Raw genomic sequence first — 112,063 nt, 5'->3', positions numbered from 1 at the left:
GAGGATCCCGTCGGCGTGTTCGCCGCCCACGGTGAGGAGGAAGGACTCGCCCTCGTACCCGCCGGTGAGCAGGGCCGCGGATCGCAGGGCGACGTTGCGCTCCCCCTCGCGGGCGACCTGCGCGCGCAGGCGCTCCTCGAGCGGATCGGTGAGGGTGACGGTCGGTTCGTTGTCGCGTGCCATGAGGCTCCCGAGAGTACCCGCCCGCCCCGCGCCTTCGAAGACCCGCAGCGTTCGGCGCCGCGGCGGTCGGCCCTCTCCGTCCTGCGGCGATGGTCCGATCAGCACTCGTGCCACCTGCTGGTCGAGTGGCGCCGCAGGGACCACGGCTGAGGGACGCCTGGTAGATTCGATCCGATCGACCCCCTCCCAAGCCTCTCCGCGATGCTCACATGGGAGGGGCCTTTTTCTTCGGCACCGAGGTACTGCGATGGCACGGAAACCGAGCCTGTCGTGGAAGCAGCAGGTCCAGCTCCTCCGTGACCGCGGGCTCGGCATCGCCGACGGGGAGGCCTGCACGAGCTACCTGGCCGCGCAGAACCACTACCGCTTCTCCGGGTACGCCCGCTACTTCCAGCGGGCTCCGCACGACGGGGACGACTCGTTCGCGGACGGAGTCTCGTTCGAGGACGTCCGAGCGGTCTGCGACGCAGATGAAGCGCTGCGGCAGAGCCTGCGTGCTCGACTGGCCCGTGCCGAGATCCTTCTCCGCAGCCGTACGGCTCATGTCATCGCTCGTGAGCACGGCCCGTACGAGTGCTCTCTCGAGAAGAGCTTCTACTCCGAGTCTCCGAACGCGGAGTCGACAGTCGATTCGTGCCTCCGCGACATCGAGCGCAGCAGGGAACGGCATGTCCTCCGCTTCACGGAGCTCCCCGGCGGCAGGGGCGCGGCCGCCTTCGGCGAGCTACCGGTGTGGTCGGCCGTCGAGGCATGGTCCTTCGGAACTCTGTCGAGATGCATCGAGCGAGGGGCACGAGGATCGCTTGCGGGGGACGTCGCGTCCGGTCTGGGAGTCGCCCGAGCCGGTTTCGCCTACCGGGTCCGCGCACTCGTCTACCTGCGCAACCGGTGCGCTCACCACAGCTGGCTCTGGAACCACTCCGTGATCGATGCGGGCCCGACGCCCGACAACGTCCGCGCGAAGGCGAAACGTCTCGCCGGGCAGTTCACTCCGCGCTCGGTCGTGGACGTCATCGCTTCGTTGGACGACATCCTCCTACGAGGAGCGGACGCGGCCCCGATCCTTCCGGAGCTCGTCGCCGAGCATTCCCTGCACGACGTGTTCTGGCGAGGGCTCATGACGCCCCGGAGCCCCCTCGATCATCGAGGACCGCAGTGAGAGCGACGCGACCGGGACGGTCCCGCCCGCCCCGCGCTACGGCGGATGCCGCAGCGGATCGGACGATGCCCGCCCGCTCAGGAGGCGCCCACCGGGAGGTCGGCCCCGCCTGACTATGCTGGTGCCACCCCCGGCAGCCGAGCCTTCTGAGCCTCGTCCGCGCCGGGGTGGCGCGGCTCACCCGCCCGGGGAGCGGAGGAGGTCCTCTCATGGCCGATCGGCCGAACCTCCGCCATGTCGCGGCGGTCGCGGGCGTCTCGCACATGACCGTGTCGCGCGTGCTCAGCGGGCACCCCAACATCAAGGAGTCGACCCGCCAGAAGGTCCTCGAGGCGGTCGACGAGCTCAACTACAGGCCGAACATCGCCGCCCGCTCCCTCGTCACGCAGCGCACCGACCGCATCGGCGTGATGATCGAGAGCGGCGCCGAGTACGGGCCGTCGAGCACCCTCCGCGCGATCGAGCGCGCCGCCCGCGAGAAGGGGTACTCGATCACCTCCGTCGCGCTGCGGCCGGACCTCGAGATGACCCCCACCGACGCGATCGCCCACCTGATGGGCCTCGGGATCGACGCGCTCTGCGTGATCGCGCCGCGCTCCTCCTCCGTGGCGACCCTCCGCACCGTCGAGATCGGCGTGCCGACGCTCGTGGTGAAGAGCGACAAGGATCCGAGCTTCCTCACCGTCTCGGTCGACCAGCAGGCCGGCATGTTCCAGGCCGTCGACCACCTGGGGAACCTCGGCCACCGCGACGTGCTGCACCTCTCCGGCCCCCTCGACTGGCTCGATGCGCGCGCCCGCGAGCGCGCCTTCCACAGCCGCGCGAAGTCGTGGGGGATGCACGAGCGCCCCATCGTCATCGGCGACTGGACCCCGGACTCCGGGTACGACTTCGCCGCGAGCCTGCAGTCGGTGCCCGACTTCACCGCGATGGTCGTCGCGAACGACGAGATGGCGCTCGGAGTGATCCACGGCCTCGTCGAGCGCGGGATCCGCGTGCCCGAGGACGTGAGCATCGTCGGCTTCGACGACCTGCCCACCGCCCGCCACTTCCTCCCGCCGCTGACGACGGTCCGCCAGGACTTCGACAAGCTCGGGACGACGGTCGCCGAGGTGATCCACGCGAGGATCCGCGGCCAGGAGATCCCGCAGCGCACCCGGATCCCCACGGAGCTGGTGATCCGCTCCTCCACGGCCGCTCCCCGATCGTGACCCTCCTGTTCCCGTCCCGCCGCATGCGCTCGCGTATCATCGGCGGCAGCCCCTGGCACGCCGGACCCTGACGGCGCGCCGCACACGAACCGAGGACGGCACGTGGCGATCTCATCGAGGACGACCCGGAGCTCCGCGGCACCCGTCGTCGAGATGACCGGCATCCGCGTCTCCTTCGCCTCCGGACCCGCTCTGAAGGACGGGAACCTGCGGCTGGTGCCGGGCGAGATCCACGGGCTGATGGGCGAGAACGGCGCGGGCAAGTCCACGCTGATCAAGACGCTCACCGGCATCCACCAGCCCGACGCGGGCGAGATCCTCGTCGACGGCGTCGCCCGGCGCTTCAGCGGCCCGGCGGAGGCGAAGGCAGCGGGCATCACGGCCGTGTTCCAGGACGAGCGCCTCACCGACAACCTCAGCATCGGCGAGAACGTGATGCTCGGCCACGAGGTCCGCGGCCGCTTCGGCATCTCCTGGTCGCGCACCCACCACCGCGCGGCCGAGATGCTCGCCGAGCTGGGCCTGGAGGACCTCGATCCGCACCTGCCGCTGCGCTCGCTCTCGCCGGCGATCCGCCAGCTGGTCGCGATCAGCCGCGCGATGGTCGACCGTCCGCGCGTGCTCGTGCTCGACGAGCCCACCTCCAGCCTCGACCTCAGCGACGTGGCCCGCCTCTTCACGGTGCTGCGGAGGCTGCGCGACCAGGGCGTCGCGATCCTGTTCGTCTCGCACTTCCTCGAGCAGGTCCTCACCCTCAGCGACCGGCTGACGGTGCTCCGCGACGGCGGCACCGTCGGCGAGTACCCGGCGCACACCATGGACCGCGCCGAGCTGATCGCGAAGATGATCGGCAAGGACATCGACGCGCTGCGGCAGATCGGCTCCGACCGCCGCGAGCACCGCCGCCAGCCGGTCGGCCCGGCGATCTACCGCGCGCACGGGATCGGCCGCCGCGGCGCCGTGGGCCCGACCGATCTGGAGCTGCACCGCGGCGAGATCGTGGGCTTCGCGGGCCTGCGCGGCTCGGGGCGCACCGAGCTGGCGTCGCTGGTGAGCGGGGTCGAGAAGCCGGACACCGGCGAGGTGCTGATCGACGGCGAGCCCGCCCGCATCTCCGACCCGGTGTCGGGCCTGCGCCACCGCATCGCCCACTCGAGCGAGAACCGCCGCGAGGACGGGATCATCGGCGACCTCTCCCTCCGCGAGAACCTCGTGCTGGGCCTGCAGGCTCTGCGCGGCTGGGCGCACCCGCTCTCGGCCGCCGAGACCGACACCCTGGTGCGCACCTACGTCGAGGCGCTGAACATCTCGCCGGCCGACCCGGACATCCCGGTGAAGTACCTCTCCGGAGGCAACCAGCAGAAGGTGGTCCTCGCGCGGTGGCTCGCGACCCGTCCGCGGCTGCTCGTGCTCGACGAGCCGGCGCGCGGGATCGACGTGGCGTCGAAGGTCGAGATCCAGGCGCACATCGCGCAGCTCGCGAAGGAGGGGGTGACCGTCGTCTACATCTCGTCCGAGCTGGAGGAGGTGGTGCGCCTCAGCGACCGCATCGTCGTCTTCAAGGACCGCGAGAAGATCGGCGAGGTCAGCAACGGCCCCTGGCTCACCGTCGACACGATCGTCGAGATGATCGCCGCCGACCGCGACGACGACCTCGACGACGACGACTGACCTCCCCCGCCGGCCGAGCGGCCGCACCGTCCACCGGGTCTCGATGAGCCGTCCGGGCTGCTCGACCGCCAGGACCTCGGCGCGCCGGCGGGTCCCGCTCGGGCGCCGGGCCTGCGAGGATCCGGGGGTGGACGATCAGCGACCGGACGAGCTCGCGGAGCTGCAGCGGCGCGCCTACGGCCGAGGCTCCGACATCGAGCGGGACCCCGGCGCGCTCGCCCGGCTCTCCGCGCTCGAGGCCCGCGTCCGTCCCGCCCTCGGCACCGCACTGCCGGGCGCGGTGGTTCCCGCGGACTCCGGGGACGCGGCGCCGGAGGACGCGGCACCTCCCGCGGACGCCTCCGCCGACGAGGCGTCCGACCCCCTCGGCCACGTCCCGCCCCGCCGCTCCCGTCGGCGCGGCCTCCTCCTCCCCGCCGCGCTGGCCGCGACGGCCGCCGTCGCCGCGGGCGCCACCCTCCTCGCCACCGCCGAGGACGGACAGCCCGGCCGCGAGGTCGCCGTGCTGCCGCTGTCGAACGGCACCGACCTCCCCGGCTGGGAGGGACTGGGGTTCGACGGATCGGTCACCACCGAGGACTTCGGCGGGCTCACCGTCGTGCGGCAGAGCCTGCCCGCCGACACGGGGCTCACCGTCGTCCGGCAGCGCCGCTCCTCGAGCGCCGGCTCGTGCCTCTCCATCGTGCGGACCGCCGAGCCGCAGGACGGCCTGTTCTTCCAGGGCTGCACGGCCGGAGCGTTCCCCGCGGTCGCGCAGTTCACCGTGACGTCGGCGGCGCCGGAGGCCCTGCGCGAGCGGTTCCCGATCGGCACGTCCCTGCGGTTCGCCCTCGAGGGCGACGAGATCCGCGTCCGATCCGACGCACCCTGACCACTCAGATCCCCGTCCGTCCGTGCGGATCGCCCACCTTCTTCGACTCGCTCGACCCGCGCTCGCGCAGGAACACGGCGAGCGCCGCCATGCTGCCCACCGCGAGGAACTCCGACTGCCAGTTCTGGAGCGTCCGGTTCCAGAAGTCGGCGGAGGAGACGTAGCCGAGCCAGTCGACGGGCGCCTCCAGGCTCGTCAGCTGCTCCTCGTTGTAGGCCACGACGCCCGTCACCGACTGCGCCGCCCAGGACAGCAGGAACACCGCCCCCATCACCAGCAGCAGCGAGTGCGAGAACAGCGCCTGCCGCAGGCCGCCGGCGGACGCCGAGGGCGGCGAGTCGTCCTCCGCGGACGCCCCCGCCTTCTGCTGCTCGTCGGTCTCGAGGCCCTCCTCGCCCACCCGCTTCGACTCGGGCGAGCCGCGCTGCACGAGCCAGACGGTCGCGCCGATGTAGAGGAAGAACTGGAGGTACTCCGACTGCCAGTTCTCGGCGACGTCGATCGCGAAGTCGGAGGAGGTGACGAAGCGCCAGTAGCCGACCTCCCGCAGCCCCTCCGCGACCTGGGTGTCGTTGTACGCGGCGAGCCCGGCGAACGACTGCCCGAGGAGAGCGAGCAGGAAGATCGCGAGGAAGAACAGCGAGAGTCCGTTCTCGCGCAGGAAGCGGCGCATCCGGCTCACCTCCCGAGGATCCCGACGGCGAAGAACCCGATCAGGCCGAGCACGATCACGGCGTAGTACAGGGCGGAAGCGGTGCGCACGTCAGCTCCCGTCCAGGACGCAGTCGAAGGGCGCGTCCGCCACCGGCGTGCACCCCGCCGCGCGCACCAGCCAGCCGTCGTCGCCCGGGGTGAGGAACACCGCGCTGCCGCCGGAGCGCACGATCGCCGCCCGGCCGTCGACCTCGGCGTCCCCTGCTCCGTCTTCCGCGATCCCGAGCTCCAGCACGCCGCCGGGGCAGTCGCCCTACCGGTCCTCCACGGCCTCGCGGGCGGAATCGGTGAGCAGCGCGCACGCCGCGCGGCCGTCACCGTCGGCGAGCGCAGAGAGGAAGGCGTCGGCCGCGCGGCGGGCCGCCGTGCCGTCCGCGGAGCATCCGCAGAGCGCGAGCACGAGGGCCGCCGTCGCGGCCGTCGCGGGGACGGAGCGCGATCGAGGGAGCATCATGGCCAGGGAAGCTACTCCCGGGCCCGACCACCGGGCAGAGGGTTGCCATCGGGCCCTGCGGGCCCCGCGACCGGATCGTTACCGAAGCGCACCGCCGTGCTGTTGCGTCACAAGAATTGTTCACGGTAACATTTCGACGTGGCGCTGCTTCGGCCGGCGCCCACTGCACATCCTGCACTCACCGCACCTCGGGCCGCTAGGCCCGCATTCGAGGCCCTTCGGGGTCCACCATCTCGGGCACTCTCTTCGTGCCCGCGATCTCAAGGAGGAGATCTATGTCCAAGACGAGGCGTATCGGCCAGTTCCTGGGTTTCGCAGCAGTCGGCGCACTCGCGTTCGGACTCGCGGGCTGCTCGGGCGGTTCCGGCACCGATTCGGGCTCCGGCTCGAGCGGTGACCTCACCACCGTCGGCTTCGTGGCCGTCGGCCCCGAGGGCGCGTGGCGCCAGGCGAACGAGACCAACATCGAGGACACGTTCACCAAGGACGCCGGCTTCGACCTGAAGTACGCACCCGCCACCAACGGAGACCAGAAGTCGCAGATCGACTCCTTCACCTCCTTCGTGGACGAGGGCGTCGACATCATCCTGCTCTCCGCCACGGAGGGCTCCGGCTGGGAGGACTCGCTCGAGCGCGCCCAGGAGGCCGAGATCCCGGTCATCCTGATCGACCGCGGCATCGAGCCGGACAACACCGACCTCTACGTGACCCGCATCGCGCCGGACAACATCGCGGTCAGCACCTCGGTCGCCGACTGGGCCAAGACCACCTTCCCGAGCGGCGCGAAGTACTTCACGCTCGAGGGCCCCGCGGGCGTCTCGGTCGTCAACGAGCGCAACGAAGGCTGGGACGAGGTCATCGGCGCCGACTCGAAGTTCACCAAGATCGGCGCGCAGACCGCGAACTGGTCCACCGAAGAGGCCAAGAGCGTCTTCGAGACCGTCCTGAAGTCGAACAACAACGACGTCCAGCTGGTCTTCGCCCAGAACGACGAGATGGGCCTCGGCGCTGTCCAGGCCGTCCAGGAGGCCGGCCTCACCCCCGGCACCGACGTTAAGATCGCCACGATCGACGGCACCAAGAACGCCCTGCAGGCGCTGGCCGACGGCGAGCTGAGCTTCGTCGCCGAGTACAACCCGCTGTTCGGCGAGACCGCCCTCGACGCGGTCAAGAAGACCCTGGCCGGCGAGACGGTCGAGTCCTCGATCGTCGTCCCGAGCGAGACCTTCGACTCGCCCGAGGCCGCCACCACCGCGCTGCCCGACCGCAAGTTCTAGTCGCTCAGCACCACCGGTCGCCCGGCGTCCTCCTCGACGCGGCACCACTCCCCCGGAGCGACCGGGGCCGGCCCACCCGCCGGCCCCGGTCGCTCCGACCCTTCGGCGCACCTGTTCGGCTGCGCCCCGCTCGAGAACGGAACGACGCGACATGACAGGTTCGCCTCCGATCGTCGAGATGAAGAACATCTCGATCAGCTTCCCCGGCGTGAAAGCCCTCGACGGCGTCGACTTCCGCCTGTTCCCGGGCGAGGTCCACACCCTCATGGGTGAGAACGGCGCCGGCAAGTCCACACTCATCAAGGCCCTCACCGGCGTCTACCGCATCGACAGCGGAGACATCGTGATCGACGGGGAGACCCGTCGCCTGACCGGCACCGCCGACTCGCAGGCCGCGGGCATCTCCACCGTGTACCAGGAGGTCAATCTGGTCACGAACCTCTCCATCGGAGAGAACGTGATGCTCGGCTACGAGGTCCGCGGACCCTTCGGCATCAACTGGAAGGCCACACACCAGGCCGCGAAGGTCGCGCTCGAGAAGCTCGGCCTCGGCCACCTCAACACGCGCCAGTCGCTCGCCTCGCTCTCGATCGCGATGCAGCAGCTGGTCGCGATCAGCCGCTCGACGGTGAGCGACTCCAAGGTGCTCATCCTCGACGAGCCGACCTCGAGCCTGGACGCGAACGAGGTCGAGAACCTCTTCGTCGTCATCCGCCGCCTCCGTGCGGAGGGCGTCGCGATCCTCTTCGTCTCGCACTTCCTCGACCAGGTCTACGCGATCAGCGACCGCCTGACGGTGCTGCGCAACGGCACCTTCGTCGGCGAGTACCTGACCCACGAGCTCGACCGCACCTCGCTGATCTCGAAGATGATCGGCAAGGACATCGCGGCGCTGCGCTCCCTCGACTCCGAGCGCGAGAGCCAGGACCACCTCTACCGCGACGCCCCGCTCTACACCGCGAAGGGAATCGGCAAGAAGGGCTCCATCGAGAGCACCGACCTGACGCTGCACCGCGGCGAGGTCGTCGGCTTCGCCGGGCTCCTCGGCTCCGGCCGCACCGAGCTCGCGCGCCTGATCTACGGCGTCGACAAGCCCGACACCGGCGAGATCACGATGCACGGCAAGAAGATCGACGTCCCGACGCCGACCGCCGGCCTCGCCCACAAGATCGCGTTCTCGAGCGAGAACCGCCGCGACGAGGGCATCATCCGCGACCTCTCGGTCCGCGAGAACCTCATCCTCGGCGTGCAGGCCAAGCGCGGCTGGGCCCGCCCCCTCTCCAAAAAGGAGAAGGACGAGATCGTCGGCAAGTACCTCGTCGAGCTCAACGTGCGCCCGGCCGACCCCGACCGCCCGATCAGCAAGCTCTCCGGCGGCAACCAGCAGAAGGTCCTCCTCGGCCGCTGGCTCGCCACCGCCCCCGAGATCCTCATCCTTGACGAGCCGACCCGCGGCATCGACGTCGGAGCGAAGGCCGAGATCCAGGAGAAGGTCGTCGCCCTCGCCGGCGAGGGCGTCGCCGTGGTCTTCATCTCGTCCGAGCTCGACGAGGTCGTCCGTCTCAGCGACCGCATCATCGTCCTGAAGGACCACCGCGTGATCGCGGAGATCCTCAACGGTCCCGCTGTCACTGCGGAGTCGATCGTCACTACCATCGCCGCAGAGGGAGTCGTCGACGAGGACGTCGTCGTCCTCGAGAGCGCCACGCAGGAGGCCGCATCATGAGCAGCGACACCCGACCCGCCCGGGGATCAGTCCTCGGCGGGATCATCCGCCGCCAGTACTTCTGGGGAGTCGTGGCGATCGCCCTGCTCCTCCTCGTCAACGTCGTCAAGGACCCGGGCTACCTGGCCGTCTCGGTCAGCCCCACCACCGGCTACCTCGTCGGCAACGTCATCGACATCGCCCGCGCCGCCGCTCCGATCCTGATGATCGCCGTCGGCATGTGCCTGGTCGTCGCGACCGGGGGCATCGACCTCTCGGTCGGCTCGATCATGGTCGTCGCCGGCGCCGTCTCGATGGAGTTCCTCAACTCCGCGGGAGCGCCCGACTCGCTCGGCGCCGCAGCGGGAGCCTTCGCGGTCGCCCTCCTGGTGGCCGCCGTGCTCGGAGCCGTGAACGGCGTCCTCGTCTCGGTGGTGGGCCTCCAGCCCTTCATCAGCACGCTCGTCGTGATGCTCGCGGGCCGCGGCCTGGCGAAGGTCATCACCGGCGGCCAGAACACCGCCGCCACCAACGAGCCCTTCCGCTGGCTCGCGAACGGGTACGTCTTCGGGCTCCCGGTCGTGTTCCTCCTCGCCATCGCCATCGTCGTGGTCGTCGGAGTCCTGGTGCGCCGCAGCGCGCTCGGCCTGATGATCGAGGCCATCGGCATGGACCCGAAGGCGGCCCGCCTCGCGGGCATCAACCGCCGCGGCCTGCTGATGACCGCCTACATCGGCAGCGGCATCCTCGCCGGAGTCGCGGGCGTGTTCGCCACGGCGAGCGTGATGACGGTCGACGTCTCGCGCACCGGCTACCAGCTCGAGCTCGACGCGATCCTCGCGGTCGTCATCGGCGGCACCTCGCTCGCCGGCGGCAAGTTCAACATCACCGGTGCCGCCGTGGGCGCGATCCTGATCGCCACCCTCGACAAGACCGTCGTGTTCCTCGGAGTCTCGTCCTCCGCGACGCCCGCCTTCAAGGCGATCGTCATCGTCGCGCTCTGCCTCCTGCAGTCCGAGCGCGTCCGCTCCGCCTTCAAGTCCCGTCGCGAGGCGCGCCGCAGCGTCCCGCAGAAAGAGGCGATCCCCGCATGAGTGCCGTGATGACCCGCTCCGCCCCTCCGGCGAGCACCAAGCGCACCTCCGGGGCGCGCGGCTGGCTGAGCCAGCACCTGGACAAGCTGCCCACCCTGGCCGCGCTGATCATCTTCTTCGGGATGATCGTCTACGGCGAGGCCGCCTACGGCCGGATCCTGCAGGCGAGCACGATCTCGAACCTGCTGGTCAACAACGCGCACCTGATCATCCTCGCCGTGGGCCTCACGTTCGTGATCCTCACCGGCGGCATCGACCTCTCGGTCGGCGCGGTGATCGCGTTCAGCAGCGTAAGCGGCGTGCTCCTGATCAACGCCGGCTGGAACCCCTGGCTCGTGATGGTCCTGATGGTGGTGATCGGCGCCCTGTTCGGCGTGATCTCCGGCGTCCTGATCCAGTACTTCAACGTGCAGCCGTTCATCGCGACGCTCGCGATGATGTTCCTGGCCCGCGGTCTCGCCTCCATGCTGAGCACCGTCCCGGAGCGCCTCCCCGAGGACTCGGCCGTGCTGAGCCTGGCCACGCCGATCAAGCTGATCGACGGCCCGAAGGTCAACGACTTCGTCATCAGCCCCGGCGTGATCATCGCGATCCTCGTCGTGGCCGGCGCGTTCTTCGTGCTGCACCGCACCCGCCTGGGCCGCACGGTCTACGCGATGGGCGGCTCCGAGCAGTCGGCGGCCCTGATGGGCCTCCCGGTGGTGCGGACCAAGCTGTTCATCTACATCATCAGCGGCACGCTCGCCGGTCTCGCCGGTGTGGTCTACACCGCCCGCCTCGGCAGCGCGCAGAACATCACCGGCACCGGCTGGGAGCTCGACGCCATCGCGGCGACCGTCATCGGCGGCACGCTGCTCACCGGCGGCGTCGGGTTCGTGCTCGGCTCGGTGGTCGGCGCCCTGGTGCTCGGCCTGATGAACGTCCTGATCACCCGTGACGGCGGCATCCCGCCGGAGGCGACCACGATCATCACCGGAGGCATCCTCCTGGTCTTCGTCCTCCTCCAGCGCGCCGTCATGGCCCGCAGCAAGACCTGACCGGGCTCCCGCCCGATCTCCCCCGTCGCCCCCTCGTCCCTCCGCGGACGAGGGGGCGCCGTCGTGTCCGGGGCGCTCCGCCGGCCTCAGGAGGCGGAGCGGCTGAGCGTCAGCGCGGCCTGCTCGCGGGTGGAGTAGCCGCACTCCTCGGCGAGGCGGGCGAAGTCGGCAGGGCCCCGCCGCCGCAGGCCGATCCGGCGCCGGAGGGTGCCCGCCCGGCGCGTCTCGATCTCCTCCGCCGGCGTGCGGCCGAGGAACGCGAAAGCCTCCGCGAGCATGCGGGGGCAGACGAGCAGCTCCCGGGCGAGCACCGCGGCGGAGAACGCCGGGTCGCGGTGGCGCGCCTCGATCACCGGGATCGCCTCCGCGTAGACCTGGTCCGCGCTCCGGGTCCGGACCCGCGGAGCGCAGTGCTCGACGATCCCCTCCAGCAGCAGTTCGCTCGCCCGCCTCACGCCGGCGGCCCCGAGCACGGCCGGATCCCCCTCGATCAGACTGTTGGCGAGGGCACGGGCAGGCGTCCAGACCGACTCGCGCACCGGCACGACCTCGTTGATCCGCTCGCGGACCCACCGGTGCTCGAGCACGGCGGCGTCGAAGCTCCAGGTGTACGAGACGGTCGGCCGCCGGTAGTCGATGCGCGCCGGGACCCTGGCGTCGAGGAGCAGGACGCTGTTCGGCGTCGCCTCGAGCACGCCCTCGTCGAGGACGACCTCTCCCCCGCCCTCAACGATCAGGGAGATGTGAACGCCCGCCGGCCTGTCCGCCCTGTCGACCGACGGCGAGGGGGCGACCCTGATCCCGTTCGGCCCCCACACCCGCGTCAGCGCGAGTCCCGGTCCATCCGCTGCGTCCATCCGCAGACCGGGAGCGCCGGTCCCGCGCTCGTACCAGGCGCGAGCGAACGCCTGCATCCGCTCCTCTGCGGCCCCCATCTCCCGCCTCCTCCGCGTCGAACGAACAGAATCCCTCATCTGTCGATCACCGCCGGACGTTCGCACGGATCTCCCAGGCCTCCGCGCCTCGCGCTCGGAATCCGGCCGCACGCCGTCGCCGGACCGGGAGGACGGCCACGGGGACCGTCCCGGTCAGCGGCGCTGGGAGAGCCGCCACAGCGCGCGGCGAGCGCTCCCCTCGGAGGCGAAGCCCGCCTCCTCGGCCGCGCGCGCGAAGTCGGCCGTCGCCAGGGACCGCCCGCCGATCAGGAGCAGGAGGGTGCCCGCCCGGCGCCGCTCGAGCTCGTCGTCGGCCGTCCGCCCGAGGAAGGAGAACGCGCGAGCCAGCGTCAGCTCCGACACCAGGAGTTCGCGGGCGAGCCGGGCGGCGGTGAAGGCGGGATCGCGGTGGCGCTCCTCGATCAGGGCCATGGCCTCCCCGTAGACGTCCTCGGCGCGGGGACGCCTGCGCGGTGCGGAGCCCTCGACCAGCTCCTTCAGGAAGGCCTCGCCCGCCCGGGCGACGGCGGGCTGCTCCGCCAGAGCGTGGTCGCCGTCGAGGAGACCGTTCATCAGCGCCCGCGCCGGGGCCAGGAAGCAGCCGGCGACGGGCAGGACCTCGCCGAAGCGCTCCGTGAGCCAGCGCTGCTCCAGCGCCCGCTCGCCGAGCACCCAGGCGTAGATCACAGTCGAGCGGGGGAAGCGCGCCCCGGTTCGCGGCTCCGCGTCGATGACCACCAGATCACCACTGCCGCACTCGAGCATCCGTCCGTCCTGTCGGATGCGTCCTCCGCCCTCGACGACCAGCAGCAGATGCGCGCCCGGCGGGCAGCGCGACTGCGGCTTCTGCTCGAGAACGCAGCCACCGGGGATCCACAGTCTGGCGATCTCGAAGCCGAGCGAGCCCGTCGCCTCGACCCGCAGTCCAGAACGGGCCTCCACGCCGTTCCAGTGCTCGGCCATCCGCCGGTACATCTCGGCCGATCTCGACCTCATCGGGCGCCCCCTCCTCGCGGGCACGCTGACGCCTCACCACGGGAGTGATTCGCAGCCCGCGCGTGCTCCGTTTGTCACCGGACCGGTCACAGCGGACGGCGACGCTCCCGCTCACCGCGCCGGCGGCGCCCCGGCGGCAGCGTGCGACCGACGGGATCACCGGGTCAGGAGGGCGATCGCGACTCGGAGCGGCGTCGGAGCTCACCACTCCCTCCTCACGGCAGCGCCACTTCCTCCTCACCTGCCCCCGAGCGCTTGGGCCGACCGCCCGCCCGCGGGAAGACTCCCCAGCGGTACGGCGCCCGTCGTACCCGCCGAAGCGGCCGAGCGGACGACGACCGTCCTCCGAGCAGGCCGCCGGCGAGAAGACAGACCGAGGAGCTTCACTGTGACTTCCGACAACTCTCCCGCTGAGCAGGGTCCGCTGAGGCGACGCACCGTCGTCGCCGGCGCCACCTGGTCCCTGCCCGTGATCGCCGCAGCGACGGCCACCCCGGCCGCCGCCGCCTCTGCCACGCAGACCCTCGTGTTCAGCTCCATCCCGACCATGATCGCGTGCATGCCCAACACGGCGCCGATCACGCTGACCCTCACCGGCGGCAACGTCGCGAACGTCCCCGTGCGGGTGAACACCCCGCCCGGCTTCCGCTTCGGAGGGAGCGGGACCGACACCTTCGTGACCGACGCGAACGGAGTCGCCACCATCCCGGTCGGCGGCGTCATCGCGGGCCCCTCGACCGGCTCGGCCCTCGCCTTCGGCGGCTCGGCGAAGACGAACGCCCCGTTCCCGGTCCGCCAGACCGGCGACCTGCAGTACAGCACGGGCCTCGCCACTGTTCCCGAGAACTCCGGATTCATCCACACCTCCTCGCAGGGTGTGAACGGCAACGTCTCCGTCAAGGCGAACGGCGACATCTGGCAGTACCGGCGGTCGGACGGCTGGCAGAAGCTCGGCACGGGCGCCTCCACGGAGCCCAGCACGTCCGGGCTCACGCAGCAGCCGGACGGAACCTACAACGCGCACTGGATCAAGGACGGAGTCCTCCAGTACGGCAAGGCGCTCGCGACCGTTCCGAACAACTCCGGATTCGTCCGCACCTACGGTCAGGGCGCGGACGGGAACGTCTCCATCAAGGCGAACGGCGACGTCTGGCGGTACAACCGCCAGGCCGACGAGTGGACCCTTCTGGGCACCGGCGCCAGCACCGAGCCGAGCGCGGCCGGCATCTCCGCGAACCCGGCCGGGACCCTGAACGTCCACTGGATCAAGAACGGAGTCCTGCAGTACGGCACCGCAGCGGCCACCGTGCCTACCAACTCCGGATTCGTCCGCGTCTACGGCCTCGGCACCCGCGGCACGATCGCCGTGAAGTCGAACGGCGACATCTGGCGGTACACCCCGCAGGGCAACGTGTGGGACCTCGTCGGCACCGGAGCCAGCACCGAGCCGAGCGCCGCCGGACTGACCCAGCGGCCGGGCGGGACGTTCGAGATCCACTGGATCAAGGACGGGGTCCTGCAGTACGGCACCCGGCTCGCGACCGTTCCGGAGAACTCCGGGTTCGTCCGCACCTACGGTCAGGGAGCGGATGGGAACGTCTCCGTGAAGGCGAACGGCGACATCTGGTACTACAGCACGGCGCAGAACACGTGGACCAAGATCGGCTCCGGTGCCAGCACCGGCCCCGATGCGGCCGGGATCACCGCCCAGGGAGACGGCGCGTTGAACCCCCACTGGATCAAGGCGAGAACCGACTGCCGCTGATCCGCGCCCGGCGGCCCTCTCCGCCCGCGTCCTGCCGGACCGCGGGCGAGGAGGGCCGCCTCCGCCCTCCCGCCGAGGACGGGCGCCTCGTCCGAGGAGGAACGCGCCACCCCGTCTCGGCGCCCCTCCCCCGGCCTAACGTGGTCACCGCCCGCGCACCCTGTCCCCGCTGCGAAGGAGCCCGGTGACCGCTTCCGAGCAGCCGGCCGCCCCGCGCGGTCTCGTCGAGACGCTGCAGCTGAGCGGTCCCCGCGTGGAGGCGTGGCTGAGGAGCCTCGGCTGGGCGAGCGACGGAGCTCCGCCCCTGCACCTCGCCGGGGACGTGCTCGCCGTCGACGGCTTCCGGCTGAGCCGCCTCTGGCACACACCCGGCACGCTCCGGACCGACCCGCCCCTCCCCGCCCCCGACCGGGCCGAGGTCGACCTCATCGTCCCGGTCGCCGGCGAGATCGTCGTCGACGGCCCTCTCGAGGCCGCTCGTCTGCGGCCCGGCGGGCTCGCCCTCCTCCGACGCGACGACTCCGCTCGGTTCCGGGCGGAGGAGGACTCCGCCTGGCTGGCGCTGAGGACGTCCTGGGGCAGGCTCGGCCTCACGAGCGCACAGTCCGACGGGCCGTCCTGCACCCTGCTCGCCGCCGACAGCTACAGCGGCGCTTTCGTCTCCCTCGTCAACGCGACCCTCAACGCGGACCTCGCGGCGGGCGATCCCGGCTTCAGCGAGCTGCGCCGCGCGCTCGAGGCGACCGCGTCGGCCCTGATCAAGCAGAGCCTGCCGCCCGCCCGTCCGGAGGACGGACTCGAGGGCGTCCTCCTCCGCGCGATCGCCGTCATCGATGCGGAGGCGGGTGACGCGGACTTCACCGCCGGCGTTCTCGCGATGCGGCTCCGCGTCTCGCGGGCGACGCTGGACCGCGCCTTCCACCGCCGGGGCACGACCGTGGCCGCGACCCTCCGCGAGCGGCGCGTGCACCTCGCCGCGTCGCTGCTCGCCGCGAGCCCGTCGCTCTCGCCCTCGGCTCGCGCGGCCGTGGCCGAGCGGGCCGGCTTCCGGACGCTGAGGGCGATGGACCGCGCGCTGAGCCGTTCGCGCGACGTCGACCGCGGCTGATCCGACCGGACATCGGCGTACGCGTCGCCCCAGGATGCACCCGGGATTCGTCGAACCGGTTCGCCTCTCCTCTGGAGTGTCGGGAAATGATCCGGTTAGGCTCTTCACGTTGTCGTCAACATAGTGTTACCGTGAACATTGCCGCGTACGAAGCCGGCACACTCCCTCCCCTCAGCAATGGTGCCGACCCTGGAGCAAAGCGCGATGAAGCCTTTCCTGCGACCACTCGTCCTCGTGACGGCCGTGGCCCTCACCGTCCCCCTTCTGACGGCCCAGTCGGCGAGCGCAGCTCCCTCCGACAGCCTCGTCCTGCGCTACGCGCTCGACGAGACGAGCGGCACGACCGTCGCCGACAGCTCGGGCAAGGGCCGCACCGGCACGCTCGTCAACGGAGCCGCTCCTCGCGGAGCCGCGGGCGTCGCCCTCGACGGGACCGACGACTACGTCAAGCTGCCCGACGACCTGCTCGCGGGCCTGAACTCGATCACGGTCAGCACCGAGGTCCTGGTGAACGCGAACCAGGGCACGCCCTACTTCATCTGGGGCCTCGGCAACACGACGAACGGCGCCGGGAACGGCTACCTCTACACGACGGGCAACGGCTACAAGGCCTCGATCGCCACCGGCAACTGGACCACCGAGCAGACCGTCAACTCCAACGCGAACCTCGCGCGCAGCGTCTGGAAGACCCTCACCTACACGCTCGACGACGCGAGCGACACCGCACGCCTCTACCTCGACGGCACCCAGGTCGCGCAGCAGACAGGAGTGACCATCACTCCCGCCGCGATCGGCAACGGCACCACCACCGCGAACGCGATCGGCCGCTCCGTCTACACGGCGGACAAGACCCTCGCCGGCTCGGTCCGCGACTTCCGCGTCTACAGCACGGCGCTCAGCGCGGCCGACGTCGCGACCCTCCAGGCCCCGGACAGCACGCGCGTCTCCCGCGACTCCGCCGCCCTGGACCTCGGGAGCCTCTCCTCGGTCTCCGCGAACCTCACCCTCCCGACGACCGGCCCCAACGGCTCCGCCATCGCCTGGGCCTCGAGCAACTCCGCGGTCGTCTCGACCAGCGGAGTCGTCACGCCGCCCGCGACCGGGGTCGCCTCGGTCGAGCTGACCGCCACGACCACCCGCGGCTCGGCCACGGCCACCCGCACCTTCACCGCCACCGTGCCCGCCAAGGACGTGAACGCCGACGCCCAGAAGGCGCTCGACGCCCTCTCGATCGTCAACTCCGGCGACGTCCGCGGCAACGTGACGCTGCCCGCGAAGGCCGGCTCCTACGACGTCGCCTGGTCCTCCTCGAACACGGCCGTGCTCAGCACGACCGGCGTCGTGAAGCGCCGGTCCGCCGCCACGCCCGTCACACTCACCGCGACGATCGCCGGCACGACCGCGACCCGGCAGCTGCCCGTCACGGTGACCGCGGCTCCCGCGGACCTCGACACCGAGTACGACGCGGGCTACCTCTGGACCCACTTCGCCTCGACCGACTACGAGAAGATCTACTTCGGCTCCAGCACCGACGGTCTGCACTGGTCGAAGCTCAACAACGACAAGGCCGTGCTCGCCAACCTCGGCGGCACCCTCGGCGTCCGCGATCCGCACCTCGTGCGCTCCCCCACCGGCGACGAGTACTGGATCATCGGCACCGACCTGCACGCCGAGGGCACCGCTCCCGGCGGCACCTGGGACCAGACCAACGCGAGCAAGAACCTCGTCGTCTGGCGCTCGACGGACCTCGTGAACTGGAGCGATCAGAGCATCGTCTTCGCCGGCTTCCCCGACGCGGGCAACGTCTGGGCTCCTGAGGCGATCTGGGACGACGCGACCGGCCAGTACTACGTCTACTGGGCCGCCCGCGACAAGACGCTGACCGGCGGGGCCTCCGCCCAGCGCGTCTACGTCTCGACCACGCGCGACTTCGTCGGCTTCTCCACCCCGAAGGTCTGGCTGGACGAGAACCCCGCCGCCGGCGGCGGGAGCCGCGGCAGCATCATCGACACGACCATCGCGAAGGAGGGGGACACGTACTACCGCTTCTCCACCGCCGACTGGCGCACGGTCGTCGACAAGGCCCCGAGTCTCGCCGGCCCCTGGACCCGCGTGATCGGCTTCGGCGAGGAGAAGTCCCGCGGCCTCTCCGACCACCTCGAGGGCCTCACCGTCTACCAGCTGCCCGACGGCCGCTGGGTCGTCATGGGCGACTCGTTCGGCTACTCCGCCTACGTCACCGACACCCTCGCGGACATGCGGTTCACGGCGCTTCCTGTCGGCACCACCGGCGCGAACACGTACTCGTTCTCGAAGCCCTTCCGCCACGGCTCGGTGCTCCGCCTCTCGAGCGCTGAGGAGGCGCGCCTGACGGCCGCCTACGGCACCAGCAGCACCGGCCCCGCCGCGAAGCCGGTCAACGCGGCCGGCGAGATCCTCCGCTACACCTTCGACGGCGGCTCGGGCACCACGGTGCGCGACAGCTCGGGCAACAACCAGAACGGCACGCTGCCCTCGGGTGGCACCTGGAAGGACGGCGCCCTGCAGCTCGACGGCACCGACGACTACGTCAAGCTGCCGAACGACCTGCTCGCCGGAGTGACGGACCTCACCATCCAGTCCGACGTCTGGATCGACCCCGCGCAGGGCGGCGCCTACTTCCTCTACGGCCTGGGCAACACCACGAACGGCGCCGGCGACGGCTACCTCTTCACCTCGGGCAACAACTACCGCACCAGCATCGCGACCGGGAACTACACCACCGAGCAGACCGTCGCCGGCGGCTCGGCCCTCCCCCGCGGCACCTGGGCGCACCTGACGTACACGCTCTCCGGCACCACCGGCACGATCTACCTCGACGGAGTGAAGGTCGCCAGCGGCACCGTCACGACCGACCCGAAGGACATCGGCGGCGGCTCCACCTCGGCGAACTACATCGGGCGCTCGAACTACGACGCCGACAACCGCTTCCGCGGCCAGATCCGCGAGTTCTCGGTCTACAACCGGGCCCTCAGCGCCTCCGAGGTGCTCGCCGCCTCCGGCAACACGTCGGCCCTGGTCGACCTGTCGCTCAGCGGCGACGTCCTGAAGACGGCCCCGATCGTCGACTCGGCGAGCAGGACGGTCACCTTCCCGGTGAAGCCGGGGACCGACCTGACGAAGCTCACCCCGACCTTCTCCACCGCGGCCGGCGTCACGGCGAGCCCCGCCTCCGGCACCGTCCGCGACCTCTCCACCCCGCAGACGGTCGTGCTCACGCCCGCCGCCGGCGGCACCGCGACCACCTGGACCCTGAAGGCCGTCGTCATGAAGTCCCCGGTCCTCGCAGGCCTGAACGCCGACCCGAACATCGCGGTCTTCGGCGACACCTACTACCTGTACGCGACCTCGGACGGCTTCGCCGGCTGGGGCGGCAAGACCTTCTACGCCTGGTCCTCGAAGAACCTCATCGACTGGACCCGCTCGGAGCAGCCCTTCCTGACGCTCGACGGCGCGAACGGCAACGTGCCGTGGGCGACCGGCAACGCCTGGGCGCCGACGATCATCGAGAAGAACGGGAAGTACTACTTCTACTTCTCCGGCGAGAACTCCTCGCTGAACCGCAAGACGATCGGAGTCGCCGTCTCGGACAGCCCGATGGGCCCGTTCACGGCGCAGCCGACCGCGATGATCACCAACGGCGAGTCCGTGCGGTCCGGCCAGGCGATCGACCCCGCCGCGTTCACCGACCCGAAGACCGGCAAGAGCTACCTCTTCTGGGGCAACGGCGACCCGCTCTACGGGGAGCTGTCCGACGACATGCTCTCGATCAAGACCGGCACGATCAAGAAGATCAGCGGTCTGACCGACTTCCGCGAGGGTGCGTTCCTGAACTACCGCGACGGTCTGTACCACCTCACCTACTCGATCGACGACACCGGCTCGGAGAACTACAAGGTCGGCTACGCCACCTCGACGAGCGTCGACGGACCGTGGACCTACCGCGGCGTGGTCCTCGAGAAGGACACCTCGCAGGGCATCCTCGCCACGGGCCACAACTCGATCGTCAACGTGCCCGGCACGGACGACTGGTACATCGCCTACCACCGCTTCGCCATCCCCGGCGGAGACGGCCAGCACCGCGAGACGACGATCGACCGGGTGACCTTCGACAAGACGACCGGGCTCATGCAGAAGGTCGTCCCGACCCTCACCAGCGTCGCCGCGCAGACGATCGTCGACACCGCGCCGCTCGCAGCCTCGATCACGGGGAAGGCGACGGTGGGCAGCACGCTGACCGCCTCCGCCTCCTCCCCGTGGACGGCGACCGGCTTCCAGTGGAAGCGCGGTGGGACCGCGATCAGCGGGGCGACGGCGTCGAGCTACACGCTCACCGCCGCCGACCGCGGAGCGACGATCTCGGTGGCCGTGACCGCCGCGAAGCCGCAGTGGACGCCGGCGACGGCCTCCGCCTCCGTCGGTCCCGTGACCGACTCGGCACCCGCGATCGCCGTGACCACGACCTCCACGACGCGCTGCGCCGCCGGGAAGATCGTCGTCACCGCGACCGCCACGAACCCGAACGCCTTCGCCGCGAAGATCGTGATCGGCACGACGTGGGGCTCCAAGAGCTTCGCCGACGTCGCTCCCGGCGCCACCGTCTCGGCAGCCTTCACCACCCGGGCGACGAGCGTGACCGACGGATCCGCGACCGCCACGGCGACCGCGTTCATCAGCGGGAAGCCGGCCACGGCCTCCGCGACCGCCCCCTACTCCGCGGCCAGCTGCAGCTGATCCGCGGGCACGACCCACACCCATTGAGATCGAGCCGGCGACGACGCCGGCCGGAGAACGGAGAACACCCGACATGAACACCCGATCCCTTCTGATCCGCGGAGCCGCTGGACTGGCCGGAGGCGTCCTCCTGCTCGGAGTCGCCGGAACGGCGTTCGCCGCCGAGGTCAACTACGGCAACGACGACGTCGACATCAACGTCGAGATCGCCGACCTCCCCGGGACCGGCGCCCTCTCGATGACCGTCGCCGCGGACTCGACGACGCTGACCGAGACCGGCTCGGACAACGTCCGCCGCCAGTTCACCGGCACCCTGCCCACCGTCACGGTCACCGACACCCGTGACGCCGCGGACGTCTCCCCCGACTCCGCGTGGTACGTCATCGGCACGGCGAGCGACTTCACGTCGGCCGACGGCTCGACCATCGGCGCCGAGAACCTCGGCTGGACCCCGGACCTGGTCGACGGTGGAGACCTCGGCGAGGTCGCCGCGGGCGATGAGGTCGGCACCGCCATCGACGGCGGCGCCAACGGCGTCGGCCTGAAGGGCAAGGAGCTGCTCGCGATCGTCGCCAGCAACTCCCAGCAGGTCAACCCCGAGGGCTCCTGGAGCGCCGACGCCGACCTCTTCCTCCGCACCCCCGTGAACGTGGACGCCGGCGCGTACTCGTCCACCATCACCCTGTCGCTCTTCGAGTGACCCGTCGCGGCCGGGGGACGCACTCCCTCGGCCGCGATCCCACCACGGCCGACGCGGCCGGGCCCGCCCGCCCGGCCGCGTCGTGCTTCCCCCGTGCGACCATGAGGTTCTGATGACTGCTCCGCGCCGCTCCGCCGCTCCCCGCCGCCCGCTCCTCCCCGCGCTGCTCGCGCTGATCATCGCCCTCCTCGGCGCGGGAGTCGCTCCGGCGGCCGTCGCGGCCGACGGAGCGATCACCTGGGCGGTCAGCCCCTCCACCGACGGCGTCCCCGACAAGCGCGCGTGGGTCGAGCTCGAGCTCGCCCCCGGCGCGAGCGCCTCGGACGAGGCGGTCGTGCGGAACCTCAGCGACCAGCCCGTGACCTTCAGCATCACCAGCGCCGACGGCTACTTCACCGACACCGGCCGCTTCAACATGCTCAACTCGGACCAGGAGTCGGTCGACGCCGGGCTGTGGATCTCCGCCCCCGAGACCGTGACCGTCGATCCGGGCAGCAGCGGCGTGGTGCCGTTCACCGTGACGGTCCCCGACAACGCCACCCCCGGCGACCACGCCGCCGGCATCGCCGCCTCCGTGCTCTCGCAGGGCACCGAGGCGGGAGGCGCGAACGTCGGAGTGGAGAGCCGCATCGGCTTCCGCGTGATGACCCGCGTGACCGGCGAGGTGACCCCCTCCTTCTCCGTCGAGGACCTGGCCAGCGACTACCGCCTCTCCTGGAACCCGTTCCAGCCCGGCTCCCTCTCGCTCGTCGCCGACGTGGTGAACACTGGCAACGTGCGCCTGCTGCTCGACGGCACGGCGAGCGCCCAGGGCGCCACCGCCCCCGTCGTCGCGGCCGACGCGCCCCAGCAGGAGCTGCTGCCCGGCGACCGGCGCAGCGTCTCGGTGCAGCTCGACGGCATCTGGCCCCTCTTCGGGGTCGGCGCCGACCTGACCATCGCACCGACCGTCGCCGCCGCCGATCAGGAGCCGGTCGCCACCGCTCCCGTGACGGAGTCGATCACGGTCGCCGCCGTGCCGGTCCCGCAGCTGCTCGTGATCCTCGGCGTCGCCCTCATCCTCGCGGCGCTGCTCGCCGGGCGCTCGCGCTCGCGCCGCCGCATCGCCGCCCTGGTGCAGCAGGCCAAGGAGGAGGGCCTGCGCGAGGGCGCGCGCGTCTCCTCCTGAGCACCCCCTCCGCACGCTCCCTCCCCCCTCCCTGCCGCCGAGGGGCCCCGGGCCGTCGAGGGGACCCGCTACACCGGGTTCCCCCGACGGTCCAGGGTTCGCTCACCGCGCGGCCATGCGTCAGAGTGAGCGGATGACCACCACCTCCCTGGAGGCGCCGACTCGGCGTCTCGGCCTCATCGCGCTCATCGCGACCCTCGGCGGCCTCCTCTTCGGCTACGACACCGGCGTCATCAACGGCGCCCTCGAGCCGATGTCGGCCGAGCTGGGCCTCACCGCGCTGACCGAGGGGGTCGTCACCAGCTCGCTCCTCTTCGCCGCCGCGATCGGCGCGATCTCGGGCGGACGCCTCGCCGACGCCCTCGGGAGGCGGACCACGATCCGCCTCCTCGCCGTGCTCTTCCTCGTCGGCGCCCTGGTCTGCGTGGTGGCGCCGGGCTTCGGCGTGATGGTCCTCGGGCGGGCGGTCCTCGGACTGGCCGTCGGCGGCGCCTCGGTGGTCGTGCCGATCTACCTCTCCGAGATCTCCCCCTCCGAGATCCGCGGCTCCCTCGCCGGCCGCAACGAGCTGATGATCGTGATCGGCCAGCTCGCCGCCTTCGTGGCCAACGCCGTCATCGGCACCGTCTGGGGCGAGCTGCCCGGCGTCTGGCGGATCATGCTCGCCGTCGCCGCGCTCCCCGCCGCCGCCCTCCTGCTCGGCATGACCCGGGTCCCGGAGTCGCCGCGCTGGCTGATCGCGCACGGCCGCCGCGACGAGGCGCTCGACGTGCTCACGACCATCCGGACGCCCGACCGGGCCCATGCGGAGGCGGAGACCATCGCCCGCTCGATCGGCGCGAAGGACGGCCCGAGGATCCCCCTGCTGCAGGCGCTGCGCGAGCGCTGGGCGGTGCGCATCCTGCTGGTCGGCATCGGGATCGGAGTCGCCCAGCAGCTCACCGGCATCAACTCGATCATGTACTACGGCCAGTCGGTGCTGAAGGAGGCGGGCTTCGACCACGACGGCGCGCTCGTCGCCAACATCGCACCCGGGGCGATCGCCGTGATCGGCGGCCTGATCGGGCTGCGGCTCATGCAGACGATGAACCGCCGCACGACCCTCCTGCTCGGCTACTCCCTGACCACCGCGATGCACTTCATGATCGGCATCGCCTCCGTCGCGCTCCCCGTGGGGAACCCGGCGCGGCCGTACGTGATCCTGGTGCTGGTCGTCGCGTTCGTGGGGAGCATGCAGACGTTCCTCAACATCGTCACCTGGGTGATGCTGTCCGAGATCTTCCCGCTGCGGATCCGCGGCGTCGGCGTCGGCATCGCGATCTTCTGCCACTGGATCACGAACGCGGTGCTCGGCCTGTTCTTCCCCACCCTCGTCTCCGGCGTCGGCATCACCGGAACGTTCTTCCTGTTCGGCGCCGTCGGCCTGCTCGCGCTCGTCTTCATCTGGAAGCGCGTGCCCGAGACCCGCGGCCGCGCCCTCGAGGAGGTCGAGGCGGGCGTCGTCTCCGGCGAGCTCCTGCGCCGCTGACGCCCGCCCTCGGGATCCGCCTACTGGTAGGTGACGAGGTCGGGGAGGGGGCGCACCTCGGCCATGGTCTCGGCGGGGGTGAGCATGGGCGCGTCCTCGTCGTAGAAGTTCTTCCAGCCCCAGCCGATGCCCTCGGGGGCGCCCTCGTGCAGCGCGTCCCAGGTCGCCTGCTTGTCGGGCTGCGAGCCCTGGCCGTCGACGTGGATGAGGAACTCCAGCTCGGGCCGGTCGCGGCGGATGCTGTCGCGGTCCTGCAGCATCGACAGCCGGAACTGGTGCAGCACGAACATCTTCGGCGGCAGCCCCTCGCTCTGCACCAGGTCGGCCAGCCACTCCGACACGCTGTCGACCTCGGCGGCCGAGACGCGCCCGATCTGCTGCAGCGGCTTCTGGCCGGGCAGCAGGCGCCACTCCGGGTCGAGCGCGAGGCCGACGTTGGGCAGCGACAGGAGGTCCGCGTACTGCTTCGCCTGGGTGAGGAAGTCGGTCAGCCCCGACTGCAGGTCGAGCACCACGTACATCCCCGCCGCCTGCGCCGCGTCGATGTAGGGGCGGATGTCGGCGGCGTCGAGCTCGTTGGAGTAGTCGCCGTCCTTGCCGGGGTCGCCCGCCGCGACCGTGGTGATGATCTCGAGGCTCGGCACGACCTTCTTGTCGGTGAGCGCCCGGTACGGCTCGGCCACCGCCTCCGCCCGCGCGATCGTGGGCTCGAGGCCCTGCTCCCCCAGCACGCCGAGGACGGGAGCGCCCGGAGTGCCGTAGATCGCGACGAAGAGGTGCCCGCCGAACATCCGCTGGCCGCCGCCCGGCAGCTGCCAGCCGCTCGCGGCCGCGCGCACGGCCCACTCGGGCTCGGGCTGGGCGGCGAGCACGGGGCCGAGCAGCAGCGTGCAGGAGGCGTCGGCCTCGGCGATCGCGGTCACGGCTCCGCCCGAGGCGAGCAGCTCGTCGCCGTCGACCACGGTGACGGGCACGCCGGCCGCGCGGGCGGTCGCCAGTGCGGCGACGTCGGCGTCCTGCGCGCGGGCGAGAGCGTGCAGGCCGGTCAGGGCGTCGGCCCGGGCCGGGAGAGCGCCGAAGGGAGCGTCGGAGGCGGTGGACGGCGCCGCGGCGGCGAAGTCGGCGAGCGCCAGGTCGGTCACGGTCACGCCGGACGCGGTGCTGAGGGCGGCCGCGTCGGAGGCGGAGGCGACGACGTCGACGCCCTCGGGCGCGGTGACGTCGCCGATCGCGAGCACGCGGGTCACGCCGAGGCGGGCGAACTCGGCGGCGAGGGCGTCGGAGGTCGGAGCGGTGGAGGACGGTGCGACGGACGGGGTCGCGGAGTCGGACGGCGTCGCCGAGTCCGACGGCGTCGCGGAGTCGGACGGCGTCTCGGAAGCCGTGGATCCCGCGGCCGAGGCGTCCGCGGTCGGGGCGGCCGTCGCTCCGGATCCCGCCGAGCCGACCAGCAGCGGCACGCCCCAGGCGATGCTCACCTGGGCGGCGCGCAGGCGGGACTCCGCGACGTCCTCGACCAGGACGACCAGCGGAGCCGCGGCGAACAGGGCCGCACTCGCGGCGAGCGCGTCCGGGGCGAGCGCCACCGGCCCGCTCGGAGCCGCGGTGCGGGTGCGGGGCGCCTCCTGCTGGGCGTCGTCCGGAGCGGAGGAGTCGGGCGTGCAGGCGCTGAGCAGCGGGAGCACCGCGAGACCGCCGATCACGACGCTGCGGCGCGAGAGCCCGGAGCGGGAGGGGACGGAACGGGGTGTCGAGGGCATGGCAGGCCTCTCCTCTCGGAGCCCGATCGGGGCTCTCTGGTGCGTCGCTGGTCCTCTCGACTATCGCAGGCCCGGCGGCGGCGAGCGCCGAGGGAGCCGTCCCGGGCGCGCCTCCGACGCCGTCCGGACATGCAGAAGGGGAGCGGCGCCGCAGCTCCGCTCCCCTTCAAGAGGCGGGATCAGACCGTGCGGGGGGCCTTCGCGAGGTTGGCCTCGAGCTCCTCGCGGTTCTGCCGCACCACGTAGGCGGGGCGGTCGCGCTCGACGCGCCACGACTCGCTCAGCGGCGTGATCGCGACGGTGTCGAAGCCGATCCGGTCGTAGAGGTCGGTCACGAAGTGGACCGCCTCGGGGTAGTCGCTCGACGTCGCGAGGGCACGGCGGTCGGGCGTGCCGACCGGGGTGCCGTCGGTGGTGATGTCGGCGGCCATGATGTGGTTGAACGCCTTGACGACCTTCGACTCCGGGAGGTGCTGCTGGAGCATCTCGCTGGTCGTGGTCTCGCCCTTGTCGAGCGCCTCGATGCGGCCGTCGCGCTCGAAGTAGTAGTTGTTCGTGTCGAGGACGATCTTGCCGGCGAGCGGGGCGACCGGCACCTCCTCGAGGTTCTTCAGCGGCACCGTCACCACGGCGATCTCGGCGGCCTCGGCCGCCTCCTGTGCCGTGGCGGCGCGGGCCTTCGGGCCGAGCTCCGCGATGAGGTCGGCGAGGGTCTCGGGGCCGCGCGAGTTCGCGATGACCACCTCGTCCCCGAGGGCGATGACCGCCCGTGCGACCTGGCTGCCGATGTTGCCTGCTCCGATGATTCCGTACGTCGTCATGCTGAGGAGAACGCGGAGGGTGCCCCGGCATTCCGCTCTGCGGCGTTCTCCCACGCCGCACCCAGGTGGGCCCGTGCCTCCAGTAGCCTCGGTCCTCGGGCGCCGCCGCCCGAGAAGGAGTCCGTGATGCCGCAGTACGACCTCCCGCTCGACCTCCTCGAGCAGTACGCCCCCGAGATCGCCGAGCCCGCCGGGTTCGCCGAGTTCTGGCGCGACACGATCGCCGAGGCGAGGGCCGTCGCGACCGAGCCGCGCCTCGAGCGGGTCGACGCCGGCTTCGGACTGCTCGACACCTTCGACGTCACCTACTCCGGCTTCGGCGGCCACCCGATCCGCGCGTGGCTCATCCTCCCCCGCGGCGTCGAGGGCCCCCTCCCCGGGCTCGTGACCTTCATCGGCTACGGAGGCGGCCGCGGGCAGCTCGCGGAGTGGACCGCGATGTCGGCCGCCGGCTACGCGCACCTGATCATGGACACCCGCGGCCAGGGGTCCGGGCACCGCTCCGGAGCGACGCCCGACCCGGTGGGCAGCGGGCCGCACGTCTCCGGCTTCATGACGCAGGGCATCGAGTCGCCCGCGGAGCACTTCTACCGCCGCGTCTTCACCGACGCCGTCCGAGCGCTCGACGTGCTGCGCGCGCACCCCGCGGTCGACGCCTCCCGCGTGGCCGTCTCGGGCGGCAGCCAGGGAGGCGGGATCGCCCTGGCCGTCACGGGGATCCTGGGCCTGCTCGGCGAGTCGGAGTCGGCCCGCGCGGCGATCGTCGACGTGCCGTTCCTCTCCCACATCCCGCACGCCGTGCGGCTGGTCGACACGATGCCGTACGGCGAGATCGTGCAGTACCTGCACACCCACCGCGGCGCCGAGGCGCGCGTGTTCGACACCCTCTCGTACTTCGACGGCACCTCCTTCGCCCCCTACGCGCAGTCCCCCGCCCTGTTCTCGGTGGCGCTCCGCGACGACATCTGCCCGCCGTCCACCGTCTACGCCTCCTACAACCGCTACGCCGGACCCCGCGAGATCCGCGTCTACCCCTTCAACGGCCACGAGGGCGGCGAGGCGTTCCAGATCGGCGAGCACGTGCGCTTCCTGGGGCGCGAGCTGGCGTAGGAGGAGGAGCCGCTCGGTCTGCGGACGGGGGCGGTGCGCCCCGGCGCATCACCCGTTCCGACTCTCGATCATCGCGCTGCCGATGCGGTGAGGTCGGCCAGCTCGTCGAGGACGTCGCCGACCACCCAGACCCGCCGGGCGCCTCGACGGGCGTCGCTTTGTGACGCCGTGCGTCGCGCTCGGTACCCGTTCGCGGCTCCGCTGGGCACTATCGACTCCATGACCCGCCAGATCCGCTTCAACGCCTTCGACATGAACTGCGTCGCCCATCAGTCCTCGGGCATGTGGCGCCACCCCCAGGACCAGTCCTGGCGCTACAAGGACCTCTCGTACTGGACCGACCTGGCGAAGCTGCTCGAGCGCGGCACGTTCGACGGCATCTTCATCGCCGACGTGCTCGGCACCTACGACGTCTACGGCGGCTCGAACGAGGCGGCGATCCGCCACGGCGCGCAGGTCCCCGTCAACGACCCGATCCTCCTCGTCTCGGCGATGGCCGCCGCGACCGAGCACCTCGGCTTCGGCATCACCGCGGGCACCGCCTACGAGCACCCCTATCCGTTCGCGCGGCGCATGTCGACGCTCGACCATCTGACGAAGGGCCGCGTGGGCTGGAACGTCGTCACCGGCTACCTCCCCAGCGCCGCCCGCAACATGGGCCACGAGGACCAGCTCGAGCACGACGACCGCTACGACGTCGCCGACGAGTACCTCGAGGTGCTCTACAAGCTGTGGGAGGGGTCGTGGGAGGACGACGCGGTCGTCCGTGACCGCGAGTCCGGCGTGTTCACCGACCCGGCGAAGGTGCACGAGATCGGGCACCGCGGCAAGAACTTCACCGTCCCCGGCATCCACCTCTCGGAGCCGTCGGTGCAGCGGACCCCCGTCATCTACCAGGCGGGAGCGTCGCCGCGCGGCATCCGCTTCGCGGCGGGCAACGCGGAGGCGATCTTCGTCGCGTCCTCGACGAAGGCCGGCCTGAAGGCGACCGTCTCGCGCATCCGCGACGCCCTCGAGGCGGCCGGCCGCGACCGCTACTCCGCAAAGATCTACACGCTGCTGACGATCATCACCGCCGAGACCAGCGAGGCCGCGCACGAGAAGCACCGCGACTACCTCTCCTACGGGAGCGAGGAGGGGGCGCTGGTCTTCATGTCGGGCTGGATGGGCATCGACCTGTCGCAGTACGACCTCGACGAGCCGATCGGCAACGTGAAGAGCAACGCGATCCAGTCGGCCGTCGCCAACTTCCAGGAGGCGAACGAGGACGGCTCGGAGTGGAAGGTCCGCGACATCGCCAAGCTCAGCGTGATCGGCGGGCTCGGCCCGTTCGTCGTCGGCTCGCCCGCGGAGGTCGCCGACCACCTCCAGGAGTGGGTCGAGGAGACCGACGTGGACGGGTTCAACCTCGCCTACGCGATCACGCCCGGCACCTTCGAGGACGTGGTGGAGTTCATCGTGCCGGAGCTGCGCAGCCGCGGCGCGTACCCGGAGGAGTACGTCGAGGGCAGCCTCCGCCAGAAGCTGCACGGCCGCGGCGACCGGCTGCCGGAGGAGCACCTCGGCGCCGGCTTCCGCTACGCGCCGGCGGCGGTCTGACGTCAGGGGGCGCCGGGCGGCCGGTGGGGGCGGGGGTCTCCATAGGCCGCTCCGCGGCCGCGCCGGACGCCCGAGCACCCCGCCGCGATGCGCGACGGGGTGCTCGGGACGTGCAGAGGGGCTCAGCCCTCGAAGGTGGCGTCGAGCGTGATGTCGACTCCGGTGAGCGCCTTGCTGACGGGACAGGTCTCCTTGGCCTCGTCGGCGGCCTTGAGGAAGGCGGCCTCGTCGATGCCGGAGACCTCGCCGCTCACGATGAGCTTGATGCCGGTGAGCTTGAATCCGCCGGCCGAGTCCGGGCCGAGCGAGACGTCGGCGCGGACGTCGAGCGCCTCGACGGTGCCGCCGGCCTGGCCGAGGACGGCCGAGAACTGCATCGCGTAGCAGGCGGAGTGGGCGGCCGCGAGGAGCTCCTCGGGGCTGGTCGAGCCGTTGGCGTCGTCGGCGGCGCGCTTGGGGAACGAGACGTCGTAGGTGCCGATCTTCGAGCTCGAGAGCTCGACCTGGCCCTCGCCGGTCTCGAGCGAGCCGTTCCAGGCGGTGCGTGCGGTACGAGTGGGCATGAGTCCTCCTTGGGGGGCGGGGAGAACCGTAGAACGATCGTTCTCCCCTGATGCGCCGAGCCTAGGTGGAACGCGCGGCGTCCTGCAACTACCGGCCTCGGACCCTCGGCGAGATGCCAGTCCGGTGCGACTCCGTCGGCGTGTCGCGCACGGGAGCGGCCTCGCGGAGGAGAGGACGGGGCCTCGGTTCAGTGCACGAGCTTCAGGCCGACGACGCAGCCGACGATCCCGAGGACCAGCAGCGTACGCACGAGCGAGAAGCCCTCGCCGCCGAAGAACATGCCGTAGAGCACGGTCAGCGAAGCGCCGATCCCGACCCAGACCGCGTACGCGGTGCCGGTGGGCAGCTCGCGCATCGCGTAGGCGAGGCCGGCCATGCTCGCGACGACGCCGACTCCGAAGACGACCGACGGGCCGAGCCGCGTGAAGCCCTCCGACTTGCCGAGGGCGGTGGCCCACACGGCCTCGAGGACACCGGAGAGGATGAGGACGATCCAGGACATGACAGCTCCTACGAGTCAGTCTTGTCGCGTTCCGGGTACTGCTCCCTCGTCCGGTCGCCGTCATCGGCTCCGGACAGTCTGCCCGTGCGCGCTGGGCAGGCCCTGGGCAGCGCGCGGCGGGGGCGGAGCCGCCGCGACCGCGACTCCGCCCGCCGCCGTCAGCGCGGCTGAGCCGGGTTCGTCGGCACTCCGTGCGAGGGCGGATTGATCGGCGGACCGGACGTCGCCGGCGAGACCGGCGATCCGGACGACGAGCGGGACACCTCGGGCAGCGACTCCGGCACGCTGCCTGCCGGCTCCGCTCCCCCGCGCAGCTGCTCGAGACGCGAGTGCAGGATCGTCGTCACCGGCAGGCGGTGCCCGTGCGCCTCCTCGTAGGCGAGCAGCGCGCCGAGGCCGGCCTCGTCGAGCGGGCGGATGCGCTCCGCGAGCGTGCCGAGCGGGATGTCGTTCCAGTCGGGGAGCGGCAGCTCCTCGCGGGAGGGTGTGTCGGTCATTCGTGCTCCTTCCGTTCCCTCCATCCCACGCCTCGGACGGCCGTCCGCCCAGGGGCTTGACCGGTCGCGGGGCGAACGGGGCTCGGCCGAGGGAGGACGGTCGGATGGTGCAGCCGGCCCATCCCCCGCCGGATCAGGCGGTGCGGCGGGACGAGCGGCGGGTCGCCAGGTGCACGAGGACTCCGACCACCAGGAGGATCCCGGCGTAGAGCCAGACGATCGGGTCCTGCTGGCTGAGGAGCAGCACGCACGAGGCGATGCCGAGCACGGGGATCACCGTCCACACGCGGAAGTGGTCGTGCTCGACCCTGTCGCGCCGCAGCACGAGCACCGAGACGTTCGTGCTGATGAACACCAGCAGGAGGAGCAGCACCACGGTCTCGGCGAGGGTCGCCAGATCGCCTACCAGGGTCAGGAGGCACGCCGCCAGCGTGGTCACCGCGATGGCCACCCACGGCGTCCGGCGCTTCGGCAGCACGTGGCCGAGCACGTCCGGGAGGAGGCCGTCCTTCGCCATGCCGTAGGTGACGCGGCTCGCCATGATCATGGTCAGCAGCGCTCCGTTGGCGACCGCGACGAGCGCGATCAGGCTGAACAGCCATGCCGGCACCCCGGCTCCGCTCGCCGTCACGACGTCGAGCAGCGGGGCGGAGGATCCGGACAGCTCGTCGGCGGGCAGCGCGATCGAGCTCGCGAGGCCGACCAGGACGTACACCGCACCGGCCGTCAGCAGCGAGCCGAACAGCGCGCGCGGGTAGACGCGGCTGGGGTCGCGGATCTCCTCGGCGATGTTGGCCGAGGTCTCGAAGCCGACGAAGGAGTAGTACGCGATGATCGCCGCGCCGAGCACCGCCAGCGCCGGCGCCTGCTCGGAGCTGAGCTCGACCGTGCGGGCGAGGTCGCCGCCTCCGCCCGCCACCAGCAGCGCGACGCATCCGATCACGATCAGCAGGCCGCCGACCTCGATCACGGTCATCACCGTGTTGCTGAGCAGCGACTCCGCGACGCCCCGCGCGTTGAGGCACGCGACGAGGATCAGGAAGACGATGGCCGTCGGCACGGTCGGCACGTCGAGGAAGGTGCCGAGGTAGTCGCCGGCGAACGCGAGCGACAGACCGGCCGCGCTGGTCACTCCGGCCGCGAGCATGGCGAAGCCGACCAGGAACGAGACGATCGGGCGCTGGAAGGCCCGCTGCGCGAACACCGCCGCGCCTCCCGCCTTCGGGTACTTGGTCACCAGCTCGGCGTAGGAGCCGGCGGTCAGCAGCGCGAGGCCGAGCGCGAGCAGGAGGGGCATCCAGACGGCGCCGCCGACCTCCGCCGAGAGCGTGCCCATGAGGGCGTAGATGCCCGCGCCGAGGACGTCGCCGAGGATGAAGAAGTAGAGCAGCGGGCCGGTGACGCGGCGGCGCAGGGAGGTGCCGCCGGCCTCTCCGGTCGCGGGGGCGTCGCTCGTGGTGGCCATGTCGTCCTCTCGTCGCGCGCTCGGGAGCGAGCACGACGGGCCACGCTAGGGAGGAGGGGGCCGGGAGGTCGAGAAGGTTGACCGGGCGGGGTCGAGGGCGCTACACGCGCGGGACGGGGCGTCTGCGGAGCGGGCGCCTGCGGGCCGGGCGCGACTTGCGGGCCCGGCGCCTTCCGCGGGCCGGGCGCGTTCCCCGATCGGGCACGGCATGCCGCGCCCCGCGCCGGCCGTCAGCCGAGGACGACGTGCTCCCCGCCGCGCTGCTCGGCGATCTCCTCGCCGACCTCCTCCGCCTCCTGGCGCGACTCGTGGTGGCTCAGCGGGACGCGGGCGTGGGCGATGCGGTTGTGCCAGCCCTGCTCGTCGGAGTAGGTCTCGATGGGGAGGACGGTCGTGGTGCTCATGGTGCTCCTTCGTGGTGGTCCCTCCATGGCACCTCGCGCCCCCCGCCGCTCGGGAGAGGGTTGACGCGAGCCCGTGTCTCGAGCAGGACGGAGGCGTCTCGGCAGCACACCAGCGAGCGGCGGCGCCGCGACGAGTCAGGGCGAGACCATGCCGCCGTTCACGTTGAGGGTCTCGCCGGCGACGAAGCTCGACTCGGCGGACGCGAGGAACACGTAGGCCGGGGCCTGCTCGGCGGGCTGGGCGGCACGGCCCATCGGCGACTCGCTGGAGCCGAAGTCGGGCAGGCTCTCGGGGTCGACGCCGCCGCTCACCTGCAAGGCGGTCCACGTCGGGCCGGGCGCCACGACGTTCACGCGGATGCCCTTCGCGGCGAGCTGCTGCGCAAGGCCCTTCGAGAGGTTGTTGATCGCGCCCTTCGTCATCGCGTAGTCGAGGCGGTCGGGGGCGGGCTTGTGCGCCTCCGCCGACGCCGTGTTGATGATCGTGGCGCCCGCGGGCAGGTGCGGGAGGGCCGCGCGGATGATCCGGAACGGAGCGAAGACGTTGACCGCGAAGGTCGCCTCGAACTGCTCGTCGGTGATGTCGAGCAGGTCCTCCTTCCAGATCTGCTTCCCGGCCACGTTGACCACCGCGTCGAGCCCGCCGAGGCCCTCGACCGCCTCCGCCACGAGCCGCGTGCAGTACTCGGCACTCGTGAGATCGCCGGGGATCGGCACGGCGGTGCGCCCCTCCGCGCGGATCAGCCCGATCACGTGCTGCGCGTCCTCCTCCTCGCTCGGGAGGTAGGCGAGGGCGACGTCGGCCCCCTCGCGGGCGAAGGCGATGGCCACGGCGGCGCCGATCCCGGAGTCGGCTCCCGTGATGAGCGCGCGGCGACCCGCGAGCCGACCGGTGCCGCGGTAGCTCTCCTCGCCGAGGTCCGGCACCGGGGTCATCCGCGACTGCAGCCCGGGCTCGGGCTGCTGCTGGACCGGCGGAGTCACATCCGGGTACCGGGTGGCGGGGTTCGTGAACGTGTACTGGTCGGGCATGGCTCCTCCGTCCGCGGCACCCGGATCGGGCCGCTCCCCTCCATCCCAGGCGAGCCGCGCCTCCGGGGCCACCCCGTGCACGGGCGGGCGGCGCTGTGGTAGCCGGCGCCGCGCCTGCTCGGAGGACCGGCACGGCGGCCCGGACGTGCCGGTGCCCCCCTCCGCGGCTGAACACCGGACGACAGTGGGCTCCCCCACGCGCCGACGCCGCGCGGGCGTGCGAGGCTTGATGGTCGTCCCCCTCCCGCCCGCCCCCGACCTCAGGACACCGTGAACCCTCAGGACACCGCGAAAGCCCCCGCCTTCCCCTGGATCGGCCTGCTCACGCTCGCCGGCGCCGTCTTCGTCTCCGTGACGAGCGAGTTCCTCCCGACCGGGCTCATCCCCGACATGTCGCGCGACCTCGGGGTGAGCATCTCGCTCACCGGCCAGCTCGTCACGATCTTCGCCGCGACCGTCGTCGTCGCGACGACTCCGCTGACCCTGGTGACCCAGCGCTTCTCGCGCAAGAGCCTCCTCCTCGTGGCGCTGTGCACCATCGCGGTCGCCAACGTCCTCGCCGCGCTCGCCCCCACCTTCGGGCTGCTCATCGGCGCGCGCATCCTCGGCGGGCTCGCCCACGGCCTCTTCTGGGCGATCGTCGCCGCCTACTCCGCGCACCTCGTCGCTCCGGAGCAGCTCGGCCGCGCGACCGCGATCACGGCGGGCGGCGGATCCGCGGCCTTCGTCCTCGGCGTCCCCCTGGGCACGGCGCTCGGGCACGCGTTCGGCTGGCGGCCCACCTTCGCGATCCTCGGCGGCGTCGTGCTCGTGCTCGCGCTGATCGTGGTGAAGTTCCTGCCCGCGGTCGACCACCACATCCCGCTGCGGACCGGCGAGATCCGCCTGCCGGCGCGGAAGGACCGGACGCTCCCCCGCATCATCGGCGTCTGCGTCGTCATCCTGCTGGTGCTGATCGGCCAGAACACCCTCTCGACCTACATCACGCCCTGGCTCGAGAACGCCTCCTTCGCCCCCGACACGGTGCCGCTCGTGCTCTTCGCGTTCGGCGGCGCAGGGGCGGTCGGACTCGTCCTGGCCGGCTTCGCGACCGACCGGTTCCCCCGCTCGGGCTTCGTGGTCGCCGCGATCGCGGTCGTGCTGGCGCTCGCGGGCCTGGCCGTCGCCGCGGGCACCGGCGCCGCCACGGCCGTGGTCGTCGCCGCCGTGGTCTGGAACATCGCGTTCGGCGGCATCCCGGCGATGCTGCAGACCCGGATGCTGCGCACCTCCTCCTTCCAGCTGCGGAGCCTCGCCGCGGCGCTCCAGACGACGGCGTTCAACATCGGCATCGGCGGCGGCGCGGTCGTCGGCGGACTGGCGATCGACGCGAGCGGGCTCGACGTGCTGCCGTGGGTCGCGATCGTCATCGTCGCGGTGGGGCTCGTCGTCAGCCTGATCGTCGACGCCCGGGCGACGGCGGCGGTGCGGGCGGAGGCGGTTCCTACTCGCTGATCCTGTTCATGACGGAGGTAGAACGTGCTCCGGCGCGCGCCGATCCGCGTGTTCACGCTCGAGCTGGAACGTTCTTCCTCCGTTGTGAAGACGGCGGCCTCCGGCTTCGTGGACACGGCGGCGTTCCTCCGGCGCGAACACCGGGATGTCGTCCGCACGGCCGACGCTGCGCCGCGGGGAGCAGGGGATACGGTCGAGGGATGAGAGACGGAACCCGATGAGCCCGAGCACCCTCGAGCCGCCGCTGGCCCTCCCCTACTACGGGGCTCCGCCGATGGCGGCGCTCCGCCGCTTCTTCGGCAACTACCTCCGCTTCCGCGGGAGGGCGAGCCGGGCCGAGTACTGGTGGATCATCCTCCTCGGCAGCGTCCTCACAGGGCTGCTGCAACTGGCCGACGGCGGTCCGTGGCGCCTCGACTTCACGCTGACCCCGTACCCGAGCGGCGCGCCGTTCCAGACCTTCTGGGTGTCGCTCGCCGCGGGCGCGATCGCCCTGGCGACGTTCCTCCCGTCGCTCTCGCTGATCTGGCGGCGGCTGCACGACGTGAACCGCAGCGGGCTGTGGATCCTCGCGATCCTCGTGCCAATCGCCGGCTACGTGTTCCTGCTGATCCTGTTCGTGCTGCCGCCGCGGCCGGAGGGCGCGCGGTTCGACTGAGGGGCGGACGCGTCGGCGGTGGAGTGCCGGACCCGGTCGACGAGTCGGCAGTGCGGCTCGCCTGCCGCCCGCAGGACGACGCCCGTTCTCGCATCAACCGCAGGAACCGTGATGCGCCCGAGCCCCAGGGTCGTGTAACCGGCTTCCTTCTCACCGGTGACCCTGGACGTGCCGATCGCGAGACAGATCACTGACCAAGCGAGAGCGGCGAAGAACAGCACCAGCTGCACGAAAAGGGGCAGACGCGATCCCGGAGGAAGGACCGCGAACCCGACGAAGAGCCAGATACAGGCGATCGCCTGGGCGAGAGTTCCCCACCCGGTGCTGAGAACACGTGTAAGCGCAGACCAACCGGGCAGCACTTCCACCCTCTCCGGCACCAGCGCAGGTACCCTCTCCGCCCCCGACATCATGCGCCCTCCGTCGGCGGCGCCAGGTCGACAGCGCCAGCGGCGCGCGCATCAGCCCGCTGCACCGCCCGATAGACCGTCGACCGCGCGACCTTGAAATCCGCCGCGAACTCGGCAACGGTGCAGTTCCCGGCACGATGCTCTGCGACCAGATGCGCCTCGATCTTCGGCGACAGCTTCGGCTGACGGCCACGCAGACGCCCCTTGGCCTTCGCGACCTTCATCCCCTCACGAGTGCGGGCACGAATCAGATCCCCCTCGAACTCCGCGACCATCGCGAGCACGTTGAACAGCAGCCGGCCGATCGGATCCTCCGGATCGTGGACCGATCCCCCGATGCTGAGCTTCACCCCGCGGCGGGTCAGCTCATCAACGATGTCGCGAGGGTCTGTGATGGACCGCGCGAGCCGGTCGAGCTTCGTCACGAGCAGAGTCGATCCGGCGTTGCACGCAGCCAGCGCCTCTCGTAGCGCGGGACGCTCGCGGTTCCGGCCGGTCAGACCCAAGTCGGCGTAGATCCGATCGGATGGGACGCCGGCCGCCCGGAGCGCGTCCCGCTAAGCGGTCGCATCCTGCTTGTCGGTTGAGACGCGGGCGTATCCCACGAGCGACCGTGCGCTCAGAGTGTCAGTTGACGCCCCACCATCGGGCATCTCATCGGGCGGGTCTATTGCGACAAACAGCGCCGCGAGATTCCGGTCTCATGCGCGGCCATCCTGGGCGGCCGGATGACGACCCCTCATCGGACGCCGGACGCATCGACGCACTAGCCCTCCGAGGCTCGCGCCGCACTACCGTCGAATGCGCCCGCCCAAGGCACCCCTAATCCAGTAAGGGGGTGTCCTGCCCGCAGCACGGTGAGGGTGGCAGCCCGTTCGAGCCGGGCCGGGTCAGAGGAGCCTCGCGCTGCGGGCGCGAGGCTCCCGCTCGACGCGGAGAGCGATTCCCCATCGGTACGCATGTCCAAATCCTCGCGCATCGAACAGGGGCCGGAGAGGTTCCTCGACGCCGGAGCGGCTGTCCTCATCTACTCCGGAGGTGTCCGTTAGGGGGACTTGGGTTCAGCCGGTCGTTGCAATACCACCGTGAGTCGGAGTGTTGGCGATGGGATCGAAGTTGAAGCAGCGTGCCCGGGGTGGCGCGGTTCTGGGAGCTGCCGAGGGAAGGGTCGAGTCGGTCGGCGGCCCGTGATGCTGTCGGCGTGCCGGTGAAGAGCCGCTCAACGGAGCAATCAGCTGCTTTCCGTCCGTCGCCTCGCAGGGGGTGTCTGCTCGGATCTTATGCTTGATTCGTCACATTGTTTAGTGGTTCAGTATCGCGTCGACGTTTTCGGTCGTTCCGTATCCCACCATTCGATGAGGTTGGCGTGCAAGATTAGCGCGAAGGCTTCGACTGCAAGGTCGCCTCCGGTGGTCAGGGAATCGATTGCGGCAGGGTCCCACTGGTCGAGATTCACTACCTCGTCAGTGGAGGTGGGTGTAGCTCGAATGGTTGTGTCAACGCTCCATCCGTTTGAGCTGTGGGTTGCGGTAGCCGCGATGACGTCGTACGGGGTGGAGTAGTGGCGGCGCATCCACCCCACGACGTCGGCGAGGTCGCGGGTGTCGGTCAATCGTTCTCGATCGGGGTGTAGACGGGGCATCCGGTCCCGTAGGGCGGTTGGATGATGGGTGCGGCGGTGGTGCTGCTGGTAGATCGGGTGTTTATGGTGCTGTCGATTTTGTAGGCGTTGACGATGCCGATGGGGTTAGCGAGGGGATCGGAGCCGTTGTAGGCGTTATATCCGAAGAGAACGAAGTAGACGGGTGTGCAGTTCGCGTCGTAGAGCGTCTTAGAGCCTGAGCTCCCGGGTGCGTAGAGGCCGTAGCTGAGTGTCTGCTGGATATCGAAGTTGGTGTCCGCGTCAAAGTGGCCGCGAGCGACGATGTGATTCAGTCCGAACCGGGAATTTCCGCAACGCAGCGGCAAGTCCCCCTGGTCGTTGCTGTAGCTGCCGAGCGAGTGGTCGTACGTCTGTCCGTCGCAGGAATGAGTGTTCAGTCCTGGTACGTCAGCCTGAGCGGCAGGTGCGACAACCGTACCCAGGACGAGCGCAACGAACACCGTGGCGATTTTGCCAGCGGACCGATTTCGTGAGGTGTGCATGACTATTACGACCTTCATCCAAGTCCCCGCGCTCACCCCCTTGTGAGCGGTCGTCGTGCACGTCTAGGTCTACTCCGCATAGCTCGGCAATACAACCCTGGGTGTTGCCGACACCCGGGCTTGGCAGCGGGACACGCATGCCCTTCGAAGATCATCAGTGGGACAGTGTTCGTGGCAGCGAGCTGCAAGTTGGCGTCTGCGGGAGGGCCGTTCCCCGCACCAGCCCGGCGCGCGGGATGCGCCGCGCGCGGGCGCGGGCGGCAGCGTTCCGCAGGACAGCCGCTCGCGGCCATCACTGCTACTGCAGCGACCAGCGCCAGTTCCGAGCGCAGTAGGAACATCCCGCGCTGATGTCCTCCGGCCCGAACGTCGGAGTAATGATCGACGGTGCGAGCTTCACCGCCACAGGCTTCGCGGGACGATACCGCTGCCCGCAGACGTCTAGGCGCCCGGCCAACCATCCCCATGCGGGACGGTTGGATTACCGGGGTTGATCCGCCCCTCCGAGCCGCGGAAGCACGCCCTCTACGCGCGTGTCCCGTCAAGCAGTCTTATGTGCTCCTCCTCGCTGGCCCTCCGCCAGCCGTAGGGCGCGACAACCAGGTACGTCACGCCGCCCTCCTCAACTCGGAGTCGTCCGCCGGAAAGCCCACCGGTCCCCACCTCTTCATCGATCCACACGAGCAGCTGCGAAGTCCAGTCCGCAGCATCTCGCGGGGTGGCATAGATCCAGGGCTGATCATTTCCCGACGACGGCAACGCGATCCTGATCCGAGCCGTGTGACCGCCGACCTGCACAAGCCGAAAGTCGAGCAGACCAGCGACCAGCCGCACGTCATCGATCCGGTAGTCGTACTCCGAAACCGGATGACGCCGCCGCATCCCGACAGCCTCGAGCGCTGCGGCAAGCTCGGCGTCCAGCAACATGCGCTGATCCTCCCAGACGCCCGGCCAGCGATCCCAAACGGAACACCAGAGGCGGAGCGGATAAGGCGCCGCGCGCGACTACTTGCTGGCGCGCTCGCTACGCTCACGGGATGGTCGGCCTTCCGCGGTGGCACCGGCGAGCTGACGCTCGCCGTTCGCGCCGCGCCCGGTTCCGGGTCTTACTCGCTGAGGCCTGCGGTGAGTGCTCGCACCCCTGGGTAGAGCACCTCGCGGACGCCGGCGCGGTCGGCAGCTCCGTCTGCTCGGAGTGCGTCTACGAGCTCGAGCATGAGTTCAGTAGCGGGCCGATTTGTCATCGACCGATTCCGATCGACGTGTTGAGTCGCGCTGACGCCGCTGCCCCGAACGTCTGACCAGCCGCCCGTTCTGCGATCTCTCAGTGAGACGCTTGATCGGCAGCAACGATACTCTGCAAAATAGAGTATGGTGCCACCGTGGAGGAAATACGAGAGCCGAGACTATGGATCATGACGGTCCTGGCGCAGGGGCGAGCGCATGGCTATGGAATTGTCTCCGAGGTGCAACGCCTGTCAGACGGCACCATGCTCTTGAAGATCCCCACTCTCTATGCCGCACTAGACCGCTTGGAGCGCCAGGGACTCGTTCGTCCAGACGGGGATGAGGAAGTGAACGGTCGTACGCGGCGCTACTTCCGACTCACCGATGCCGGTTCCGCGCGACTCGCCATAGATGCGGAGCGGCTCGCCGTGATGGAGAGAGCCGCCGCTCGCGCCGTGCGCGGTCTCGGGCGAAGCGCGACCGCATGAATGGCGCAACCGCCTACCGGCGTTCCCTGCGCTGGTATCCGTCTGAGTGGCGGGAACGGAACGCAGAGTCGGCGATCAGCGCCTACCTCGACCGAGACGACGCGTTGGGTCGATTCGGCCCTTCTCGAGTCGACCGCGCAACGCTCGCATGGTCCGGCGTCCTCGAGACGGCCGTCGCGCCGTTCCGACGAGCGCGCCTGCCGACCACAGCGACCGGCATCACATTCGCCATCGCGGCAGTTCTGTACATTGCCGTGCTCGACGTGCCAGCACGCTTCGCATTGCTGGCGGCCCGAACAGGCAACGTCGCAACCATCGCGCTGGGTTGGTCAGGAGCTGTCGCTTTCGTCGGTGTGATCGTCGCCATCGGATGGATCGTCGCCGCGGCGATCGCGCTGCGCCGCGGGCATCGCGTCGCTTCTCTCGCCCTCATCGCCGTTGCGTGCGGAGCGTCGGTAACGACGTATCTCCTGTCATGGCCAAAAGTGCAGGTCTTCACTCCTACGACACTCGCGCTCATAGTCCTGATTGCCGCTACCGCAGGACCGTTCGCCGGTGCGATTGCCGCTACGCGCGCAGGACTCCTCCGACAATCTGCCCTGTGGATCATCGGAGTATCGCTCCTCGCGCAGCTCCTCGGGGCCGCGATAATCGCTGAACTCGCTGATACGCCGACGCGCGCGGAAATCGTCGCCATCGTCGCCTGTGCCTACTTGCCACCCCTCGCGCAGGTTGCTTCCGCCATCTGCTTCGTCTTCCACGGACGCGGCACCCAGTCACGAACGACGTCAGCCCCGTCCCAGCCGAGTGCCCTCACGGGCTTCCATCACCGCTCGCGGACGTCTCGCTGAACGATCCCCTACCGGACACCACATCCTCTCAGGCCGCTGTTCTGGGAGAGTGGACTGAATCGTGAGGGGCACCAATGATTGATGCGCGGCGGACCGTAGAGATGGATCGGCTGCCCGGAGGGTTCCGATGAACGGTCCGCGCGAAGTGCTCGGCCTTCCGCCCTTCGCGCTGTTCTGGAGCGCAACGACCATCCGCTCTTTCGGCAGTGCGATCGCGGGTGTCGCGTTCCAGGTGCTGATCGTCTCGGTACTGAACGCAACGCCTGCGGAGATCAGCATTCTCGCGGCGCTCGGCGTAGTGCCGTACCTGCTGTTCGGTCTGATCGTGGGCGCGCTCATGGATCGGTGGCGGCGCCAGCGGACGTTGGTCGTCACCAGCATCGGGCGTGCGCTGATTCTGGGAATGATCCCCGTCCTTCTCCTTCTCGATGCGCTCACCTTCTGGTCACTCGCCGCGGCAGTCCTGCTGCTCGGTGTCCTGACCTTGTTCGCGGACTCCGCCGCGCAGCCGTTCCTCCCGCAGATCGTTCCCCGGTCGTCCTTGGTGATGGCCAACGCGCGACTGGGCCAGAGCGAGACCCTGGCGGGAACGGCAGGACCCGCGCTCGGCGGAGCACTGCTCAACCTGATCGGCTCACCACTCCTGCTCGCCTTCGACGCTGCCATCAACGCGGTGTCGGCGGTGCTGCAATCACGCATCAAGGTGGAGGAGCGCCGGCCCGATCGCCGCGCACCAGGCCGTCACATCGGTCACGACATCCTCGACGGAATGCGATTCACCTACCGGCACCGCACCCTCCGGCCGCTCGCGCTCTCCGTCCACGCCTGGTTCCTCGGCAACAGCATCGTGACGACGGTGTTCGCGGTGTTCGTTCTCCGAGAGCTGTCCCTGCCCGCTTGGGCGTTCGGCGTCTCGCTCGCGTTCGGCGGCGTCGGTGGCCTCCTCGGAGCTCTCGTCGCACCTGCTGTCGGGGCGCGGGTCGGAGCGGGTCGTGCGATCCTGCTGGGCCGTGCGCTCGTCATCCTGCCCTGGCTGGCACTCGCCGTTCTTCCCCTCGACGTGGACAGCGGCCTCGGTCTCCTGCTTCCCGTCGTCTGCGCCGTGCAGTTCGTCTACGGGCTGTCGATGGGTATTGAGGATGCCAACGACACGGGATACCGGCAAGCGATCGCGCCCGACGAGATCCAGGGCCGCATGAACTCCACCATCCGCACAGCGAATCGCGTCGTGTTTCTCTTCGGTGCGCTGTTGACCGGCGTCCTCGTAACGGCTTGGGGCTACAACCTGACGATCGGAGCGGCGGCGATCGCCTTCACCGGAGCCGCGCTCATCGTCGCACTCTCCCCCCTGCGCAATGCCCGCCACGAAGACGCAGAGATCTCTCCCGAGCAGGCTCCCGACTCGATGGACGAGACAACTCGCTAAGCGAGCCCGCCTGACGCCAAGTTGAGGTGTGCTCCAAACGAGCGCTCTCTGCCGCCATAATGCGATCGCAGAACACCGCCACAGAGCGATCATCTCTACATTTCGCGGCGGTCGGTGTCGCTCATGCGTGTACCGGTGAACGATCCCCATACGGGACGTCGGCCGCGCGGCGGAAGCCAACCATTTAGAACTTGGACGGCGTTCCTGAGACGTTCCGCGCCCGACCGGCCATGTCCATAGTGAAGAGCAAGGTCTGCTCGAGGAGGAAACGATGGACGACGACGGATTCGATGAGTTCCTGGCCCGCTCGGGACGTAGTCCGATAGGTGGGCTCGCGTCTCGCACTGTTATTGAGGACCTGGTGTCCGCCACCGCGGAGAGCGCGACACCACGGCGTCCGTGGTGGCGTCGCCCGCTTCTAATCCTCCCCGTGATCGGTGTCCTCGCCGCGACGACAGCCGGGGCCGTCGTCTTCACCGTGGGATTCGATGCGGACGCGATCGTCCCGATCAACTACACGACCGACTCGGGTCGACAGGTCAGCTGTCACTACGCGGTCGAGGCCGGCATCGGCGGCACGAGCGACCCGGCAGCGGTAAAGGACTTCATCGCTGAGCACGACTGGTCAGGGATCGGCCAGCGCGTCTACGAAGAAGCCCTCGCACATCCCTACATCCCACGGAACAGCGAAGAGGCCGCCGGCCTCACGCAGGCCAACCTCGACAAGTTCTCGTTCGGGGCGGCTCTGACCACGGTGATCTGGGCCGAAGTCCCCGACGAACTGGTGCCCGAGGACATGCTGAGCGGAGCCGAATCCGACTGCGAAGGAGAACTGCGGTGACCCTGGACGACCAGCTGTCATCGAAAGCCTCCTCGACGCGGCGAGGCGACGACGAGCGCGCCAGACGGGTGGAGCTCCTGCTTCTCGCCCAGGCGGAACCGCTACTGCGCTACTTCTCCCGCCGAGCTCCCCTGGATGACGCCCCCGACCTCCTCAGCGAGACCATGCTCACCGTCTGGCGCCGCGCGAAAGACGTACCCGCCGGCAACGAAGGGACGCTCTGGATCTACGGGGTCGCACGCCGAGTCCTCGCTACTCACCACCGCTCGAATCGCCGCCGAACCAGCCTCGTTGACCGCCTCCGAGACCAGATTGTCGTTCACAACCCGGCCCACGACCAGCTGGACGACATCAGCGCGCACCTCCACCACCTCATCGAGAGGTTGCCCGCCGTTGATCGCGACATCATCGGCTTGGTCCACTGGGAAGGCTTCACCCTCGAAGAAGCCGCACGCATCCTCGAGAAAAACCCCTCCACGATCCGGACCCGATACGCGCGACTTCGACAACAGCTGAAGTCGGAACTCCAAGCCGAGGTCTAGCTCCGTCAGATGGCCATCCCCTTACGGGACAGACTCTCGACTGATTCCATCGTCGCGTCGTCAATTCGGGGTCCTGCCGGACATGTACAGAGTGAAGGCCACTCGAGCGCACAGGAGCAGATCATGACCACCGAACCTCACGACGCGGGCAGCGATCGGGCGATGAACGCGCTCCTGGACGAATCGGCGCCGCCGACCCCACTGGCGGAAGCCGTCTCCGACTCCTCTCTTCGAGAGATGATTCGCGGAGCGGAGTGGAACGCGCGACGCGGCAGGCGACAGGCGACGCCTCGTGCGCTCGTGATCGGGACCGTCGTCGCTCTCACGCTGGGCGGCACGGGTGCAGCAGCGGCAGCGACGCTCTCGGGGTGGGAGCCGTGGGTGGCGAATCCGGATTCCGTTGTCCACTTCACCCTGCCCAGCGGAAGAGAATGCGAGCTCCGAAGCGTCGCCAAGGAAGGCGACCCGGAGGACATCAAGGAGATGCAGGACGTGCTTCGCACCACCGACGTGCTCGCCCTCGCGGACGTCGACGGCGAGCTTGCTCGGATCGTCGCCCGGGACGTGACCGTCCGCGGCGACGACGGCGACACCGTGGTGCCCGCGACCGAGTTGTACTCCGAAGATGAGCTGTACCGCCAAGCCGTGGAGGGCGCGATCATCAACGTCGTCTGGGACGAGCTCGAAGATCGAGGAGTGGTCGATCCCGTCACCGGATCGGATCTCTCCTTCGGAAGCCAGGACGACTGCGCAGACCTCACCCAGGCAGACCGCACCCAGTGAGCCGCCGCGACACCCGAGCCGATCGCGTGGTCACGATCCTCGACGCCACAGCCCGTGACCTTCTGAACTACCTCGAACGCCGAGTCGGCGCCGACGACGCTCCCGACGCGCTCTCCGAGACAATGACGATCGCGTGGCGCCGATCGTCATCCATGCCCCTGCCAGACGAGGACGCCCGCCTCTGGCTGTTCGGGGTCGCGCGGAACGTCGTCCTGAACACCAGCAGGACCCGCCGGCGCCAAGACCTCCTCGCCGAGAAGCTCCGCGGCACCATCGACCCCACCGTCGTGATCGCAGAACCCTCCGACATCGCCCTCGACGTACGGGCAGCTCTGGACAAGCTCGCTCCAGAGCTCGCAGAGCTCGTGCGACTGGTGCACTGGGACGGCTTCTCTCTCAGCGAGGCAGCTCAGATCGTCTCCGTCCCGCCGTCAACGGCGCGCAGTCGGTACCAGAAGGCGAAGCGCGAGCTCGGTGACCTGCTGTCCCCGCAGCCCTCGGAACGAGCACTTAGGTCTGCAGAGAAACGCTGGGTCTGACGCGCTAGCCCATCGGCTATCGAGACAAGTTCCGGCAGCGGCGGGGGTGTCGGACCACGCGGCCGTTGGCGAGAACCGCACATTGCGAGCCGTATTTCCTGAGTCCGACGACCCACGTCTGAGCGATCCGTCCGACCAGGCTGTGACCATGACTGAATCGCCCATCACTCGATCAACTCTTCTCCACCAGTCGCTTGCAGGCGGCATGGACGTGTCCCACGTCGAGGTGCGCCGAATCTCAATCGCAGCTGGCACGAAGGGCGGTGCTCACGTTCACAACGGCCCTGTCTTCGGAGCCATCGAAAGGGGGTCGGTCACATTCCAGATCGGTGAGGAGGCACAAACCACCCTTCGCGCCGGCGACGTCTTCTACGAGCCTGCCGGGGTCATCGTCTCCAAGTTCGACACCACGAGCGAAGACGTCGTGTTCATCGGCTACTTCCTCCTGGCGGACGGGGCAGCACCCGAGATCGAGTTCACTGCGCAGGACTGACCGCTAGCCCGTCCCCGTACGGGCGGCCTCCCGCGACGGATCGCACGCGCACATAACGCTGGTCGAGTGGTCGGAACGTGGAATCCTCGTCCCATGATCGTGAGCGACGGACAGGCCTGCGCCCCACAGAACCTCGACGTGCTCACCGACCGACTCCGACTGTGCCGGCCCGCCGAAACCGACCTCCACGAGCTGTCCCGCCTCTACACCGATCCGCGGATCGCGGAAGAAGATCCGCTCCTCCTCCATCTCTCCGCCGATCAGACCCGGGCCGTCATCGCGTACCGGAGGACCCAGTGGACACAAGACGGACTCAGCAGCTGGGTGATCCGCCGGCGCGACTCCCCCACCGACAACCATGATCTGATCGGAATGGGCGGATGCACCCTCCTCTCCGACGCGGCCTGGAACGTGGCGTTCACCCTCCACCCCGACCACTGGAGCAAGGGCTACGCGCAGGAAGTCGCCCTCACCGGCATCGAACTCGCCCACTTACTCCGACCGGAGCTGCCCATCACCGCGGTCGTCGCAGAACGCAACGCACGCTCCCGCCGCACCATCGAGCGACTCGGCCTCCAGCGGAGGTGGGAAGGTCCGAATGCGCACAGCCCGGACCCGACCGCTCGAATCGTCCTCTACGCCGACCGCCAGCTCTCCATCGAACAAGTCCGCCAACTCACCAGCTAAATCCGGCCACAGCACGACCTCATCAGCCGGCCAGGGATCCCTCACGGGACCGTCAATGGTGATGAGGCGATGAGTGAGCACGTTCGTGCCTGCGTCAAGACAGTGGATCTGTCGCGGTGGAGCATCCCCTACCGGACGCATGGTTGACGGTCCCATGGAGGGCGGCCGCCTCCACTAGACCTCTTTATCCGACTGGGGTAGCTACCCTCGAGCCCATGACCGACCAGCAGAACGATGCACGGTTGCGCGCGAGGCGGATCGCCGGTGCGACGGCGATTGTTCTCACCGTTGTCGCCGCGCTTCTCGTTCAGGCCGGCGCGAGCTTGCTGACCCTCGCCTCACCAGCCATGACGGACTGCCGGCCGCGCGAGATCCCGCTGAGCGCAGCAGCCTGGTACCTCGGCGCCCTGCTCGTTATCGGAGGATCCGTCTATGCGGCGGCGAAGACCGCGCGTTCGCTCACATCGACCGCGCTCCCCTACGCCCTCCTCCTCACAGCGATCCTCGGAATCGTGACGTTCTCGGGACTAGCGATCCTCATCGCCGGGCTGATGGGCTTCGCGGAGATGGATGACCCTGGACCGCCTCCGACAGGCGGACCCGTCCTGCTCCTCATCGCCGCACTCAGCACACCTGCCTGGGCGCTCGGCGCATCTAGCATCCTCATGCTGTCCAAGAGACGCAGAGTGCCGTCTCGTCCGGCGGCGTCGCTCATCGCGTTCGCTGCCATCACTGCGACGAGCGTTGGTCTCCAGCTCGTCAGGTTCACCCTGACCTGCTGACGGTGATCACAGAGGTCCTCTACGAAAGGGGCAACGACGGTACCGCCACACGGCACCGATCATCGGCACCGCGGGACTCGAGAAGTTCCTGCTCAGCGACCCCCTTACGGGACGCCAGAAGCGATGGAAGCACGGCGGAGCGCGCGACGGCGTGGCGATGCGCTCGCTACGCTCACGGGATGTTCGGCCTCTCGCGTTGGCGCCCGCGAGCTGACGCGCGCCGTTCGCGCCGCGCTCGGTTCCGCTCCCTGCTCGCTGAGGCCTGTTGCGCGTGCTCTCACCCGTGGGTGGAGCACGTCGCGGATGCCGGACCGGCCGGCGGTCACGTCTGCTCGGAATGCGTCTACGAGCTCGAGCACGGGTTCAGCCACGGGCCGACCTGTCACCGACCGGTTCCGATCGACGTGTCGAGTCGCGCTGACGCCGCCGCCGCGACAGCAGCGCGGGGCGGCAGCGAGCGACTGGTCGGAGGAGGTCGGATGCGGGACGATGCAGAAGACCGTGATGACCCTTCGATCCCGACCCTGCGCGAAACGACAGCCGCTCTCTTCTTCGGGCTGGTCCAGCCCCGAGACGTGATCGCTCTGGCAGCGAATCTCGTCGCAGCAGGGAGTGACAGCGAGTCCCTTGTCGCTCTCGCGTCCCTCTACTCCAGCGCCACTCCCGCCGACGTCTTCGACCTCAGCTCGGCGGCACTCATCGAAGCGGGCGCGCGGCCATTGGATCGGGACGGTGAGGAGATCCCGCTTCTCGCGCTGCGCGTCGCATGCCGTCGTTTCCTCACCGGCGACTGGGATCTCCGCTCCTTCTCATCCTGGGTGCACGACCGGATCGGTCACGACGGACCGGCAGCTGCGCAGCCGCTTGTCGAGGTCGATGACGAGCTCGACGCGCGAGGCATCGGAGCCGGCGAGCGATACCGCCAGAAGGTCGCTCGACTCGCCGCCGCCTTCCTCGCTGACACAGAAGGGCCGGCGAGCGAGAACCCCTAACGAATCCGTCCGGTGCACGATCGGCTATCGAGACTGAAACTCCTACCGCCTTGGTACGGGACTGGTTCCCCCGCATCGACCGCGACGCCTGCTGACATGATCGTGGTCATGCCCTCAATTCGTTCGGCAAAGTTTCGGGCAGAGTCGTCGGTGGACGCTGTGCTCCTGCGGGCACTCGCCGGGCACGAGTCGAAACAGGTGCGCATCGCTGTTGCCGAGAACGCCGCTGCGGATGACCTGACGATCGGGCGTCTCCTCGCTGATGACGTCGACGCCGTGCGCCTCGCCGCCGCCAGCAGCCTTCGTGAACGCCCGCAACTCCACGAGATCGCGGCGAAATCAACGGACAAGTGGGTCCGTGCGATCCTTGCCCACCTGTACGCGGACGACGACCAAAGGTCGCTCGCCCTTGCGGTACAGAGAACACTCGCGGCGGATCCCTTCGGGGAGACTCGTGGCCGGACGGCTCAGACCACCGACGACTTGGAGATCTTCGAGTCGCTTCTCACCGACCCGTCACCGGTTGTCCGCGGCATGTGCGCGCGCAACCCCCGCATCTCCCTGACACAGATGGAGCGTCTCATCACCGACCGCGATCGCGCCGTCCGCGCCGGAGCCGCAGAGGGCGGACTCCAGTACCCCAATGACGAGCAGTTGCTCCGGCTGGCGCGCGACCGGTCGGTCGAGGTGCGCTGGGCAGTACTATTCCGCGCCGACCGACCCAGACGAGCAATCGAACTCATCGCAGAGGACAGCGACGAGATTAACCGACACCACGCGCGGATCGCCCTCCACGACGAGCACGACATCATCGCGCCAGCGGTGACGCACCGTGCACGCGCAGAACGTCGACGGGCACAGCTTGTTCGCTCATTCGGTGAGTGAACGGCGGGGAGTGAAGAGCGCCTTGTACGGCACGCGGTCTCGTTAGCCGATCCCCATATGGGACGGAGCTGAGCGGGTAGCGTCACCGGCATGACCTCGGGTTCGCGTCACCGCATTCGAGTTGCTGCCGCACTCACAACCGGAGCGGCGCTGCTCACCGCCGCCGGCTGCGCGCCGGCGGTGCAGACGTCGGGATGCCCGGGCTGGGCGTATTTTGGATCCGCGGAAGCCCGCTACGAGGTCGCCGAAGCGGTCATCACGACCGCCTCCCCTCGCGCCTCGGGAACTCAGAGCGTCTTCAGCGTCGCAGCATCCGCATACATGGTCACCGTGGATGAGACAGAGAAGGGACCGTTCATTGCAGGAGAGACAATCCGCGTCGTGTCGATGCCTGATGCGTGCAGCGGCACCGACCTCTACCCGGACGGAGACCCGATGGACACCGACCAGCCCCTCCGCCTGTACCTCAGTTCCGGGAACGGATTCTGGGCGACGCTGACTCCGCTCGAGGGCGCTGAACCGATCGAGGAATAGCCCGCCAGTCGATCCTCTTACGGGACGTAACGCCTTCCGTGGGATGGCTCAGTCGGCAGATGCCGCGAGTGCCGGCGCTGCCAGGCCGAGTCCTTCGCAGAAGGGGCCAGTGGGCTGGCCCGCTCTGTTCGGGAAGACGCCGAGCCTGGTGTCCGCGAGGACGCAGACCGTCGGGTTAGGTACGTTGATGGGTCCGCTTCCCGGGTAGGGCTCGTCGGGGACGGCGCTCCAGCTCGCTTCGCATCGTTCGAGGGCGGCGGCGACCCGCTCGGACAGTGGAAGCAGCTCGAATGCGTTGCGGTCGTCGTCCACGAGGATGCTCGTGGTGTGGTCCGCGCGGACGTCGGCGACGGAGTAGCAGTCGAAACTCGTGTTGGCTTCGTCGTTGCTAGCCTGCGTTACGGTGATCGCGGCGGCGCTGGTGCCGATCGCGACGACGGCCGCGAGGCCGAGCCCGACGAGGCGGCGGCGCTTGGTGGAGCGGTCGCGGGCAGCGATGTCGGTGAGGATGGTGGCGCGCATCCTGGTGAGCTGTCCCGTGGTCGGGCCGAGGTCGTGGGTCATCAGTTCTCCCTTTCAAAGGGGCGCAGGGTGGTGCGGAGCGCGGTCCGGAGCCGGCTGAGCCGGTTGCGGATAACGCCGTGGGTGGAGCCGAGTGCTTTCGCGGCGTCGGCGTAGCTGCTGCCCTGCTCGATACACAGGTAGTACAGCGCTTGATCGGTGTCGGAGAGCTCGGAGACGGCTTCCTCGATCGCCGCGGCGAGCTGGCGCCTCGCAACTTCTTCGTCAGGGGTGCCACGTCGATCCGGGTGCAGGGACAGGTCCGCGTCCTCGGTGCGGTTCCGTGCACGGGTCTTGGTTCGGACGAGGTTCAGCGCGGTGAACCGGGCGGTGGTGAGCAGCCACGGAAGGGCGGATGCGTCCACGATCGCGACGTCGTTGATCCGCGTCCACGTGGTGAGGAATACGTCTTGCACGACGTCTTCGGCGTCGCTGGGCGTGCGAACGATGCTGAGGGCGTAGCGGTAGGTCGTCGCCGCGTGCCGGTCGTAGAGCCGGCCGAACGCAGCCCGGTCGCCTCGCCTCGCGCCGTCCATCAGGGCGGCGTCATCAGTGCGCGCCGCAGCGTCTCGCGCGGGTGCTGCTGCTTCCGGTGGCGTGCTCATGCCTAGTGGTGTCCGATCCGAGCCGATCGTCTCAGACGAGATCCGCTTTGCAACTCTCCGCTCGAGGATCCCCAAACGGGACTGGCTGACGTCTCCTCAACGCCCTGCCGGTTTCACGTCGAGTTGTATCACTTGAGTTTGATTTGGAACCAACTCGATCAAGCGGACACTTCTAGGCATGGGTGTGGAATGGGAGACGGATCGCGAGGTCTGGCGGCGCGCGACGGGGGCTGATCCGCGGGCATTCGCGCTGATCTTCGACCGGTATCACCTGCGCGTTCGGGCCTACTGCCGTCAACTGCTCGGGGAGTCCGTCGACGCGGAGGATGCCGCGGTCGTCGTGTTCCTTGAGGCGTGGCGTAAGCGCGCCGACGTCCGCTTCGTCAACGACTCGCTCGCCGCGTGGCTGCTCGTCGTCGCCCTGAACGTCACCCGGAACATCGGTCGCGGTCGACGCCGATACGAGCGGATGCTGCGCACTCTTCCACCTCCTGTCAACGCGCCCGATCCAGCAGTGACGGTGGCAGCCGCAGCGGCATCCGCCGAACGCAGCCGCACCATCAGAGCTGCACTGACGATGCTGCGGCCGGCGGATCAGCAGATCCTCGCGCTCTGCGTCATTGAGCAGCTCACCCTCGAGGAAGCAGCCGCCGTGCTGCGCATTCCGGTCGGGACGGTGAAGTCCCGACTGTCCCGCGCCCGAGGTCGCCTACGCGATGAGTTCACACGCAGGCGGACACTTCCCCACACCTTCCGACCCGCGGAGTACTGACATGACAGCACCAGAGCACGACCGTACCCTCGCCCTCCGAACGGTGATCGCGCAGGCCGCAGAGAATGACCCAGGCAGCGGGCGCCACCGACGTCACCGGATCGCGATCGCCGCGGTTCCCGCGGCCGTCATCCTCGCCGCGGTCTCGGGCGGACTCTTCTTCGCCCAAGCGCCGGTGTCCGACACCATGACGGTCGCTTGCTTCGCGCGAGCAGAACGCAATGGGTCCGAGTTCCCCGGCACCACAGGAGCCCTCGCAACACAAGACGGAATACCCGGCAGCGGCGATCAGGTGCCGATCCCGGACGCGATCGCGTTCTGCTCCGACCTGTGGAGGCAGGGCGCACTTGACGTCGACACGGCGAATGGCTCACCAGTCGACCTTCGACCAGGACAGATTCCCTCCGAACTGACCGTCTGCGTCATGCCCGACGGCATTGCAGCTGTCATTCCCGGTACCTCCGACGTCTGCGGGCAGCTCGGCCTCGCCAACCGCGTCAAGTGACTACCAGCGCACCCGATGAACCATCCCCTACCGGACGCCCGCTGGATAATCCTCCGATGAAATACCCGTGCGCCCTCTTCGGCACTGCTCTGGGAGGCGCCGAACTACAGCTAGGGAGAGACTTGAGGCATGTGGTTAGAGGGAATCGCGCTTGAGCGGCGGTTGCGCGAGCTGGACATCCCTGGGCCCGGCGATGAGCCGGTTGACTTCGACGGTCAGCGACTGGCGGCAAAGGTGGACGCCCCCGTCGCACTGCTCGATGAGAGCTTTCCCAGTGCTGTAACGGCGGATCGTCCCTGGGAATGGCAGGACTCCGCGACCTTCACGCACGTCACGGTCGACGGTGCAGCAAACCGCACTTCGGCGAACCTCGTCATCTGCATCAGCCGACACGGGGGCCTTTGCTTCATTGCCCTCGAAGCCCAGGAAGCGTATACACGCGAGGAGTTCGATGCGCTGGTCGAACCAGAGGACTTGTCACCGATACTGGCAGCCCTCGACACCGTGAACTTCACAGTCACTGCCGAAGAAACGCTCTGGGCCCGATACGACGGACCGCGCGTGATGAGCAACTCGAGCTGGATCGAACGCTACTTCGGGTATCCGATTTGAGCGCGCCCGGCGAGCAGGTCCGCGCGCCGAAGCTGCGCTGACCGGTAACCCATCCCCGTACGGGACATGTCGAGCTACACCGCCCACTGCTTGGGTCCAACTCCACGCAGCTCATCAGGCGTGCCGGAAGAGCTAGGTTTTCCCACGACCAGAACTGCTGGCGGTGAGCGGGCGGCCGGCAACAGAATCGCCGCTTCGGGTTTCTCCTGTGGCGACGAGTGCGTTGTCCCTACGAGCAGAAGAGAAGTATAACCAATGGACGAACGATATATTCAACTAGTAGCAGGCATTATTTTCATTACCGCCGCAATATTGCTGACATGGAAAGGAAAGGCTTACGCGCGCTTCAATGCGAGGATGATACGGAGAATTTACGGGAACAGGGCGGAACGTGTCGCCAGGTCATCAACCCCGGCCACCGTATTATTTGTTTCTATAGCAATGCTTGTTCTCGGGATTTCTTTCTTAGTATCATCTATTGTTAAAATCAGCGCCTAGTCGAAGCGATGCTTAGACAGCAAATTCCGAACGACTCAACGGTGCGGATCCACCCCGACGACGCTGTACTGGACGATGCCACAGGAGACCGCTGGACGCAGCCCGGCAATACCCTGTCCTGCACCGACGCAGCCAGCGAGACCTCGCCAGAGATCACGATCCACCACTACAGGTGGGACGCCACCGCCCTCTTCACCGTAGCCGCCGCCCTCGCTCTCGCGGGAACCGTCGTCGCGCTCAGAGCCGAACGCAAGCAGGAGCTCATCACCGAGTCGCAGGAAGATCGAGCGAGGACATAGCGGAGAGCCCCTCTGCCGGTCAACGATCCCCTTACGGAACGGGGTGCGTTCGACGTCGCCTAGCTAGCTGGTGCCGTCCGTGACGAGCTCGTTCTCTGTGAGCAGTTCGCGGAGAGCTGTGCGGGCGCGTTGGTATCGTCCGCGGGCGGTGCTGGCGGAGAGGCCGAGGATGTTGCCGGCATCGATGACGGTGAATCCGTCCCAGAGCACGAGCTTGATGAGCTCCGCCTGGTCGGGAGCGATCGCGTCGAGCGCTCGTCGGACGTCGAGATGCTCCGCGGTGGGGTCCTCGAGTGGCATCGCCCGCAATGTCCCGGCGAATTTCATGGCCAGATCGGAGCGGCGGGCATTTCCCCGCTGAGCGTTGGCGAGGGTGCGGCGGGCGACGCCGAACAGCCACATTCGTGCTTGCTCGGGATCCGTTGGGATGGAGTCGACTTTGCGCCAAGCGACGAGGTAGGTGTCGCTGAGTAGATCCGCTGCGTCCGCGACGGGCGAGACGCGTCGCTCGAAGTAGCTGAGCAGGTCGGAGGCGTTGGCGAGGTAGACGGCCTTCAAGACGGCGGTCCTCTTCGCCTTCACGGCGCCTGCTCCTCGGTAATGTTGCAGCCGCCAGCCGATTCAATGGACACGCCTTCGCCGTATCCGGCCTCTCTGAACTGCTCGATGATGCGGTCCGCGATCAGCCGGGTCACCGCGATCCCAGGATCCGCCGTGAAGCCACGGGTGTCTGCCTCTGTTTGCTCCTGCTCGATGACGGTACGTCTGGCTTCGGCGTCGACGCTCGCGATCGTCGGGTCCCAGTCGTGGGTACTGAGGAAGACGCGCGCTTCGCGCGCCTCACGCTCGACGTCTGCGCCCTGGCCGGCGGAGTAGTCCGGCTCGACGCGAATCGCGACCTGGCAGAGAACGTTGCCCTGCCCGTCTCCGAGGTCGAAGGAGCGCTGCACGGCTGCGTCGGGGGTGAAGCCTGCCCAGTCGAGGATCGCGGGGCCTGCCACCGCGCCCGTGATGCCTAGGCTCAGGCCGGCGACGCTCAGCGCGCCGACCAGCCACAGGTTGCGACGTCGCCGCGGACGACGGGTGCTGTCGCCGACCTCCTCGATCGTCAGGCGAGCAAGACGGTCCGCATCGCCGCGCAACGCGGGATACGACTGGCGGGTGGGTGGTGCGGCGCGGCGGATCAGGTCGTCGAGTGGGTCGGCCACGGGTGCTCCGTTTCGGGTGCTCATACCGAGTACATGTCCGGCACCAGCCCGAACGTAATGGGAGCCGTACGAAACGGCCCCATCCGCCCGGGTGGCAATCCCCTAACGGACACCACCCGGAGCAAGGCAGCGTGAATGAGCGACGACTCCTTGGCACGACCACGGACACAGGCTTGGATGAGCACATGCAGACGCTCATCCCTCTGTCAGGCCGCGAGCTGTGGACCACGACTCATGGCGCCGGCACCGATGAAGACACGACGATCGCGATCGATCGCGGACTGCACGTCGCGCGTTGCTCGGTCCGCACTATGGTGCGCCCCGGGACTCGCGTCGGACCCCGCGGTCACGTACACGGGATGGTGACCGACCCTGTGACGATCGCCTCCCTCGCCGCCGGCTGTCTCCTCCTCGGCACGCTCCCCACAGACTCCCGAAAGCGCGATGGGGTCGCCGTGATCGAGGAAGTCGAAGCTCGTTCGCTCGCTCTCGCCCAAGACCGAGACGGATGGACCGTCTCGGTACTCTCTGTCGACGGGATCGACTACGCCCTCTTCTCGCGCACCATCCCGGAGGGCACGATCGCACACGCCGACCTCGGGTGGGCCGTCATCGCCATGTGGAGCACCGGCAGCGTCTACGACGGACCTCTACAGCGAGCGGACATCAATCCGGATGATCACCTGCCCGACCGGTAACCCATCGTTCAGCGGGACGGTCGGCGGACTAGCATTTCGAGCATGGGGCGACGTCAGCACACCAAGGCTCTGGTCCGGTTGGCGTGCGCAGCTACGCTCATGGGCGTCGCGCTGTGGGTGACCTGGGCAACGTCGTCCTACTGGCAGGCATGCACAGGCGCTAGATGGAATAAAATGAACCCGTCCTGCGCTGACGCCATGTCGTCCTACGACCTCCTGCCCCTTCTGTACCTCTGGGGCGCCCTCGCTCTCGTCGTTGTAGCCCTGGTGGTCGCACGCCTCGTTCCCGGGGTTCCCGCAGGGGTAGCGACGGTTGCAGCAGTTGTTCTCGCCTGCCCTGTGGCAGACCCCGGGTTCTTCTGGGTCGAATGGGGCAGCGCCGACGGCACTCCCGGACACGGCCTCTGGACGGCGTGCTGGATTGCAGCTGCCGGTCTCGCCCTCGTCTACCCATCACGCACCTGGAACCCTGGGGCTCGCCCAAACACACCGGTTGAAGCAGCTGCTACACGGTCCTTCGCTAGCTAATTGTTCGGCCCGGCCCGCTGCGCACTCCGGGCTGAACACTGCGGCTGGACCCAGCTCGGCAAGAACCTGTAGGTCTGCGCGAGCTGACAGCAAGGGCACTCTCTCACTGAACCGCCGAACCCGGCGGAGAGACGACCCACTGAACGATCCCCATACGGTATGCGCGCGGAACGGCCTAAGCCGCTCACCTCGTGCCATAACCTCGTGCCATGCGCACCCTTGAGCGGCTACTGCTCGCGGCGCTCATCACTGCTGCCTGCGCTCTTGTGGCGACGATCACCCTCCTGGGGTTGGCGTCCCTCGACTCCCCTCGGGACACGACTCCGCCATACGACCCCACCCCCTCGGTCCATCCGACCGCTCGTCCGATACCTCAGAAGATCGATGGCTGACCGGTCAATGATCTCTATACGGAACGTGCCGTGGTCTGCTCAACCGACGATCACGGCGGTACGCAGAGCCAGAACCCAGCTGGTGACGGCGCCGACCACCCCCAAGGCGAGCAGCAGCGACCTCCATCGAGCGTGGGAGCGCGTGCTGACGCGCATCGCTACGACCAGGAGAACGAGGGTTGCGAGGGCGACAGAGAACAGCGCCGGCCACGCGACGTGGAACGCCGTGCACTGAGGCGGAAGGGACTCGTTGCACGCCAACGTGAATCCGTCGAGGAAGACGCCCGCGACGAGGGCGAGGAGAGTGATTACGCCCGCGATCACGGCGGAAGCATTGAGCGACAGTGTATGCACACCATCACTCTCGGACCAGCGAGTGAACGGCAGGAGCGCACTGGTCCATCCGGGTCGGATCTGTCCCGGAGACCGATCCGCATACGGGACAGCGGCGGATTGTGCAATCGCTGGCGATACTGCGTGACGCAGAGTATGGCGGCAAGCCCGCCACCAACTATTTCAAGGCCTAATTCGCCGCGCACTGCGCGCAATCGCCCTATGCAAGAAAAACAGAACTACGCAAAAGGACGACGGTATGCCAATTATTAGCAATAATGGCACTATCAAAAAACCGAAAGCGCTGGCAAGGGTTGCGGGAATTAAACAAACCCCAAACGCAACTAACGAAATAAGCCAAGCTTGTCTCATGACGCTTAGTGGTTGACGAGAACCACCATTAGTGCTGCCACTAATTGACCTCGATATCTTCGAGGTCAAAGGCGACAGTGCCAGAAGAACTACAGCAACCAAAGCAAACGGCCAGGCGTATTCAATAATTGCATCTGCCAACGCGTATTGCACTCCCGAAGCCGCTTCACGCATCGGTCCAGCAATCATAAGAGCAGATATCGTGTAAGAAACCTCTACAAGCAGGGCTATCCACGCGTGCGCAAGAAAACTTGCTCCTGTCGTTGCCGAAGCGGAAAGGTCACTTGGTCGACTCGAAGGCACGAGTTGAACCTAGCCGAACGTAGGACCGGCGGCGGCGAGAGTTATGCGGGCCTGCGTCGGGCGCGTTCGGCCTCAGACGCGCACTCGGACTCGTTCCGCTGCGGGCGACGGAGACCGCTGATCGAGGCTCTCAGCCAGCCGCCGCCATCCGCTGAACGATCCCCTACGGGACGACTGAATCTGCGTCGCGCGTAACGCTGCGAGGCCGGCCGGACACTACTAGGTATGGACGCGACGAAGAGCGGTGACGCGGAGACGTGGGAGCGAGGCTCCTCCGGGGATGGCGCGGCGTTCGCGCTGATCTTCGATCAGCATCGCGCCCGCGTCTTCAGGCACGCCTACCGACTCCTGGTCGACACCGACGATGCCGAGGACGCGACGGCAATCGCGTTCCTCGAGCTCTGGCGCCGACGCGCGTCGGTGCGGCTCGTGGACGGCTCGGTTCTGCCGTGGCTGCTGGTCACCACGACCAACGCCGCCCGGAACCTCACCCGCAGCCGCCGCCGCTACCGCACCCTCCTCGACGCGCTCCCCCACGGTGAGCATCACCGTTCAGCCGAGGACGTCGCCCTGAGCGACGAACTCGAAGACCGGCGTCTCGCTGCTGCGCTGGCGCAACTGTCCCCGACCGATCAGCACCTGGTCACGCTCGTGATGATCGAGGGCTACAGCCCTACCGACGCCGCACCCGTGCTCGGCCTCAGCGCCGGCACGACCCGGACGAAGCTGCATCGCGCTCGGACCGCGCTGCGCGAACACCTCGGACACCCCACGCTCGACCTCTACCTCCAGTCGACGCTAGGAGAAACGTCATGACCGCCCCGCAGATGAGCGACGACTTCGCCGGCGCCTTCCGAACCGCCCTCATCGACCACATCGACACTCCCGCCCGCTCACGATCCACGCGGCGCCGGTGGTGGCTCGGCGGAGGAATCACAGCCCTCGCCCTGTTCGCCGGCACCGCGACCGCCGCCGCCACCGGGCTCCTCCCCCTTCCCGGAGCGATGGACATCACCACGATCAGCACCACGACCACCGGCACCTTCACCGGCACCGACTCCATCGACCTCGGCGCCACTCCCGACGACGCGAACGGCGTCGTCCTCTCACTGCGCTGCCTCACCCCGGGCCGGTTCAGCTTCCCGGACGGATCGAGCCTCGGCTGCTCCTCGACCGACTTCGGAACGGGGACCGAACCGGGTATCGCACCTTCCCTCTTCCCCCTGTCGAACGTCATCGACGGCAGCGTGCAGATCACCACGTCACCGGACGCGAGCTGGTCGATCACCGCCACTTACGCGACCGCAACAACCACCGACTGGGCGACCAACGAGCAAGGACAGAGCTACGGCGTCATCAACGAGAACGGCGAACCGGACCTCATCGCCGTCACTGCCGACGACGGCCGGCAAGGCTACGTGCGCCGGAGTGACCTCGAGGACGCGGACGGCACCACCGCGCAGCGCTCGTTCACCACTCCTGAAGACGCCCTCGAATGGCAGGAACAGAACGACGGGATCACGCACACCATCCCCGTCTACGCCACAGACGGGACCACCCAACTTGGTGAGTTCACCGTCGGCTGACTCACCACGTCGACTGACTCGGTGAACCATCCCCATACGGAACGGTGAACGACCGCCCCCTGGTGGTTACCGCTTCGTCGACCACGCCTTCTCTATGGCGGCGAGCACGTCCGCTAGCTCGACGTCATCTCGCCGCACGTCCCGAACGAATGCTTCTGCAGCTGCGGTGACGTCGATGGCGATGATTCGCCCGGGTCTGACTGTGGTGCCTTGGGAGCGTCGTGTTTCGACGTGGCCCGCTTCTTCCAGTTCCCGATAGGCGCGCGCTGCCGTACCGACCGCCACTCTGAGGTCACCCGCAATCTGTCGAACGGTCGGGAGGCGCTGGCCTGCCTGCAACCGGCCAGACGTGATTTCTGCCGCCAACGCTGCGCGGATCTGCTCGTAGGGCGGTCGAGGATCGTCAGCGTCGACCTCGATGCTCATCACGCCATCACCGTCGACACGTCAGCGGCACCCCGAGGAAGGCGCGCCAGAGACGTGGCGGCCAGTACCGCCATCACCATGCCGACGAGGAACACGACGCCGGCCACACCCAAGAGCACCAGTCCAACGATCCCCGCGAGCTGTGCCCAATCGGGCGTCATGCCCGTCTCGAGAACAGGTGCGTTCATCAGCGGAAGCGCCGCCGAGCCCAGGAAGACCGTGCTCGTGAGTAGGAGTGAGGCGTTGGCAACACGAAGAACGAGCCGCACCGCGCCGCGCCGCAACGCGGTATCTGTTTCGCTGAGCTCGGGCCAAGCGGTAGCGGGAGAGGTGACGACGCGGCGCAGAGCGTGCCGAACGGCAACGACGAGCAGACCGATCAGGGGAAGAGCCGGCGCTGCGAAGAGCCATCCCGGGAACAGGAACGGCCCTCCAGCGAGGCAGGGGTCCGAGAACATCACCGGACAGATCCAGCGACCATCGTCCGCCGGCTTCGACAGCAGACCACTCAGGAGTGCGATGAGCGCAGTCATCGAGGCGATCGTGGCGAAGGTCGCGCGTTGTCGAACCGTGGAGTAATCCGAAAGTCGTCTCGGCATCACGCTCGCCGTGCGTCGCCTCATCGCTCCATCGATGGAGGGCACGGGCATCACACTGAACACGCCGAGCCCTACAGCCGCTGCGAGCAGCAGCCCGAGCAGGAACGGCACCGACTCCAAGCGCGGATTCGCTATGTGAATCAGCACCGCGACCGCGAAAGCGACGAGCGCGGCGGCGACCGAGGTAACCATCCGCACGACGCCGACGCGATGAGCGCGCACTACGGCAGGCGGCTGTCGACGTTGAGTCAGCAGCGACACTCCTCCCGCGACGACGCTCGCCACGACGAGCACACCGATCACGACCAACGTGATCTCCGCGAAGCCCCAGTTACCCATGACCGTCCCCTTTGTATTGAGTAGACGATACAAAGGGGCGAGGGTTTGTGTCAAGCGTGCGAAACAAGGGCAGATCACCGAAGGGGTCGACCAGAACAAGTATCCAATCCCAGAGAATCCTTCAACCAACCCGCCCGGTAGACGATCCCCATACGGAACGCTCCCGGCACCTTGGTGCGGTTGGACGGTCGAGGAAATCACTGCTCATCTGCTCAGGGGCGTCAGAATGGCGAAATGATCGACGTCGACCTGGCACTGAGCCGCTTCGTAAGCGGAGTCGACGCAGAGGGGCTCCGCGCCCTGGGCGTCGTCATACGGGTCGGTGATCAGCAGAGACAACACCGCTGGCGCAACGACGACCGCACGACCATCTACTCGGTCTCCAAGGGCGTGTCGGTCCTCGCCGCTGGACTCGCCTTCGATGAGGAACTGCTGACCCCTGCCTCGCGGGTCGGACAGCTGCTACCAGCCGCCTCCCTCGGAGCGGACGTCGACGGAGTGACGATCGAGCACCTGCTGTCGATGACCAGCGGTATCGACTTCCCGTGGTTCGAGAGCGACCCCTGGCCGGAAGCCGACCTTGCACACGCCATGCTCAGCAAGCCTTCCCGCGGGCCCGGCCTCGTCTTCCAGTACTCCGACGCCAGCACGTACGTCGCGATGCGGATGCTGGGCGCGATCGTCGGCGACGTCCGAGACTGGCTGATCCCCAGGCTGTTCACACCGCTGGGCATCGACGATCCCGAGTGGCACCGATGCCCGCACGGATGGATCATCGCCGGCAGCGGCCTCGAGCTGCGAACGGAGGAGTTAGCCAGCGTCGGCCAGCTCCTCCGCGACCGCGGGATGTGGAACGGCCGACAGTTGATCAGTGCACAACGGATCGACCACATGCACAGTTCGTGGATCGACACGGGCGGCCCCGCTCCGTTCACGCGCTACGGCTTAGCGGGCTGGGACGGACCGCGTGACTGCTGGCGACTCGACGGTGCACGAGGACAGTACGTCGTCGTAGACGCTGCACGCGACGCCGTCATCACCATCACCGCCGACGAGCCAGAACGCGACCACCGGCTCGCTGAACTCGGCGCGGACGCCCTACTCGGATAACAACGCCGGAGGGGCATAGGCACCCGGCGACTCCCTACAAGATCACCGTTTCGGTGGACGATCCCCCTACGGGACGGCTTTCCGGGCAGCCAGCCATTCGCACTGGGCTCGGTCTAGGCGCTGCGCACGGTTAGGAACCAGGCGGTGTCACGACTGGCCTTTGTCGTCGCGATACCGAGCAAGTCGATCGGGTCGGCGCCCAGGGACGCCGGGTCCATCTCGTGCGGGCCCGCGGTGCAGTCGATCGTCTCCACCGCGCTCGTCGTTGTGGTTGATGCGCCAGTTACCGCCGAGGAGTCGAGATGCAGGTCGAGAGTGCCGTCGCCGTAGCAGTAGAAGGTGATGGACGTTGGCGACTGCGGCTCACCGAAGACCGATTGCATGCGGTCGCCGTCCTGACCAGCCTCGGAGTCGGACGACAGCACGGCGAGGTAGGGGCCGTCAGCATCGATCTCGACCTGGCGATCCAAACGCCACTGCGCCACCTCGGCCGGGTCGACGGGGCTCGGTGTGCAGGCCGTCAGCGCACAGAGGCTCACCGCGATCACCACGAGTGCTGCTGGGCGACGGCTCATGTCCACACCCTAGATCGGTCCCCCCGCTCTGAGCGAGGGATGAACCTCCGGCCGATACAGGCGGCCCGTTCAGCGATCCCCTTACGGGACGCTCTCGGTCGCGAGTCGGTTGCTCCTCGTGGTGAGAGCCGCGTCACGCCTACTGTTCTCCCGTGGGAGAACTCAAGGGAACGAGCGCGGCGGCGGTCGAGGCCGCTTCTCGTCGCGCCGAGGGGTGGATACGCCGTGGTTGAACGTCTGGACAGTTGGGATCCGAGTGGACTCTCGCCGGACCGGCAGACATCACCCCGCCAACGACGGTTGTTGAGACTGTCGCTCGTGCTGGGCGCTCTAGCCGTCCTGGCGGCCGCGGTTCTGTGGGTGGGTGATCTGCTGTTCGGCGTGCATGGCCCTTCGCACTACGTCAGCATCACCAACGACACCGGAGCCTCACTCACCTGGTCCTGCTCCTGGTCCGATCTTCACCTCGCCGCCGGGGAGACGGGTCAGCTGCGCATCCTCGACCAGCCCGACCAGGACTACGGCTGCGTCCCACAAGCAGCGACCCCCTTCGTAGCGGCGGCGCACAACAACGACATCTGCCCGTCGCTCAACTCGATGACCGAGGGAAGGCAGTTCACGGCAACCGACTTCGCGAAGACCTACCGCTGCCCGTAGCTGCATACGCGACCGGTGAACGATCCCCAAACGGGACGCCTGTAAGACGGTCCGTCAAATGGGTCGAGTGCAGGCTTCGTCAATCGCTTCTTGCTCGTCGTCGGTCAGCCACGCTTCGCTCGTGCTGGGGAACCATCCCTGGTTCGGCCACTGGTCGATGAAGTCGGTGCGGCTGGGCGCGTCGGGGTTCTCGATGCCGTTCGCTTCGTAGCAGGGCACGAGGTACTCGGTCAGGTAGCTGTAGAGGTAGTCGATCTGCTCGGACGTCATGGGCACCACGGGGGTCGTGGGATAGCTCGACCAGCAGGTGAACGCGGCGACCGATTCGGCTTCCGTCGAGGCGGACGTCATGATGCTGACGGGTCCGCCGCCGGCGGCGTTCGAGCCGAGGTCGACCGTTAGGCCGGCCGCGGTGAGGCAGCCCAGGAGTGCTGTCGAATCGTTCGGGTCGCGGTATTCCTGGAACGGGTCGGCGGGTCTCGTCGCGTCAGGGAAGCCTGCCAGGACTCCTTCCCATTGGCGGTCCTGCTCCTGGATGCGCAGCTGCTCCTGCTCGTCGGGCGCGAGAGGTGTTGGGGCGGGAGAGGGACCAAGATCGGGCATCGGGTAGGCGACGACAGAGGAACTGGTCGCCTCAGGGGTGGGGCCAGGTGCGAGAGCCCACGTCGAAACCAGGGCGACCGCGAGGACGACGACGGCGCCGGAGGCGACGATCCAGATCACCCTCGCGCGGCCGGCTGGCGTGGGGTGGGTGCGGCTCTCGCCCAGGGCGGCGGCCGCGATGGATTCCGGTTCGTCGAAGGACCGCACGCGCTCGATGGCTTCTGCCGGCTCGAGGCCGGCCAGCTCCTCATCTATCCCGTCTCGGATCGCGGAGGCGACGTCACGAGGGACGGGCCGTAGCGCCCGATCGAGCCGCTTCAAGTAGGTCTGGACCTCGCGGGGTGCGCTGGTCGGGGTCATGTGTCGTCTCCTGCCACGATCGCTTGGACGGAACGGGTGAAGGGCTCCCACTGGCGGCGGAACTCGCCCAGCTCGGCCTGTCCGGAGGGGGTGAGCTTGTAGTACTTCCGGACCGGGCCCGAACCGCTCTCCCCTGCGTAGGAGGTGATCAGACCGCGATCCTTCAACCGCCCGAGCACCGGGTAGAGCGTGCCGATGCTGGCGATCATGCCCAGCGACACCAGCTCCTCCGACAGGCGCCAGCCGTACATCGGCTCCCGCGATAGGAGCCCGAGGGCGCAGTACTCCACCACGCCCTTCCGGATCTGGGCCCCCACGTCGACTGTCATGCTTTGCATGTTAGCGTGCGATGCATACTAGCGGTGGTGGGAATCTGTCGGTCCGACTACCGCGCAACAACCAACGAAGGTGTCCCACGATGACGACTGCTTCCACCGCGTCACGTCTCTCGACTTCAGCATCCGATGGATCTGTGAACGCGTTCATCGGCTGGACCGCCGCCGGCGTGGTCACTGTGCTCGCCGCCCTGGTTCTGATGTTCAGCAGCTTCATGGTGGCTCTGGGGATCACGGACGCGGATCCATCCGAGGGAGCCATCGCGATCGGCGCCGGCGGTGTAGGTGTCATCATCTGGATCGTCGTTGCCGCTGTCGGAGGTTACGTCGCTCCCCGGAGGCTCTCGCGTCGTCCTGTTCTCGTCGCGTGGCTTCCAGCTGTGGTGAGTGCCCTCTGGTGCGGGATCGCTATCGGCCTGTTTCCCGTCCTGCTCGAGAACGTCGTCTTTCCGATGTCGTTGACCCCCGTGCCGATGAGCCAGCCGCTCCTTTTCCAAGCGTTGATTCTTACGGCCGGTGCCATCCCGGCTGGAGCGGGGTTGCTGGTGATCAATCTCGTGTTGCGCGTGATCAGAGCGCGCCGGGGCCGAGTCGCGACGCATACGAGAGGTGATGCGCCTGACGTCGGGAGTCAGAGCTCCTCGTGATCCATGGCGAGAGAGGACTGGACATCAACTAGATGAGGCACGGCGTCGGCTCAGCGCCCAGACCAGCGCGCCCGCGAGGAGCACCGCGCAGGTCAGCCCGGCGACGTGCAGGACGAGCGAGAGCGTCCCGTTCTCGGGGAGCAGGAAGCCGTAGGGCACCCACCCGTCGGTCGCTCCGCGGACGAGCACGACGACGACCCAGACGATCGGGTAGGGCAGGACCACCCACAGCCGTCGCCAGGAGAGCGGTCCGCGGTCGGCGACGACGATCCAGTCGAGGAGGACGAGGGCGGGGAGCGCCACGTGCAGGACGGCGCTGACCCAGGGCGGGGCCGTGCCGGTACCGGGGACGAGGGTGTTGTAGATCACGGCGACGACGATCAGGTAGGCCGTCGCCGCGCCGCGGACGTAGCTCAGCCACACCGGCGTCGGACGGCGGGCGAGCGCGACCGATCCGGCGACGATGAGCACCGCGCTCGCGAGGAGGCTGGTCTGGTTCGTGAAGTAGCCGAAGTAGTCGAACGGATTCGGGTCGCCGGCCACGATGCTCAGCGCGTAGGTGTGGAGGATCACCGCGACCGCGGCTGCACCGACGGCGATGCGCGCTACACCCACGAATGGGCGGGTCGGTGCCGGGGAACTCATCGGGTCAGCCTAGGAGCCGTTGGGCTTCCTGCTGGCCCGCGACAGACGTTCCCCCTTCGGAACGGTGCTGAGCATTTCAGGCCGAGACGCGACCACGAGGAAAGCGGTGACGTCGCTTAGCCTGAGCCGGTGGGGACGTTCTCGAAAGTGCGCAGCACGGTCGCGGTCGCGGTCGCGGCATGCCTAGTGGTCATGACGGGATGCACGGCGCAGCCTGCACCACCGACTCCGCCACCGGCGACGAACACCGAAGACGGCTCCACCTCTCCACTGACCGGCGACCTAGGCGTAGCGACCTTCACCGGGAACGACGGGACCACCGGCGCCGTCCAGTTGAGCGCGGCGGACGGCCGGCTGGCCCTGACATCCGACGAGCTCGTCATCCCCACCGCGTCTTCCGGTTCCGTAGCGGTCATGGGAGCGCTCGATCCGATCGACGCGGATACCACCTGTTTCGACGTCGATTTCCCGATGCGTCTCGCGGACGCGGAGTCAGGGAAGCCCTACAAAGCGTGGCGGAACCTCGCAGAGTTCCATGGCGACCCGACAGCGATCAATCAACTCGTTCTCACGACCCGCCCGCAGGACGACCCCGACTGCTCAACCAAAATCCTCGCCATCGCTGACGTCCAGTGGAACGTGGAGCCGCAGCGCAGCACCCTCGTGGCCCGGGACGCCGGCCCACGTGCAGCAGCGCGTGGCGAGGTGTCATCCGCGGACGGAGTGCCGACGTCGTACACGGTCGCTCGCAACGACCTCGCAGAGGACGTCGCGGCACGATTCGGCATGACGGCCGATGACCTGTTCTACCTCAACCCGTTCCGCTTCCCTTCGGACGAGATTCTGCGCGTCGGTGAAGAGCTGAACCTCACTGTCGCGGCGCGATGACCTCCCCCCGCGGGTACTCGATACCGGGCCTGGCGTTCCGGCTCTTGATCAATCCTTCGGAGTGCAGTGCATGATGTCCCGATGAACGTTGGAGAGCCCCCGCAACCGAGTGCAGCGACGCCCATCGTTCTCGCCTTGGTCTTCGGCGGTCTTGCAGCCGCCCTGGGAGCCGTAGCCTCCATTTACATGTGGGACCCGAGCGAGACGTGCAGGACCCGCGGCGGAGGCAGCCTGACGGGAGAGGGGTTCCTCTGGAACCCGCTGTGCTCAGATGGTTCAACCGTTCAGCCGATATGGATGACGTTGTCGACTGCTGCGGCGTTGATCGTGGCCGTGACATGCGTCGTCATTGCGGCCAGCCGTCAAGTTGAACGTGACGGACAGGAAATTGCGTCGCCCGACGTTCTGCACGACTACTCGCGCCAGACCCTGCCGGAGGACAACGGGCTCCGCAAGCTGGGCGATGAGTGGTGAGAGATGGCAACTCCGGGGGGGCACCCTCCCGATGAGCGTTAGACAGTCTCCTCGGCCGGATCACGCGATCCCCCTCGTTTTCGCCGTGATCTTCACCGTTTTCGCCGCCGCTCTCGGGTTGATGTCCTCTCTCTACATGTGGGATCCGGCAGAGGCGTGCGAGGTTCGTGGAAGCTACTCCAGCTCCGAGAGCTTCCTGTGGAATCCGCTGTGCGTGGACGGTTCGGCTGTCCAACCGCTGTGGATGACGGTGGCTGGCGCTGCCGCATTGATCGGTGCCGGCGTCTGCGTCGTCCTCGCGATCGCTTTTCGAGTGCTCAACCACGAGCGGGAAGTCCCGCCGCCCGTCGTCTCGCACTGGGAGTGAGCAGTCAAAGGTAGATTCGCCGGATGACGACGACTCGGACCTCCCACTCGACTCTCGCCCTGCTGCTCGCCGTTCCGGTGTTCGCGCTCGTCGGTTGCGCCGGTTCGACGGCGGGGGCTCCGGCATCGACGTCGGCCGCCGCGCCGGCGTCGACCGCGACCGCCGCCCCGACGTCCGCCCCCGCTACTCCGGCGGCGACCGCGACTGCGGGTGCGGCGGCGGCTGGTCCGGTGTGGCCGGCGGACCCGTGCCGGGACACGCAGCTCACGGTCACGGTGGAGGACCGGCCCGAGCTTTCCGGGGCGGGCCAGGAAGAGTTCGCGATCGTGCTCACGAACGCCTCGGATCAGGCGTGCTCGTACTTCGGGTGGCCGGGCGTTCTGATGCTCGGTGCCGATGGGACGCAGCTCACCACCGCCGGCACGTCGGGTGCGGAAGCGTTCCCGGGGGCTCTCGCTCCGGGTGAGTCGGCGCAGGCGGAGGGCCAGCTCTCGGCGGTCGGCGCGTACGACTGCACGCCGACGACCGCGACGACTGTCCGGGTGCTCGTCACCTCGGACGGCGCCGGACCGGGAATCGACACGCCCTCCGATTTCCAGGTCTGTGGCGGGGACGGTCGGAGTGACTTCACGACCGGGCCGCTCACGCCGGCGTCCTGACTCTTCTAGAGTCGCGGCTGCGGTCATGGACGGGCTCGAGGGTGGAGACAGCTTCGTGCTGTTCCTGGTTCTAGGTGCCCTTCCCTTCCTCCTTCTGGTCGCCGTGGTTTCGGTCGTCACGATCGGCATCCTTCAATGGATCGGAGGGCGGGGGCGGCCCCGTCCGTAGACTGAGTGCAACCACCCCTTCGGCACGGCGCCGACCGGAACTCAAATGAGTAAATGAAGCAATGAGCACATGGGTGTGGTGTTGATCGCTTTGTGGCGGCAGTCTTTGATCGCTCCTTGACGTCGCGCTACGCGTGCGTCGGATCACCGAGGATTTCAGCGAGTCAGGAATTTCGCGAGAAACGTGCGGTAAATCACTGTGAGCTGCTGCAGATCGCTTACCACGACGTGTTCGTCGATCTGATGGATTGTGCTGCTGATGAGGCCGAATTCGGCGACCTCGCCATAGTGGGCGATGAATCGCGCATCGGAAGTTCCTCCGCCGGTATCCAACGAGGGAGTTCGCCCGGTCACGGATGTTACCGCCTCGGATAACAGCGCGACGTGGCTCGATCCAGCAGTGATGAAGGGGTCGCCACTTACCTCGACTAAGAGGGTGAAATCGGTTGCGAACTCTTCTGCCGCCCGGCGGATCAAGCCCTCGAGGCTCTCGGCTGAATGAAGGTCGTTAAAGCGAATGTTCAGATGCGCGGTTGCTTCGGCGGGCACCATGTTGTTCGCCGCATTGCCGACGTCGATCGTGGTGATCTGGAGACTCGACGGCTCGAAGCACTCGGACCCCTCGTCGAGTGGTGTTGTGGCGAGTCGGTTGAGAACGCGGATGAGGCGGTGCACCGGGTTGTCGACGAGGTGGGGGTAGGCAACGTGCCCCTGGAACCCGCGCACCGTCAGGTTGGCGTTAAGGCTTCCGCGCCGTCCGATCTTGATCACGTCGCCGATCCGCTCCGGGTTCGTCGCTTCGCCGACAAGGGTGAAGTCCGGCATGTCGCCGCGATCGGCGAGCCACTCGAGCACACGCACGGTGCCACCCGTGGCCGGCCCCTCTTCGTCTCCGGTGATCAGGAGGCTGACCGACCCAAGGTCGAGCACTTCGGGCTGCGTCTGCGAGACCGCTGCGAGGAAAGCGGCGATGGCGCCCTTCATATCGCTGGCACCTCGACCGATGATCGTCCCGTCGCGGAGTGTCGCATCGAAGGGGTCGGAGCTCCACTCGTTAGAGCCTGGGGGAACGACATCGGTGTGACCGGCGAAGCACAGGTGCGGTCCGTCGATTCCTCGGCGGGCGTAGAGATTCGGGGTGCCATCGAAGTCCAGCCGATGAACGATGAAGCCAAGGCTCTCAAGTACGCCTGCCACGACATCGAGGGCTCCGTCGTCGCTCGGAGTGACCGAAGCACATCGGATCAAAGACTGCGTGAGCGCGACGGGGTCCACGGGAGCGAAACTATTCGGCACGGAGACACCGTACCTGCAACATCAACTGCATCTCGGAAAACAACAGCTTTCTAAGACGCCCGGTCGGCATCGCTGTCGCGGTGTCGGGTCCGCGCGATTCCGAGGTCGCAGATGTCTCGAAAATGCGTCTCAACAGAAACCGTCTCAGGGTCATGACCGCGAGGAGTTTGTGAGTCACACTGGTCGAGTGAGACTTCTTGGATACACCCGCGTGAGCACATCGAGTCAGGATGCGCAGTTGCAGCTCGACGCGCTGGTGGCTGTCGGCGTTCAAAAGCGCGACGTGTTCGCTGATGTCACCTCCGGGAGCAAGACCGCGATCGAGCGCCGAGGGATGAAGAAGCTCCTCGAGCATGCAGAGTCCGGTGACACCGTGGTCGTGTGGCGAGTTGATCGGCTTGGCCGCTCCTTGATGGACGTCCTGAACACGGTGAACCTGCTGCGTGACCGCGGCATCCAAGTCCGGTCTATCTCTGATGGCATCGATCCGGCGACGTCGACGGGCCGGCTGATGCTCAACATGCTGGCCACCCTCGCCGAGTACGAGCGCGAACTGATCGTCGAGCGGGTGAATGCGGGGATCGCAGCGGCGCGGCAGAACGGCACACGCTTCGGCCGCCCACTGTCCGATCCTGCAGTAATCGCCGACAAGCTCGCCATCGCCTCCGATGCTCGAGCGAAGGGCCGCACCGCCGAAGACGCAGCACGACTCGTTGGCTGGAGTCGCGCCACCCTCTACCGTCACCAGCAAGCCCTCGCCGGCCGCGAGAGCACCGCCATGTAGCAAATGCCATAGACGGTGACGAGCGGTGGCGAATTCTCCGACTTCACGTCGAAGATCAGATACCCCTCGCCGCCCTCGCACGAGACATCGGCATCGGCCTCCGCACACTACAGCGCTGGCATCAGCTCTACCGAGAAAGCGGCGTCACTGCTCTCGATCCGCACCAGCGATCGGACGCTGGTGTACGTCGAACGCCGCCTGAGCTCGTGGCGTTCATCGAACGACTGGCTTTGAGCAGGCCGCGACCAGCGCTGACCACGCTGCACCGCCTAGCAAGCGCTGAAGCAGATCATCATGGCCTGTCGGCGCCGAGCTACGCCACCGTCAGGGAAATCGTGCAAGCTCTAGACCCGGCGCTCGTAACACTCGCGTTGGAAGGACCGGCCGCCTATCGAGACAAGCACGAGCTGGTGTTTCGCCGACGCGCCGAACGTCCCAACCACATGTCGCAGGCGGATCACACCGAACTCGACATCCTCATCATGGGCACCGGGGGCGCGCCCGATCGGCCGTGGCTGACGATCGTGATGGACGACTATTCGCGCGCGATCTGCGGCTACATCGTCTTCGCCGGGGCACCGTCCGCGATGAACACAGCACTTGCTCTCCGTCAGGCGATCTGGAGAAAGCCCGACCCGACGTGGGCTATGTGCGGGATACCTGACGTTCTCCACGTCGACCACGGCTCCGACTTCACCAGCCACCACCTCGAGCGCACCGCCATCGAGCTGCGCATCCGCATCATCCATTCCATCGTCGGCAGACCCCAGGGCCGCGGCAAGATCGAACGCTTCTTCCGCACCATCAACACCGAACTCCTCGCTACCCTCCCGGGGCACCTCGGGCCCGGCAGCAGAAGCCCCCACCCAGTACTTGATCTGGCGGCCCTCGACCAGGCGATCGGCGCCTTCGTCAGGACCTACAACGAGCGCCCGCATCGCGAGCTCGAAGCCTCTCCGCGAGACGCATGGGTTGCTGACGGCTGGCTCCCGCGTATGCCTGACAGCCTCGAACAGCTCGATGGGCTTCTTCTCACTGTTCCGAAGAATCGCGTCGTGCAGCGCGATGGCATTCACTTCCAGGGCCAGCGCTACCTCGCCCCGACGCTCGCACCCTTCGTCGGGCACACCGTCACGATTCGATATGACCCACGTGACGTCTCAGAGATCCGGGTCTACGACCGCGACACCTTCGTCTGTGTTGCCGTCGACGAAGCTCACCCCAACCTCCGACTCAGCCTCCGCGACATCGAAGCCGCCCGCCGCGCCCGCCGACGACAACTCCGGCACGTCATCAACGACCGCATTCCCACCGCCACCGTCCGGGAGGAGCCGCACAGCGTCGCGCCCGTTCCCCATCGGCGCCGGCTACGCACCTATGAAGAGGACGAGTGATGAACCAGGCCTTCATCGTGACCAAAGAGCACCGACGCTTCACCGAGTTCGCCAACGCCGTCCGCAAGGAACGAACCATCGGCATCTGTCACGGTGATGCTGGTGTCGGCAAGACCAACTCCGCCCGCCGCTATGCGAACTGGGACGCTCTCGAGCCCTACATCAACGAATGGGGCCCGCGAGGAGATCACGACGCCAAGCACTACGCCCTCGCCAACCGATCCCGCACCGTGTTCTACACACCCGAAGTACTCTGCCGACCCAAAGACCTCATGCACGAGTAGTCCCGCTGAACGATCCCGATACGGGACGGTGCTGGCCCCGCCTGCCGGTTGCAAGTAGACAAAGGCGCGGTCTTGAGTACGGTGGCGCCGTGAAACGAACAGGCGAGGGAATGGCGGGACCGCATTGCGCCGCTACGGCGCTCATTGCTGCTGGCGCACTGATGCTCGCCGCGTGCTCAGGTTCACCAGCTCCGGAGGGTGATCCGATCCGGGCAGCTCGCGCGTTGCGCGACGCGCCGCTGATCGTGCAGGAAGGCAACGCTGCCGACACCTGCGGAGAGTTCGTGCTTGATCAAACCGAGCTCGTGCCCATCAACGCGGTCGCATGCCTCGACACGGCAGCAGCAGCGGGCGAGGAGGCGGAGCTCGCCTGGAGTTCTCTCACGGATGAAGGGGATCCCGTCGTCTCTTTCGCCTACACGGCACCCTGGAACGCAGGGATCGTCTTCTCTCTGACAAACGAATACAACTCCTACGCGGATGATCACGGTTGGACCACCGGCCTCTGCCCGGACGCAACCACCGCAACCTCCGATTTCAGCCCCGAGACGTGCCCCGGTCCTGTGGAGGGATGAGTCCACGCGGACGACGAAGATGGCCCGCTCAACGATCCCCTTACGGAACACATGATCGTGGAGTGCTGAACCTTCTGATTCATGGCGTGTTCACCGACGTGCCGGACCATGATGCTCATGGAAACACGAGAACTGGCATGGGGCATTCTGGCGTGGCCTGCCGTTGCGGTCCTTGCGCTGCTGCGAACTGTGGGCAGCTGGGATGTATCGGGCGGGTCCGCAGCAGGGCTCATCGCGGGCACGGCAGCTGCGTTCACTGTCGCGGGCGCACTCCTGTGGCTTCCCTCGAGTCTCTGGCTCGACCGGCGGACACTCCGCTTCCCGCGCGTCGGGCGGGCGGCCGCGTTCCTGGGTCTGGGACTCGTGATCGGCGCCGCCGCCTCCACCGCGCTGGTACTCGCGTCGGGAAACGCGACCTGGCCCTCCTCCGCGGGCCTCATCACGGAATATGCAGTCACGGCAGGAATCGCTTCCCTCCTCGGCTGGCTCCTCGCCGCCACCCTTCGTGCGAAGAAGCTGCCGATCGTTCAGACGGCGGCGAATCGCGTGAACCGCTGAATGATCCGGGTCGTCGATCGATCAGCGTGCCAGCAGCAGTCCGGCCAAGCCGATGACGACCGGCACCACGGCAAAGGCCAGGAAGAGGTAGGAGAGCACGAGTCCCACCGTCGACTCCCAGCGAGGACCGACGTGTCGTCGCGCCTGATGACCGACGAGGACGCCGGCCAGCGGGAGAAGGTACTGCAGCGTGGTCGCGACTCCGATGACCAGGGGATCGCCCACCCACAGGTGGGCCACCGCCAGGTATCCGACGGCGTAGGACACGACGGCGAGAACGCCCAGCACGAACGCAGCCCGCGTCCACCCTCGTCCGCTCCGCCGCGCGGTACCCGTCTCCTTCATCACACTCATACCTCCACTGTACGAATCGCTCCTCGCGCACGCCCGCCCCTCGGAGCATGTGCCGGTCCTTCGCCCGACGTCTCGTTCGGTGACACGACCAAGCCTCGGCGAGCTGCTGTCCAGCGTCAGCCGGCGAGCCGGCGTCCACAACGAGGACGCGACTCGGATTCGGAACATGTCCGATGGCTGCCTCGATAGCCTCAGCGCATGAAGATCCGAGCCGGTTCGCCTGACGATCGCGGGCCCTGCATCGACCTCTGGCTGGAGGCACTCAGAGCACGAGACGGATGCAGTCAGGACGACGCGGTCGCCGAGAGGGCTCGAGCGAAGTTCCACCGGCCTCTCGTTCGGTTCGCCGTCATCGGCTCGGATCCCCTCGGGTTCGCTCTCACCGTCGACACGGGCGATGGTCCGGGCCGACACAGTGCGCTGCTCGAACTGCTCGCCGTCGCACCGAGCGAGACAGGGCGCGGGCTCGGCCGGACACTGCTCGACGACGCGGTCCAGTCCGCCTCTCAGCTCGGCTACCTCGTCCTGAAGCTGCACGTCCGCGCCGGAAACGATCGGGCGGAAGGGCTTTACAAGGCGTCCGGCTTCGAGCCTCACGGGGATCCCGCGCCGCATCCGCTCGGTGGTCATCCGATGATCGAGTACGCGCGGACTCTGACTCACGTCAGCAACTGAGGACCTCCGGCCACCGATCCCCGTACGGGCCACCTCGCGCGACCGGATCACATGCGCACTCAACGCTGGTCGAGCGGTCGGGTCATGGCAACCTCATCCCATGAGCGTGAGCGACGGACAGGCCTGTGCCCCACGGGACCTCGACGTGCTCAGCGACCGGCTCCGACTGTGCCGGCCCGCCGAGACCGACCTGGACGAGCTGTTCCGCCTCTACACCGATCCGCGGATCGCGGAAGAGGATCCGCTCCTCCTCCATCTCTCCGCCGATCAGACCCGGGCCGTGATCGCGTATCGAAGGACCCAGTGGACACGGGACGGACTCAGCAGCTGGGTGATCCGCCGGCGCGACTCCCCCATCGACAGCCGTGATCTGATCGGAATGGGTGGATGCACTCTGCTCTCCGATGCAGCCTGGAATGTGGCGTTCACCCTCCACCCCGACCACTGGAGCAAGGGCTACGCGCAGGAGGTCGCCCTCGCCGGCATCGAACTCGCCCACCGCCTCCGACCGGAGCTGCCCATCACCGCGGTCGTCGCAGAACGCAACGCACGCTCCCGCCGCACCATCGAGCGACTCGGCCTCGCGCTCAGATGGGAGGGTCCGGACGCGCACAGCCCAGACCCGACCGCACGAGTCGTGCTCTTCGCCGACCGCCAGCTCTCCGCTGAACAGGTCCGCCGGCTCACCGGCTGAACCCGATCGCCGATCGGCTCATCCGCCAGCTCAGCGAGAGCTCCCCTCACGGGCAGCGAGTCGGCACCGCCGGTGAGCATGGCGATCCTCCGCTGCGGGAACTGCAAGCGAAGCCGACCTGTCGGTCCACCAGCCGGCGCCTCCCCCTCCCCGCTCCTCGATCCCCGACCGCAGGGCAACGAGACACGACGACGCTGCGCTCGGGAGTCCACCGGCAACTCCTTGAAGGGGCACGGCCGTCCGTCGCCGGACGGATTCACGTCCACCTCTTGTTCATTCCGGCTTCGTTGTCCAGCGCCGTCGGCTGCCCTAGCGTTCGGCAGGTGGACACCAGGAGATCGACCTCGACCGGCTCTAGCTCCGTTGTGTCCTGGGTCGCTCTCGCGTCAACCGGCGTCGCCGCCGCGACACTCTGGATCGCGGACGCCGTCTGGTACGGGATCCCCGAGTCGGGTGGCCCGGGAGTCAGTCTGCTCTTCATCGGCGGATGGGGTCTTCTCACGTGCGCCGCCCTGCTCACGGTCGGCGTGCTCATCCATCTGGCGCCCTCCGCGCTGAGCCGCCACGGAAAACGCCCCGTCGAGTTCGTGCTGCCGAGCGCCGCACTCGTCCTCATCGCGGGGATCCTGCTCGCGCATCCGCTGGCGGGCAGCGCTTTCGCCTGACCCTCACCGGCATCGACCCTCGAAAATGTCTCGGCGCCTCCGGGCCCTCTCGTCAACGGGCTCTGGTGGCTTCACAATTACAGCGAGGGGTGCAACCGTTCGGGTCGGTGCACCCCTCGCTGCCGGTTGGCCGAACGCGCGCCAACCTCCAACGACCAGCAGCCAGGGATCGCCGATCGAGCGGTCACAGCCTAGATTTTCTAGACGGTCTAACTAAGTCCCCTTTCCGGGTGAGGTGGATCGTGCAGGCGATGCTGGTGCTTCGGCTGACCGCGGGCGCCGAGTTGGGAGCGGAGCGATCCGATTTCGAGGTCGATCACTCCTGGTACGGGTCGAAGCGGTGGGCGGGGCGGGCTGCGGTGGTCGTGGTGGTCACGGGCGGGCCTTCCTGTGCAGCAGTGGAAGAGGAGGAGGGGGCGGGGACCGGCGCGAGCCGGTCCCCGCCGGAGGAGCTAGCTGAGCCCTGCGGCGTCGGCGGGGGTGCTGTCGCCGGTGACGACCTGCTCGACCGGGGAGAGCGCGTAACCCCAGGCCGCGAGCTGGCGGAAGTGCTCGGCCGTGCGCTCGTCGCCGCGGCGCCAGGACTCCTTGCTCGTGTGCGCCTCCTGCCCTCCGAGCACGACGGCCAGCGCGACCAGGCGGGCCTTCGCGGGGTTCCCCTCGATCAGCGCCGCGAGAGCGTCGGCGCGGTAGCCGGAGGGGCGCTCGATGCGCAGCAGCGCGTGCGCGAGGTCGCTGCCGTTGCTCATCCCCGACGACACCGCGAACCGGTGAGCGGTGAGGCCCAGGGCGATGACGCGATCCGCGTCCTTGGGGAGGGTCTTGCGGGCGAGGAACGTCGCGATCCACTCGCGGCGCACCTTCTCGGCCGCGTTCCACGCCTTGTTGTTGGCGATGAGCACCTTGCGCTCAGCGGACTTCTCGGCGCGCTCCTCCTCGGCCTCCTCCTCGGTCTGCGGCTGCTCGGGCGCTCCGTAGGCGTAGGTGAATCCGGCAGCGGTCGGGTCCTGAACCAGGAGCGTGACCTCGACCTCGCCGCGCCAGCTGGTGTCGATGAGCACTCCGCGGCCGGGAGCGGCGGCGACCTGCTCCGGGGTGACGCTCTTCCCGTCCTCGCCACGCAGCTGCCGCACCGGCGTCCACGTCGCCTGGTCGCCCTAGGCGTCGGAGCGGGTGAGGATCTGGAAGACGTTGCCGGTGTACTCGGCGGCGGTCGCCGCGAGGAGCCCCTGGTGCGCGGCCTCGTCGCGGAGGGTCTGCGCGGTGTGCTCGAACCGGGCCGGGTCGTGTATGGCGACCTCGATCAGGGTCGCGCGGGCGTCGGCGTCGTCCTCGAACTCCAACAGCACCGCCGCCTGGTCAAGGGTCAGCTCGTGCTCGTGCAGAACGGACGTGACGGTCGCGGACTCCGCGACCGCAAGCCCCTTCTTCACCGCGTCGGTCTTGGTGCCGGTGCGCTTGGCGATCGCCGCGGCAGACACGCCCTCGAACGCGAGCTGCGCCCACGCGGCGGTGCGGTCCGCGACGCTCAGCTCGGCGCGCTGGTCGTTCTCGATGATCTGCTGAACGATCCGGTACTTCCGAGCCGCCAGCAATCAGTCAGGTGGACGAGCCGGTCGTCGGCCCGGCCCCTACGCGCACCAGTCGCGCGAGCGTCCGTTGACGCTGCGCGCGGTGTCGCCGGTGCCGAGGTCGACGAGCACGGTCGAGGTGGCGCTGAAGCCCGGCTCGCCCGGGTAGTCGTCCGGCCGACCCTCGACCGAGACGGTCTCGACGGCGAGGTACTGCCCGTTCGGCGAGAGGCAGACGCCGCGGATGCGCCCCGTCGGCGAGGTGCGGAACACCTCCGAGGTGCCGGACGCGTCGACGCGGACGACGGAGTACTGGGTCGCCCCCGTCTCCGGCGCGTACTCGGCCTCGAGCTCGACGTAGCTCCCGGAGTCGAGGAGCAGGATCTGCACGGGCGTCGCGGTCGCGCTCACGTCGGCCGGCGGGAGGGCGAGCGTTTCGACCGAGCCGTCGGCCAGGTCGATCAGCGAGCCCGACTCCGGATCGGCGACCACGAGCCGGTTCGCGCCGGGCACGAATCCGCGCAGCTCCGCGTGCTGCCCGAGCGGGCTGATCGAGCCGGGCGTCAGCAGGTCGAGCAGGAGCACCGTGTCGTCGAGCGAGTGGGTGACGACCGAGGTGGTGCCGGGCACGAACATCCAGTCGCGCGCCCGCAGCGGCCCGCCGTCGATCCCGACCACGGGGACCGCCTCGGCCTTCTGGTCGGTGAGGTCGTAGGAGTAGAGGGCGCGGTCGAGCGGGCCCGACGGCGCCTGCCCCGTGAAGGTCCAGCCGAGCACGCCCTTCTCGGGCGAGGAGTGCAGCTCGCGCACGGTCCCGGGGCCGGGGAGCGGGATCACGCCCTCGGAGCCGGTGTCGAGCGTGACCGTGCGGAGGAGGTTCGTGTCGTCCGGCTCGATGGTCACGACGACCAGCACCGGGCCGACGACGGCGTAGTCCTGGATCCGGTCGGCCGTGACGAGGACCCGGGCGTCGCCTCCGGAGAGCGGGCGGACGCGGACGGCGTCGGGCTGCGAGGGGTCGTCGGCGGTGCGGTCGAGGGTGAAGAGGTCGGGGTCCTTCGTGGTGAAGGAGGCGGAGACGTCGGCGGCCGAGCCGGTCGCGGCGCTGCGGGCGTCGTCGATCCCGATCTCGTAGCGGGTGGCGTAGCGGAGGGTGTCGGTGAAGGTGACGGTGAGCACGCCGCCGTCGAGCTCGGCGGTGTGCGGGGCGTCCGGAGCGACGCGGACACGGTCGAGCGCGTCGGGCTCGAGCGCCTGGTCGAGGTGCAGGCGGGCTCGGGAGCCGTCGCGCTCGACGACGCCGTCGGTGCTGACCTCGAGGGAGGCGACCCGGGGCCCCTTCGCGACGGTGGCGGCGGTCAGGCCTCCGACCGCGAGGACGAGCACCGCGACGACCGCCCAGAAGAGCCGCGAGAAGCGGGAGGCGCCTGCGGAGTCGAGGCCGGGAGCCCGCCGCGCACCGCCTCCGGCCCGTCGCCCGCTCTGCGCCGACGTGCCGCCGCCGGGAGACGCGCCGGGCTCGAGAGACGCGCCGCGCTCAGGAGACGCGCCGCGCTCAGGATTCGCGCCGCGCTCAGTAGACATACGGCATCGCCGGCTCGTCGATCGGAGTGAGCGCCTCCGGCTCCAGCACGACCGCCTCGGCGCTGGTGACGCTCGGGTTCGCGCCGAAGCCGCCGCTCGCCTCCAGCCACTGCCCCTCCGACCAGGTGTCGGCCCAGCCGGCCTGGTAGACCGGCACGCCCACCGGCTGCGCGTCCACCGCGCAGCAGGTGACGACGAAGCGGGCGATGTAGAAGACGTTCTCGGGGTCGGAGGCGTCGGGGGTCACGAATCCGCTCACCGTCGCCGTGCGGCCGGCGAGGAACTGCTCGCTCGCGCCCTGACGCAGCAGGGTCGCCCAGTCGCGCACGCTGAACGAGGCCGTGTCGCCGGTGGGCGCCGCAGCGGTCACGGAGGCGTCGACGGCGCTGGTGTTGACCTCGCGCTGCGTCGCGGTCGAGGCGGTGAGGGCGGCCGGCGGGAGCACGAGCAGGGCGACGGCGGCGGAGGCGATCACCGCGACTCCGGCCGCGACCGCGACCACCCGGCGCCAGGGGCGGGCGGGCACGGGGGCGTGGAGGTGCTCGACGTCGTCCTCGTGCTCGTGGGCGTCCTCCTCGGCGCCCGGCACGACCGCGAACGCCGCGATCAGCAGCACTCCTGCGATCACCGCGAGCACCACCGAGAACTCGAAGTAGCGGGGGTGGATGTAGAGGCCGAGTCGGCCGGTCGCCGCGAGCCACAAAGTCGAGACGACGCCGATCAGGCTGAGGACGACGCCCTTCCAGCGGGCGAGGAGGCGCTCAGAGCGCATAGTTCACCGCCAGTCCCAGCACGGCCGCGGCGAGGGCGACCAGCACGGTGACGCGCACCAGCGTCGCGGCCGAGAACGTGGTGCGGAGCAGCGCGAGCATCTTGACGTCGATCATCGGGCCGAAGACGAGGAACGCGATGATGCCTCCCGGCAGGAACGTGGAGCCGAACGAGAGCACGAAGAACGCGTCGACGTTCGAGCAGATCGAGATGACGAAGGCGAGCACCATCAGCGCCAGCACCGACCAGAGCGGGTCGCCGCCGAGAGTGGTCAGCACGTCGCGCGAGACGCCGACCTGGATCAGCCCCGCGATGGCGGCGCCGACGAACAGCGCCGGCATCATCGCCCCGGTCTCCTCGGCGAACAGCAGCACGCTGCGCCGGGAGCGGTCGCGGAGGGAGCGGGAGGGCCGCTCGCCCGCCTCGCAGGCAGCGCGGAAGCGGTCGGTGAGCAGGCTCATCGGCTCGGAGTGGCGGCTGAAGATCCAGCCGACGAGGTTCGCGATCGCGAAGCCGCCGACGATGCGCCAGACGAGGATCCCGTCGGCCCAGCCGAAGGCCTGGTAGGTCGTGACGATGGTGATCGGATTCACGATCGGCGCGGCCAGGAGGAACGTCATCGACTCCGACACCGAGAGGCCCTTGACGATCAGCCCGCGCGCGAGCGGCACGTTGCCGCACTCGCAGACCGGGAGGAGCACGCCGAGCAGCGAGATCACGAGCCGCCGCGGGAGCGCCCGCTTGGGCAGGATCCTCAGCAGCACGGCCTCGGGCACCCACAGCTGCACCGCGATCGAGAGGACGATGCCGAGGAACACGAACGGCAGCGACTCGATGACGACGCTGATCGAGAGGGTGAGGAAGTCGCGCACCGCGTCCGAGAGGGCGTCTCCCGCCGCGTCCGGGGCGAGCAGGCGCGTCGCCACGAGGACGGCGACCAGGGCGAGCCCGAGGAGCGGCCCGCGCCGCGACCGCCGGGCGCCCGGGGACGCGCGGGTCGGGGCGGCGAGCGCGGATTCGGGGGACATCCCGACCCATCGTAGGCGGGGGTCCTGCGCGGGCCGGCGCGGGGCGCGGGCGCGGGGCCGCCGGGCGTCGCCCGGGGCGCGCGAGAACTCAGAAGTGGGCGTACGGGAGGGCGAGTACCGCGACTTCTGCGTGCTCGCGGTGTCGGCTGCGCCCGACCTGGCGAGGTCCGGCCGTCCGCGAGTGTCCGATCGTCGTCGCACTCGCGCTCGAGTGCGACGACTTCTGGACACTCGGTGCGAGGGCGGGCGCCGAGGGTCGCGGGAGGCGGGCGCGGCACTCGCGCAGAAGCCCTCCGGGTGCAGGATGAGCGCATGCCCGCCTCCCCCGCGCACCCCCTCCGCGTGCGGATGCAGCCGCGCGCGATCGACGAGGCGCACCGCGTCTCGAGTCCGCTCGAGCTGCTCGTCGACCTGACCTTCGTCGTCGCGATCGCGCAGATCGCCCAGCAGCTCGCCCACGCGACCGAGGAGGGGCACCTCGCCGAGGGGCTCCTCCCCTTCGGCATGGTGTTCTTCGCGATCTGGTGGGCGTGGATGAACTTCACCTGGTTCGCCTCCGGGTACGACACCGACGACGTGCCCTACCGGCTGCTGACCCTCGCCCAGATGGGCGGCGTCCTGGTGCTCGCGGCGGGAGTGCCGGCCGGCTTCGAGGACGGCGACTACCGGGCGATCACCATCGGCTACGCGATCATGCGGTTCGCGCTGGTGAGCCAGTGGATCCGCGTCGCCGTGTCCACTCCGGAGCACCGCACCTCCGCCGTGCGCAACGCCGTCGGCTTCTCGATCGTGCAGGTCGGCTGGCTGATGCGGCTGCTCCTGCCCGAGGAGGTCGGGGTGGTGAGCTTCCTGCTCCTGGTCGTCTGCGAGCTGGCCGTGCCCCTCTGGGCACAGCGGGCGGGCGACGCGAACTGGCATCCGCACCACGTCGCCGAGCGGTACGGGCTGTTCACGATCATCCTGCTCGGCGAGGGCGTCCTCGCGGCGGTGATGGGCGTGCAGCGGGCGGTGACGGAGGCGGGCGTCAGCACCTCGCTCGTGCTGGTCGCGGCCTGCGGGCTGGTGATCGTCTTCGCGCTGTGGTGGCTGTCGTTCTCGCATCCCTCCGGCGAGCTGCTGGAGCGGCGGCGCGGCCTCTCCTACCGCTGGGGCTACGCGCACTTCGCGGCGTTCGCGGCCCTCGCGGCGCTGGGATCCGGGCTGGAGGCGGCCGTCGCCGCGACCGCGGGCCACCTCGAAGCGTCCGACACGGTGATCGGCGCGGCCGTCGCGGTCCCGGTCGCGGTCTTCGTCCTGACCCTGTGGGCGGTGCACGCGCCGCTCGGCGAGCACCAGCCGATGCCCGCGCGGCTGGCGCTCCCCGGTGTCGCGCTGGCGCTCGCGACTCCGCTCGTGGCGGGGGCGCTCGGCGTGGGCGGTGTGCTGGTCGCGCTGGCCGCGGTCTCGGCGGGGCTGGTCGCCGCGGTGGTGGGGCGCGGGCGCACCGCGGAGTGACGGGGTCGGCGGGCGAGGCGCGTCGCCGTCCCGAGAGGCGCGTTGTGGGGGCGGAGGAGCGGACCGCGCCTCGAGACACAGCCCTCGTCGACGAGTCGCCGGCCTGGCGGCGGTGTCCCGGCGGGGGCGGAACGCCTCGGCGAGCGCACCGCGGCAGCGGCTACCCCCGGCGCGGCAGCGGCTACCCCCGGCGCGGCAGCGGCTCCGGGCGGCGGGGCACCCAGCAGCGGACGCGCGAGCGGTAGCGCTCGAAGTCGGCGCCGAAGCGGGCGGCGAGGTCCGCCTCCTCCAGCGGGCGCACGGCCCGGTTCCAGACGACGGCGCCGAGGAGCGCGTACAGCACGACCAGCCACGACGAGAGCAGCAGCCCGACCGCCGCTCCCTGCACGATGCCGGCGACCGCCATCGGGTTGCGGACCCAGCGGTAGGGGCCGGCGATCACCAGCCGGTTGGTCATCGCGATCGGCAGCGGCGTGCCGTCGCCGAGGAGCGACATCGTGAGCCCCGACCAGATCCCGAGCGCGCTCGCCGCGACCAGCAGCAGGACGCCGACGCCGACGACCGCGGGCGGCGCCGCTCCGAGGCCCACGCCCCAGCGCTCCTCCAGCGCGGCGATCACCAGCGGGACGACGACCAGCGCGCCTCCCCAGAACACCGCGATCTGCCCGAGGGTCGCGGCGAGGTGCGATCCGGGCCGGCGGCCCGCGGTCGCGACGCGGAAGGAGAAGGGACCGGAGGCGATCCAGCGCGTGGGCACCCGGCCGAGCAGGAGCAGGCACGCCGCGACGACGGAGCCGCCCGCCGCGGCGAGCATCGCGACGACGCCCCAGCCCGCCTCCCCCGTCAGGGTGGCCCAGACGGCCAGGGCGACCGCGACGAGGAGCGTCCAGGCCGTCGCGGTGACGGCCGCCCAGCGGATCCCGGCGGCGGCGAGAGCGGAGGCGCCGACGAACAGCGGGAGGTCGAGAGCCGCGACAGGGACGGGATCGAGGCTGCCGAGCGTCGCGATCCGCACGGCGGGGACGAGCGCCACGGCGACCCACCAGGCCGCTCCGCCGAGCGCCTGCACGGCGAAGTAGAGGCGTCCCCAGGGCATGGCTGCACGGTACTTCATAGCTGAACCCAAGGAACGACCCAGGGCGTTGACGGGCTCGGCGCCCTAGGCTCGAATCAGTTCCCGCCGCCTCCACGAGAAGCGGCCCACCACGACGCCAAGGACGACGCCGATGAACCGCACGACCGTGATCACCGCACTCGCCTGCGGGCTCCTCCTCACCGCCGCCGCAGCCACTCCCGCTGTCGCCGCGACCTCGGACACCGCCGGGGACTCCACCCGCTCCGTCGACGAATTCGGCGTTCTCGCCGCGACCGACGGCGACACGCTGCTGATCAACGGGCGCGCCTTCCTCCTCGAGTAGGTCCTCCCCGCCGGGCACGGCCGCGAGGACGCCACTCGCGGCGCCGGCCTCCTGATCCGCCGCTGCGTCGACGTCGACGCCGCCGCGGCCGTATTCCTGGTGACGACGGTGCACGGCTTCTCCGGGCCCGAGATCCTGCCCGCCTACCGCGAGGCGCTGCGGCACCCGCGCACCGAGCACCTGGTGTCGATCTCGGACAGCGACCGCTCCCCCGAGCTCGACTACGCGGCGACGGTGCACCACGGGATCGACGTGGACGGCTTCCCCGCCGGATCCGGAGGAGAGGACCTCGTGATCCTCGGCCGGATCCACCCCGACAAGGGCACGGCGGAGGCGGTCCGGATCGCCGCCGCGGCCGGGCGGCGACTCGTGATCTGCGGCATCGTCCAGGACGAGCGCTACTGGCGCGAGGAGGTCGAGCCGCTCGTCGACGGGACTCGCGTCGTCTACCGCGGCTCGGTCGGGCCGGAGGAGCGCGCCCTCGTGCTCGGCGGGGCGCTCGCGCTCCTGCATCCGATCGGCTTCGACGAGCCGTTCGGCCTCTCCGTCGTCGAGGCGATGGCGTGCGGGACGCCGGTGATCGCGTACCGCCGCGGATCCATGGCCGAGATCATCGACGAGGGCGTCACCGGGTTCGCGGTGGGCTCCCTGTCGGAGGCGGTCGCCGCGGTCGAACGGGCCGGACTCCTCGACCGCGCGGCCGTGCGGGCGACCGCGCGCCGCCGCTTCGCCGTGGACCGGATGGTCGACGAGTACCTCGCGGTGTACGCGGGAGTGCTGGGGCGCTGACGCCGGCGTCACGTCGGCATCGGATGCTCGCGTGACTCCCGGCCGTCTGCACCGAGTCGCCCGGGAGGGCTCGTTCTCGACGCGGAGAACGAGCCCTCCCGGGCGACTGAGCGATGCTGATAGGAAGAGGCCGTGCCTCGACCTCATCTCTTCGTCACCCGCGGGAGCCTCCTCCACTTCGCCTGCGACGCGTGGCTCCTGCCGACGGACCGCTTCCTCTCGTTCACCGACTTCTGGCGCGGGGTCCCGCAGCTGGAGGATCGCGCACGCGCCGCGCTGACTCCGGAGTTCTCGGACGGCCGACAGGCGGCACTGCCGCTCGCGCCGCGCGACGGCGAGCCCACTCCCGTCCTCACCGCCGTCCCCGATCACGCCGTGCGCGACGCCGAGGACAGCGAAGGACTCGCCGACATCGCCCGCCGCCTCCGGGCCTTCGTCGAGGTCGCCGCGCGGACGGCGACGAGGGATCGGCGCACGAGGCGGCCGCTGCCGCTCCTGGCCGTGCCGCTCTTCGCGACGGCGGGAGGCGGATCAGGGACCCTCCGCGACGCCGTGCTCGCCCAGCAGCTCCGCGTGCTGCGGGAGGCCGCCGAGGCGTTCCAGGTCGACATCGCGATCGTCACCCTCCGCGCCGACGTCCACGCCTTCGCCCAGTCCAGGCGGCGACTCGATCCCGCGACGTCCTGGCCCGAGCTGGAGGCTCCGGCCCTCGAGGAGGCGCAGAGCCTCGCCGAGCGCGCCCGTCGCCGCCGGCTCGTGCCCTTCCTCGGCGCCGGGACCAGCGTCAGCGCCGGCGGCCCCTCCTGGGACGGACTGCTCGAGGAGCTCGGCCGCGAGATCGGACTCGACTCCGACACGTCCGCGGTCCTCAGCGGGAAGAACGTGCTCGACCAGGCGTCCTACCTCGCGACGCTCTTCGACGAGGAGCAGCCCGGACGGTTCGCCGAGGCCGTCGCCCGTGAGATCGGATCCCTCGAGCGGTACGGTCTCGCTCCGGCGCTCCTCACCGCGATCGACTCCGAGCAGGCCATCACGCTCAACTACGACCGCCTCTTCGAGACGGCGTCCGAGGACGCGGGCGTCCCCCGCGCCGTCATCCCCGGCGACCACGAGGGCGACCACGAGCGCTGGCTGCTCAAGCTCCACGGCACCGTCGACGACCCGTCCTCGATCGTCCTCACCCGCGACGACTACCTCGGCTTCGACTCCTCCCGCCGCGCCCTCTCCTCGATCGTGAAGGCCACCCTCGCGACCCGGCACCTGCTCTTCGTCGGCTTCGGCCTCAGCGACGACCACTTCCACGAGATCGTCCACGACGTCCGCCGCGCGTTCCCCTCCTCCGCCTCAGGAACGCTCGCGACCGCGCTCACCCTCTTCGCGGATCCGCTCGACGAGCGCCTCTGGCAGGGGAGGCTGCGGCTCGTGCCGATGCTGCCGGTGCCCCACGATCCGTCCCACGTCGGCGAGGCCGCCCGCGTCCTCGAGATCTTCCTCGACGCTCTGGCCGCCTTCGCGACGGACGCCCACTCGTACCTCCTTGCACGGGGACACGAGAGCGCGATGACCGAGGCGGAGCTGCGGCTGCGGGAGCGGCTCATCGCGATGCTGCGGGAAACGACGGCGGAGGAACGGGCGACCGGAGCGTGGCAGGAGGTCGCGGGGATGAGTGAGCGGCTGGGTGGGGAAGGGCGCTAGCTCGGACAGCGCTCGTCCCTCGAGGGCCGAACGGCCGAGCCGGCGGTCGTCGGCGAGTCCTGCGCGGATGGACGAAGGACCAGCGGATCGACTGATCGCGGGCGAGAGGTCACCGACCTCCCGCCCGGCACCGCTCAGACGGCGTCGTGGAGCTCGACGTTGTCCTGATACTCGAAGTGCGTCTGGACACGATCCGAGACGTCGATGTTCTGCAGCTTGCTGGACGCTGGGATGAAGCCCACCAGACCAGCTGCCGTCTCACCGGCCTGAGCCGTCCGGTAGACGAACTTGAGGATCGCGTCGTTGCGGGAGTGGTAGCCGTAGACCGCTTCGTCGACCGAGGCGGTCAACGAGTCCCAGTTGCTCTTCGCTCCGATCGCGGTGCCGAGGAGATGTGCGGCCTGGATCCGCGGCCCTCCGGGCTTCGTGCCCATGGACTGCGCGGCGACGACCATCGCCCTCGCTCCCAGACTGTGACCGATGAGCACGTATGACTCCGCGTTCGTGCGTGCGAGCAGATCACCGATGATCACGCCCGTCTTGTCGGCGCGGTTCTTCGCGACGTGCCAGGGGTTCCTCGCGAGGTCCGAGGCGATCATCGCCGGCCCGGCGACGCCTCCGAGAAGCTTCGCCCCCGCCTTGTGCCCGAGCGCCGCCGCTCCTCTGAGCAGCCCCATGGCGACGCCCTTGCCTGCTGCGCCCAGGGCGAGATCCGTCAGATCCCGCAACTCCTTCGACCCCCATCGGACGCGGTAGACGGGCGAGTCCGGGTAGCGGGAGTCGACGATCGACTTCCACTCGCCCCACCGCTCTCCCTCACCGTCGGTGAGGAACCCGTTAGCGACGACCACGGGGACGCCGCCCGTTCCCGGACGGAGCAGCTCGATCTGGAACGACTTGTCCTCGCTCAGGTAGGCGTTCGCGACCGATGCCCCGAGGACACCTCCCACCGCCGCTCCGACGGCCGTCACGACCGCCGTGCCGCCGGCCATGCCGAGCCCGCCCGCTGCGAGGGTGCCGCCGCCGAGCAGCGCGAGTCCGTGTGAGCTCGCCGCTGCGCCGGTGAATCCGCCGAAGACGCCGAGCGAGCCGATCGCCCCGCCGATGGCGGGAGCGGCGAGGAGAGCGACCGGCGCCGCCATCGCGAGGACAGCGATGCCGCCCACGATGATCTTCGAGGTCGCGTCGAGGTCGGGCTTCTCGTATTCGAGGAAGGCCTCGTAGTCGTGCAGCTCGCCGAAGGTCCCCTGGGCCTTCTCGAAGCCCGGGATCTCGTGCTTGTGCTCGGCGCAGAACTGGGGGACGCGCAGAGCGCCGCGCTCGCGCACCGCCATGTTGCCGCAGCCCACAGCCACGCACGGGAGCGTCGCGGATCCGCAGCCCTGGCAGACGTAGACGGGAAGCTGCCCCGCGGGACGGTTCGACTTCCGGTGCTCGGTGTTGAAGAAGCACGACGAGCACCATCCGTGCTGGACGTCCAGCAGCGAGACGTCGTCTGCGACGTCCGCGATCCACTGCGCCGTCTTCGCGTACGTCTCGGCCACTTTCTGTGCGGTCCGCCGCTCCTGCTCCACCTGCTGGAGAGCTGCCTTCTGCTCGGCCGGATCCGAATGCGCGAGAGCCTCGGCATTGGACGTCATCCGGGCGCGGTACCAGGTCTTGGCGTACGCCCACATGTTGCTGCGCAGTGCAGGATTGCTCTCGAGAACGCCACCGCTCTCCGTCACCGGCTCGAGATCGGTGAATTCCCCCGCAAGGGAGAGAGTCGCCCCCTGATCCGAGAGCACATCCACTCGGAGACGGGTTCCTTCGACGACATAGGCGTGCAGTGAGCCGGGCATGGGTTGATCGTGCCATACCGGTCGAGGTCCGGTTCACCGCGGAAGGGCCGTCGCCTCCATGCGGTCGCCGCTTACATCCGGCCCTTCATGGCACCCGACGTTCGACCCCGCTTGAACGAAATGCCCGGCTTCCCCGGCGTGCCGAAGGAACTGCAACCTGTTCACGACATCATTAGGAAGTACCGCAACACTACTGTCACGTACTCTCAGTCGGACCTCGTGCTGCCCCTGGCCCTCGCGACTCTTGACAGCGACGGCACCGTTACCGACCGATCAACCTTCGTTACAGAACCCATCACCATCGCCGTCTCGGCAATATCGATAGTTGTTCTCACGCTCCTCTTCTGCTTCCGCCGCTCGCCTGTCAAAATCCGCTTCTCGTTCGCGCCAGGCGTCAATTTCCTGTGCCACCTCGATCTCGAGCGCACGACGACATTCTCCTACAGTGCCGATGTAATTGGCGGCCACGGAGTTGCCTGCTTGCGCTATGAGTCGCGCGTACGGTCGGGCTCCATCGGCTATGGACGCTCGCGGCACATAATCGATGTAAGCCACAGTGTCATCGCCTACACCATTCTTGCCCACGCCCCCCTCCATGCTCGAGGCACTTGGGCGCCACCAGCCTGTTCTGACTAGTTCTTCGTTTATCGATCCACCCGGCGGTGCGACACTGGCCGCACCATTGCCGCCGTCGAGCCGATGAATGAACCCTTCACTCCTGTGCGGCTCGCTCATGACAACCAGTACTTCCTGCCCGATCGGGAGAGCCATTTCCATTTCCTGCCGAGCTTGTTCGACACCGTTCTGAGTGGGCTGACAGGCTTGAGCAACCGGTTCGATGAGATCCAGGGTCACGGTGGCCCCGTCTACCCTCAACGTGGAAAGGTCACCGGCCTCTGGGCGTCCAGTGATCTTCCCTGAGAAAATACGTTCTTCAGCGTGAAGGTCAGCTGCAAGCATTTCCTGCACGTCACTGGCTGCTTCATCAGTCTTCAACGCCCTGACGCTGACGATAGTACCTTCGCTTTTACTAGTTCCAGGTGAAATGTCTTGGGAAACGACGGTCCAGTTAGATTTACGCCAAATGCTCCGCTCGTTGAGCTTGTCCTCAGCGTTGATCTCAAGCCGGAGTCGATTTGCCAGCTTTTCAGCCTCGCTAAGTCTCATACCAACCAACATTGGAACGCGAACCTCACCCTCCTGCGGCCAATATTCGGGGGCAAAGGTTGCGCTAGGAGATGAGACTGGCGTTGCCGGGATAGTGGAGGCCGGTGTCGGACTTGCGGTAGGGGAGTCAGGAGCAGCGGACAAAAGTGCAGGTACTTGACCGGCATCACTTGCGTCTCGGCCCTGAATTGTGCCCCCTGTGGCGTTCGCGAAGACACCGACGAGCACGACGAGCGCACTGACGATTAGAGCAATTTTCTTGTGGCGCTCGTAGCCTTGGAGGCGCAGACCCCGCTTGTCCCGCATAGCGCCGGCAAGCACGAGAATTAGGTCCACGAGCACCCATATCCCAAAGCCGCCGAAAGTCAGCAACTTCAGGATTGCGGTTCCCGTTTTGCCGAGGTAGAAGCGGTCGACGCCGAACCAGCCAAGGAGCAGTGCGAACAGCCATGTCACCAGGAACGACTTATCGCCGGTGCCAGCATCTCTAACGTACCTAATGATTGGAGGCCGCGGCGGAGGCTGAGAGGACATATTCTTTCCTTAGTTCATGGGGCATGCTTAGCGAAACACGCGTCACCGGGGGTGCCCTTCGATCGGGCTAATCGACGAGGTCGTCGTAACGTATTGCTTCCAGCAGCTCTGCAAGTTCGGGCTCATCCGACAAGTCGAGCGGCATGAACGCCTTCGTCACTCCGACCTGTCGAACATGCAAGTCCGTGCAGGTGTCGTTCAGCACCTGTATCGAATCCGTCGTTGCCCATTGAACTCCATCGACCGCGGCGCGATTTATTTTCGCCGCGACCAGTACATGTGGAATATGATTTCCGTAAGAATCGGAATCAGCAACCGCAACGGCAACGAATCGGACCGAGCGCAAACCGGGCGCAACTGCAAACGCCTCACGAGCGGTCACAAGAACACATCCAGCTACCGCATGCTTATGCCAGTCCGCCGCTTCCTTTTTTGGCAGAGTCTTGATTGTAAGTCGTCCCGCGGGCGTAAGGTCGGGCTTTCTCTGCGGCATCGCGTCGGCAGCAGGCACGATTACGACCAGTGTTGCTTCACCGCCAGAGACACTCAGAGGAGCAGCGGCGGCGTCGTTGTCCTCAAAAGCGGCGGCCAGTGCCGACATTACGACTTCCGGCTGGTTGTCGACAAGTGATTGCCACTCCCTGTCGAGCACAGCTTGCGCATCTTCCTGTTGTGTCGCCAGCTGCCATCGGTGCCAGTCAATCTCCTGCCGAGCATCCGCCTCTGCGTTTGCAAGAGCCTGGCGCCGATGGTCGCGGGCGAACCAGCTAACACCCTGAAGATGTGCCGCTCGGTGGAGATTCCAGATTTCTACCTCGTTGATCTCATCCAGCGGTGGAGCCAGCGGCCTCGTCGCTGGTGGGAATTCCTGCCGGTGCAGGTTGTCGATGCGCTTGTAGACCTCGATGAGCTGTTCTGCTGCTTCTGCTCTGCTTGCGGCTTCTACGGACCGGGTGATTGAGCCGCTGGAGGTGCGACGAGCAACGCCGAGGCTGGTGGAGTACGTCACCGGTCCGATACCGGTGGAGAACCCCGGTGCCCCTGCGCCCAGGTGGAGCCGCGCGGCGCGCGGACCGAGGCTTGTCCTCACCCCGCGGCTCGACACGCGCACCCGGACGCCGGGTACTAGGCGCACTGAGAATCCCATGGTTCGCAGCCTAGAGGACAGCGAAAGTGGTGTTTGTTGGCAGGTTCGGGCGTCTCTGGAGCGGTCCGGGTGATCCTTGATCCGTGGCGCAGCAGTGGAGGTTCGAACGTTAGTGAGTGGGAGTAGGACGACCGTCTGGCAGTGACGCAGTGCTCGGGCCAACAACGCACCGGCACGGCGTCGCCCGCGGTGAAACGCTCCCACTGCGCCGCCTCCAGCACATCACGCTCCGGCGGGTAGACGCTCATAACGTCAGCGACCCCGCGTCGGGGAAGTTGTTGCCCGCTAGTAGGAGGAGCGGCTCGTCGGGTCGCCGGGGCCGCCGATCAGGCCGGCGCGCGCGATCAGGGACGGCGCGGATCCGGCCAGCACGGCCTGCTCGCAGGCGGCCTTCGCGGCGCCGTACGAGGCGGGGTCGTCGGAGGGAGGGAGCAGCTCGGCGTCCTCGTCCGCACCGACGACCGCGTTCTCGGCGTAGACGCTCGTGGTCGAAACGAGGACGTAGGCGCTGCAGCGCAGGTCGCGGACGGATCGGCGGACGTGCTGTGGGGTCGAGGAGACGTCGATCACCGCGTCCCACGATGCCGCAGCCACGGCGTCGAGAGCGTCGTCGCGGTCGCGGTCGGCCCGGACGAGGGACGCCCCCGCGGGCACGGCCGTCCCCCGCGCGAGGCAGGTCACGTCGTGGCCGCGCCGCAGCGCCTCCGCCGCGAGGTGCCCGCCGAGCCAGCCCGTGCCTCCGAGGATCAGCGTTCTCATCCCCGCATGCTCGCACGGGCCGCCTCGCGCGAGGCCCGCTGAGGTGCCCGAGACGGTTCCGAGAACGCTGAAACAGCTGCATCCCCGGGCGACTCGACGCAGTGGGCGCCCAGCGAGCGCCTCAGCGACAAGGGCCCCCTCCACGAGCCCCCGGACACCCGACCACCCGAGCCCGCCCGCGTCCTCTGTCCGGAATCACGCGGGCGGCTCGGGTGCCCGAGCGGCTCACACGACGACGAAGGCGTCCAGGATCAGCGAGTTGCCCGTGGAGGCGGCGTTGCGCTTGCTGCCGCGGCGGATGGTGATGGTGTGCTCGCCGGCACTGAGGGTGCTGCTGGTGAACACGGTGCGGGCCGAGCGGTTCGTGGCGCTGTAGCGGTCGACGGAGGCGACGAGCACGCCGTCGATCAGGACCTCGTTGATGCCCGAGGTCGGGGTGATCCGGCTCACCCAGCTGACCTTCGTGCCCCGGAAGCGGAGGGTCGCCGAGGCCGTGGAGGTGCTGGAGTACGAGATGCTGCCGCCGCTGTCGGCGGTGCTCGAGAGCGTCGCCCAGGTGCCGACCGTCGCGATGACGGCGGCTCCGTTCTGGTACGTCCCCGCCGCCGGCAGCGTCGAGGTCGGGGTGGGCGTGGACGTGGCCGTCGGGGTCTCGGTCGGAGTCGGCGTGTCGGTGGGCGTCGGCGTGCTGGTCGGAGACGCCGTCGCGGTGGGGGTGGGCGTCGACGTGGAGACGGTCCCCGCGGTCACGACGAAGGCGTCGAGGATCAGCGTGGATCCGGTGGACGCCGGGTTGCGCGTCGTCCCGCGGCGGATCGTGACCGTGTGGGTGCCGGCGGCGATCGGCCCGCTCGTCCAGACCGTCTGACCCGAGCGGGTCGTGGGGCTGTAGCGGTCGACGGTGGCGACGAGGACGCCGTCGAGCAGCACCTCGTTGATGCCGGAGGTCGCCGTCATCCGGCTCACCCAGCTGACGCCCGTGCCCGAGAAGCGGAAGCTCGCGGACGCTCCGGCCGAGCTGGAGTAGCTGATGCTCCCACCGCTGTCGGCGGAGGAGGAGATCGTGCTCCAGGTGCCCGCCGTCGTGATGAGCGGCGAGGAGTTCTGGTACGTGCCCTCGCCCGGGATCGACGAGGCGGGCTCGTCGGGCAGCGGAACGACCGGCTGCTCCGCGAGCCAGCGGTCGAACGTGTCGAGCATGTCCTTGTTCGTCAGGCTCGGCACGTTGTGGCCGTTCGGAGCGCCCTCGGTCGGCGTGTAGAGGACCACCGCCTCCTTCGCGACGGGCTTCGCGAGCGCGACCCACGCCCCTCCGTGCACGGCGATCGGGACGAGGACGTCCTCCGTCGAGCCGGTCGTGCGGATCCGCGCCCCCGCCCACGAGGCCTGCGGCAGCAGCGCGGGGTCGGTCGCCGGGATCGTCGAGGGGTCGTTGTCGTAGTCCGGCAGGACGCGCCCCGGGTCGCGGCGGGCCATGTCGGCCATGTCGTAGACGCCGGCCGCGTGGTACGCGCCGCGGATCTCGGGGACCAGCTTGTTGCCGTACGCCCAGCAGAGCAGTGCGCCACCGCCGGAGTTCGAGCGGAGGAAGCTCGCCCCGATCCGCCACGTCTTCTGGAACCAGGCGACCGCGTCCACCTGCATGGCGACGGCCCGCTTGTTCGTGTAGATGCTGCCGCCGTAGTTCGGGCAGATCGAGATGACGCCCTTGTCGACGGCCTGGTCGGCGCTGTACTGGTAGGCGCCGGACAGGGCCGCGTAGGTGCTCCCGTTGGCGTGGTAGTACCAGTAGACGACCCGGCCGATGCGCTGCGAGGGGACCGCGGTGTGCGGGACGAAGAGCCGCGCGCGGTCGGTGCCGATCATCACGTCGATGATCTGGTACGGCTTCTTCCCCACGCGCGAGATCGCCGTGTCGCTGCGCCCGAGCTCGTTGGGCAGCGGCGGGATCACGCTGTAGTCGGGCGCCGCGGACGCGGTCATCGCGTAGGCGAAGGCGGATCCGACGCCGAGGGCGGCTCCGGTGAGGACGAGACGGCGGCTGTGGCGCGCAGGAGAGGACATGGGATCCCGACGTGGAGAGGGCTGCTCGGTCGGCGGAGCCTGACCGGAAGGTGTGAGGGGGGTGCTGCGGTCCGGATCGGACCACCGTGGAGGGGGCGCGGTGCGGTCCTTCGGGGGACCGTGCGGGCGGGCAGGCGCGAGTGCATCCTCCCGCGTCCGCCGCGCGACCACCAGACCCGCTTCAGGGACACCCGCGGCGGCGCTCCCACCTGGCGTTCAGCGGCGGAGCGATCCGGAGAAGGTCCTGGTGAGAGCGCTATCTCGCGCCACTGCTCTGGAGATGCCCGCCACGGGAGCGGAACTGCATCGTGTCGGTGGCGGAACTCCGGGGCGGCACGGGGCCGGCAAGGATCCAGGCCGCCGTGCGCCCGGCGCGAGGGCCATGCGCACGTCAACACTCTCGCGGGAGACCCCCGGATGAGTCTCGTTATCTGAGCACGACCTGATCGCTGGTTCAGCGCCTGCTCTCCCCCCTCTGAGTGCCGACCGGATCGAGGGTCCGTCGTCCGCCGCCCACGTCCCGTCTCAGGGGGACAGGGCGCCTCCGAGCCGCGACCTATCGTGATCCCGCTCCATCCGGAAGGCCCGGCGAGGCGCCCCGGGGGGAGGTCGATCCGTGTCGAACGCGCATGCCCGGCCGAGCCACGACCGCTCGATCGCCCTCGGCCTCGTCCTGCTCCTGCTCGCCGCCGTCCTCGTGGTTCTGCCGGCGACGAGAGCTGCGGCGGCCACGGTCCTGCTCCAGGAGGGCTTCGGCGGCACCAGCGTCGCGGACTCGGCCTGGCAGGCGCTCGACGGGGGCTGCATCACCCGGGCGACGACCGCACCCCCGGCCGGGTCCTCGAACCTCGGCGTCTGCGCCAACCGGACTCAAGCCCCCGTCGCCGCGACGAGTCCGGGCTTCCTCCAGCTCACCGATGCCCGCAACGACGCCAAGGGCGGCGCGGTCTTCAACCGGCCCATTCCTGCCGCGGGCGGCATCGACGTCCAGTTCGACCAGTACCAGTACGGAAGCTCGCTGACCGGGGCCGACGGCATCGGCTTCTTCCTCACCGACGGCTCGAGGTCCCTCACCGCGGCGGGAGCTCCGGGCGGATCGCTCGGCTACGGCCAGTCGGCGACCGTCGACGGGGTGAACGGCGGCTACCTCGGGATCGGAATCGACGCCTTCGGGAACTTCTCGGCCAGGCCCCCCGCCGCGCCTACCCTCGGCCTCGGCTCCGACTGCCCCTCGAACTCCGGGTCGGCGCTCCTCACGGCGAACAAGGTCGTGGCGCGCGGACCCGGGCAGGCCAAGAGCGGATACTGCTTCCTCCAGTCGGCCTCGCCTCCCCTGCTGACGTCGGTCCGCACGACGGCCACGACATCGACGGGCGCTCCGCCCGCGTCCTACGGGCGCACGATACGGATCATGGTCTCGGCTGCCGCCACTCCCGTCGTCACGGTCTACTGGGGAGGGACAGCGGGTCTGCCCGCCGGGCAGCTCGATCAGCTGATGCAGTTCACGATGCCGACCGCAGCGCCCTCGACCTACAAGCTCGGCTTCACGGCGTCCACCGGTGGATCGAACGACACCCACCTCGTCCGCAACGTCTCCGTCTCGTCCATCAACACTCTCGACGACATCACTCTGGTCAAGCAGATCGACCGCACCACCACGCAGCCCGTCGCCTACGCCGAGGGATCCGTCATCCCTTACCAGTTCGTCGTCACGAACGGGTCTATCCGGGGCACGCTCACCGGCATCGTCGTCACGGACCCGAAGGCCGCGAGCATCTCCTGTCCGACGACGACCCTGCTCCCGCTCGCCTCCACCATCTGCACGGGATCCCATACGGTCACGGCCGCCGAAGCGGTGGCCGGCTCGTTCGTCAACACGGCGACCGCTGCAGCGACGAAGACGGAGACGATCTCGAACGTCGTGACGACGACCCCCGTCACCAGCAGGACCGCCACCGTCACCGCCCCCATCGCCGCCCCGGCTCCCGCTCTGACCCTCACCAAGACCGCCCTGCTCACCGACACGAACGGCAACGCCCAGGCCGACGCCGGAGAGCAGATCCGCTACTCCTTCCTCGCCCTCAACTCCGGCACCGTCACACTGCAGACGGTCGCCGTCGCCGACCCGAAGGTCACCGGCATCACGCCCGCCTCGACGCAGCTCGCCCCCGGAGCGAGCGCCACCTTCACGTCGGCGCCCTACACGGTGCTGCAGACCGACATCGACAAGGGCACGGCCGTCACCAACACCGCCACGGTCAGCGGGCGCACGCTGGCAGCCTCGCCCGTGACGGTCACCGCGACCTCCACGGCCACCACGCCGATCCGCTACGCGCCCTCGATCTCGCTGACGAAGAACGGCACGATCCCGACCGGGGCCGCCGTGGGCTCGACCGTCTCCTACAGCTTCTCCGCCACCAACACCGGCAACACCGGGCTGAGCGCCGTCGCGGTCACCGACCCCAAGAGCGGGCTCTCCGCGCTCGCCTACTCCTGGCCGGGGACCGCCGGGCGCCTCGAGATCGGCCAGTCGGTCACCGCGACCGCCTCGTACACGCTCACGCAGGCCGACGTCGACGCGGGCCAGGTCCTCAACACCGCGACCGCGACCGGCACCCCTCCGACGGGCGCCGCCGTCACGGCCACCGCCTCGCGGACGGTGACGATCACCCGCACGAACGACCTCGCGCTCACCAAGACCGCGAACCCCGCCTTCATCAGCGCCGCCGGCACCGTGGTGACGTACACCTTCCGCGCGACCAACACCGGCACCACCACCCTCACCGCGGTCGCGATCAGCGACCCCAAGAGCGGACTCTCCGCTCTCACCTACTCCTGGCCGGGCACTTCCGGACGACTGCTGCCCGGCCAGGTCGTCACCGCGACCGCCGCCTACACGACCACCGCCGCCGACGTCACCGCCGGCACGATCGCCAACACCGCCACGGCGACGGCGACCGGCCCGACCGGCGGGGCGTTCACCCGCACGGCCTCGGTGAGCATCTCGGTGATCCCCGATCCGGCGGCTGACGCCGCGACGGTCGTGCAGGGCGGATCGGTCGTGATCGACGTGCTCGCGAACGACGGGCCCGCCGCGACCGGCGCGACCTTCTCGCGCGCGCAGCTCTCGGCGACCCCGAGGGCGATCGGAGGCGCGGCGACCCCCGCCCCCGCCACTCCCGTGCAGGGTTCCGTCTCCTGCGTCGCGAGCGGAGCGACCCGCGGCCAGTGCACCTACCGCCCGATCGCCGCCTTCGTCGGCACCGACGTCTTCGACTACTCCCTCTCGGGCCAGTACGGCACCTGGAACGTGCGGGTCACGGTCACCGTCACCGCGCTGAACCGCGCGCCGGTCGCCCGGCCCGACCGCGTGGTCGCGACCACCGGCGGCCCCGCCGTCACCGTCGCTCCGCTCGCGAACGACACCGACGAGGACGCGGGCACGACCCTCGCCCTGGCCGGAACGAGCGTCCCGGCGGGACTGCGCGGAACCTTCTCCTGCTCCGGATCCACGTGCACCTACACGCCCGCGGCCGACGGCTGGACCGGGAGCGCGACGATCGCGTACACGGTCACGGACGGCGCGCTCACAGCGGGCGGCACGATCACGGTCTGGGTCGATCCCGCTCCCCTCGTCCGGCGCGGCTTCTCCGGCACCGGCAGCACGAGCGGAGCGGTCGGGCTCGGCGCCTGGACCAGCTCCTCCGTGGTCGCCACGCCCGTCGCGAGCTGCACGGCCGGTCGGCCGAGCACCCTCGTGAGCTGGTCGGCCGCCGCTGGAGCGACCGGCTGGACCCTCGAGCGCCGCCTCGCGGGGACGACGCCCGGCCCCTGGACCGTGATCGCGGCACCCGCCGCCTCCGCGACGAGCTTCACCGACGACCGGGTCGGTGAGGGCCGCAGCTACCAGTGGCGGGTCCGCCCGGACCTGCAGCGCTGGCTCGGAGTCGCGTCCGCCGCCTCGACCGCCGTCGCCCAGCCGGCCGTCACCACCGCCGGAGGCTGCTGATGCCTCCCCGCCGACACCCCTCTCGTCCTGCACGTGTCCTCGTGAGGGAGACCACGCCCGCACCGGGCACCACCCACCAGAAAGGAACGGTCGCCATGACCACCACAGCACCCACCCGTCGCAGCCCCTGGAAGAAGTTCGCCCTCACCGGCGGCGTCCTCCTCGCCGCGGGAGCCCTCGCCGGCGCCGGCGCCTTCGCCGTGTTCACCGACTCCGGGACCGCCGTCGGCAACGTCGACGCCGGCCAGACCGACATCTCGGTGACCGGAGCGTTCACCGTCGCGAACATCGCGCCCGGCGACACGGTCCAGCGCCCGATCAGCCTCGTGCTGCCGAACGCGACCAACGACGGCGACCTCGTCTCGTCGGTCCGCTTCTACCAGGACGTCACCAACGACGTCGTCGGCTCGGACACCACCGACCCGGGCCGCGTCGGCGCGTCCCTCGTCACCGGCACGAACGGCCTCGACTACCGCCTGCTGACCTGCTCCACCGCCTGGGTCCCCGCCGCCGCTCCCGCGGAGGCCGGCCCCTACACCTGCGCGGGCACGCAGACCGTCACCGGCACCGGCAAGCTCTCGACCATCGGCGGAGTCGCCAACGCGGCGAACTTCACCCCGGCGAACTTCGGCATCACCCCCACCACGACCGGGACCTTCCCCTCGGACGCCGGTGACGTGACGCTGAACACGCTGATCGAGCTCGTCCTGCCGACCGCGGCCGACAACGCGTACGAGAACGCCTCCGCCACGGTCACCTTCACGGCCGCCGCGATCCAGCGCGCCGGCATCCAGAAGTAGACCGTCCCCCACCGCCTCCGCCCTGCCCGGCCGCCACCGGCGCGGGGCGGAGGCATCCCCCTTTTCCTCCCGGAGTCGTCCCCATGCCCCACGCCCGTGCGCTCGTCGCCGTCCTCGCGGTGGTGCTCCTCGCGCCCGCGGCGAGCGCCGAGCCCGTCGGCGTGCTCGACGTGCGCGAGCTCTCGGCGCCCGGATCCCTCACCGACCTCGCTCCGGGCGACCGCGCCGAGTGGGCTGTCGAGGTGACCAGCACCGGCCTGTCGCCGCAGGGGGTCTCCGTGGCCTTCGCGGTCGACGGAGGGACGCTGGCGCAGGACCCGCGCGACGGCCTCCAGCTGTCCGTCGAACTCTGCGACTCGGCGTTCACGGTCGCCGAGGTCGTCGACGGGGAGCGCACGGTCGAGCGCTACCTCTGCCCCGACGACGCTGTGCCGCTCGGATCCGGACCCGCGGCGACGCTCGGCCGGCTCGACGGTGTCCGTCCGCTCGAGCGCGGGGCCACCGTGGGCGTGCGCGTCCGCGTCCTGTTCCCGGAGTCGGCCGGCAACGGGACCGAGCTCGCGGCGGCGTCGCTGCGGGTGCTCGTGGGCACGACGGAGGAGGATCCCTCCGCGACGCCCGGCCCCGGCTCCTTCCCCGGAGCGGCGGGCGGCGGGCTGGCCGTCACCGGCCGCGACCTGGGCGCCGCGCTCCTGGGCGGGATGCTCGCCCTCGGCTCGGGCGCCCTGCTCGCCGCGGCTGCGCGCCGTCGTCACCGGAGGGAGCAGGGGTGAAGGCCCTCCGCGCTCTCCTCGGCGGACTGGTCACGATCGTGGCCGTCGCCGGCATCGCCGTCTTCGTCCTCTCCGCGCTCGGTCTCGTGCGGCTCGTGCCGGTGCTGTCGAACTCGATGGCGCCCGGGATGCCCGTCGGCTCCCTCGCCGTCACCCTGCCCGTCGACCAGGCCGCGATCCGCGCCGGCGACGTGATCGTCTTCACCGACCCGGACGATCCGGGCCGCCGCGTCATCCACCGCGTCACCCTCGTCTACTCCGAGGAGGAGGCTGCGTCCCTACGCGGCCGCGAGCTCGGCCAGCTGGCGCTCACCACCAAGGGCGACAACAACGAGTCGGCCGACCCGTGGATCGTGACGATCGCGGACGAGCGGATCTGGCGCGAGAGCTCGGTGGTGCCGCTGCTGGGCTGGCCGAGCATCGGCCTCGCCCAACCGGAGGCGCGGTTCGCGCTCTTCGCCGCGGGCGGCGCGGTCATCGTGGGCGCGCTCCTGATCGCCATCTGGCGCCGCCCCGCGGAGGTCGCCCCGTGAGCGGCGCGCACCGCTCGTCGGACGGCACGCCGCCCCCGGAGCCCCTGCGTCCGCCCGCTGAGCACGGACGGCACAGCGCCCGGCCGTCCTCCCGCGACCGCGGAGCCCCGCGCCACTCTCCCGAGGTCCGCCGCCGCGTGGTCTCCCGCGCCGGCCTGGCGGGACTCGTCGCCGGCGCGCTCGTCCTCGGCGCCGCCGCCACCGCCACCGCCGTGCTCCTGGACCGGGGCTCCGTGAGCGCGCGGGTCGCCTCCGGCACCGTCATCGCGACGTTCACCGGCACCGGAGCGACGACCGTGCCGGTCCCCGTCGCGGGCCTCGTCCCCGGTGGCACGGCCCGGCGCCTCCTCGACCTGACGAACGCCGGGACCCTGCCGATGTCGGCCCTCCAACTGCAGACGGCCACCGGCACCGACCTCTCGGACGGCCTGCAGCTCGCGATCGAGCGATGCTCGCTGTCCTGGTCGGCCGATGCCGCGACCTGCCCCGGCACCGTCACCACCGTGTCGGCCGACCGCCCCGCCGCCTCCCGCCTCGACCTGCCCGGCTCCCCCGCCCTCTCCGTCGGAGCGACCGACCACCTCCGCCTGACCGTGCGCCTCTCGGAGTCCGCGCCGTCCGCCGCGCAGAGCACCTCCGCGACCCTCACCGTCACCGTCGTGGGCCTGCAGCGGCCGGGCCGCCAGCTGTAGGCGCGGCGGGCCCACGCCTCGGCGGCACCACCGCCGCGCCGTCCCCTTCCGCGTCAGCGCTGAGGCGCCCGAGACGGTCGTCGACACGCCGGAGCGGGCGACCGTCTCGGGCGACTCAGCGGGGCCGCGGGTACCTCGGTGGTGCCTCGCTACTCGCGCAGGGCCGCCACGGCGTCGTGGAAGCTCGGCACGTCGGAGAGCACGCCCTCGGGGCCCAGCACCGTCCAGGTCGTGCCCGTGCGGATCAGGACGCCCAGCTCCTCGGCGGGCCGGCGGCGGGTGCGGCGCAGCTCGAGCACGAAGACTCCGGGACGCGCCTCTCTGATCTCGGGAGTGCGCCGGTCGGGCAGCATCACGAGTCCTCCCCGAGGGTCAGCGGTAGACGCTCCACTCCTTCTTCACGATCCGGCGCTCCTCGCCGTCGACCGCGACGATCCACTCGCCGTCCTTCTTGGCCACGACCCGCCCGCGCAGGTACTGCGGCTCCCAGCCGTCGGCCTTGTTGACCCACTTCACGAACCGCGCGAACCGCCCCGGTGCCACGTCGTCTCTGGACATCTCTCGACTCCCCTCGTCGTCACCGGCACGTCCATCGCCCTCCGTCAGGAGAGCACCTCGCCCAGCGCGAGGGGGACCTCTCCTGTGAGGTCTCGAAGCCGGTTCACCGACGGTAGAACGCGCTGCTGGAAGTGGACGAGGCCGTTGACTGATCGACGATCGTCTGGCAGTGGGGTCAGGATGCGGCAGCGGAATCAGGAGTCGAACAGCACGTGCGGCCGTCCGGCGTCGACGATCACGCGGGCGCGCACCCCGTAGACGTCCGCGATCAGCGCCGGAGTGAGCACCTCCTCCGGGGTGCCGCCCGCGACCACGCGCCCCTCGCGCAGCACCAGCAGCGCGTCGCAGAACAGGGCCGCGAGGTTGAGGTCGTGCAGCGCGACGACCGTGGTCACCGGCAGCGCCCGCACCAGGGCCAGCAGCTCCAGCTGATGGCGGATGTCGAGGTGGTTGGTCGGCTCGTCCAGCAGCAGCTCGCGCGGCTCCTGCGCCAGCGCCCGGGCGATGTGCGCGCGCTGCCGCTCGCCGCCCGAGAGGGTGTGCCAGAGGTGGTCGGCCTTCGCCTCGAGACCCACCTGCTCGAGGGCGCGCTCGATCGCGCGCAGGTCCTCGGCCGTGTCTCCGCCCAGAAGGGAGCGGTGCGGTGTCCGCCCCAGCCGGACGACGTCGCGGACGGGGAGGTCCGCCTCCGTCTCGGCCTGCTGCGTCACCGTGGCCACGGCCCGGGCGACCTCGCGGCGGCGGAGCGAGCGGAGCGGCGCGCCGTCGAGGGTGACGACGCCGGCGTCCGGAGCCGCGGTGCCCTGCAGCAGCCGCAGCAGCGACGACTTGCCCGAGCCGTTGGGCCCGAGCAGTCCCACTGTCGAGCCGGGAGCGGGGCGGAGCGAGACCCCGTCGACCACCAGGCGGCCGCCCCGGCGCCACGAGACCCGGTCGGCCTCGAGCGTCACGAGCGGCCCCTCCGCCGCAGGAGCAGCAGCATGAACACCGGCACGCCGACGAGTGCCGTGCCGACCCCCACCGGCAGCGGAGTCGGCGCGAACGCCACCCGCGATCCGGCGTCGACCCACACCAGGAACACCGCGCCGAGCAGGATCGTCGCGGGGATCACCCGCGAGTGCCGCTGGCCGAACACGAGTCGCGCGGCGTGCGGCAGCACCAGCCCCACGAAGCCGATCGCGCCGGCGATGCTCACCAGGGTCGCCGTCAGCAGGGCCGTCACCACCAGCAGGAGGAGGCGGGTGCGGCCCACGTGCACGCCGAGCGACGCGGCCATGTCCTCCCCGAAGGCGAACGCGTCGAGCGTGCGCGCCGCGGCGAGGCAGACCACGGAGCCGAGCAGCACGACTCCTCCGCTCAGCGCCACGTCGTCCCAGCGCATGCCCTCGAGGGAGCCGAGCAGCCAGAACATCACGCCGCGCGTCTCGTCCGAGTCGGCGAGCGCGAACACGATCAGCGAGGTCAGCGCCGAGAACAGCTGCGTGCTCGCCACCCCCGCCAGGATCACGCCCGAGGTGCCGCCCGCCGAGAACCGCGTGAGCAGCAGCACGAAGCCGAAGGCGACCAGCGCGCCGACGAAGGCGCCTCCGGAGAGCCCGACCACTCCTCCGCCGACCCCGAGCACGCCGACGAGCACCGCGCCCGTGGAGGCTCCGGAGGAGACGCCCAGCACGAACGGGTCGGCGAGCGGATTCCGCAGCAGCGACTGCAGGATCACTCCGCACACGCCGAGCCCCGCCCCGCAGGCCGCGGCCACGAGTGCGCGCGGGAGGCGCTCCTGCCAGACGATCGCGTCCTCGGCCGCACGCACCGGGACGGAGGCGAGCCCGAGGTGGTTGAGGAGGATGTCGCGGACGTTCACGAGCGAGACGTCGGCCGGGCCGAGCGTCACCGCGACGCCGACCGAGAGCGCCAGCGCGAGCAGCCCGCCGACGACCAGCGCCGCGGCGGCCAGACCGCGCGGCACCCGGCGGACGAGGACCGCGCCCGTGCCCGTGTGCGTGCTCAGAGCGAGGCCCCGTTCTCGTCCCACCAGGCGCGGATCTTCTCGAGCCCGTCGACGAAGCGGATCGACGGGTTCATCTCGGCGCCGTGGAGCGCGATGAAGCGGCCGTCCTGCACCGCGGGCAGGCTGCTGGTCAGCGGGTCGGAGCGGAGGAACGCGGTCTTGTCGTCGAGGCGGTCGCCGGGGAAGCGGTCGCGCTGCAGGTCGCCGAGGACCAGGACGTCCGGGTCGGCCGCGACGACGCTCTCCCAGCCCACGGCGGGCCAGTCCTCCGTGCGGTCGGCGAAGACGTTGGTCATGCCGGTCGTGGTGCCGAGCATCGAGGCGAAGTTGTAGCCGCCGGCCATGTAGGGCGTCTTGGTGTCGGCGAACCAGAAGGCGACGCTCCGGCCGCCGAGGTCGACCCCCTCGGTGGCGGCGGCGGCGCGCTCCTGCAGCTGCGCGACCAGGGCGTCGCCGCGCTGCTGCACGTCGAAGACCTCGGCCAGCTCGTGGATCTCCTGGTAGAGGACGTCGACGGTCAGCGGGACGGTGCGCGTGCCGCTCCCGCCGTTGACGCTCGCTCCGTTGTCGCAGTCGGAGGGGGCGAGGTAGGAGCCGATCCCCGTCTCGGCGAGGCGGTCGCGCGAGGCGACGCCCTCGGGCGCGTAGTGCCGGCCGAAGGAGGCGGTGACGAAGTCCGGGTCGGCACCGAGCAGCACCTCGTAGGTGGGCGCGTTGTCGGCCAGGCGCGGCACGCTCTCGTTCGCGGAGGCGAGGGTCTCGAGCACGGGGTCGGTCCAGGAGGCCGTGCCGACCATCCGGTCCTCGAGGCCGAGGGACAGCAGGATCTCGGTCGAGTTCTGGTCGAGGGAGACGACCCGCTGCGGAGGGGCGGCGACGGTGGTCGTGGTCCCGCAGCTGTCCAGCGTGAGCGGGTACGAGGTCGTGCCCTCCCCCGCGGCGGCCGTGCTCTCGGGCTCGATCTGCTCGGAGGCGCCGCAGCCGGTGAGGGCGAGCAGGGTCAGGGCGGCGAGGGCGAGGGCGGCGGGGCGCCGTCGGTGCGTGGACATGGATCTCCCGTGGTTCGTGGGCGTCGGTCGTCGGCCCGGTTCATAGGCCCGGTTCATGGGCCCGGTTCGCCGGCAGGGCTCGTCGGCCCGGTCCGTCGGCGGGCGGCACCCGCGTCTCGGCGTGGAGCCCGGGTAAGCATAGCCTTACCTCACCTAAGCCCGTCCATCCGCGCCAGTCGATCCGCGCCACCCGCCTTCGATCCACCCTCGGTCCCGCCCGCCGACGACTCCGCAGAAGTCGCCGTGGTCGCGCGCGAGAACGGCGACCTCCGAGTTCTCGATGCACTCAGAAGGCCCGAAACAGCCGAGTAAGCGGACACCTGTCGCGCACCTCGCCTCCGCAGCCCCCAACCAGGTGGACAGCACCCCGGACACGGTTCACCTGGGGGCGCGAGAGCGCGATCCTGAACACCGACGCTCGACGGCGCCCGCCCCACCGCCCGCCGACCGTCACGGAAGGAACCCGTTGCCCCGCCACTCCGCCCGCACCGCCCCCTCCGGCCGGTTCGCGCTGGTGCGCAAGGCCGACGCGTCCGGCTACCGGCCCGAGATCGAGGGACTGCGCGCCGTCGCGTCCCTCCTGGTCGCGACGTTCCACATCTGGCTGGGCCGCGTCTCCGGAGGCGTCGACGTCTTCTTCGTGATCGCCGGGTTCCTCACCACCCTGACCCTCCTCGGCCAGATCCGCCGGTTCGGGCGCGTGCGTCCGATCGCCTTCCTCCGGAGGCTCGCCTCGCGGCTCTTCCCGGCGGCCGCGGTGGTGCTGGTCGTCGTGGCGGCGCTCGCTCCGCTCCTCCTGCGCCCCTCGCAGCTGCTGCAGACCTTCACCGAGGTGCTCGCCTCGACCTTCTACGTCGAGAACGTCGCGCTCGCGCGGGCCGGAGTGGACTACCTCGCGCAGGACGACTTCCACTCGCCGGTGCAGAACTTCTGGGCGATGTCGGTGCAGGGGCAGTTCTACCTGATCTGGCTCGCCCTGGTGCTCGTCGCGACCCTCGCCGCCGTGCTGCTGCGGCGACGCGCGCAGCTGCCGCGGTTCCTGCTGGCGCTCGTCGCGGCGCTCACCGTCCTCTCGTTCGCGTTCTCCGTCGTGCTGGTCGGGATCGACCAGCCGACCGCGTACTACAGCACCCTCGCCCGCTCGTGGGAGTTCGGGCTCGGCTCGCTCGCGGCCCTCGTGCTCCCGGGACTGGCGATCCCGGCGGCCCTGCGGACGGTCGCCGGGTGGCTGGGGCTGATCGGAGTCGTCTCCTGCGGATTCGTGCTCCAGGTCTCGAGCGCGTTCCCCGGCACCGCCGCGCTCTGGCCGACCCTCTCGGCGGTGCTCGTGCTCGTCGCCGGGACCGGCCCCGCCCCGGAGCGCGGCGTCGGCCGACTGCTGGCCCTGCGCCCGCTCGTGTGGCTGGGCGGCCTGAGCTACGGGATCTACCTCTGGCACTGGCCACTCCTGGTCTTCTGGCGCGAGAGCACCGGCGAGGACCCGACCGCCCTCGCGGGCCTGGGCGTCATCGCCGCCGCGATCCTCCTGGCCGCTGCCTCGAAGCGCTTCCTCGAGGACCCCCTCCACCGCCGCGCCCCCGCCGAGCGCCCGCACCGCCTCCGCGCGCTCGCCCCGGCGGCCCTGCTGGCCGTCGCCGCCCTGGCCGGAGCGACGGGCCTCACCGGCACGAACGCCGCGATCGCCGCCGACCTCACCCGCGCGCACGCCCTCCCCGTCTCGACCGAGGGCTGCGTCGGAGCCGCGGCGCTCGCGAACGCCTGCTCCGACTTCTGGACCACGAGCCTGCCCGCCGTCGACGCCTCGGAGGACGGCTCCGCGCTGAACACCGACGAGTGCAGCACGGGCAACTCCGGCACCGCGCTCAAGGAGTGCCGCTTCGGCGATCCCGCCGGCCTCCGTGTGCTGCTCATCGGCAACTCGCATGCGGCGTCCTTCTTCCCGGCGCTGCGCGGCGTCGCGGAGGAGCGCGGCTGGGACCTGCACACCTACTACAAGACGGGCTGCGTCTTCTCGACCGCGGAGCGGCGCGACGACTCCGCCTCCTCCCGCCGCTCCTGCGACGTCTGGAACGGGAAGCTGCAGGAGGAGCTCGCCGGCCAGGAGCCGTACGCGCTCGTCGTCACCGCCTACTCCGCGAAGAAGTCCGTGTTCGTCGACGCGTCCGGCACCCCCGACGAGCAGGCCGGCATCGACGGGTTCCACGAGTCGTGGGCGCCGCTGATCGCCCGCGGATCCACGGTGGTCGCGATCCGCGACAATCCGGTGCTGCCCTCGCTCTCCCTGCTGGCCTGCGCCGAGGGGCCGGGCTCCGCGGCCGACTGCAGCGTGCCGCTCGACGAGGCCTTCGCCGACCGCGAGCTGATGGCCGCCGCCGCCGAGGACTGGCCGGGCGCCGCCGCCGTCGACCTCACCCGCTGGTTCTGCGACGACCGCGGCTGCCCCCTCGTGATCGGCGGAGTGAAGGTGTACCGCGACCTCGGGCACCTCACCGAGTCGTACGCCCGGACCCTGGCGCCCTACCTCGGCGAGGCGCTGGACCCGCTGGTCGGCTGAGGGCCCTCGCGCTCGCCTCCGGACGCATGCAAGACTGTTTATACGAACAGGGGATCGGAGGAGCCGATGGGCCACTCTCACGGCGTTCCGGCCGGCTCCGCCGCCGCGCGGCACCGGCGTCCGCTCGTGGCCGCCTTCGTCCTGACCGCGGCGTTCATGGTCGTCGAGTTCGCGGTCGGAGTCGCGACGGGCTCGCTCGCGCTGCTCTCGGACGCCGCGCACATGGGCACCGACGTGCTGGCGCTCGGGATGTCGATCGCCGCGATCTCGCTCGCCGCCCGCCCCGCCGCGAAGGGCCGCACCTACGGCTCCTACCGCCTCGAAGTGCTGGCCGCCCTCGCCAACGGCCTGCTGCTGTTCGCGGTCGCCGCGTTCGTGATCGTCGAGGCCGTCCGCCGCTTCGCCGAACCGCCCGCGGTGCCCGGCGGCCCCCTCCTGATCACCGCCGTCGTGGGCCTGGCGGTCAACCTCGTGAGCCTGCGCCTGCTGTCGGCCGGGGCGAAGGAGAGCATCACCCTCCGCGGAGCCTCCCTCGAGGTGCTCGGCGACGCGCTCGGCTCGATCGGCGTGATCGTGGCGGCGATCGTGCTGCTCACCACCGGCTGGGCGTGGGCGGATCCGATCGTCGGCGTGCTGATCGGGCTGCTGATCCTTCCCCGCACCTGGTCGCTGACGCGGCAGGCGCTGGGGATCCTCATGGAGTCGGCGCCCGCGCACGTCGACCTCGCGGCCCTCGAGCGCGACGTCTGCGCCGTCCCCGGCGTGCTCGCGCTGCACGACCTGCACGTGTGGACGATCACCTCCGGCATGGAGAGCGCCACCGGCCACGTGGTCGTCGCCCCCGACGCCGACTACCGCACCGCGCTCTCGCGGGTGCTCGCCGTCCTCCGCGAGCGCCACGGCATCGACCACGCGACCATCCAGTGCGAGCCCGAGGCCTTCCCGGAGACGACGCACCGCGTCTGAGCGCGGGGGTGTCGCGGCGCACGGCCGCACGCCTCCGCATGCCCACGACCCTCCAGGAGTCGTCGCACTCGACGTCGACTGCGACGACTCCCGGCTCCTCGACTCTGCGGGCCTCGCCCGCCCCTGAGCACCTTCCGATTGTTGACGTGAACATGTACAGTCGGCCGTCAGGGCGCGTTCACGTGAACACGCCCGCATTTCGATGGCGAAAGAGAGACCGCATCAATGTCGATGTCCTTCAGAAGGGTCGCCGCGCTCGCCACGAGCGCCGCCCTGGCCACAGGAGCACTGCTGGCGATCCCCGCCGCAGCGGCCCCCGCTCAGGCCGCGGACGCGTTCCGCATCACGCCGAACCCCGCCGCCGCCGGTGAGGCGTTCGAGGGCTGGGGCACCAGCCTCGTCTGGTTCGCGAACGCGACCGGCGGCTATCCCGAGGCCCTCCGCGAGGACCTCTACCAGAAGGTCTTCGGCGACAGCGGCCTCGACCTGAACATCGCCCGCTACAACATCGGCGGCGGCAACGCCTCCGACGTGAAGGACTACCTCCGCCCGGGCGGCGCCGTCGAGGGCTGGTGGAAGCCGAACCCGGCCGGCGACGCGTCGACCTACGGCGGCACCTCCACGAAGCTCGCCGACCGCGATGCGCTCCTGGCGAAGTGGAACGCGGACGACCCCGCCTCCTACGACTGGACCGCCGACGAGACGCAGCGCTGGTGGGTCGAGAGGCTCGCCGAGGAGAAGCAGATCTCGCATTGGGAGGCGTTCTCCAACTCCGCCCCGTACTTCATGACCGAGAGCGGCTACGTCTCGGGCGGCTTCGACGCGAACAGCGAGCAGCTGAAGCCCGCCGCCGAGGAGCAGTTCGCGAAGTACCTCGTGAAGGTCACCGAGCACATGGAGGACGAGTACGGCATCGAGTTCGACACGCTCGACCCCTTCAACGAGCCGAACACGAACTACTGGGGCACGCAGCTCTCCAACGGCGTCCCGACCGGCGGACGCCAGGAGGGAATGCACGTCGGACCGACGCGCCAGGCGGGTCTGATCCCCGACGTCGCCGCCGCGCTGGACGCCTCGACCACCGACGCCGGCATCGCCGCGATGGACGAGACCAACCCCGACATCTTCGCGACGAACTGGGCCGCCTACTCCGCCGCGATCCGCGCCGAGGTCGACCGGATGAACGTCCACACCTACGGCACCTCGGGCCGCCTCAAGGTCCGCGACCTCGCGAAGCAGGCCGACACCGACCTGTGGATGAGCGAGATCGAGGGCAACTGGGTCACCGGCTTCGACCCCACCAACATGGAGAACGGCCTCGGCATCGCCGGCCGCATCAACGACGACCTGCGCGAGCTCGAGCCCAAGGCGTGGGTGCTCTGGCAGCCCGTCGAGGACTACTACAACATGCAGCAGCCCAAGCCCAAGGGCGAGAACCTCAACTGGGGCTCCGTCTACATCGACCTGGACTGCAAGCCGTACCAGGAGAACGGGACCGAGGTCTGGAAGTCGGTCCGCCGCGTCGCCGACGCCGGTGGCGACTCCACCAAGGCCCCGGTCTGCGGCGTCGAGACGAACTCGAAGTTCAACACCATCCGGAACTTCACCAAGTTCATCCACGAGGGCGACCACCTGATGCCCTCCAACGACAGCTCCTCTACCGCCGCCGTCCGCGGCGACGGCTCGGGCGCGACCGTCGTGCACACCAACAGCACCGCGACCGAGAAGACCGTCGTGCTCGACCTCTCCCGCTTCGGCACCATCGCCGACACCGCGACGGTCACCCCCTACGTCACCACGAAGGCCTCCTCGGCAGCCGCTCCCACGAGCAACGCCCTGGTCGCCAAGACGCCGGTGAGCGTCGACCGCATCTCGCGCACCGCCACGATCACCGTGCCCGCCAAGTCGGTCACGAGCTTCTCGATCGACGGAGTCTCGGGAGTCGCCGACTCCGCCCCCGCCCTGCGCGACGGCCACCGCTACCAGCTGGTCGGCACCCAGAGCGGCAAGGCCCTGACCGGCAACCCCTCGGGCGCCGCGACCACGATCACCGGCCTCGCCACCGACTCCGCCACGGCCGCCAAGCAGACCTGGACGGTCCGCGAGGTCGCCGCCGGCGAGCGCGAGGCCACCCGCCGCGTCGTCCTCGTCAACGGCGACGGACGCGTGCTCGGAGCCACGACCGCCGGCACCGACCTGCGCTCGCTGTCCGTCGACGCGGCGAAGACGACCGCCGCGACCCGCTGGATCGTCAACACCACCGACGGCGTGAACTTCTCGCTCGTCAACGAGTCGATCGCCCAGTCGCTCGACGTGAACGGCGGCTCCAGTGCCGACAACGCGTCGGTCGGCGTCTACACCTCCAACGGCGGAGCGAACCAGTCGTGGTCCCTCCGCGACCTCGCGCCGACCGCCGGCCAGACGATCGCCGTCCGCACCACCGCGGGCGTCGCTCCGACCCTGCCCGCGAGCATCACCCCGCAGTACTCCTGGGGAGCCGGCGCACCGCTCGCCGTCACCTGGCAGCGCCCCGCCGACTCGGCGTACGGCGCGACCGGCCGCGTCGAGGTGCCCGGCACCGCGACCGACCTCTACGGCCAGACGATCACGGTCACCGCGCTCGTCGACGTCGGCGGACTGACCGCGACCGACCCCGTGTCGGTCACGGCCGCCGCGGGCGCCTCGGTCGCCGGAGTGAAGGCCTCGGCCCCGACGACGGTCCCCGCCCGCGTGGGCGCCTCGGCCAGCACCTTCCCGGTGCCGGTCGTCTGGGACTGGACGCCGCTCACCACCGCCTCCCTCGCCCGGGCCGGGCAGGTGACGGTCTCGGGAACGGCGACCGCCGACGGCGCGACGCTCCCCGCCACGCTCACGGTGCTCGTCACCACGGGCACGCTCCGCAACTTCAACCCGGACGCCGGCATCGTCGCGACCGCGTCGTCGTCGGAGTCGGGCTACGGACCGGAGCGCACCCGCAACGGCGTCGACGGCGACAAGGGCTGGTCGAACTGGACCAACGGCACCAAGGCCGCGCAGAGCTCGCTGACCTACACCTTCCCCTCGACCCACCAGGTCGAGAAGGTGTCGGTGCAGTTCCTCGCCGACGGCGGCACCAGCTGGGCGCAGACCTACCAGCTGCAGTACCAGGCCGCCGACAGCACGACCTGGACCGCGGTCCCCGGCTACGAGTCGGCCGTGGCCCTCGCGTCGCCGGCCGGCGGAACGGCTCCGACCCTGGTCGCGTCGTTCGCGCCCGTTACGGCCAAGGCCTTCCGCGTCGTGATGAACGCCTACGACAACACGCACCTGATCGTGGCCGAGACCAAGCTCTACGAGTCGGTCGCCTCGCCCGCCGCGGTCGCCACCCTGGGCGCCCTGCGCGTCGGAGGAGCAGGCATCGCCGGGTTCGACCCGGCCCGCACCTCCTACGCGGTCACCGTCGAGGGCACGGCGATGCCGGTGATCGGAGCAGTGGCGACCGACTCGGCGGCCACCGTGCGGATCACCCAGCCGACGACGGCGAACGGCGGAGTCGCGACCATCGCGGTCCGCGCGGCCGACGGCTCCGTCACCTCGACCACGACGGTGACGGTGACCCTGAAGGCGCCCGTCGCCCTCGCGGTCGCGGTCACGGCGACCACCCGCTGCATCGCCGGCAAGGTGACGCTCACCGTCGCGGCGAAGAACGAGTCCGGCGTGCCGGTCTCGATGACCATCGCGACGCCCTCCGGGTCGAAGCAGGTCACCGGAGTCGCGCCCGGCGCGAGCGGCAGCGCCGCGTTCACCACGCGCGCGGCCTCGCTGCCGGCCGGCCAGGCCACCGTCACCGCGACGGGCACGGTCGACGGCAAGCAGGTCACCTCGGTGGCGACGGGAGCGTACGCGGCCCGCAGCTGCTGACGCCCCCTCCGACACGGACCGCCTCCGCCCCTCCGGGGACGGGGGCGGTCCGTCGTTCGCCGTCGGAGCGGCGCTGCGGGGGCGGCGCGTCGCGGGATCCCGATACGCCCGCGGCGCGGGCTACTCGATCAGCACGGATCCGTGCCGGTCGGGCAGCCGCACACCTCCGCGCCGGTGGAGCGACCGCGCACCCCCATGCCGGTCGACCAGCCGCGGCACGCGGAGTACCGAGACCCCGCTCAGTGCCCCGCGGCCGCCTCGTCGCGGGAGCGCAGGCGCGAGACGCCCATCACGACGGCGGCGATGACCAGACCCAGCACGAGGCCGAAGATCATCGAGACGAAGGTGTCGGCCAGCCAGACGACGACCGGGCCCGCGCCCTCGACCGCGTGGGTGACGACGTGCACGAGGTCGTACGGACCGTGCCACACCGTCTCGGCGAGGTTCGCGACGACGAGGTGCCCGCCGACCCAGAGCATGGCGAGCGTCCCGATGATGCTGATCGCGCGGAACACGACCGGCATCGACGCGACGATCCTCGCCCCGGTGCGCCGCACGCCGCGGGCCGCGTTCTTCATCAGGCGCAGGCCCACGTCGTCGATCTTCACGAGCAGCGCGACGGCGCCGTAGACGAGCACGGTCATCCCGAGCCCGACGACCAGGAGCGCGCCGAGCGTGGGCCAGATCCCGAAGTCGGGGTCGAGGCCGTCGAGCGCGATCAGCATGATCTCGGTGCTCAGGATGAGGTCGGTGCGGATGGCGCCGAAGACGAGCTTCTTCTCGTCGCGCGCCTCCGTCTCGTGGCCGCCGTGCGAGACGCCGAACCACTCGAGCACCTTCTCCGCCCCCTCGAAGCAGAGGAACGCGCCGCCGAGGATGAGCAGGTACGGCAGCACCTGCGGCGCGAACGCCGAGAGCAGCAGCGCCAGCGGGATGATGATGACGAACTTGTTGAACAGGCTCCCCAGCGCGATCCGCCCGACCACCGGGAGCTCCCGCGCGGGCGTGAGGCCCTGCACGTACTGCGGGGTGACGGCCGCGTCGTCGATCACGACGCCCGCCGTCTTGGCGCTCGC

The 112,063-nt window shown here is 69.6% G+C and carries 110 protein-coding genes, 2 pseudogenes and 1 riboswitch (1 of these 113 cut by a window edge); of the genes and pseudogenes, 65 read left to right on the top strand and 47 right to left on the bottom strand.

The features are described 5' to 3' along the window. Window positions 1-183, bottom strand: the 5' portion of a protein-coding gene (locus C5C95_RS06010; RefSeq protein WP_244230570.1) for a HEAT repeat domain-containing protein. It extends 399 nt beyond the left edge of the window; 183 of the gene's 582 nt are visible here — the first part of the coding sequence; it begins with the start codon at window positions 181-183; its stop codon lies beyond the left edge, outside the window. Between the two features lie 247 nt (window positions 184-430). Here C5C95_RS06010 and C5C95_RS06005 point away from each other — a divergent pair, with 247 nt between their 5' ends. The 4 genes from C5C95_RS06005 to C5C95_RS05990 all read left to right on the top strand — a co-directional run bounded on the left by C5C95_RS06005 (window position 431) and on the right by C5C95_RS05990 (window position 5,095). Continuing rightward, window positions 431-1,342 carry an Abi family protein gene (locus C5C95_RS06005; RefSeq protein ID WP_104324025.1) on the top strand — a complete coding sequence of 304 codons (912 nt, stop codon included), beginning with the start codon at window positions 431-433 and terminating at the stop codon, window positions 1,340-1,342. Between the two features lie 209 nt (window positions 1,343-1,551). After that, window positions 1,552-2,553, top strand: a complete 1,002-nt coding sequence (locus C5C95_RS06000; RefSeq protein WP_104227009.1) for a LacI family DNA-binding transcriptional regulator — start codon at window positions 1,552-1,554, stop codon at window positions 2,551-2,553. Between the two features lie 153 nt (window positions 2,554-2,706). Continuing rightward, the gene (locus tag C5C95_RS05995) at window positions 2,707-4,224 is read left to right on the top strand and encodes a sugar ABC transporter ATP-binding protein (RefSeq protein WP_104247817.1); all 1,518 of its coding nucleotides are present in this window, start codon (window positions 2,707-2,709) and stop codon (window positions 4,222-4,224) included. A 127-nt stretch (window positions 4,225-4,351) separates the two neighbouring features. Next, window positions 4,352-5,095 (top strand): hypothetical protein, encoded by a 744-nt coding sequence (locus tag C5C95_RS05990; protein WP_104222398.1) that lies wholly within the window; start codon window positions 4,352-4,354, stop codon window positions 5,093-5,095. 4 nt (window positions 5,096-5,099) lie between these two features. Here C5C95_RS05990 and C5C95_RS05985 read toward each other — a convergent pair whose 3' ends face one another. The 3 genes from C5C95_RS05985 to C5C95_RS05975 form a co-directional block, all read right to left on the bottom strand. Next, window positions 5,100-5,768, bottom strand: coding sequence for a DUF6766 family protein (locus tag C5C95_RS05985; protein ID WP_104227010.1), 669 nt, complete (start codon window positions 5,766-5,768; stop codon window positions 5,100-5,102). A gap of 90 nt (window positions 5,769-5,858) precedes the next feature. Beyond that, window positions 5,859-6,044 (bottom strand): hypothetical protein, encoded by a 186-nt coding sequence (locus C5C95_RS05980; protein ID WP_104324024.1) that lies wholly within the window; start codon window positions 6,042-6,044, stop codon window positions 5,859-5,861. Between the two features lie 18 nt (window positions 6,045-6,062). Further along, on the bottom strand, window positions 6,063-6,263 hold the full coding sequence (locus C5C95_RS05975; protein WP_104222395.1) for a hypothetical protein: 201 nt from the start codon (window positions 6,261-6,263) through the stop codon (window positions 6,063-6,065). 275 nt (window positions 6,264-6,538) lie between these two features. Between C5C95_RS05975 and C5C95_RS05970 the strand changes: the two genes are divergently transcribed. The 4 genes from C5C95_RS05970 (at window position 6,539) to C5C95_RS05955 (ending at window position 11,376) form a co-directional block, all read left to right on the top strand. Next, window positions 6,539-7,540, top strand: a complete 1,002-nt coding sequence (locus tag C5C95_RS05970) for an ABC transporter substrate-binding protein (protein ID WP_104324023.1) — start codon at window positions 6,539-6,541, stop codon at window positions 7,538-7,540. Between the two features lie 151 nt (window positions 7,541-7,691). Then, on the top strand, window positions 7,692-9,266 hold the full coding sequence (locus tag C5C95_RS05965; protein WP_104222393.1) for a sugar ABC transporter ATP-binding protein: 1,575 nt from the start codon (window positions 7,692-7,694) through the stop codon (window positions 9,264-9,266). Next, window positions 9,263-10,339, top strand: coding sequence for an ABC transporter permease (locus tag C5C95_RS05960; protein ID WP_104238658.1), 1,077 nt, complete (start codon window positions 9,263-9,265; stop codon window positions 10,337-10,339). Before C5C95_RS05965 ends, C5C95_RS05960 begins: the two co-directional genes overlap by 4 nt. Next, complete coding sequence (locus C5C95_RS05955; protein WP_104222391.1) at window positions 10,336-11,376, top strand: sugar ABC transporter permease; 1,041 nt, start codon at window positions 10,336-10,338, stop codon at window positions 11,374-11,376. The genes C5C95_RS05960 and C5C95_RS05955 overlap by 4 nt, the downstream gene beginning before the upstream one ends. An 86-nt stretch (window positions 11,377-11,462) precedes the next feature. Here C5C95_RS05955 and C5C95_RS05950 read toward each other — a convergent pair whose 3' ends face one another. Both C5C95_RS05950 and C5C95_RS05945 read right to left on the bottom strand, forming a co-directional pair. After that, on the bottom strand, window positions 11,463-12,311 hold the full coding sequence (locus C5C95_RS05950; RefSeq protein WP_104324022.1) for a hypothetical protein: 849 nt from the start codon (window positions 12,309-12,311) through the stop codon (window positions 11,463-11,465). Between the two features lie 153 nt (window positions 12,312-12,464). After that, a complete protein-coding gene (locus tag C5C95_RS05945; RefSeq protein WP_146078996.1) occupies window positions 12,465-13,307 on the bottom strand; it encodes a hypothetical protein in 843 nt (280 codons plus the stop codon). Window positions 13,308-13,695: 388 nt separating this feature from the next. Here C5C95_RS05945 and C5C95_RS05940 point away from each other — a divergent pair, with 388 nt between their 5' ends. From C5C95_RS05940 to C5C95_RS05915, 6 genes are all read left to right on the top strand, one after another. Next, the gene (locus tag C5C95_RS05940) at window positions 13,696-15,072 is read left to right on the top strand and encodes a hypothetical protein (protein ID WP_104227015.1); all 1,377 of its coding nucleotides are present in this window, start codon (window positions 13,696-13,698) and stop codon (window positions 15,070-15,072) included. A 184-nt stretch (window positions 15,073-15,256) separates the two neighbouring features. Continuing rightward, entirely contained in the window at window positions 15,257-16,180 is a 924-nt protein-coding gene (locus C5C95_RS05935) for a helix-turn-helix domain-containing protein (RefSeq protein WP_104222387.1), read from the top strand. A gap of 204 nt (window positions 16,181-16,384) precedes the next feature. Beyond that, entirely contained in the window at window positions 16,385-20,953 is a 4,569-nt protein-coding gene (locus tag C5C95_RS05930; RefSeq protein WP_181074597.1) for a family 43 glycosylhydrolase, read from the top strand. A 73-nt stretch (window positions 20,954-21,026) separates the two neighbouring features. After that, window positions 21,027-21,653, top strand: a complete 627-nt coding sequence (locus C5C95_RS05925; protein ID WP_104227017.1) for a hypothetical protein — start codon at window positions 21,027-21,029, stop codon at window positions 21,651-21,653. 112 nt (window positions 21,654-21,765) lie between these two features. Continuing rightward, window positions 21,766-22,821 carry a WxL protein peptidoglycan domain-containing protein gene (locus C5C95_RS05920; protein WP_104324021.1) on the top strand — a complete coding sequence of 352 codons (1,056 nt, stop codon included), beginning with the start codon at window positions 21,766-21,768 and terminating at the stop codon, window positions 22,819-22,821. 133 nt (window positions 22,822-22,954) lie between these two features. After that, entirely contained in the window at window positions 22,955-24,349 is a 1,395-nt protein-coding gene (locus tag C5C95_RS05915; RefSeq protein ID WP_258072631.1) for a sugar porter family MFS transporter, read from the top strand. 20 nt (window positions 24,350-24,369) lie between these two features. Here the strand turns inward: C5C95_RS05915 and C5C95_RS05910 are convergent, their stop codons facing one another. Continuing rightward, window positions 24,370-26,109: a hypothetical protein gene (locus C5C95_RS05910; RefSeq protein WP_104324019.1), complete on the bottom strand. Its 1,740-nt coding sequence runs from the start codon at window positions 26,107-26,109 to the stop codon at window positions 24,370-24,372. 179 nt (window positions 26,110-26,288) lie between these two features. Further along, entirely contained in the window at window positions 26,289-26,930 is a 642-nt protein-coding gene (locus tag C5C95_RS05905; RefSeq protein WP_104324018.1) for an NADPH-dependent F420 reductase, read from the bottom strand. Between the two features lie 126 nt (window positions 26,931-27,056). Between C5C95_RS05905 and C5C95_RS05900 the strand changes: the two genes are divergently transcribed. Continuing rightward, the gene (locus C5C95_RS05900) at window positions 27,057-28,040 is read left to right on the top strand and encodes an acetylxylan esterase (protein WP_104324017.1); all 984 of its coding nucleotides are present in this window, start codon (window positions 27,057-27,059) and stop codon (window positions 28,038-28,040) included. A 219-nt stretch (window positions 28,041-28,259) separates the two neighbouring features. Continuing rightward, window positions 28,260-29,639: an LLM class flavin-dependent oxidoreductase gene (locus tag C5C95_RS05895; RefSeq protein WP_104222379.1), complete on the top strand. Its 1,380-nt coding sequence runs from the start codon at window positions 28,260-28,262 to the stop codon at window positions 29,637-29,639. A 122-nt stretch (window positions 29,640-29,761) separates the two neighbouring features. On the opposite strand, the gene C5C95_RS05890 is transcribed toward C5C95_RS05895, so the two are convergent. The 6 genes from C5C95_RS05890 to C5C95_RS05865 form a co-directional block, all read right to left on the bottom strand. After that, a complete protein-coding gene (locus tag C5C95_RS05890) occupies window positions 29,762-30,202 on the bottom strand; it encodes an OsmC family peroxiredoxin (RefSeq protein ID WP_104222378.1) in 441 nt (146 codons plus the stop codon). A gap of 188 nt (window positions 30,203-30,390) precedes the next feature. Further along, window positions 30,391-30,705, bottom strand: a complete 315-nt coding sequence (locus C5C95_RS05885) for a multidrug efflux SMR transporter (RefSeq protein ID WP_104222377.1) — start codon at window positions 30,703-30,705, stop codon at window positions 30,391-30,393. A gap of 9 nt (window positions 30,706-30,714) precedes the next feature. Beyond that, window positions 30,715-30,778: riboswitch (guanidine-III (ykkC-III) riboswitch) on the bottom strand. 85 nt (window positions 30,779-30,863) lie between these two features. Then, the gene (locus C5C95_RS05880) at window positions 30,864-31,202 is read right to left on the bottom strand and encodes a hypothetical protein (RefSeq protein ID WP_104257715.1); all 339 of its coding nucleotides are present in this window, start codon (window positions 31,200-31,202) and stop codon (window positions 30,864-30,866) included. 133 nt (window positions 31,203-31,335) lie between these two features. After that, window positions 31,336-32,667 carry an APC family permease gene (locus C5C95_RS05875; RefSeq protein WP_104324016.1) on the bottom strand — a complete coding sequence of 444 codons (1,332 nt, stop codon included), beginning with the start codon at window positions 32,665-32,667 and terminating at the stop codon, window positions 31,336-31,338. A gap of 230 nt (window positions 32,668-32,897) precedes the next feature. Then, window positions 32,898-33,071 (bottom strand): DUF2188 domain-containing protein, encoded by a 174-nt coding sequence (locus C5C95_RS05870; protein WP_159940661.1) that lies wholly within the window; start codon window positions 33,069-33,071, stop codon window positions 32,898-32,900. A gap of 135 nt (window positions 33,072-33,206) precedes the next feature. After that, entirely contained in the window at window positions 33,207-34,103 is an 897-nt protein-coding gene (locus tag C5C95_RS05865) for an SDR family oxidoreductase (protein WP_104263331.1), read from the bottom strand. Window positions 34,104-34,373: 270 nt separating this feature from the next. Between C5C95_RS05865 and C5C95_RS05860 the strand changes: the two genes are divergently transcribed. Next, window positions 34,374-35,597, top strand: coding sequence for an MFS transporter (locus C5C95_RS05860; protein WP_104223333.1), 1,224 nt, complete (start codon window positions 34,374-34,376; stop codon window positions 35,595-35,597). A 217-nt stretch (window positions 35,598-35,814) separates the two neighbouring features. Then, on the top strand, window positions 35,815-36,255 hold the full coding sequence (locus C5C95_RS05855) for a DUF805 domain-containing protein (RefSeq protein WP_181065714.1): 441 nt from the start codon (window positions 35,815-35,817) through the stop codon (window positions 36,253-36,255). 409 nt (window positions 36,256-36,664) lie between these two features. Here C5C95_RS05855 and C5C95_RS05845 read toward each other — a convergent pair. From C5C95_RS05845 to C5C95_RS05835, 3 genes and pseudogenes are all read right to left on the bottom strand, one after another. After that, window positions 36,665-37,318: pseudogene (locus C5C95_RS05845) on the bottom strand (recombinase family protein). 955 nt (window positions 37,319-38,273) lie between these two features. Continuing rightward, window positions 38,274-38,810, bottom strand: a complete 537-nt coding sequence (locus C5C95_RS05840; RefSeq protein ID WP_146087059.1) for a hypothetical protein — start codon at window positions 38,808-38,810, stop codon at window positions 38,274-38,276. Between the two features lie 525 nt (window positions 38,811-39,335). Next, on the bottom strand, window positions 39,336-39,737 hold the full coding sequence (locus C5C95_RS05835; RefSeq protein ID WP_104223337.1) for a hypothetical protein: 402 nt from the start codon (window positions 39,735-39,737) through the stop codon (window positions 39,336-39,338). Window positions 39,738-40,225: 488 nt separating this feature from the next. Between C5C95_RS05835 and C5C95_RS17945 the strand changes: the two genes are divergently transcribed. The 13 genes from C5C95_RS17945 to C5C95_RS05775 all read left to right on the top strand — a co-directional run bounded on the left by C5C95_RS17945 (window position 40,226) and on the right by C5C95_RS05775 (window position 49,880). Then, the gene (locus tag C5C95_RS17945; RefSeq protein WP_104223338.1) at window positions 40,226-40,525 is read left to right on the top strand and encodes a PadR family transcriptional regulator; all 300 of its coding nucleotides are present in this window, start codon (window positions 40,226-40,228) and stop codon (window positions 40,523-40,525) included. Continuing rightward, window positions 40,522-41,376 (top strand): NAD(P)(+) transhydrogenase (Re/Si-specific) subunit beta, encoded by an 855-nt coding sequence (locus C5C95_RS17105; protein ID WP_146087058.1) that lies wholly within the window; start codon window positions 40,522-40,524, stop codon window positions 41,374-41,376. The genes C5C95_RS17945 and C5C95_RS17105 overlap by 4 nt, the downstream gene beginning before the upstream one ends. A 127-nt stretch (window positions 41,377-41,503) precedes the next feature. Further along, complete coding sequence (locus C5C95_RS05820; RefSeq protein ID WP_104324012.1) at window positions 41,504-42,802, top strand: MFS transporter; 1,299 nt, start codon at window positions 41,504-41,506, stop codon at window positions 42,800-42,802. 271 nt (window positions 42,803-43,073) lie between these two features. Continuing rightward, window positions 43,074-43,643 (top strand): hypothetical protein, encoded by a 570-nt coding sequence (locus C5C95_RS17375; protein WP_181125583.1) that lies wholly within the window; start codon window positions 43,074-43,076, stop codon window positions 43,641-43,643. Next, complete coding sequence (locus C5C95_RS05815) at window positions 43,640-44,185, top strand: RNA polymerase sigma factor (protein WP_181065503.1); 546 nt, start codon at window positions 43,640-43,642, stop codon at window positions 44,183-44,185. Before C5C95_RS17375 ends, C5C95_RS05815 begins: the two co-directional genes overlap by 4 nt. A gap of 162 nt (window positions 44,186-44,347) precedes the next feature. Then, window positions 44,348-44,968 carry a hypothetical protein gene (locus tag C5C95_RS05810; protein WP_146076921.1) on the top strand — a complete coding sequence of 207 codons (621 nt, stop codon included), beginning with the start codon at window positions 44,348-44,350 and terminating at the stop codon, window positions 44,966-44,968. Window positions 44,969-44,994: 26 nt separating this feature from the next. Next, the gene (locus C5C95_RS05805; RefSeq protein WP_146078957.1) at window positions 44,995-45,507 is read left to right on the top strand and encodes an RNA polymerase sigma factor; all 513 of its coding nucleotides are present in this window, start codon (window positions 44,995-44,997) and stop codon (window positions 45,505-45,507) included. A gap of 148 nt (window positions 45,508-45,655) precedes the next feature. Further along, a complete protein-coding gene (locus C5C95_RS05800; RefSeq protein WP_146076923.1) occupies window positions 45,656-46,000 on the top strand; it encodes a cupin domain-containing protein in 345 nt (114 codons plus the stop codon). A 93-nt stretch (window positions 46,001-46,093) separates the two neighbouring features. Then, a complete protein-coding gene (locus C5C95_RS05795) occupies window positions 46,094-46,687 on the top strand; it encodes a GNAT family N-acetyltransferase (protein WP_104324011.1) in 594 nt (197 codons plus the stop codon). Between the two features lie 215 nt (window positions 46,688-46,902). Beyond that, window positions 46,903-47,469 (top strand): hypothetical protein, encoded by a 567-nt coding sequence (locus C5C95_RS05790; RefSeq protein WP_104226389.1) that lies wholly within the window; start codon window positions 46,903-46,905, stop codon window positions 47,467-47,469. Between the two features lie 479 nt (window positions 47,470-47,948). Then, window positions 47,949-48,461 (top strand): hypothetical protein, encoded by a 513-nt coding sequence (locus tag C5C95_RS05785; protein WP_104223346.1) that lies wholly within the window; start codon window positions 47,949-47,951, stop codon window positions 48,459-48,461. Window positions 48,462-48,557: 96 nt separating this feature from the next. After that, complete coding sequence (locus C5C95_RS05780; protein WP_104308778.1) at window positions 48,558-49,346, top strand: hypothetical protein; 789 nt, start codon at window positions 48,558-48,560, stop codon at window positions 49,344-49,346. A gap of 90 nt (window positions 49,347-49,436) precedes the next feature. Next, window positions 49,437-49,880 (top strand): hypothetical protein, encoded by a 444-nt coding sequence (locus C5C95_RS05775; protein ID WP_146076925.1) that lies wholly within the window; start codon window positions 49,437-49,439, stop codon window positions 49,878-49,880. 48 nt (window positions 49,881-49,928) lie between these two features. On the opposite strand, the gene C5C95_RS05770 is transcribed toward C5C95_RS05775, so the two are convergent. Together C5C95_RS05770 and C5C95_RS05765 are read right to left on the bottom strand one after the other, a co-directional pair. Then, window positions 49,929-50,444, bottom strand: a complete 516-nt coding sequence (locus C5C95_RS05770; protein ID WP_104324010.1) for a hypothetical protein — start codon at window positions 50,442-50,444, stop codon at window positions 49,929-49,931. After that, a complete protein-coding gene (locus tag C5C95_RS05765) occupies window positions 50,444-51,046 on the bottom strand; it encodes an RNA polymerase sigma factor (protein ID WP_104223350.1) in 603 nt (200 codons plus the stop codon). Before C5C95_RS05765 ends, C5C95_RS05770 begins: the two co-directional genes overlap by 1 nt. 178 nt (window positions 51,047-51,224) lie before the next feature. Between C5C95_RS05765 and C5C95_RS05760 the strand changes: the two genes are divergently transcribed. The 4 genes from C5C95_RS05760 (at window position 51,225) to C5C95_RS05745 (ending at window position 53,732) form a co-directional block, all read left to right on the top strand. Next, entirely contained in the window at window positions 51,225-51,818 is a 594-nt protein-coding gene (locus tag C5C95_RS05760) for an RNA polymerase sigma factor (protein ID WP_104324009.1), read from the top strand. 43 nt (window positions 51,819-51,861) lie between these two features. After that, on the top strand, window positions 51,862-52,323 hold the full coding sequence (locus C5C95_RS05755; RefSeq protein ID WP_146078858.1) for a hypothetical protein: 462 nt from the start codon (window positions 51,862-51,864) through the stop codon (window positions 52,321-52,323). A gap of 129 nt (window positions 52,324-52,452) precedes the next feature. Continuing rightward, window positions 52,453-52,935, top strand: coding sequence for a hypothetical protein (locus tag C5C95_RS05750; protein WP_104324008.1), 483 nt, complete (start codon window positions 52,453-52,455; stop codon window positions 52,933-52,935). A gap of 506 nt (window positions 52,936-53,441) precedes the next feature. Further along, window positions 53,442-53,732, top strand: a complete 291-nt coding sequence (locus C5C95_RS05745; protein ID WP_146083030.1) for a hypothetical protein — start codon at window positions 53,442-53,444, stop codon at window positions 53,730-53,732. A gap of 63 nt (window positions 53,733-53,795) precedes the next feature. Here the strand turns inward: C5C95_RS05745 and C5C95_RS05740 are convergent, their stop codons facing one another. Together C5C95_RS05740 and C5C95_RS05735 are read right to left on the bottom strand one after the other, a co-directional pair. Next, window positions 53,796-54,314, bottom strand: coding sequence for an RNA polymerase sigma factor (locus C5C95_RS05740; RefSeq protein WP_104263150.1), 519 nt, complete (start codon window positions 54,312-54,314; stop codon window positions 53,796-53,798). Continuing rightward, a complete protein-coding gene (locus tag C5C95_RS05735) occupies window positions 54,311-54,940 on the bottom strand; it encodes a hypothetical protein (RefSeq protein ID WP_104258120.1) in 630 nt (209 codons plus the stop codon). Before C5C95_RS05735 ends, C5C95_RS05740 begins: the two co-directional genes overlap by 4 nt. Before the next feature lie 185 nt (window positions 54,941-55,125). Here C5C95_RS05735 and C5C95_RS05730 point away from each other — a divergent pair, with 185 nt between their 5' ends. Beyond that, the gene (locus C5C95_RS05730) at window positions 55,126-55,638 is read left to right on the top strand and encodes a hypothetical protein (protein WP_104324007.1); all 513 of its coding nucleotides are present in this window, start codon (window positions 55,126-55,128) and stop codon (window positions 55,636-55,638) included. Window positions 55,639-56,597: 959 nt separating this feature from the next. On the opposite strand, the gene C5C95_RS05725 is transcribed toward C5C95_RS05730, so the two are convergent. Next, window positions 56,598-56,882 carry a hypothetical protein gene (locus C5C95_RS05725; RefSeq protein WP_146087057.1) on the bottom strand — a complete coding sequence of 95 codons (285 nt, stop codon included), beginning with the start codon at window positions 56,880-56,882 and terminating at the stop codon, window positions 56,598-56,600. A gap of 909 nt (window positions 56,883-57,791) precedes the next feature. Here C5C95_RS05725 and C5C95_RS05720 point away from each other — a divergent pair. Further along, a complete protein-coding gene (locus C5C95_RS05720; protein WP_104324005.1) occupies window positions 57,792-58,382 on the top strand; it encodes an RNA polymerase sigma factor in 591 nt (196 codons plus the stop codon). Then, the gene (locus tag C5C95_RS05715) at window positions 58,379-59,152 is read left to right on the top strand and encodes a peptidase M56 family protein (protein WP_104324004.1); all 774 of its coding nucleotides are present in this window, start codon (window positions 58,379-58,381) and stop codon (window positions 59,150-59,152) included. Before C5C95_RS05720 ends, C5C95_RS05715 begins: the two co-directional genes overlap by 4 nt. 66 nt (window positions 59,153-59,218) lie before the next feature. Here the strand turns inward: C5C95_RS05715 and C5C95_RS05710 are convergent, their stop codons facing one another. Further along, the gene (locus tag C5C95_RS05710) at window positions 59,219-59,578 is read right to left on the bottom strand and encodes a GntR family transcriptional regulator (RefSeq protein ID WP_104263145.1); all 360 of its coding nucleotides are present in this window, start codon (window positions 59,576-59,578) and stop codon (window positions 59,219-59,221) included. Beyond that, on the bottom strand, window positions 59,578-60,516 hold the full coding sequence (locus C5C95_RS05705; protein WP_104324003.1) for a hypothetical protein: 939 nt from the start codon (window positions 60,514-60,516) through the stop codon (window positions 59,578-59,580). The genes C5C95_RS05710 and C5C95_RS05705 overlap by 1 nt, the downstream gene beginning before the upstream one ends. Window positions 60,517-60,750: 234 nt before the next feature. On the opposite strand from C5C95_RS05705, the gene C5C95_RS05700 reads away from it, so the two are divergent. Further along, window positions 60,751-61,626, top strand: a complete 876-nt coding sequence (locus tag C5C95_RS05700) for a serine hydrolase (RefSeq protein ID WP_104324002.1) — start codon at window positions 60,751-60,753, stop codon at window positions 61,624-61,626. Window positions 61,627-61,739: 113 nt separating this feature from the next. Here C5C95_RS05700 and C5C95_RS05695 read toward each other — a convergent pair whose 3' ends face one another. Continuing rightward, on the bottom strand, window positions 61,740-62,201 hold the full coding sequence (locus C5C95_RS05695; RefSeq protein WP_146087056.1) for a hypothetical protein: 462 nt from the start codon (window positions 62,199-62,201) through the stop codon (window positions 61,740-61,742). Window positions 62,202-62,504: 303 nt separating this feature from the next. On the opposite strand from C5C95_RS05695, the gene C5C95_RS05690 reads away from it, so the two are divergent. Next, a complete protein-coding gene (locus C5C95_RS05690) occupies window positions 62,505-62,858 on the top strand; it encodes a hypothetical protein (RefSeq protein WP_146082270.1) in 354 nt (117 codons plus the stop codon). 54 nt (window positions 62,859-62,912) lie between these two features. Here the strand turns inward: C5C95_RS05690 and C5C95_RS05685 are convergent, their stop codons facing one another. Both C5C95_RS05685 and C5C95_RS05680 read right to left on the bottom strand, forming a co-directional pair. Continuing rightward, window positions 62,913-63,782, bottom strand: coding sequence for a hypothetical protein (locus C5C95_RS05685; RefSeq protein ID WP_146087055.1), 870 nt, complete (start codon window positions 63,780-63,782; stop codon window positions 62,913-62,915). Window positions 63,783-63,817: 35 nt separating this feature from the next. Continuing rightward, on the bottom strand, window positions 63,818-64,150 hold the full coding sequence (locus tag C5C95_RS05680; protein ID WP_104223417.1) for a PadR family transcriptional regulator: 333 nt from the start codon (window positions 64,148-64,150) through the stop codon (window positions 63,818-63,820). Window positions 64,151-64,293: 143 nt separating this feature from the next. Between C5C95_RS05680 and C5C95_RS05675 the strand changes: the two genes are divergently transcribed. Further along, window positions 64,294-64,803: a hypothetical protein gene (locus tag C5C95_RS05675; protein WP_104323999.1), complete on the top strand. Its 510-nt coding sequence runs from the start codon at window positions 64,294-64,296 to the stop codon at window positions 64,801-64,803. 24 nt (window positions 64,804-64,827) lie between these two features. On the opposite strand, the gene C5C95_RS05670 is transcribed toward C5C95_RS05675, so the two are convergent. Continuing rightward, the gene (locus C5C95_RS05670; RefSeq protein WP_104323998.1) at window positions 64,828-65,448 is read right to left on the bottom strand and encodes a Pr6Pr family membrane protein; all 621 of its coding nucleotides are present in this window, start codon (window positions 65,446-65,448) and stop codon (window positions 64,828-64,830) included. Between the two features lie 129 nt (window positions 65,449-65,577). Between C5C95_RS05670 and C5C95_RS17370 the strand changes: the two genes are divergently transcribed. From C5C95_RS17370 to C5C95_RS05655, 4 genes are all read left to right on the top strand, one after another. Further along, window positions 65,578-66,336: a LysM domain-containing protein gene (locus tag C5C95_RS17370; RefSeq protein ID WP_181125581.1), complete on the top strand. Its 759-nt coding sequence runs from the start codon at window positions 65,578-65,580 to the stop codon at window positions 66,334-66,336. Between the two features lie 297 nt (window positions 66,337-66,633). Next, window positions 66,634-66,810 carry a hypothetical protein gene (locus C5C95_RS17365; protein ID WP_181027276.1) on the top strand — a complete coding sequence of 59 codons (177 nt, stop codon included), beginning with the start codon at window positions 66,634-66,636 and terminating at the stop codon, window positions 66,808-66,810. Window positions 66,811-66,895: 85 nt separating this feature from the next. Continuing rightward, window positions 66,896-67,177 (top strand): hypothetical protein, encoded by a 282-nt coding sequence (locus C5C95_RS05660; RefSeq protein ID WP_104223367.1) that lies wholly within the window; start codon window positions 66,896-66,898, stop codon window positions 67,175-67,177. 77 nt (window positions 67,178-67,254) lie between these two features. After that, window positions 67,255-67,836 carry a DUF4232 domain-containing protein gene (locus tag C5C95_RS05655; protein ID WP_146085357.1) on the top strand — a complete coding sequence of 194 codons (582 nt, stop codon included), beginning with the start codon at window positions 67,255-67,257 and terminating at the stop codon, window positions 67,834-67,836. Between the two features lie 324 nt (window positions 67,837-68,160). Here the strand turns inward: C5C95_RS05655 and dapE are convergent, their stop codons facing one another. Continuing rightward, window positions 68,161-69,279: a succinyl-diaminopimelate desuccinylase gene (gene dapE, locus C5C95_RS05650; RefSeq protein ID WP_219813989.1), complete on the bottom strand. Its 1,119-nt coding sequence runs from the start codon at window positions 69,277-69,279 to the stop codon at window positions 68,161-68,163. Between the two features lie 208 nt (window positions 69,280-69,487). Here dapE and C5C95_RS05645 point away from each other — a divergent pair, with 208 nt between their 5' ends. From C5C95_RS05645 to C5C95_RS05625, 5 genes and pseudogenes are all read left to right on the top strand, one after another. Continuing rightward, complete coding sequence (locus tag C5C95_RS05645; protein WP_104323997.1) at window positions 69,488-70,084, top strand: recombinase family protein; 597 nt, start codon at window positions 69,488-69,490, stop codon at window positions 70,082-70,084. Between the two features lie 8 nt (window positions 70,085-70,092). After that, the gene (locus C5C95_RS05640; protein WP_104258140.1) at window positions 70,093-71,478 is read left to right on the top strand and encodes a Mu transposase C-terminal domain-containing protein; all 1,386 of its coding nucleotides are present in this window, start codon (window positions 70,093-70,095) and stop codon (window positions 71,476-71,478) included. Further along, window positions 71,478-71,759, top strand: a pseudogene (locus C5C95_RS05635) (AAA family ATPase); the annotation flags it as partial. The gene C5C95_RS05640 and the pseudogene C5C95_RS05635, both read left to right, overlap by 1 nt. 92 nt (window positions 71,760-71,851) lie before the next feature. After that, the gene (locus C5C95_RS05630) at window positions 71,852-72,337 is read left to right on the top strand and encodes a hypothetical protein (protein WP_146078953.1); all 486 of its coding nucleotides are present in this window, start codon (window positions 71,852-71,854) and stop codon (window positions 72,335-72,337) included. Between the two features lie 108 nt (window positions 72,338-72,445). Beyond that, window positions 72,446-72,895 carry a hypothetical protein gene (locus tag C5C95_RS05625; protein ID WP_104226379.1) on the top strand — a complete coding sequence of 150 codons (450 nt, stop codon included), beginning with the start codon at window positions 72,446-72,448 and terminating at the stop codon, window positions 72,893-72,895. A gap of 21 nt (window positions 72,896-72,916) precedes the next feature. On the opposite strand, the gene C5C95_RS05620 is transcribed toward C5C95_RS05625, so the two are convergent. Then, on the bottom strand, window positions 72,917-73,249 hold the full coding sequence (locus C5C95_RS05620) for a hypothetical protein (protein ID WP_104226378.1): 333 nt from the start codon (window positions 73,247-73,249) through the stop codon (window positions 72,917-72,919). 198 nt (window positions 73,250-73,447) lie between these two features. Between C5C95_RS05620 and C5C95_RS05615 the strand changes: the two genes are divergently transcribed. The 3 genes from C5C95_RS05615 to C5C95_RS05605 all read left to right on the top strand — a co-directional run bounded on the left by C5C95_RS05615 (window position 73,448) and on the right by C5C95_RS05605 (window position 75,283). Beyond that, the gene (locus C5C95_RS05615) at window positions 73,448-73,924 is read left to right on the top strand and encodes a GNAT family N-acetyltransferase (RefSeq protein ID WP_104223376.1); all 477 of its coding nucleotides are present in this window, start codon (window positions 73,448-73,450) and stop codon (window positions 73,922-73,924) included. A gap of 100 nt (window positions 73,925-74,024) precedes the next feature. Next, window positions 74,025-74,618 (top strand): GNAT family N-acetyltransferase, encoded by a 594-nt coding sequence (locus C5C95_RS05610; protein WP_104226377.1) that lies wholly within the window; start codon window positions 74,025-74,027, stop codon window positions 74,616-74,618. A 365-nt stretch (window positions 74,619-74,983) separates the two neighbouring features. Further along, window positions 74,984-75,283: a hypothetical protein gene (locus C5C95_RS05605; protein WP_104223378.1), complete on the top strand. Its 300-nt coding sequence runs from the start codon at window positions 74,984-74,986 to the stop codon at window positions 75,281-75,283. Window positions 75,284-75,735: 452 nt separating this feature from the next. Here C5C95_RS05605 and C5C95_RS05600 read toward each other — a convergent pair whose 3' ends face one another. Genes C5C95_RS05600 through C5C95_RS05580 form a run of 5 tightly spaced genes read right to left on the bottom strand, consistent with a single transcriptional unit; the run spans window position 75,736 to window position 80,237 of the window. Then, on the bottom strand, window positions 75,736-76,416 hold the full coding sequence (locus C5C95_RS05600; protein WP_104226376.1) for a hypothetical protein: 681 nt from the start codon (window positions 76,414-76,416) through the stop codon (window positions 75,736-75,738). A 24-nt stretch (window positions 76,417-76,440) separates the two neighbouring features. Beyond that, window positions 76,441-76,878 carry a hypothetical protein gene (locus tag C5C95_RS05595; RefSeq protein ID WP_104226375.1) on the bottom strand — a complete coding sequence of 146 codons (438 nt, stop codon included), beginning with the start codon at window positions 76,876-76,878 and terminating at the stop codon, window positions 76,441-76,443. A gap of 36 nt (window positions 76,879-76,914) precedes the next feature. Next, window positions 76,915-78,438, bottom strand: coding sequence for a hypothetical protein (locus tag C5C95_RS05590; protein WP_104323996.1), 1,524 nt, complete (start codon window positions 78,436-78,438; stop codon window positions 76,915-76,917). After that, window positions 78,428-79,210: a TIGR03943 family putative permease subunit gene (locus tag C5C95_RS05585; RefSeq protein ID WP_104226373.1), complete on the bottom strand. Its 783-nt coding sequence runs from the start codon at window positions 79,208-79,210 to the stop codon at window positions 78,428-78,430. Before C5C95_RS05585 ends, C5C95_RS05590 begins: the two co-directional genes overlap by 11 nt. After that, entirely contained in the window at window positions 79,200-80,237 is a 1,038-nt protein-coding gene (locus C5C95_RS05580; RefSeq protein WP_104223382.1) for a permease, read from the bottom strand. Before C5C95_RS05580 ends, C5C95_RS05585 begins: the two co-directional genes overlap by 11 nt. A 312-nt stretch (window positions 80,238-80,549) precedes the next feature. Here C5C95_RS05580 and C5C95_RS05575 point away from each other — a divergent pair, with 312 nt between their 5' ends. Continuing rightward, on the top strand, window positions 80,550-81,731 hold the full coding sequence (locus C5C95_RS05575; RefSeq protein WP_219812277.1) for a low temperature requirement protein A: 1,182 nt from the start codon (window positions 80,550-80,552) through the stop codon (window positions 81,729-81,731). A 181-nt stretch (window positions 81,732-81,912) separates the two neighbouring features. Here the strand turns inward: C5C95_RS05575 and C5C95_RS05570 are convergent, their stop codons facing one another. Then, a complete protein-coding gene (locus tag C5C95_RS05570) occupies window positions 81,913-82,827 on the bottom strand; it encodes an isoprenylcysteine carboxylmethyltransferase family protein (protein ID WP_104323995.1) in 915 nt (304 codons plus the stop codon). Window positions 82,828-82,957: 130 nt separating this feature from the next. On the opposite strand from C5C95_RS05570, the gene C5C95_RS05565 reads away from it, so the two are divergent. The 3 genes from C5C95_RS05565 to C5C95_RS05555 all read left to right on the top strand — a co-directional run bounded on the left by C5C95_RS05565 (window position 82,958) and on the right by C5C95_RS05555 (window position 85,633). Then, window positions 82,958-83,149, top strand: a complete 192-nt coding sequence (locus C5C95_RS05565; protein ID WP_104223384.1) for a hypothetical protein — start codon at window positions 82,958-82,960, stop codon at window positions 83,147-83,149. Window positions 83,150-83,248: 99 nt separating this feature from the next. Continuing rightward, entirely contained in the window at window positions 83,249-83,938 is a 690-nt protein-coding gene (locus C5C95_RS05560; RefSeq protein ID WP_258072630.1) for a glycosyltransferase, read from the top strand. A 132-nt stretch (window positions 83,939-84,070) separates the two neighbouring features. Next, window positions 84,071-85,633: an SIR2 family protein gene (locus C5C95_RS05555; protein ID WP_104323993.1), complete on the top strand. Its 1,563-nt coding sequence runs from the start codon at window positions 84,071-84,073 to the stop codon at window positions 85,631-85,633. 134 nt (window positions 85,634-85,767) lie between these two features. Here the strand turns inward: C5C95_RS05555 and C5C95_RS05550 are convergent, their stop codons facing one another. The 5 genes from C5C95_RS05550 to C5C95_RS17355 form a co-directional block, all read right to left on the bottom strand. Beyond that, window positions 85,768-87,474 (bottom strand): DUF726 domain-containing protein, encoded by a 1,707-nt coding sequence (locus tag C5C95_RS05550; protein WP_104226369.1) that lies wholly within the window; start codon window positions 87,472-87,474, stop codon window positions 85,768-85,770. Between the two features lie 273 nt (window positions 87,475-87,747). Beyond that, window positions 87,748-89,097 carry an NINE protein gene (locus C5C95_RS17360; RefSeq protein ID WP_374953792.1) on the bottom strand — a complete coding sequence of 450 codons (1,350 nt, stop codon included), beginning with the start codon at window positions 89,095-89,097 and terminating at the stop codon, window positions 87,748-87,750. A gap of 145 nt (window positions 89,098-89,242) precedes the next feature. After that, window positions 89,243-90,322, bottom strand: a complete 1,080-nt coding sequence (locus C5C95_RS17100) for a DUF4236 domain-containing protein (RefSeq protein ID WP_146078952.1) — start codon at window positions 90,320-90,322, stop codon at window positions 89,243-89,245. A gap of 285 nt (window positions 90,323-90,607) precedes the next feature. Continuing rightward, the gene (locus tag C5C95_RS05540) at window positions 90,608-91,081 is read right to left on the bottom strand and encodes an NAD-dependent epimerase/dehydratase family protein (RefSeq protein WP_104323992.1); all 474 of its coding nucleotides are present in this window, start codon (window positions 91,079-91,081) and stop codon (window positions 90,608-90,610) included. A gap of 225 nt (window positions 91,082-91,306) precedes the next feature. Then, the gene (locus C5C95_RS17355; protein ID WP_181027253.1) at window positions 91,307-93,145 is read right to left on the bottom strand and encodes a hypothetical protein; all 1,839 of its coding nucleotides are present in this window, start codon (window positions 93,143-93,145) and stop codon (window positions 91,307-91,309) included. Between the two features lie 616 nt (window positions 93,146-93,761). On the opposite strand from C5C95_RS17355, the gene C5C95_RS05530 reads away from it, so the two are divergent. The 5 genes from C5C95_RS05530 to C5C95_RS05510 all read left to right on the top strand — a co-directional run bounded on the left by C5C95_RS05530 (window position 93,762) and on the right by C5C95_RS05510 (window position 99,952). Next, window positions 93,762-97,154, top strand: coding sequence for an Ig-like domain-containing protein (locus C5C95_RS05530; protein ID WP_104323991.1), 3,393 nt, complete (start codon window positions 93,762-93,764; stop codon window positions 97,152-97,154). 95 nt (window positions 97,155-97,249) lie between these two features. Further along, complete coding sequence (locus C5C95_RS05525) at window positions 97,250-97,954, top strand: TasA family protein (protein ID WP_104323990.1); 705 nt, start codon at window positions 97,250-97,252, stop codon at window positions 97,952-97,954. 83 nt (window positions 97,955-98,037) lie between these two features. Then, a complete protein-coding gene (locus C5C95_RS05520; protein ID WP_104323989.1) occupies window positions 98,038-98,727 on the top strand; it encodes a hypothetical protein in 690 nt (229 codons plus the stop codon). Further along, a complete protein-coding gene (locus C5C95_RS05515; RefSeq protein ID WP_104323988.1) occupies window positions 98,724-99,260 on the top strand; it encodes a signal peptidase I in 537 nt (178 codons plus the stop codon). Before C5C95_RS05520 ends, C5C95_RS05515 begins: the two co-directional genes overlap by 4 nt. A 137-nt stretch (window positions 99,261-99,397) precedes the next feature. Next, window positions 99,398-99,952: a peptidase gene (locus C5C95_RS05510; RefSeq protein WP_104263573.1), complete on the top strand. Its 555-nt coding sequence runs from the start codon at window positions 99,398-99,400 to the stop codon at window positions 99,950-99,952. A gap of 149 nt (window positions 99,953-100,101) precedes the next feature. Here C5C95_RS05510 and C5C95_RS05505 read toward each other — a convergent pair whose 3' ends face one another. The 5 genes from C5C95_RS05505 to C5C95_RS05485 form a co-directional block, all read right to left on the bottom strand. Beyond that, entirely contained in the window at window positions 100,102-100,308 is a 207-nt protein-coding gene (locus C5C95_RS05505; RefSeq protein ID WP_104256374.1) for a hypothetical protein, read from the bottom strand. Window positions 100,309-100,324: 16 nt separating this feature from the next. Next, window positions 100,325-100,510 (bottom strand): hypothetical protein, encoded by a 186-nt coding sequence (locus C5C95_RS05500; RefSeq protein ID WP_104223398.1) that lies wholly within the window; start codon window positions 100,508-100,510, stop codon window positions 100,325-100,327. A gap of 194 nt (window positions 100,511-100,704) precedes the next feature. Further along, on the bottom strand, window positions 100,705-101,460 hold the full coding sequence (locus C5C95_RS05495) for an ABC transporter ATP-binding protein (protein WP_104226361.1): 756 nt from the start codon (window positions 101,458-101,460) through the stop codon (window positions 100,705-100,707). After that, on the bottom strand, window positions 101,457-102,542 hold the full coding sequence (locus tag C5C95_RS05490; RefSeq protein WP_104323987.1) for an iron ABC transporter permease: 1,086 nt from the start codon (window positions 102,540-102,542) through the stop codon (window positions 101,457-101,459). Before C5C95_RS05490 ends, C5C95_RS05495 begins: the two co-directional genes overlap by 4 nt. Continuing rightward, window positions 102,515-103,567, bottom strand: coding sequence for an ABC transporter substrate-binding protein (locus tag C5C95_RS05485; protein ID WP_104323986.1), 1,053 nt, complete (start codon window positions 103,565-103,567; stop codon window positions 102,515-102,517). The genes C5C95_RS05490 and C5C95_RS05485 overlap by 28 nt, the downstream gene beginning before the upstream one ends. 466 nt (window positions 103,568-104,033) lie before the next feature. Here C5C95_RS05485 and C5C95_RS05480 point away from each other — a divergent pair, with 466 nt between their 5' ends. The 3 genes from C5C95_RS05480 (at window position 104,034) to C5C95_RS05470 (ending at window position 110,987) form a co-directional block, all read left to right on the top strand. Then, window positions 104,034-106,121, top strand: a complete 2,088-nt coding sequence (locus C5C95_RS05480; RefSeq protein WP_181125577.1) for an acyltransferase family protein — start codon at window positions 104,034-104,036, stop codon at window positions 106,119-106,121. Between the two features lie 66 nt (window positions 106,122-106,187). Next, entirely contained in the window at window positions 106,188-107,087 is a 900-nt protein-coding gene (locus tag C5C95_RS05475; protein WP_104226358.1) for a cation diffusion facilitator family transporter, read from the top strand. Between the two features lie 231 nt (window positions 107,088-107,318). Next, window positions 107,319-110,987: a glycoside hydrolase gene (locus tag C5C95_RS05470; RefSeq protein WP_146087054.1), complete on the top strand. Its 3,669-nt coding sequence runs from the start codon at window positions 107,319-107,321 to the stop codon at window positions 110,985-110,987. A gap of 239 nt (window positions 110,988-111,226) precedes the next feature. Here C5C95_RS05470 and C5C95_RS05465 read toward each other — a convergent pair. Beyond that, the coding region (locus tag C5C95_RS05465; protein ID WP_104323983.1) for a DUF808 domain-containing protein at window positions 111,227-112,063 on the bottom strand (837 nt) is incomplete at its 5' end.

Source organism: Rathayibacter sp. AY1B7, assembly GCF_002932735.1.
Classification (GTDB): Bacteria; Actinomycetota; Actinomycetes; order Actinomycetales; family Microbacteriaceae; genus Rathayibacter.
This window is presented reverse-complemented; position numbering and strand designations above follow the sequence as displayed.

Bases quoted from the DNA above. Each gene is read 5' to 3' on its own strand.
- C5C95_RS06005 (WP_104324025.1), top strand. From the start codon at position 431: ATGGCACGGAAACCGAGCCTGTCGTGGAAGCAGCAGGTCCAGCTCCTC.
- C5C95_RS06000 (WP_104227009.1), top strand. From the start codon at position 1,552: ATGGCCGATCGGCCGAACCTCCGCCATGTCGCGGCGGTCGCGGGCGTC.
- C5C95_RS05995 (WP_104247817.1), top strand. From the start codon at position 2,707: ATGACCGGCATCCGCGTCTCCTTCGCCTCCGGACCCGCTCTGAAGGAC.
- C5C95_RS05985 (WP_104227010.1), bottom strand. From the start codon at position 5,768: ATGCGCCGCTTCCTGCGCGAGAACGGACTCTCGCTGTTCTTCCTCGCG.
- C5C95_RS05975 (WP_104222395.1), bottom strand. From the start codon at position 6,263: ATGATGCTCCCTCGATCGCGCTCCGTCCCCGCGACGGCCGCGACGGCG.
- C5C95_RS05970 (WP_104324023.1), top strand. From the start codon at position 6,539: ATGTCCAAGACGAGGCGTATCGGCCAGTTCCTGGGTTTCGCAGCAGTC.
- C5C95_RS05965 (WP_104222393.1), top strand. From the start codon at position 7,692: ATGACAGGTTCGCCTCCGATCGTCGAGATGAAGAACATCTCGATCAGC.
- C5C95_RS05960 (WP_104238658.1), top strand. From the start codon at position 9,263: ATGAGCAGCGACACCCGACCCGCCCGGGGATCAGTCCTCGGCGGGATC.
- C5C95_RS05955 (WP_104222391.1), top strand. From the start codon at position 10,336: ATGAGTGCCGTGATGACCCGCTCCGCCCCTCCGGCGAGCACCAAGCGC.
- C5C95_RS05950 (WP_104324022.1), bottom strand. From the start codon at position 12,311: ATGGGGGCCGCAGAGGAGCGGATGCAGGCGTTCGCTCGCGCCTGGTAC.
- C5C95_RS05945 (WP_146078996.1), bottom strand. From the start codon at position 13,307: ATGAGGTCGAGATCGGCCGAGATGTACCGGCGGATGGCCGAGCACTGG.
- C5C95_RS05930 (WP_181074597.1), top strand. From the start codon at position 16,385: ATGAAGCCTTTCCTGCGACCACTCGTCCTCGTGACGGCCGTGGCCCTC.
- C5C95_RS05925 (WP_104227017.1), top strand. From the start codon at position 21,027: ATGAACACCCGATCCCTTCTGATCCGCGGAGCCGCTGGACTGGCCGGA.
- C5C95_RS05920 (WP_104324021.1), top strand. From the start codon at position 21,766: ATGACTGCTCCGCGCCGCTCCGCCGCTCCCCGCCGCCCGCTCCTCCCC.
- C5C95_RS05915 (WP_258072631.1), top strand. From the start codon at position 22,955: ATGACCACCACCTCCCTGGAGGCGCCGACTCGGCGTCTCGGCCTCATC.
- C5C95_RS05910 (WP_104324019.1), bottom strand. From the start codon at position 26,109: ATGCCCTCGACACCCCGTTCCGTCCCCTCCCGCTCCGGGCTCTCGCGC.
- C5C95_RS05905 (WP_104324018.1), bottom strand. From the start codon at position 26,930: ATGACGACGTACGGAATCATCGGAGCAGGCAACATCGGCAGCCAGGTC.
- C5C95_RS05900 (WP_104324017.1), top strand. From the start codon at position 27,057: ATGCCGCAGTACGACCTCCCGCTCGACCTCCTCGAGCAGTACGCCCCC.
- C5C95_RS05895 (WP_104222379.1), top strand. From the start codon at position 28,260: ATGACCCGCCAGATCCGCTTCAACGCCTTCGACATGAACTGCGTCGCC.
- C5C95_RS05890 (WP_104222378.1), bottom strand. From the start codon at position 30,202: ATGCCCACTCGTACCGCACGCACCGCCTGGAACGGCTCGCTCGAGACC.
- C5C95_RS05885 (WP_104222377.1), bottom strand. From the start codon at position 30,705: ATGTCCTGGATCGTCCTCATCCTCTCCGGTGTCCTCGAGGCCGTGTGG.
- C5C95_RS05880 (WP_104257715.1), bottom strand. From the start codon at position 31,202: ATGACCGACACACCCTCCCGCGAGGAGCTGCCGCTCCCCGACTGGAAC.
- C5C95_RS05875 (WP_104324016.1), bottom strand. From the start codon at position 32,667: ATGGCCACCACGAGCGACGCCCCCGCGACCGGAGAGGCCGGCGGCACC.
- C5C95_RS05870 (WP_159940661.1), bottom strand. From the start codon at position 33,071: ATGAGCACCACGACCGTCCTCCCCATCGAGACCTACTCCGACGAGCAG.
- C5C95_RS05865 (WP_104263331.1), bottom strand. From the start codon at position 34,103: ATGCCCGACCAGTACACGTTCACGAACCCCGCCACCCGGTACCCGGAT.
- C5C95_RS05855 (WP_181065714.1), top strand. From the start codon at position 35,815: ATGAGCCCGAGCACCCTCGAGCCGCCGCTGGCCCTCCCCTACTACGGG.
- C5C95_RS05840 (WP_146087059.1), bottom strand. From the start codon at position 38,810: ATGCACACCTCACGAAATCGGTCCGCTGGCAAAATCGCCACGGTGTTC.
- C5C95_RS05835 (WP_104223337.1), bottom strand. From the start codon at position 39,737: ATGTTGCTGGACGCCGAGCTTGCCGCAGCGCTCGAGGCTGTCGGGATG.
- C5C95_RS17945 (WP_104223338.1), top strand. From the start codon at position 40,226: ATGACGGTCCTGGCGCAGGGGCGAGCGCATGGCTATGGAATTGTCTCC.
- C5C95_RS17105 (WP_146087058.1), top strand. From the start codon at position 40,522: ATGAATGGCGCAACCGCCTACCGGCGTTCCCTGCGCTGGTATCCGTCT.
- C5C95_RS05820 (WP_104324012.1), top strand. From the start codon at position 41,504: ATGAACGGTCCGCGCGAAGTGCTCGGCCTTCCGCCCTTCGCGCTGTTC.
- C5C95_RS17375 (WP_181125583.1), top strand. From the start codon at position 43,074: ATGGACGACGACGGATTCGATGAGTTCCTGGCCCGCTCGGGACGTAGT.
- C5C95_RS05810 (WP_146076921.1), top strand. From the start codon at position 44,348: ATGAACGCGCTCCTGGACGAATCGGCGCCGCCGACCCCACTGGCGGAA.
- C5C95_RS05800 (WP_146076923.1), top strand. From the start codon at position 45,656: ATGACTGAATCGCCCATCACTCGATCAACTCTTCTCCACCAGTCGCTT.
- C5C95_RS05795 (WP_104324011.1), top strand. From the start codon at position 46,094: ATGATCGTGAGCGACGGACAGGCCTGCGCCCCACAGAACCTCGACGTG.
- C5C95_RS05790 (WP_104226389.1), top strand. From the start codon at position 46,903: ATGACCGACCAGCAGAACGATGCACGGTTGCGCGCGAGGCGGATCGCC.
- C5C95_RS05785 (WP_104223346.1), top strand. From the start codon at position 47,949: ATGCGGGACGATGCAGAAGACCGTGATGACCCTTCGATCCCGACCCTG.
- C5C95_RS05780 (WP_104308778.1), top strand. From the start codon at position 48,558: ATGATCGTGGTCATGCCCTCAATTCGTTCGGCAAAGTTTCGGGCAGAG.
- C5C95_RS05775 (WP_146076925.1), top strand. From the start codon at position 49,437: ATGACCTCGGGTTCGCGTCACCGCATTCGAGTTGCTGCCGCACTCACA.
- C5C95_RS05770 (WP_104324010.1), bottom strand. From the start codon at position 50,444: ATGACCCACGACCTCGGCCCGACCACGGGACAGCTCACCAGGATGCGC.
- C5C95_RS05765 (WP_104223350.1), bottom strand. From the start codon at position 51,046: ATGAGCACGCCACCGGAAGCAGCAGCACCCGCGCGAGACGCTGCGGCG.
- C5C95_RS05760 (WP_104324009.1), top strand. From the start codon at position 51,225: ATGGGTGTGGAATGGGAGACGGATCGCGAGGTCTGGCGGCGCGCGACG.
- C5C95_RS05750 (WP_104324008.1), top strand. From the start codon at position 52,453: ATGTGGTTAGAGGGAATCGCGCTTGAGCGGCGGTTGCGCGAGCTGGAC.
- C5C95_RS05745 (WP_146083030.1), top strand. From the start codon at position 53,442: ATGCTTAGACAGCAAATTCCGAACGACTCAACGGTGCGGATCCACCCC.
- C5C95_RS05730 (WP_104324007.1), top strand. From the start codon at position 55,126: ATGCAGACGCTCATCCCTCTGTCAGGCCGCGAGCTGTGGACCACGACT.
- C5C95_RS05720 (WP_104324005.1), top strand. From the start codon at position 57,792: ATGGACGCGACGAAGAGCGGTGACGCGGAGACGTGGGAGCGAGGCTCC.
- C5C95_RS05715 (WP_104324004.1), top strand. From the start codon at position 58,379: ATGACCGCCCCGCAGATGAGCGACGACTTCGCCGGCGCCTTCCGAACC.
- C5C95_RS05710 (WP_104263145.1), bottom strand. From the start codon at position 59,578: ATGAGCATCGAGGTCGACGCTGACGATCCTCGACCGCCCTACGAGCAG.
- C5C95_RS05705 (WP_104324003.1), bottom strand. From the start codon at position 60,516: ATGGGTAACTGGGGCTTCGCGGAGATCACGTTGGTCGTGATCGGTGTG.
- C5C95_RS05700 (WP_104324002.1), top strand. From the start codon at position 60,751: ATGATCGACGTCGACCTGGCACTGAGCCGCTTCGTAAGCGGAGTCGAC.
- C5C95_RS05695 (WP_146087056.1), bottom strand. From the start codon at position 62,201: ATGAGCCGTCGCCCAGCAGCACTCGTGGTGATCGCGGTGAGCCTCTGT.
- C5C95_RS05680 (WP_104223417.1), bottom strand. From the start codon at position 64,150: ATGACAGTCGACGTGGGGGCCCAGATCCGGAAGGGCGTGGTGGAGTAC.
- C5C95_RS05670 (WP_104323998.1), bottom strand. From the start codon at position 65,448: ATGAGTTCCCCGGCACCGACCCGCCCATTCGTGGGTGTAGCGCGCATC.
- C5C95_RS17365 (WP_181027276.1), top strand. From the start codon at position 66,634: ATGACGTTGTCGACTGCTGCGGCGTTGATCGTGGCCGTGACATGCGTC.
- C5C95_RS05625 (WP_104226379.1), top strand. From the start codon at position 72,446: ATGATGCTCATGGAAACACGAGAACTGGCATGGGGCATTCTGGCGTGG.
- C5C95_RS05620 (WP_104226378.1), bottom strand. From the start codon at position 73,249: ATGAGTGTGATGAAGGAGACGGGTACCGCGCGGCGGAGCGGACGAGGG.
- C5C95_RS05615 (WP_104223376.1), top strand. From the start codon at position 73,448: ATGAAGATCCGAGCCGGTTCGCCTGACGATCGCGGGCCCTGCATCGAC.
- C5C95_RS05610 (WP_104226377.1), top strand. From the start codon at position 74,025: ATGAGCGTGAGCGACGGACAGGCCTGTGCCCCACGGGACCTCGACGTG.
- C5C95_RS05590 (WP_104323996.1), bottom strand. From the start codon at position 78,438: ATGTCTACTGAGCGCGGCGCGAATCCTGAGCGCGGCGCGTCTCCTGAG.
- C5C95_RS05585 (WP_104226373.1), bottom strand. From the start codon at position 79,210: ATGCGCTCTGAGCGCCTCCTCGCCCGCTGGAAGGGCGTCGTCCTCAGC.
- C5C95_RS05580 (WP_104223382.1), bottom strand. From the start codon at position 80,237: ATGTCCCCCGAATCCGCGCTCGCCGCCCCGACCCGCGCGTCCCCGGGC.
- C5C95_RS05575 (WP_219812277.1), top strand. From the start codon at position 80,550: ATGCCCGCCTCCCCCGCGCACCCCCTCCGCGTGCGGATGCAGCCGCGC.
- C5C95_RS05570 (WP_104323995.1), bottom strand. From the start codon at position 82,827: ATGCCCTGGGGACGCCTCTACTTCGCCGTGCAGGCGCTCGGCGGAGCG.
- C5C95_RS05565 (WP_104223384.1), top strand. From the start codon at position 82,958: ATGAACCGCACGACCGTGATCACCGCACTCGCCTGCGGGCTCCTCCTC.
- C5C95_RS05550 (WP_104226369.1), bottom strand. From the start codon at position 87,474: ATGCCCGGCTCACTGCACGCCTATGTCGTCGAAGGAACCCGTCTCCGA.
- C5C95_RS17100 (WP_146078952.1), bottom strand. From the start codon at position 90,322: ATGGGATTCTCAGTGCGCCTAGTACCCGGCGTCCGGGTGCGCGTGTCG.
- C5C95_RS05540 (WP_104323992.1), bottom strand. From the start codon at position 91,081: ATGAGAACGCTGATCCTCGGAGGCACGGGCTGGCTCGGCGGGCACCTC.
- C5C95_RS17355 (WP_181027253.1), bottom strand. From the start codon at position 93,145: ATGTCCTCTCCTGCGCGCCACAGCCGCCGTCTCGTCCTCACCGGAGCC.
- C5C95_RS05525 (WP_104323990.1), top strand. From the start codon at position 97,250: ATGACCACCACAGCACCCACCCGTCGCAGCCCCTGGAAGAAGTTCGCC.
- C5C95_RS05520 (WP_104323989.1), top strand. From the start codon at position 98,038: ATGCCCCACGCCCGTGCGCTCGTCGCCGTCCTCGCGGTGGTGCTCCTC.
- C5C95_RS05500 (WP_104223398.1), bottom strand. From the start codon at position 100,510: ATGTCCAGAGACGACGTGGCACCGGGGCGGTTCGCGCGGTTCGTGAAG.
- C5C95_RS05485 (WP_104323986.1), bottom strand. From the start codon at position 103,567: ATGTCCACGCACCGACGGCGCCCCGCCGCCCTCGCCCTCGCCGCCCTG.
- C5C95_RS05475 (WP_104226358.1), top strand. From the start codon at position 106,188: ATGGGCCACTCTCACGGCGTTCCGGCCGGCTCCGCCGCCGCGCGGCAC.
- C5C95_RS05470 (WP_146087054.1), top strand. From the start codon at position 107,319: ATGTCCTTCAGAAGGGTCGCCGCGCTCGCCACGAGCGCCGCCCTGGCC.